At 70.2% G+C, this 110941-nt stretch carries 115 protein-coding genes; 57 read left to right on the plus strand and 58 right to left on the minus strand.

What is annotated here, in order from left to right; translation table 11 throughout:
• A partial coding sequence (locus tag FV226_RS04505; RefSeq protein WP_147761980.1) for a ribonuclease HII occupies positions 1–650 on the plus strand: 650 nt, incomplete at its 5' end.
• A gap of 310 nt (positions 651–960) precedes the next feature.
• Here the strand turns inward: FV226_RS04505 and FV226_RS04515 are convergent.
• Complete coding sequence (locus FV226_RS04515; RefSeq protein ID WP_147761982.1) at positions 961–2079, minus strand: PA0069 family radical SAM protein; 1119 nt, start codon at positions 2077–2079, stop codon at positions 961–963.
• A gap of 176 nt (positions 2080–2255) precedes the next feature.
• Here FV226_RS04515 and FV226_RS04520 point away from each other — a divergent pair, with 176 nt between their 5' ends.
• On the plus strand, positions 2256–2774 hold the full coding sequence (locus FV226_RS04520; protein ID WP_147761983.1) for a hypothetical protein: 519 nt from the start codon (positions 2256–2258) through the stop codon (positions 2772–2774).
• 3 nt (positions 2775–2777) lie between these two features.
• Here the strand turns inward: FV226_RS04520 and moaB are convergent, their stop codons facing one another.
• On the minus strand, positions 2778–3332 hold the full coding sequence (moaB, locus tag FV226_RS04525; RefSeq protein WP_147761984.1) for a molybdenum cofactor biosynthesis protein B: 555 nt from the start codon (positions 3330–3332) through the stop codon (positions 2778–2780).
• Between the two features lie 143 nt (positions 3333–3475).
• On the opposite strand from moaB, the gene selD reads away from it, so the two are divergent.
• The 5 genes from selD to FV226_RS04550 all read left to right on the plus strand — a co-directional run bounded on the left by selD (position 3476) and on the right by FV226_RS04550 (position 10487).
• Positions 3476–4525, plus strand: a complete 1050-nt coding sequence (gene selD / locus FV226_RS04530; protein WP_147761985.1) for a selenide, water dikinase SelD — start codon at positions 3476–3478, stop codon at positions 4523–4525.
• 85 nt (positions 4526–4610) lie between these two features.
• A complete protein-coding gene (locus tag FV226_RS04535) occupies positions 4611–6725 on the plus strand; it encodes a glycosyltransferase (protein WP_147761986.1) in 2115 nt (704 codons plus the stop codon).
• On the plus strand, positions 6722–7807 hold the full coding sequence (locus FV226_RS04540; protein ID WP_147761987.1) for a glycosyltransferase: 1086 nt from the start codon (positions 6722–6724) through the stop codon (positions 7805–7807). The genes FV226_RS04535 and FV226_RS04540 overlap by 4 nt, the downstream gene beginning before the upstream one ends.
• A 276-nt stretch (positions 7808–8083) precedes the next feature.
• Entirely contained in the window at positions 8084–9568 is a 1485-nt protein-coding gene (locus FV226_RS04545; RefSeq protein ID WP_147753595.1) for a GumC family protein, read from the plus strand.
• A 19-nt stretch (positions 9569–9587) separates the two neighbouring features.
• Positions 9588–10487, plus strand: coding sequence for a WecB/TagA/CpsF family glycosyltransferase (locus FV226_RS04550; protein ID WP_246691493.1), 900 nt, complete (start codon positions 9588–9590; stop codon positions 10485–10487).
• A gap of 10 nt (positions 10488–10497) precedes the next feature.
• Here FV226_RS04550 and FV226_RS04555 read toward each other — a convergent pair whose 3' ends face one another.
• From FV226_RS04555 to FV226_RS04570, 4 genes are all read right to left on the minus strand, one after another.
• Positions 10498–11070 (minus strand): NUDIX hydrolase, encoded by a 573-nt coding sequence (locus tag FV226_RS04555; protein ID WP_147761988.1) that lies wholly within the window; start codon positions 11068–11070, stop codon positions 10498–10500.
• Between the two features lie 55 nt (positions 11071–11125).
• Positions 11126–11401: a sulfurtransferase TusA family protein gene (locus FV226_RS04560; RefSeq protein WP_147761989.1), complete on the minus strand. Its 276-nt coding sequence runs from the start codon at positions 11399–11401 to the stop codon at positions 11126–11128.
• A gap of 62 nt (positions 11402–11463) precedes the next feature.
• Positions 11464–12834 (minus strand): glutamate--cysteine ligase, encoded by a 1371-nt coding sequence (locus FV226_RS04565; protein ID WP_147761990.1) that lies wholly within the window; start codon positions 12832–12834, stop codon positions 11464–11466.
• 225 nt (positions 12835–13059) lie between these two features.
• On the minus strand, positions 13060–13812 hold the full coding sequence (locus FV226_RS04570; RefSeq protein ID WP_147753599.1) for a 16S rRNA (uracil(1498)-N(3))-methyltransferase: 753 nt from the start codon (positions 13810–13812) through the stop codon (positions 13060–13062).
• A 292-nt stretch (positions 13813–14104) separates the two neighbouring features.
• Between FV226_RS04570 and FV226_RS04575 the strand changes: the two genes are divergently transcribed.
• Positions 14105–14572 (plus strand): hypothetical protein, encoded by a 468-nt coding sequence (locus FV226_RS04575; protein ID WP_147753600.1) that lies wholly within the window; start codon positions 14105–14107, stop codon positions 14570–14572.
• A gap of 70 nt (positions 14573–14642) precedes the next feature.
• Positions 14643–15575 (plus strand): 4-hydroxybenzoate octaprenyltransferase, encoded by a 933-nt coding sequence (gene ubiA, locus FV226_RS04580; protein ID WP_246685557.1) that lies wholly within the window; start codon positions 14643–14645, stop codon positions 15573–15575.
• 61 nt (positions 15576–15636) lie between these two features.
• On the opposite strand, the gene FV226_RS04585 is transcribed toward ubiA, so the two are convergent.
• Entirely contained in the window at positions 15637–16155 is a 519-nt protein-coding gene (locus FV226_RS04585; protein WP_187275211.1) for a DUF6101 family protein, read from the minus strand.
• 353 nt (positions 16156–16508) lie between these two features.
• Between FV226_RS04585 and FV226_RS04590 the strand changes: the two genes are divergently transcribed.
• Positions 16509–17339: a 3'(2'),5'-bisphosphate nucleotidase CysQ gene (locus FV226_RS04590; protein ID WP_147753602.1), complete on the plus strand. Its 831-nt coding sequence runs from the start codon at positions 16509–16511 to the stop codon at positions 17337–17339.
• Positions 17340–17492: 153 nt separating this feature from the next.
• On the opposite strand, the gene FV226_RS04595 is transcribed toward FV226_RS04590, so the two are convergent.
• On the minus strand, positions 17493–17729 hold the full coding sequence (locus FV226_RS04595) for an AsnC family transcriptional regulator (RefSeq protein ID WP_147753603.1): 237 nt from the start codon (positions 17727–17729) through the stop codon (positions 17493–17495).
• Positions 17730–17915: 186 nt separating this feature from the next.
• Positions 17916–18125 (minus strand): cold-shock protein, encoded by a 210-nt coding sequence (locus tag FV226_RS04600; protein WP_147725959.1) that lies wholly within the window; start codon positions 18123–18125, stop codon positions 17916–17918.
• Positions 18126–18416: 291 nt separating this feature from the next.
• Here FV226_RS04600 and FV226_RS04605 point away from each other — a divergent pair, with 291 nt between their 5' ends.
• Positions 18417–18806 (plus strand): hypothetical protein, encoded by a 390-nt coding sequence (locus FV226_RS04605; protein WP_147753604.1) that lies wholly within the window; start codon positions 18417–18419, stop codon positions 18804–18806.
• Between the two features lie 24 nt (positions 18807–18830).
• Here the strand turns inward: FV226_RS04605 and FV226_RS04610 are convergent, their stop codons facing one another.
• Positions 18831–19037, minus strand: coding sequence for a hypothetical protein (locus FV226_RS04610; protein WP_147761991.1), 207 nt, complete (start codon positions 19035–19037; stop codon positions 18831–18833).
• Positions 19038–19184: 147 nt separating this feature from the next.
• Between FV226_RS04610 and FV226_RS04615 the strand changes: the two genes are divergently transcribed.
• Positions 19185–19763 (plus strand): type 1 glutamine amidotransferase domain-containing protein, encoded by a 579-nt coding sequence (locus FV226_RS04615; RefSeq protein WP_147761992.1) that lies wholly within the window; start codon positions 19185–19187, stop codon positions 19761–19763.
• 80 nt (positions 19764–19843) lie between these two features.
• Here FV226_RS04615 and FV226_RS04620 read toward each other — a convergent pair whose 3' ends face one another.
• The 3 genes from FV226_RS04620 to FV226_RS04630 form a co-directional block, all read right to left on the minus strand.
• Positions 19844–20137, minus strand: a complete 294-nt coding sequence (locus FV226_RS04620; protein ID WP_147752558.1) for a hypothetical protein — start codon at positions 20135–20137, stop codon at positions 19844–19846.
• Positions 20138–20502: 365 nt separating this feature from the next.
• Positions 20503–21357, minus strand: coding sequence for an NAD(P)-dependent oxidoreductase (locus tag FV226_RS04625; RefSeq protein WP_147752557.1), 855 nt, complete (start codon positions 21355–21357; stop codon positions 20503–20505).
• A 60-nt stretch (positions 21358–21417) separates the two neighbouring features.
• Positions 21418–22620: a pyridoxal phosphate-dependent aminotransferase gene (locus FV226_RS04630; protein WP_147761993.1), complete on the minus strand. Its 1203-nt coding sequence runs from the start codon at positions 22618–22620 to the stop codon at positions 21418–21420.
• 184 nt (positions 22621–22804) lie between these two features.
• Here FV226_RS04630 and FV226_RS04635 point away from each other — a divergent pair, with 184 nt between their 5' ends.
• Both FV226_RS04635 and FV226_RS04640 read left to right on the plus strand, forming a co-directional pair.
• Positions 22805–23827 (plus strand): LLM class flavin-dependent oxidoreductase, encoded by a 1023-nt coding sequence (locus FV226_RS04635; RefSeq protein WP_147752555.1) that lies wholly within the window; start codon positions 22805–22807, stop codon positions 23825–23827.
• 173 nt (positions 23828–24000) lie between these two features.
• Entirely contained in the window at positions 24001–25029 is a 1029-nt protein-coding gene (locus tag FV226_RS04640) for a fumarylacetoacetate hydrolase family protein (protein ID WP_187278703.1), read from the plus strand.
• A gap of 214 nt (positions 25030–25243) precedes the next feature.
• Here the strand turns inward: FV226_RS04640 and cysN are convergent, their stop codons facing one another.
• From cysN to FV226_RS04655, 3 genes are read right to left on the minus strand one after another with little or no spacing between them, the layout of a single operon-like run.
• A complete protein-coding gene (gene cysN, locus FV226_RS04645) occupies positions 25244–26644 on the minus strand; it encodes a sulfate adenylyltransferase subunit CysN (RefSeq protein ID WP_147752553.1) in 1401 nt (466 codons plus the stop codon).
• Positions 26644–27579: a sulfate adenylyltransferase subunit CysD gene (cysD, locus tag FV226_RS04650; RefSeq protein WP_147761995.1), complete on the minus strand. Its 936-nt coding sequence runs from the start codon at positions 27577–27579 to the stop codon at positions 26644–26646. Before cysD ends, cysN begins: the two co-directional genes overlap by 1 nt.
• A complete protein-coding gene (locus tag FV226_RS04655; RefSeq protein WP_147752551.1) occupies positions 27576–28370 on the minus strand; it encodes a phosphoadenylyl-sulfate reductase in 795 nt (264 codons plus the stop codon). The genes cysD and FV226_RS04655 overlap by 4 nt, the downstream gene beginning before the upstream one ends.
• 233 nt (positions 28371–28603) lie before the next feature.
• Here FV226_RS04655 and FV226_RS04660 point away from each other — a divergent pair, with 233 nt between their 5' ends.
• From FV226_RS04660 to FV226_RS04680, 5 genes are all read left to right on the plus strand, one after another.
• On the plus strand, positions 28604–29119 hold the full coding sequence (locus FV226_RS04660; RefSeq protein ID WP_147752550.1) for an Lrp/AsnC family transcriptional regulator: 516 nt from the start codon (positions 28604–28606) through the stop codon (positions 29117–29119).
• Positions 29120–29230: 111 nt separating this feature from the next.
• The gene (locus FV226_RS04665; RefSeq protein WP_147761996.1) at positions 29231–31015 is read left to right on the plus strand and encodes a flavodoxin domain-containing protein; all 1785 of its coding nucleotides are present in this window, start codon (positions 29231–29233) and stop codon (positions 31013–31015) included.
• 188 nt (positions 31016–31203) lie between these two features.
• Positions 31204–33000 (plus strand): NADPH-dependent assimilatory sulfite reductase hemoprotein subunit, encoded by a 1797-nt coding sequence (locus FV226_RS04670; RefSeq protein ID WP_147761997.1) that lies wholly within the window; start codon positions 31204–31206, stop codon positions 32998–33000.
• Positions 33001–33090: 90 nt separating this feature from the next.
• Positions 33091–34188 carry a Gfo/Idh/MocA family oxidoreductase gene (locus tag FV226_RS04675; RefSeq protein WP_147761998.1) on the plus strand — a complete coding sequence of 366 codons (1098 nt, stop codon included), beginning with the start codon at positions 33091–33093 and terminating at the stop codon, positions 34186–34188.
• A 268-nt stretch (positions 34189–34456) separates the two neighbouring features.
• Positions 34457–34654, plus strand: coding sequence for a hypothetical protein (locus tag FV226_RS04680; protein WP_147752546.1), 198 nt, complete (start codon positions 34457–34459; stop codon positions 34652–34654).
• Positions 34655–34986: 332 nt separating this feature from the next.
• Here FV226_RS04680 and FV226_RS04685 read toward each other — a convergent pair whose 3' ends face one another.
• Together FV226_RS04685 and FV226_RS04690 are read right to left on the minus strand one after the other, a co-directional pair.
• Positions 34987–35250, minus strand: a complete 264-nt coding sequence (locus tag FV226_RS04685; protein WP_147761999.1) for a hypothetical protein — start codon at positions 35248–35250, stop codon at positions 34987–34989.
• 68 nt (positions 35251–35318) lie between these two features.
• Positions 35319–36089: a glucose 1-dehydrogenase gene (locus FV226_RS04690; RefSeq protein WP_147752544.1), complete on the minus strand. Its 771-nt coding sequence runs from the start codon at positions 36087–36089 to the stop codon at positions 35319–35321.
• A gap of 137 nt (positions 36090–36226) precedes the next feature.
• On the opposite strand from FV226_RS04690, the gene FV226_RS04695 reads away from it, so the two are divergent.
• The gene (locus tag FV226_RS04695) at positions 36227–36856 is read left to right on the plus strand and encodes a TetR family transcriptional regulator (RefSeq protein ID WP_147752543.1); all 630 of its coding nucleotides are present in this window, start codon (positions 36227–36229) and stop codon (positions 36854–36856) included.
• Positions 36857–36866: 10 nt separating this feature from the next.
• Here the strand turns inward: FV226_RS04695 and FV226_RS04700 are convergent, their stop codons facing one another.
• The 5 genes from FV226_RS04700 to FV226_RS04720 all read right to left on the minus strand — a co-directional run bounded on the left by FV226_RS04700 (position 36867) and on the right by FV226_RS04720 (position 41543).
• Positions 36867–37211, minus strand: a complete 345-nt coding sequence (locus FV226_RS04700; RefSeq protein WP_147762000.1) for a DUF1330 domain-containing protein — start codon at positions 37209–37211, stop codon at positions 36867–36869.
• Between the two features lie 5 nt (positions 37212–37216).
• Positions 37217–37936 carry an orotidine-5'-phosphate decarboxylase gene (gene pyrF, locus FV226_RS04705; RefSeq protein WP_147752541.1) on the minus strand — a complete coding sequence of 240 codons (720 nt, stop codon included), beginning with the start codon at positions 37934–37936 and terminating at the stop codon, positions 37217–37219.
• 12 nt (positions 37937–37948) lie between these two features.
• The gene (locus FV226_RS04710) at positions 37949–38635 is read right to left on the minus strand and encodes a uracil-DNA glycosylase family protein (RefSeq protein ID WP_147762001.1); all 687 of its coding nucleotides are present in this window, start codon (positions 38633–38635) and stop codon (positions 37949–37951) included.
• Positions 38636–38801: 166 nt separating this feature from the next.
• Positions 38802–41018: a xanthine dehydrogenase family protein molybdopterin-binding subunit gene (locus tag FV226_RS04715; RefSeq protein ID WP_147762002.1), complete on the minus strand. Its 2217-nt coding sequence runs from the start codon at positions 41016–41018 to the stop codon at positions 38802–38804.
• Between the two features lie 69 nt (positions 41019–41087).
• Positions 41088–41543, minus strand: coding sequence for a (2Fe-2S)-binding protein (locus FV226_RS04720; RefSeq protein WP_147752538.1), 456 nt, complete (start codon positions 41541–41543; stop codon positions 41088–41090).
• 289 nt (positions 41544–41832) lie between these two features.
• Between FV226_RS04720 and FV226_RS04725 the strand changes: the two genes are divergently transcribed.
• Positions 41833–43389, plus strand: coding sequence for a HAMP domain-containing sensor histidine kinase (locus tag FV226_RS04725; protein WP_147752537.1), 1557 nt, complete (start codon positions 41833–41835; stop codon positions 43387–43389).
• Positions 43390–43406: 17 nt separating this feature from the next.
• Here FV226_RS04725 and FV226_RS04730 read toward each other — a convergent pair whose 3' ends face one another.
• From FV226_RS04730 to FV226_RS04755, 6 genes are all read right to left on the minus strand, one after another.
• The gene (locus FV226_RS04730; RefSeq protein ID WP_147752536.1) at positions 43407–43823 is read right to left on the minus strand and encodes an EVE domain-containing protein; all 417 of its coding nucleotides are present in this window, start codon (positions 43821–43823) and stop codon (positions 43407–43409) included.
• A 23-nt stretch (positions 43824–43846) separates the two neighbouring features.
• A complete protein-coding gene (locus FV226_RS04735; protein WP_147752535.1) occupies positions 43847–44326 on the minus strand; it encodes a hypothetical protein in 480 nt (159 codons plus the stop codon).
• A complete protein-coding gene (locus FV226_RS04740) occupies positions 44323–45327 on the minus strand; it encodes an NAD(P)H-dependent glycerol-3-phosphate dehydrogenase (RefSeq protein WP_147762003.1) in 1005 nt (334 codons plus the stop codon). Before FV226_RS04740 ends, FV226_RS04735 begins: the two co-directional genes overlap by 4 nt.
• The gene (locus tag FV226_RS04745; RefSeq protein WP_147753046.1) at positions 45324–46277 is read right to left on the minus strand and encodes a GNAT family N-acetyltransferase; all 954 of its coding nucleotides are present in this window, start codon (positions 46275–46277) and stop codon (positions 45324–45326) included. Before FV226_RS04745 ends, FV226_RS04740 begins: the two co-directional genes overlap by 4 nt.
• Positions 46274–47344 (minus strand): tRNA (adenosine(37)-N6)-threonylcarbamoyltransferase complex transferase subunit TsaD, encoded by a 1071-nt coding sequence (gene tsaD / locus FV226_RS04750; RefSeq protein WP_147753045.1) that lies wholly within the window; start codon positions 47342–47344, stop codon positions 46274–46276. The genes FV226_RS04745 and tsaD overlap by 4 nt, the downstream gene beginning before the upstream one ends.
• A gap of 99 nt (positions 47345–47443) precedes the next feature.
• Positions 47444–47833 carry a DUF2293 domain-containing protein gene (locus FV226_RS04755; protein WP_147753044.1) on the minus strand — a complete coding sequence of 130 codons (390 nt, stop codon included), beginning with the start codon at positions 47831–47833 and terminating at the stop codon, positions 47444–47446.
• A gap of 105 nt (positions 47834–47938) precedes the next feature.
• Between FV226_RS04755 and FV226_RS04760 the strand changes: the two genes are divergently transcribed.
• Positions 47939–48196, plus strand: a complete 258-nt coding sequence (locus FV226_RS04760) for a hypothetical protein (protein ID WP_147753043.1) — start codon at positions 47939–47941, stop codon at positions 48194–48196.
• A 27-nt stretch (positions 48197–48223) separates the two neighbouring features.
• Entirely contained in the window at positions 48224–49171 is a 948-nt protein-coding gene (locus FV226_RS04765; RefSeq protein ID WP_147753042.1) for an ABC transporter ATP-binding protein, read from the plus strand.
• Positions 49172–49485: 314 nt separating this feature from the next.
• Here FV226_RS04765 and rpsD read toward each other — a convergent pair whose 3' ends face one another.
• Positions 49486–50103: a 30S ribosomal protein S4 gene (gene rpsD, locus FV226_RS04770; protein WP_147725774.1), complete on the minus strand. Its 618-nt coding sequence runs from the start codon at positions 50101–50103 to the stop codon at positions 49486–49488.
• A 193-nt stretch (positions 50104–50296) separates the two neighbouring features.
• Complete coding sequence (locus tag FV226_RS04775) at positions 50297–51061, minus strand: alpha/beta hydrolase (protein ID WP_147753041.1); 765 nt, start codon at positions 51059–51061, stop codon at positions 50297–50299.
• A gap of 105 nt (positions 51062–51166) precedes the next feature.
• Between FV226_RS04775 and FV226_RS04780 the strand changes: the two genes are divergently transcribed.
• The gene (locus tag FV226_RS04780) at positions 51167–52009 is read left to right on the plus strand and encodes an FkbM family methyltransferase (protein WP_147753040.1); all 843 of its coding nucleotides are present in this window, start codon (positions 51167–51169) and stop codon (positions 52007–52009) included.
• On the opposite strand, the gene sfsA is transcribed toward FV226_RS04780, so the two are convergent.
• On the minus strand, positions 51996–52712 hold the full coding sequence (sfsA, locus tag FV226_RS04785) for a DNA/RNA nuclease SfsA (RefSeq protein ID WP_147762004.1): 717 nt from the start codon (positions 52710–52712) through the stop codon (positions 51996–51998). The two genes, FV226_RS04780 and sfsA, sit on opposite strands and share 14 nt — an antisense overlap.
• Positions 52713–52834: 122 nt before the next feature.
• Between sfsA and FV226_RS04790 the strand changes: the two genes are divergently transcribed.
• From FV226_RS04790 to folK, 13 genes are all read left to right on the plus strand, one after another.
• On the plus strand, positions 52835–53575 hold the full coding sequence (locus FV226_RS04790; RefSeq protein WP_147753038.1) for a molybdopterin-binding protein: 741 nt from the start codon (positions 52835–52837) through the stop codon (positions 53573–53575).
• Positions 53576–53619: 44 nt separating this feature from the next.
• Positions 53620–54495, plus strand: a complete 876-nt coding sequence (locus FV226_RS04795; RefSeq protein ID WP_147753037.1) for a formate/nitrite transporter family protein — start codon at positions 53620–53622, stop codon at positions 54493–54495.
• A gap of 132 nt (positions 54496–54627) precedes the next feature.
• A complete protein-coding gene (locus FV226_RS04800) occupies positions 54628–56256 on the plus strand; it encodes an ATP-binding protein (protein WP_147753036.1) in 1629 nt (542 codons plus the stop codon).
• Positions 56253–56957 carry a response regulator transcription factor gene (locus FV226_RS04805; RefSeq protein WP_147753035.1) on the plus strand — a complete coding sequence of 235 codons (705 nt, stop codon included), beginning with the start codon at positions 56253–56255 and terminating at the stop codon, positions 56955–56957. Before FV226_RS04800 ends, FV226_RS04805 begins: the two co-directional genes overlap by 4 nt.
• A gap of 190 nt (positions 56958–57147) precedes the next feature.
• Positions 57148–57237 carry a pyrroloquinoline quinone precursor peptide PqqA gene (gene pqqA / locus FV226_RS04810; RefSeq protein ID WP_055889187.1) on the plus strand — a complete coding sequence of 30 codons (90 nt, stop codon included), beginning with the start codon at positions 57148–57150 and terminating at the stop codon, positions 57235–57237.
• Between the two features lie 45 nt (positions 57238–57282).
• Complete coding sequence (gene pqqB / locus FV226_RS04815; protein WP_147753034.1) at positions 57283–58182, plus strand: pyrroloquinoline quinone biosynthesis protein PqqB; 900 nt, start codon at positions 57283–57285, stop codon at positions 58180–58182.
• 152 nt (positions 58183–58334) lie between these two features.
• A complete protein-coding gene (gene pqqC, locus FV226_RS04820) occupies positions 58335–59414 on the plus strand; it encodes a pyrroloquinoline-quinone synthase PqqC (RefSeq protein WP_147753033.1) in 1080 nt (359 codons plus the stop codon).
• A complete protein-coding gene (pqqE, locus tag FV226_RS04825; RefSeq protein WP_147762005.1) occupies positions 59411–60556 on the plus strand; it encodes a pyrroloquinoline quinone biosynthesis protein PqqE in 1146 nt (381 codons plus the stop codon). Before pqqC ends, pqqE begins: the two co-directional genes overlap by 4 nt.
• An 11-nt stretch (positions 60557–60567) precedes the next feature.
• Positions 60568–61287 carry a hypothetical protein gene (locus FV226_RS04830; protein ID WP_147753048.1) on the plus strand — a complete coding sequence of 240 codons (720 nt, stop codon included), beginning with the start codon at positions 60568–60570 and terminating at the stop codon, positions 61285–61287.
• Positions 61268–61633, plus strand: coding sequence for a hypothetical protein (locus FV226_RS04835; RefSeq protein WP_147753031.1), 366 nt, complete (start codon positions 61268–61270; stop codon positions 61631–61633). The genes FV226_RS04830 and FV226_RS04835 overlap by 20 nt, the downstream gene beginning before the upstream one ends.
• A gap of 213 nt (positions 61634–61846) precedes the next feature.
• Positions 61847–62626, plus strand: coding sequence for a dihydropteroate synthase (gene folP, locus FV226_RS04840; RefSeq protein ID WP_147753047.1), 780 nt, complete (start codon positions 61847–61849; stop codon positions 62624–62626).
• Positions 62623–62997 (plus strand): dihydroneopterin aldolase, encoded by a 375-nt coding sequence (folB, locus tag FV226_RS04845; RefSeq protein WP_147753030.1) that lies wholly within the window; start codon positions 62623–62625, stop codon positions 62995–62997. The genes folP and folB overlap by 4 nt, the downstream gene beginning before the upstream one ends.
• A complete protein-coding gene (folK, locus tag FV226_RS04850; RefSeq protein WP_147753029.1) occupies positions 62994–63467 on the plus strand; it encodes a 2-amino-4-hydroxy-6-hydroxymethyldihydropteridine diphosphokinase in 474 nt (157 codons plus the stop codon). Before folB ends, folK begins: the two co-directional genes overlap by 4 nt.
• A 91-nt stretch (positions 63468–63558) precedes the next feature.
• Here folK and xoxJ read toward each other — a convergent pair whose 3' ends face one another.
• From xoxJ to rnd, 5 genes are all read right to left on the minus strand, one after another.
• Entirely contained in the window at positions 63559–64413 is an 855-nt protein-coding gene (gene xoxJ / locus FV226_RS04855) for a rare earth element methanol dehydrogenase accessory protein XoxJ (protein ID WP_147753028.1), read from the minus strand.
• On the minus strand, positions 64413–65024 hold the full coding sequence (locus FV226_RS04860; RefSeq protein ID WP_147753027.1) for a c-type cytochrome, methanol metabolism-related: 612 nt from the start codon (positions 65022–65024) through the stop codon (positions 64413–64415). The genes xoxJ and FV226_RS04860 overlap by 1 nt, the downstream gene beginning before the upstream one ends.
• A 140-nt stretch (positions 65025–65164) precedes the next feature.
• Positions 65165–66967: a lanthanide-dependent methanol dehydrogenase XoxF1 gene (gene xoxF1 / locus FV226_RS04865; RefSeq protein ID WP_147762006.1), complete on the minus strand. Its 1803-nt coding sequence runs from the start codon at positions 66965–66967 to the stop codon at positions 65165–65167.
• 691 nt (positions 66968–67658) lie between these two features.
• Entirely contained in the window at positions 67659–67946 is a 288-nt protein-coding gene (locus tag FV226_RS04870; RefSeq protein WP_147751213.1) for a hypothetical protein, read from the minus strand.
• Positions 67947–68089: 143 nt separating this feature from the next.
• On the minus strand, positions 68090–69244 hold the full coding sequence (gene rnd / locus FV226_RS04875) for a ribonuclease D (protein WP_147751212.1): 1155 nt from the start codon (positions 69242–69244) through the stop codon (positions 68090–68092).
• A gap of 231 nt (positions 69245–69475) precedes the next feature.
• Here rnd and aspS point away from each other — a divergent pair, with 231 nt between their 5' ends.
• From aspS to FV226_RS04895, 4 genes are all read left to right on the plus strand, one after another.
• Complete coding sequence (gene aspS, locus FV226_RS04880; protein WP_147762007.1) at positions 69476–71290, plus strand: aspartate--tRNA ligase; 1815 nt, start codon at positions 69476–69478, stop codon at positions 71288–71290.
• Between the two features lie 74 nt (positions 71291–71364).
• A complete protein-coding gene (locus tag FV226_RS04885) occupies positions 71365–72234 on the plus strand; it encodes a glycosyltransferase family 2 protein (protein WP_147751210.1) in 870 nt (289 codons plus the stop codon).
• A complete protein-coding gene (locus tag FV226_RS04890; protein ID WP_147751209.1) occupies positions 72231–73310 on the plus strand; it encodes an acyltransferase in 1080 nt (359 codons plus the stop codon). Before FV226_RS04885 ends, FV226_RS04890 begins: the two co-directional genes overlap by 4 nt.
• Entirely contained in the window at positions 73307–73663 is a 357-nt protein-coding gene (locus FV226_RS04895) for a hypothetical protein (protein WP_147762008.1), read from the plus strand. Before FV226_RS04890 ends, FV226_RS04895 begins: the two co-directional genes overlap by 4 nt.
• On the opposite strand, the gene FV226_RS04900 is transcribed toward FV226_RS04895, so the two are convergent.
• Together FV226_RS04900 and FV226_RS04905 are read right to left on the minus strand one after the other, a co-directional pair.
• On the minus strand, positions 73615–73884 hold the full coding sequence (locus FV226_RS04900; protein ID WP_147751207.1) for a DUF3297 family protein: 270 nt from the start codon (positions 73882–73884) through the stop codon (positions 73615–73617). The two genes, FV226_RS04895 and FV226_RS04900, sit on opposite strands and share 49 nt — an antisense overlap.
• 83 nt (positions 73885–73967) lie before the next feature.
• Positions 73968–74588: a CatB-related O-acetyltransferase gene (locus FV226_RS04905; RefSeq protein WP_187277303.1), complete on the minus strand. Its 621-nt coding sequence runs from the start codon at positions 74586–74588 to the stop codon at positions 73968–73970.
• A gap of 54 nt (positions 74589–74642) precedes the next feature.
• Between FV226_RS04905 and FV226_RS04910 the strand changes: the two genes are divergently transcribed.
• Positions 74643–76973: an NADP-dependent malic enzyme gene (locus FV226_RS04910; RefSeq protein WP_147751206.1), complete on the plus strand. Its 2331-nt coding sequence runs from the start codon at positions 74643–74645 to the stop codon at positions 76971–76973.
• Between the two features lie 64 nt (positions 76974–77037).
• Complete coding sequence (locus FV226_RS04915; protein WP_147751205.1) at positions 77038–78483, plus strand: acetamidase/formamidase family protein; 1446 nt, start codon at positions 77038–77040, stop codon at positions 78481–78483.
• A 39-nt stretch (positions 78484–78522) separates the two neighbouring features.
• Here the strand turns inward: FV226_RS04915 and ppx are convergent, their stop codons facing one another.
• The 4 genes from ppx to FV226_RS04935 form a co-directional block, all read right to left on the minus strand.
• Positions 78523–80064, minus strand: coding sequence for an exopolyphosphatase (gene ppx, locus FV226_RS04920; RefSeq protein ID WP_147762009.1), 1542 nt, complete (start codon positions 80062–80064; stop codon positions 78523–78525).
• 110 nt (positions 80065–80174) lie between these two features.
• Positions 80175–82541, minus strand: a complete 2367-nt coding sequence (locus tag FV226_RS04925; protein ID WP_147762010.1) for an RNA degradosome polyphosphate kinase — start codon at positions 82539–82541, stop codon at positions 80175–80177.
• A 133-nt stretch (positions 82542–82674) separates the two neighbouring features.
• A complete protein-coding gene (locus FV226_RS04930; RefSeq protein ID WP_147762011.1) occupies positions 82675–83400 on the minus strand; it encodes a hypothetical protein in 726 nt (241 codons plus the stop codon).
• A gap of 46 nt (positions 83401–83446) precedes the next feature.
• Positions 83447–84538: an AI-2E family transporter gene (locus tag FV226_RS04935; protein ID WP_147751201.1), complete on the minus strand. Its 1092-nt coding sequence runs from the start codon at positions 84536–84538 to the stop codon at positions 83447–83449.
• Positions 84539–84719: 181 nt separating this feature from the next.
• Here FV226_RS04935 and purM point away from each other — a divergent pair, with 181 nt between their 5' ends.
• Positions 84720–85787, plus strand: a complete 1068-nt coding sequence (gene purM / locus FV226_RS04940; protein ID WP_147762012.1) for a phosphoribosylformylglycinamidine cyclo-ligase — start codon at positions 84720–84722, stop codon at positions 85785–85787.
• Positions 85787–86443: a phosphoribosylglycinamide formyltransferase gene (purN, locus tag FV226_RS04945; protein WP_147751199.1), complete on the plus strand. Its 657-nt coding sequence runs from the start codon at positions 85787–85789 to the stop codon at positions 86441–86443. The genes purM and purN overlap by 1 nt, the downstream gene beginning before the upstream one ends.
• 52 nt (positions 86444–86495) lie before the next feature.
• Here the strand turns inward: purN and FV226_RS04950 are convergent, their stop codons facing one another.
• Positions 86496–86858, minus strand: a complete 363-nt coding sequence (locus FV226_RS04950; RefSeq protein ID WP_147751198.1) for a hypothetical protein — start codon at positions 86856–86858, stop codon at positions 86496–86498.
• A 178-nt stretch (positions 86859–87036) separates the two neighbouring features.
• A complete protein-coding gene (ndk, locus tag FV226_RS04955; RefSeq protein ID WP_147726086.1) occupies positions 87037–87459 on the minus strand; it encodes a nucleoside-diphosphate kinase in 423 nt (140 codons plus the stop codon).
• 230 nt (positions 87460–87689) lie between these two features.
• Here ndk and FV226_RS04960 point away from each other — a divergent pair, with 230 nt between their 5' ends.
• A complete protein-coding gene (locus FV226_RS04960; RefSeq protein ID WP_147751197.1) occupies positions 87690–88196 on the plus strand; it encodes a DUF2147 domain-containing protein in 507 nt (168 codons plus the stop codon).
• Between the two features lie 55 nt (positions 88197–88251).
• Here the strand turns inward: FV226_RS04960 and FV226_RS04965 are convergent, their stop codons facing one another.
• The gene (locus FV226_RS04965) at positions 88252–88887 is read right to left on the minus strand and encodes a glutathione S-transferase N-terminal domain-containing protein (protein ID WP_147762013.1); all 636 of its coding nucleotides are present in this window, start codon (positions 88885–88887) and stop codon (positions 88252–88254) included.
• A gap of 242 nt (positions 88888–89129) precedes the next feature.
• Between FV226_RS04965 and FV226_RS04970 the strand changes: the two genes are divergently transcribed.
• Genes FV226_RS04970 through FV226_RS04990 form a run of 5 tightly spaced genes read left to right on the plus strand, consistent with a single transcriptional unit; the run spans position 89130 to position 93261 of the window.
• Entirely contained in the window at positions 89130–89429 is a 300-nt protein-coding gene (locus tag FV226_RS04970) for a hypothetical protein (RefSeq protein ID WP_147762014.1), read from the plus strand.
• A gap of 59 nt (positions 89430–89488) precedes the next feature.
• On the plus strand, positions 89489–89929 hold the full coding sequence (locus FV226_RS04975) for a DUF4345 domain-containing protein (protein WP_147762015.1): 441 nt from the start codon (positions 89489–89491) through the stop codon (positions 89927–89929).
• Complete coding sequence (locus tag FV226_RS04980; RefSeq protein WP_147762016.1) at positions 89926–91959, plus strand: FUSC family protein; 2034 nt, start codon at positions 89926–89928, stop codon at positions 91957–91959. The genes FV226_RS04975 and FV226_RS04980 overlap by 4 nt, the downstream gene beginning before the upstream one ends.
• A 34-nt stretch (positions 91960–91993) precedes the next feature.
• Positions 91994–92188 carry a DUF1656 domain-containing protein gene (locus tag FV226_RS04985; RefSeq protein ID WP_147762017.1) on the plus strand — a complete coding sequence of 65 codons (195 nt, stop codon included), beginning with the start codon at positions 91994–91996 and terminating at the stop codon, positions 92186–92188.
• Complete coding sequence (locus tag FV226_RS04990; RefSeq protein WP_147762018.1) at positions 92188–93261, plus strand: HlyD family secretion protein; 1074 nt, start codon at positions 92188–92190, stop codon at positions 93259–93261. Before FV226_RS04985 ends, FV226_RS04990 begins: the two co-directional genes overlap by 1 nt.
• Before the next feature lie 30 nt (positions 93262–93291).
• Here FV226_RS04990 and gatB read toward each other — a convergent pair whose 3' ends face one another.
• The 5 genes from gatB to FV226_RS05015 form a co-directional block, all read right to left on the minus strand.
• On the minus strand, positions 93292–94764 hold the full coding sequence (gene gatB / locus FV226_RS04995) for an Asp-tRNA(Asn)/Glu-tRNA(Gln) amidotransferase subunit GatB (RefSeq protein WP_147762019.1): 1473 nt from the start codon (positions 94762–94764) through the stop codon (positions 93292–93294).
• 64 nt (positions 94765–94828) lie between these two features.
• Positions 94829–95131 (minus strand): hypothetical protein, encoded by a 303-nt coding sequence (locus FV226_RS05000; protein WP_147762033.1) that lies wholly within the window; start codon positions 95129–95131, stop codon positions 94829–94831.
• A complete protein-coding gene (gene gatA / locus FV226_RS05005; protein ID WP_147762020.1) occupies positions 95128–96606 on the minus strand; it encodes an Asp-tRNA(Asn)/Glu-tRNA(Gln) amidotransferase subunit GatA in 1479 nt (492 codons plus the stop codon). Before gatA ends, FV226_RS05000 begins: the two co-directional genes overlap by 4 nt.
• Before the next feature lie 113 nt (positions 96607–96719).
• Positions 96720–97007: an Asp-tRNA(Asn)/Glu-tRNA(Gln) amidotransferase subunit GatC gene (gene gatC, locus FV226_RS05010; protein WP_147762021.1), complete on the minus strand. Its 288-nt coding sequence runs from the start codon at positions 97005–97007 to the stop codon at positions 96720–96722.
• Positions 97008–97128: 121 nt separating this feature from the next.
• Positions 97129–97329 (minus strand): hypothetical protein, encoded by a 201-nt coding sequence (locus tag FV226_RS05015; protein ID WP_147751188.1) that lies wholly within the window; start codon positions 97327–97329, stop codon positions 97129–97131.
• Positions 97330–97446: 117 nt separating this feature from the next.
• Between FV226_RS05015 and FV226_RS05020 the strand changes: the two genes are divergently transcribed.
• Both FV226_RS05020 and ruvX read left to right on the plus strand, forming a co-directional pair.
• Complete coding sequence (locus tag FV226_RS05020) at positions 97447–98028, plus strand: SMI1/KNR4 family protein (RefSeq protein ID WP_147762022.1); 582 nt, start codon at positions 97447–97449, stop codon at positions 98026–98028.
• A gap of 22 nt (positions 98029–98050) precedes the next feature.
• The gene (gene ruvX / locus FV226_RS05025; RefSeq protein ID WP_147762023.1) at positions 98051–98542 is read left to right on the plus strand and encodes a Holliday junction resolvase RuvX; all 492 of its coding nucleotides are present in this window, start codon (positions 98051–98053) and stop codon (positions 98540–98542) included.
• 5 nt (positions 98543–98547) lie between these two features.
• Here the strand turns inward: ruvX and dprA are convergent, their stop codons facing one another.
• From dprA to FV226_RS05055, 6 genes are read right to left on the minus strand one after another with little or no spacing between them, the layout of a single operon-like run.
• A complete protein-coding gene (dprA, locus tag FV226_RS05030) occupies positions 98548–99726 on the minus strand; it encodes a DNA-processing protein DprA (protein WP_147762024.1) in 1179 nt (392 codons plus the stop codon).
• Between the two features lie 22 nt (positions 99727–99748).
• On the minus strand, positions 99749–100381 hold the full coding sequence (gene plsY, locus FV226_RS05035) for a glycerol-3-phosphate 1-O-acyltransferase PlsY (RefSeq protein ID WP_147762025.1): 633 nt from the start codon (positions 100379–100381) through the stop codon (positions 99749–99751).
• Positions 100378–101676 carry a dihydroorotase gene (locus FV226_RS05040; RefSeq protein ID WP_147762026.1) on the minus strand — a complete coding sequence of 433 codons (1299 nt, stop codon included), beginning with the start codon at positions 101674–101676 and terminating at the stop codon, positions 100378–100380. Before FV226_RS05040 ends, plsY begins: the two co-directional genes overlap by 4 nt.
• Before the next feature lie 10 nt (positions 101677–101686).
• Positions 101687–102073: a type II toxin-antitoxin system HicB family antitoxin gene (locus FV226_RS05045; RefSeq protein ID WP_187273701.1), complete on the minus strand. Its 387-nt coding sequence runs from the start codon at positions 102071–102073 to the stop codon at positions 101687–101689.
• The gene (locus FV226_RS05050; RefSeq protein WP_147751181.1) at positions 102070–102291 is read right to left on the minus strand and encodes a type II toxin-antitoxin system HicA family toxin; all 222 of its coding nucleotides are present in this window, start codon (positions 102289–102291) and stop codon (positions 102070–102072) included. The genes FV226_RS05045 and FV226_RS05050 overlap by 4 nt, the downstream gene beginning before the upstream one ends.
• Position 102292: 1 nt before the next feature.
• On the minus strand, positions 102293–103240 hold the full coding sequence (locus tag FV226_RS05055) for an aspartate carbamoyltransferase catalytic subunit (RefSeq protein ID WP_147751180.1): 948 nt from the start codon (positions 103238–103240) through the stop codon (positions 102293–102295).
• A gap of 158 nt (positions 103241–103398) precedes the next feature.
• Between FV226_RS05055 and FV226_RS05060 the strand changes: the two genes are divergently transcribed.
• The 3 genes from FV226_RS05060 to topA all read left to right on the plus strand — a co-directional run bounded on the left by FV226_RS05060 (position 103399) and on the right by topA (position 108245).
• Complete coding sequence (locus FV226_RS05060) at positions 103399–104253, plus strand: cytochrome b/b6 domain-containing protein (RefSeq protein WP_246685370.1); 855 nt, start codon at positions 103399–103401, stop codon at positions 104251–104253.
• Positions 104250–105173, plus strand: coding sequence for a molybdopterin-binding protein (locus FV226_RS05065; RefSeq protein WP_147762028.1), 924 nt, complete (start codon positions 104250–104252; stop codon positions 105171–105173). Before FV226_RS05060 ends, FV226_RS05065 begins: the two co-directional genes overlap by 4 nt.
• Before the next feature lie 306 nt (positions 105174–105479).
• Complete coding sequence (gene topA, locus FV226_RS05070) at positions 105480–108245, plus strand: type I DNA topoisomerase (RefSeq protein ID WP_147762029.1); 2766 nt, start codon at positions 105480–105482, stop codon at positions 108243–108245.
• A gap of 109 nt (positions 108246–108354) precedes the next feature.
• Here the strand turns inward: topA and FV226_RS05075 are convergent, their stop codons facing one another.
• On the minus strand, positions 108355–108540 hold the full coding sequence (locus tag FV226_RS05075; RefSeq protein ID WP_147751177.1) for a hypothetical protein: 186 nt from the start codon (positions 108538–108540) through the stop codon (positions 108355–108357).
• Positions 108541–108819: 279 nt separating this feature from the next.
• Between FV226_RS05075 and parE the strand changes: the two genes are divergently transcribed.
• On the plus strand, positions 108820–110892 hold the full coding sequence (parE, locus tag FV226_RS05080) for a DNA topoisomerase IV subunit B (RefSeq protein ID WP_147762030.1): 2073 nt from the start codon (positions 108820–108822) through the stop codon (positions 110890–110892).
• Positions 110893–110941 lie beyond the last annotated feature (49 nt).

A 110941-nucleotide genomic window follows, 5' to 3' on the forward strand; every position in this document is an offset into this window, starting at 1 on the left:
CCTTCGATCCCGCCCGCGCCGCCGAATATCCCGCCGTCATCGGCTGCGACGAGGTCGGGCGCGGGGCCCTGTGCGGCCCGGTGGTGGTCGCAGCGGTCTGGTTCGACCCCGTCACGATCCCACCGGACCTGCTCGCCCGCCTCGACGACAGCAAGCGCCTCAAGGAGCCTTTGCGCGAGGCGCTGACGCCACTGATCCGAGCGCATGCGCGCGTCGCGGTGGCGGCCGGCTCGCGGGCGCTGATCGACCGCGTCAACGTTCGCGTCGCGACCCTCGACGCCATGCGCCGAGCGGTGCTGAAGCTGTCCCTCGACGCGCCGGTGCTGGTCGACGGGCGGGACGCCGTCCCGGGCCTGTCGCAGCCCTGCCGCGCCATCGTCGGGGGCGACGGCGCGGTGCCGCAGATCGCCGCCGCCTCGATCGTCGCCAAGACGTTCCGCGATGGGCTGATGCGGGTGCTCGCCCGGCGCCATCGGCATTACGGCTGGGAGCGCAACGTCGGCTACGGCGCCTCCGTGCACCTCGCCGGCCTGAAAGCTCACGGCCGCAGCCCGCACCACCGGCTCAGTTTTACGCGGGGGTACGGCGAGGGCGGCAGTGGGACGGGGCTTGCGGAGGATGTCGCAGCGGTGCCCGTCCCCTCTCCGTGAGACTTCGGCGATGCCGAACCTGGCACGGGTTCCCCTCTCCCCGCGTGCGGGGAGAGGCCCGGCTGCACCTTGTCGCGCAGCCGGATAGCGCAGGCGAAGCCGAAGCGGCGGTGATGGGGGGGGCGACGGATGTGGTTCCTCCGTTGCAGCCCCCTCACCGTCGGCTGCCGCCTCGCTTTGCCGACGACGAGGTCGGCAAAGCCCTCTCCCCGCGCGCGGGGAGAGGGGATGCGCACAAGGCGAGCGCCAGAAGCGGGGGCGTGCGAATCCTGTGCCCGAATGGGGAAAACGCGGCCCTCTTCGCCTCCCGTCACAACAGCGAAAACTGCTCGCCCGGCTTGGTAAAGGCCGAGGCGTCGAGGGTGATGCGCGCCTTCGCGTAGCCGAGCCGCGTTTTCGCCAGGCGCATCCGCGTCGCGATCAGGTCGGCGTAGGCGCCCTCCCCGGTCATGCGCTTGCCGAAGGAGGCGTCGTATTCGCGGCCGCCGCGGGCCTGTGCGATCAGGGAGAAGACGTGACGTTGTCGCCCGGGATAGTGCTCGGCGAACCAGTCGGCGACGAGGTCCTTCAGTTCGTGCGGCAGGCGCAGCAGCACGTGGTTGGCCTCCCGCGCCCCGCAGGCGCGCGCCTCGGTCAGGATCGCCTCGATCTCGTGGTCGTTGAGCGAGGGGATGATCGGCGCGACGATCACCATCACCGGGATGCCGGCTTGGCTGAGCGCACGGATCGCCTCGAGGCGCTTGCGTGGATGCGGCGCGCGCGGCTCCATCTTCCGGGACAGCACCGGATCGAGGGTCGTCACCGAGACCGCGACCTTCCCGAGGTTCCGCTCGGCCATCCCGGCGAGGATGTCGATGTCGCGGGTGACGAGGTTGGATTTCGTCACGATCCCGACGGGATGGCGCAGGCGTGCCAGCACCTCCAGCACGGCCCTTGTGATGCGGTGCTCGCGCTCGATCGGCTGGTACGGGTCGGTCGCCGTGCCGAGCGCGATGGTCTGCGCCTCGTAGCCCGGCGCCGACAGCTCGCGCTCCAGCAGGCGCGCCGCGTCCGGCTTGGCGAAGAGCTTTGTCTCGAAGTCGAGCCCGGGCGACAGGCCGGCATAGGCGTGGTTCGGCCGCGCGAAGCAGTACACGCAGCCGTGCTCGCAGCCGCGATAGGGGTTGATCGAGCGATCGAACGGGATGTCGGGCGAGGTGTTGCGCGTGATGATCCCGCGCGCCCGCTCCAACGTCACCTCGGTCCGTCGCACCGGCCCGGGCTCTTGGGAAGGCCAGCCGTCGTCGAGGCTTTCGCGCCGGATCGCCTCGAACCGGCCGTCCGGGTTGGCGGTGGCGCCCCGTCCGCGCACCGAGTCCCGCGCCGGCGTCGTTGCGGCGAGCCGGCGTGGGCTCGATTCGAGTTCGGACACATGGCGGGATTCGGACATCGTGATGGGTGCACCCCGGCGTGGAAGCTGTCTACAATGGAACATAGCAGGAACGAAATCGACGGGATACGCCTCGATTTTAGGCAAGTTCTCGGCGTTTGTGGCAACCGCGCAACGCAAGCGCGTCGCGTCGCGGCTGAGCGTCCTCGCTGGCCGAAAATACGTTATGCGCGACCATGATCTCCGCCCTGGTTCTCGTCGCCGACCCCGGCGACGCCGACGCGCTCGACCGTCTGGCCGACTCCCTGGGGGCGCTCGTGGCGGGCGTCGCCGCCGGTCTCGTGGGCGATGCGGTGATCGTGGCGGCGGCGATGGACCCCGGCGTCGACACCATCGCCGACGCCACAGGTGCCAGCCTCGTGGTGATGCCGCCCGGAGCGAACCCCTGGGTCGCGGGGGCGGCTTTGGCGCGCCGCGACTGGGTCTTGTGCCTCGAGGCCGGCGACGTGCCGGGGGATGGCTGGATCCGCACCCTCGACCGGTTCGTCGGCACCGCGGGCGCCGACGCTCTCGGACGGCTGTCGCGTCCGCATGCGAGCCTCGCGACGCGGCTCGCGGTCTGGGCCGAGGCGATGGTCGGCGCCAGGGTGGCGCGGCCCGGCGACGTGGTCCGGCGCGACCGCCTCACCGAGGCCGGCACCTTCGCGCCTCGGCTGACGCCGCGCCGGCTCATCGCCCGGATCGACCGGGCGTGAGGGTCACGCGGTGACGGAGGCGCCCCGGCGCAGGTGCTCGTCGAGGCGCGGCATGATCTCGACGAAGTTGCAGGGGCGGTGGCGGTAATCGAGCTGGCTCGCGAGGATGCCGTCCCAGGCGTCGCGGCAGGCGCCGGGCGACCCCGGGAGCACGAAGACGTAGGTCGCGTTGGCGACCCCCGCCGTCGCCCGCGACTGCAGCGTCGAGGTGCCGATCTTGTCGTAGGAGATGCGGTGGAACACCGCCGAGAAGCCGTCCATCCGTTTCTCGAACAGCGGCTCCAGCGCCTCCGGCGTCACGTCGCGCCCGGTGAATCCGGTGCCGCCGGTGGTGATCACCACGTCGACGCCGGGATCGCGGGTCCAGCCCTCGACCGTCTCGCGGATCGCCGAGACCTCGTCGGGCACGATGGCGCGGGCGGCGAGCGCGTGGCCGGCTGCGGTCAGCCGCTCCGCAAGGGTGTCGCCGGAGCGGTCGTCCTCCGGCCTGCGCGTGTCCGAGACGGTGAGCACCGCGATCGACAGGGGGACGAAGCTGCGGGCAGGCGTGTCGGGCATCGAACGGTCTCCAAGATGTTCGCCCGGAATATGGGCCGTCGGCGCCGATTGTCCCATCCGTCGCCGCCGTGGCGGATCGCGGGCGCGATCCGTGGTATCGGCCCGAGGATATGACCGATCCCATCGAACTTCGCGGTGCTCCCATGGATGCGTCCCCCGTCCGCCTCACCAGCCTCGCCCATGGCGGCGGCTGCGGCTGCAAGCTCGATCCCGCGATCCTCCGGTCGCTGCTGGCCGACCAGCCGATCGCCGGGCCGTTCGAGCGCCTGCTCGTCGGCAACGAGACCGCCGACGACGCCGCCGTGTGGGCGCTCGACGACGGCACCTGCGTCATCGCCACCACCGACTTCTTCACGCCGATGGTCGACGACCCGCGCGACTTCGGACGGATCGCCGCCACCAACGCGATCTCCGACGTCTACGCCATGGGCGGCCGCCCGATCATGGCGCTCGCCATCCTCGGGATGCCCGTCGGCAAGATCGCGCCCGAGGTCGTCGCCGAGATCCTGAAGGGCGGCGCCGCGACCTGCGCCGAGGCCGGCATCCCGATCGCCGGCGGCCACTCGATCGACACGCCCGAGCCGATCTACGGGCTCGCGGTGATCGGCATCTGCCGCCGCGAGGACGTGCGCCGCAACGCCGACGCGCGGGTCGGCGACGTGCTGATCCTGACCAAGCCGCTCGGCGTCGGCGTCTACTCCGCCGCGATCAAGCGCGACGCCCTGCCGGCGGGCGGCTACGCGGACTTCGTCGCGACGACGACGCTGCTGAACAAGGTCGGCGCCGAGCTCAGTCCCGATCCGGACGTCCACGCCATCACCGACGTGACCGGCTTCGGCCTGCTCGGGCATGGGCTCGAGTTCGCCCGCGGCGCCGGCTGCCGCCTCGCGATCGACTGGGCGGCGGTGCCGCTGCTGCCCGCGGCCGAAGCGCTCGCGCGGGACGGCTTCGTCACCGGCGCGTCCCACCGCAACTGGACCGCCTTCGGCGCCGACGTTGCGCTGCCCGACGGTTTTCCCGAGTGGGCGCGGCACCTGCTCACCGATCCGCAGACCTCCGGCGGCCTGCTCGTCGCCTGCGCGCCCGAGCGCGCCGACGCGATCCTCGCCCGCATCCGCGCCGCCGGGCATCCGGCCGCGGCGATCGTCGGGCGGGCGGAGGCGGGCGCGGCCGGCATCCGCGTCGCGCTCTGAGGCTGCACGCGGAAGGCGATCTTCACCAATCGCCGGGCATGGTCGCGGCCCCGCGACGCGTCGCGCAGAGCCGCCCGCCCCCGTCGTGACCGTCCGTTCCCCCGATCCGAACCGCAGCGCCACCTACGGTATCGCGGACTGGCCCTACAGCCGGTCCGAGGGCCTGCTTGCCCGACCCGGCAGCCTGCCGGCCGGGCGGCCGTGGCCGCGCCTGCGCGTGCTCACGATCGCGTCCGGCGGCGAGCCGCGGCTCGCGGACGGCGTCGCCTCGGTCGCCCGGCAGGATTACCCGGAGTGCCGGCACGACGTGGTGCCCGCCGGATCGGCGCCTTCCGCCGCGATCCTCGCGGACGAAGCGGTCGACTACGTCCTGGTCCTTCCCGCCGGCGACCTGCTGGCACCCGGCGCCCTCGCGGCGCTCGCCCTGGAGGCGGCGCTGAGCGGCGCCGGCGCGGTGGCCGGCCTGCGCGTGCTGTTCGACGGCGCCGTGACAAGCCTCGACGTGCCTTCGCTGTCGGGGGAGGACACGAGCGAAATCCCGTTCACCGGCGGCGAGGTGCTGTGGCGTCGCGATGCACTCGCGGCGTTGCCGGGCCTCGACCTCTCCGACGCCGGCTGGGCCGCGCACGCCTGGGCGGCGGTCGGCCGAACGGCGCGCGGTTTGGCTCGCATCGGCCGGCCGGTGCTGCTGCAGTTCGATCGGTTGGGCGAACGAGAGACCGATTCGGCCCTGAGTACAGATGCATTCCAGCCGGCGCCTCTCCCTCCTCCCTATGCGGGGGGAGGGAAAGCGTTACGGCTTTCCCAGGATTCGTCGCAGTCCCCAACCCTCTCGATCGCCTCCCTCACCGGCACCGGCCATGCCGGTGGGGCGGGCATCGCCCATCGGCGGCTCGGTGAGGCGTTGCGGCTGGCCGGGCATCGCGTCGTGGACGTCGTGCTCGCCGACGAATCGCCGCCGGCCGCCGCGGAATGGACGGACGCGTTTCCCGTCGCCGAGGCGGCGATCGGCGCGGGCGGCCACGACCTCGTGCTTGCCGGCAACCTGCACGGGGCGACCAGGAGCCTCACGATCGCCGGCCGCCTCGCCGCCGACCGGCCGGTCGCGCTCGTGCTGCACGACCTGTTTGCGCTGACCGGGCGCTGCGCCCATCCGCGCGGCTGCCTCCGAATCGAAACCGTCGGCTGCGACGCCGCCTGCCCGACGCCCGATGAATACCCGCAGCTCGCACGGCGGCGCATCGCCGGCACGCACGCGGCCAAGCGGGCGGTGCTCTCCCTGCGGGACGGGCCGATCCTCCTCGCCAACTCCGCCTGGACGGCCGCGCGCGCCGCGGCGCTCGCGCCGCCCGGCACCGTGGTCGCGCCCCTGGCGCTGGCGTTTCCGACCAACGTCTTCCGCCCAGGCGACAGGACGGCTATGCGCCGCGCCCTCGGCCTGCCCGCCGACGACCTGCTGATCCTGGTCTCGGCGGTGGTCCTCGACGGGCCGGACAAGAACGTCGGCGACCTCGCCGAGGCCCTGCGCCGCGTCGCCGGCCCCGGCATCGGCTTCGTCGCGATCGGGCGCCTCGACCACCCGGCCCGCCTCGCCCTGCCGAACCTGTTCGCGCCGGGGCTCGTCGCCGACGAGGCGCAACTCGCCGTCTGGTACGGCGCCTGCGACCTCCACGTCACCGCGAGCCGGCTCGAGACCCTGGGCCAGACGCCGATCGAAGCGGGCCTGTGCGGCACGCCGACGCTCGCCTACCGCACCGCCGGCCTGACCACCTCGGTGATCGACGGCGTGTCCGGACGGCTGGTTCCTGTCGAACCCGGCGCGCTCGGCGACGCCCTGGTCGAGCTGGTCGCCGACCGCGCAGGCCTCGCCCGCCTCGGCGCCTTCGCGCGAATCGCCCTGGAGAGCCGGTTCAGTCCCGCGGCCTGCGCGATGTCGCTCGACCGGGTCTTTCGCGAGCGGGGGATGGTGCCGAGCCACGGCCATCGTCTGCGGTTCGCACCGGAGATGCTCGGCCAGTTTCCCTTCGCCGCGATGCCGGCGGTCGCCGCCACCGGCCTCGTCGCGGCGCCGTCCGGCCCATTCGTCCGCGGCCTGCGCCGCACCAAGCAGCGCCTGCTCGGCCGCAGGTTGCCGCTTTGGGCACGACGCGGCCTGTACTGGGCCGCCCGCCTTCGATCCCTGCGCGGAGGCCGTCGATGAACGGCCCGATCTACCTCGACCAGACCCATGTCCGCGGCCACGTCACCGGCATCGAGCGGGTCGCGCTCGACCAGTTCACGCCGGCGATGCTCGGCCGCGAGGTCAGGCCGCTTCGCAGCCGCGGCCTCCCCGGGATGATCCTCGCGCAGCAGGTCGGCCTGCCGCTGCGGGCGGCGCGCGAGCCCGACGCGCAGTTCCTGATGGCAGGCTTTCCTCCCGGCCCGCTGATGGCGCCGTTCTCGAAGCGCTGCATCCTCTGCGTCTACGACACCTTCCTCCTCGACCGGCCGCAGGACCTGGCCTGGAAGAGCCGGCTCTACATGGCCCCGGCCTTCCGCTTCGCGATGCGCTGGGGCCGACGCTTCCTCGTGATCTCGCGCCAGACCGGCGCGGACCTGCGTCGCCACTGCGCAGACGACGCGCTGGTCGCGCTGCTGCGGCCCGGCGTGCGCGACGTGTTCGGCCTCGCCGGCCTGCCCGGCCCAGCCACCTTCCGCCCCGGCGCGCCCCTGCGCCTGCTGGCGATCGGCACGATCGAGCCACGCAAGGACTACCCGGCCGCGATCGCGCTCACGGCCGCCCTGAACCAGGCGGGCGTGCCCGCCGAGCTGCACGTCGTCGGCCGCCTCGGCTGGGGCCGCCACGCCTTCCTCGACGACCCGCCGCCGTTCCTGACCTGGCACGGCTATGTCGGCGACGAAGCCCTGCGGGCGCTCGCCGGAAGCGCCCACCTCCTGCTCTCGACCTCGAAGGCGGAAGGGCTCGGCCTGCCGTTGCTGGAAATCCAGCACGGCGGCCTGCCGGTGGTCGCGCCCGACGACGCGGTGTTCCGCGAGGTGCTCGGCAAATCCGGCCTGTTCATCCACCCGTCCGACCCGGAGGGCTCCGCAGCCACGCTGATCGAGGCCATGCGCTCCGGCCGGCTCGGCCAGGTCGCGACGGATGCGCGCGCGAACGTCGCAAGCTGGAACCGCCTCGCATCGCGCGATGCGGACGCCTTCCGCGCCTACCTCGTGGAGGGCGCATCCGCCTACGGACCCGACAGCCTCGTTCCGCCGGCGGCGGTCAGTTCCGAGGCTTGATCGCCGAGACGGGAGCCGGACTACGTATTGAAGGTCGAACCGTCGTATCGTTAAGCATGAAACCGTATCGGCAGCTTGCGAAGCCCGGTTCGGACTTGTCTATAAGGCGACGGGAAAGGTTTTGCTTGGCCGTATGAGGTCGGCGCGCGGTCCGCGAATTGCTGAGATGCTGTCGAACAGTGCGGGCGCCCGCCGCTCCCTGTTCCAGGCGGGACAGGACCGCTCCGATACGGGATCGACCCGACGACTTGCCGGGTACGTGAGGGACAGAGACCGATGTTCGATTTCTCGACCCCCGTGCGCGGCGAGCCGGTGGACGTGACCCTGCCGCCGGGCTTCTCCGATCGGACCGACGCGGGCACGATCCTGCGCCGCCTGTGGCGGGGCGCGAGCTTCATCGTCCTCGGCGGCCTGTTCATGGTGGCCGCCGCCGTTGCGTTCCTCGGACTGCTCACCCCGGTCTACACCTCCAGCATCCAGATCCTGGTCGACCCTTCCGACCTTCGCGTCGTCGACAACGACGTCAGCGCGCGCACGCCCCAGGCCGACAGCGGCGTGTCGCTCGCCGAGAGCCAGACCAAGGTGATCCAGTCGGACAACGTCCTGCGGCGCACGGTCGAGAAGCTCGACCTCGCGCACGACGACGAGTTCGCCAAGCCCGATTCCGACAACCCGACGATCGTCTGGCTGCGGACCGCCCTCGGCATGCTGCCGCCCCCCGGCAGCCGCGACCCGGTCAACGTCGCGATCGACACCCTGCAGACCAAGACGACCGTGCGCCGGGCCGAGCGCACCTTCGTGATCGACGTGCTGGTCCAGTCGCGCGATCCCGCGAAGGCGGCCAGGATCGCCAACGCCATCGGCGACGCCTACTTCGCGGAAGAGGCCGGCGCCCGCACCGAGGCCGCGCGCCGCGCCTCCGACGCCCTGAACGGCCGCCTGTCGAGCCTGCGCCGCGACGTCGAGCTCGCCGAAGGCAAGGTGCAGAAGTTTCGCGAGGACAACAACCTCGTCGCCTCCAGCGGGCGCCTGCTCACCGACCAGCAGCTCGGCGACCTCAACCAGCAGCTCGTCACCGCCCAGATCAAGACCGCCGAAGCGCGCTCGCGCTTGGAGCAGGCCCGCAAGATGAAAGCGGGCGACGCCAGCACGGCGCTGCCGGAGATGCTGCAATCCCTCGAGATGCAGGCGCTGCGCCAGCAATACGCCACGCTGTCGCGCAACACCGCCGAGCTCGCCACCCGCCTCGGCGAGCGCCACCCGGCGATGGCCGAGCAATACGCGCAGCAGCGCGACCTCCAGCGCCTGATCCAGCGCGAGAAGGAGCGGATCATCGAGACGACGCAGAAGGATTACGATCGCGCCGCGGCGAGCGAAGCCGCGATCCGCAAGAGCCTCGACCGAGCCAAGGCCGAGACCGTCACCAGCGACCGTGCCAACGTCGGCCTGCGCGAGCTGGAGCGGACGCTCGAATCCCGCCGCGGCGTCTACGAGACCTATCTCCGCCGGTCGCGCGAGGCGAGCGAGCAGGAGCGGCTGAACAGCATCAACGTCCGAATCATCTCGCCCGCCGTCCCCGCCCGCGTCCGCACCTGGCCGCCCTCGCCGAAGGTGGTGCTGCCGGTGGCGCTTCTGGTCGGAATCCTGCTGGGTGGAGCCATCGCGCTCTCGCTCGGGGCCGCCCGCGACCGGCGCAAGGACCGCAACGAGCGCCGTGCCGCGCATGTGTCGCCCCGAAGCTTCCGGGCGGCCGATGCTTGAGGTCGGCGCGGTCCATCTCGTGGACGACAGAACGGTGAAGGCGGCGCGCTTCGATGCGCGTGTCGCATCACCCGGCGCCCGGGCCGCCCCCGGCACGAACCTTTCGCTCGGGCACGGCCCCGACGCCGCGCCGGAAACCATCATGGATCGCGGCATCGAGGCCGGCACGGCCTGGGGCATACGGATGTTCGGGCTCGACTTCGCCGCCGGCCCCGCGGCCGGCATCCTGGCGGCCACGGCGCTGCAGGCGTCTGACGGGCCGCGCCTCGTCGTCACGGCCAACATGGACCACATCGTCCTGCTGTCGGAGAACGATGCGTTCCGGCGGGCCTATGACGGCGCCGCGGCGCGGACGTTGGACGGCATGCCCTTGGTTTGGCTCGCGAGGCTGCGCGGACAGCCGGCCGCCCTCGTCACCGGCCACGACCTCCTCGCGCACGCGCTCTTTGCCGGTCCGGCGGGGCAGCGCGTCTTCCTCGTCTGCTCCAAGGACGCGGTCGCCGACGCGATCCGGGATCGTTTGGTGCGGTCTGGCTACGACCCCGCGGCGGTCGCCACCTGCGTCCCGCCCTTCGGCTTCGTCGACGACGTGGAATACGGCCGCGCGCTGTCTGCCCGCATCCGAGAACACGGCACGACCCTGCTGGTGATGGGCGTCGGCGCGCCGCGTTCCGAGATCTGGGTGACGCGCCAGGGCGCCGCCCTCGGCACGCCAATCGTGCTGGCGGTCGGCGAGGCGGTGAACGTCGCCGCCGGGCTGGTACGTCGGGCGCCGGTCGTGCTGCAGCGCGCGGGCCTCGAATGGGCGTTCCGCTTCGCCCTGTCGCCCCGGCGGCTGTTCCATCGCTACTTCGTGCGGTCGTGGCGCTTCATCGCACTGGTTCGTCGCGACCTCAAGGAACGCGACGCGACCGCCTGAACCGGCCGCCTCAGGCGACGGCGAACAGGTGCGGGTGGCGCAGGCGCAGGGCGAAGACCAGCGTCAGCGTCTTCATGTCGGCGATCTCGCCGCGGTCGCTGCGGGCCGCGAGGTCGTCGAGCGCGACCTCGTGGACCGTGATCGCCTCGTTTTCCTCGGCGAGCCCGCCGCCGGGCCCGGACCGGTCGGCTGCGCTGAAGGCGGCGAGGAACAGGTCCATCCGCTCGGTCGAGATGCCCGGCGCGGTCCAGGCGCTGACCACCCGCTCCAGCGCAGTCAGCTCGACGCCGGTCTCCTCGTAGGCCTCGCGGCGGGCGCCCTCCTCCGGGTCGCCCTCGTCGAGGATGCCCGCCGGCGTCTCGAGCATGTCGAGCGGGCCCTCGGCGAAGAACACCGGAGCTCGGAACTGCGAGACCAGAAGCGCGACGCGGCGGGTGGGATCGTAGGGCAACACGGCGACCGCGCGTCCGTGATCCTCGATCTCGCGGGTGATGCGCGTGCCGTCCGGCATCGTCACCTCGGCGACGAGGAACCGGGCCCAGCCGTCATGAACGAGGCGCGTCCCGCGGATGATGGGTACCATGCCTGTGGATCTTCCTGATCGAGCCGCGTCGATCCTGTCCTAGGCGGGGGATCGTTCAGGAATGAGGCGGCTTCGCGGAGTCTCCGGGGCACGCGGCCGGTCCGCGCCGGATCGAGAAGCACGTCGCGGCGCCGACCCGGTCCAGGGCTTCGAGGGTGTCGCCCTCCTCGCGTACCAAGTTCGGGATGTCGAGCGACGCCAGCGGATCGGTGCAGGTGACCCGCAGCAACGCGCCGGGGGCCAGGCTCCGCAGCGCCTTACGGGTGCGCAGGACCGGCAGCGGGCATTTGAGCCCGGCGAGGTCGAGGTCGATCGGTGCTGCGTCCGGCATGAGAGGCGCCCCGGCGAGGATGGCGCCGACTTGGTCGAGGGACCGGGTCGGAGCCTAAGGGACTACGCGAACCGGCAATGCGTGAAACTCGGGTCGACCGAGCGCTTCCACGGACCTTCGAAGTCGGCAAGCCGGTCCTCGGCGTGCGAGCGGCCGGCGGCGACGATCGCCTCCAGCGGCTGCAGGTAGATCGTCTCGTCCCGTCCCGAGGCGTCGCGGCGGGTGCGGGCCTTGAGGCCGGCGCGGGCGATGGCGAGCGCTTCGGCCGCGACCGCGCCGAGGCTGCGGCGGGGAACCGGCGTGGCGAGGCCCGAGCGCGGGACCGTGGCGCGGATCGCCTCCCGCTCCGTCGCGCTCCAGCCGGAGACGAGGTCGAGGGCGGCGTCGAGCGAGGCCTCGTCGTAGAGCAGGCCGACCCAGAACGCGGCCTGCGCCGCGATCATCCCGGCGTCGCCGACGTCGGCGCCGCGCATCTCGAGGAAGCGCTTGAGCCTAACTTCCGGGAAGGCGGTCGAGGCGTGGTTCGCCCAATCGGAGACGGTGGCGTACTCGCCCGGCATCTGGGCGAGCTTGCCGGCCATCAGATCGCGGAACGAGGCGCCCGAGACGTCGTGGTAGGTGTCGCCGCGCTTGACGAAGTACATCGGCATGTCGAGCAGCCAGTCGACGTAGCCCTCGTAGCCGAAGCCTTCGTCGAAGGCGAAGCCCAGCATGCCTGTGCGGTCGGGGTCGGTGTCGCGCCAGATCTCGGACCGGCGCGACAGGAAACCGTTGGGCCGCCCGTCGGTGAAGGGGGAGTTGGCGAACAGGGCGGTCGCCACCGGCTGCAGCGCCAGCGAGGCGCGGAGCTTGCGCACCATGTCGGGTTCGGAAGCGAAGTCGACGTTGACCTGCACGGTGGCGGTGCGCAGCATCATGTCGAGGCCGAGGGACCCGACCTTCGGCATGTAGCCGGCCATGATCTTGTAGCGGCTCTTGGGCATCGCCGGCGTCTCGGCCCGCGACCATTTCGGGCTCATCGCGAGGTCGAGGAAACCGATGCCGAGGCCGTCTGCGACGCGTTTCGTGGCGGCCAGGTGCTCGTCGAGCTCCGTCGCAGTGGCGTGCACGTCGGCGACCGGCGCGCCCGAGAGCTCGAACTGCCCGCCCGGCTCGATCGAGATCGCGCCGCCGGCCTGCCCCGCGAGGCCGATGACGTGGCCCGCGTCGAGAATCGGCTCCCAGCCGGTCTCGCGGCCGACGCCCTCGAGCAGCGCGCGGATGCCGCGCTCGCCCGCATAGGGAACGGGTTCGCGGGTCTCGACGTAGAAGGGGATCTTCTCGTGCTCGGTGCCGATCGCGAAGTCCGCGCGCGGCTTCTCGCCGGCGGCGAACCAGTCGATCAGTTCGACACGCGTGGTGAGCGGTGTCGTGTCGGACGTATCGCGCGCCATGCGCTGCCTCGCCAAGAAATCATGGGCTGAACTCGGGAAGCGCGCCGGCCGTCTGGAAGAGAGCGATGCGGTCGTGTTCCGTCGCCGGGATGGCTCGTGCATAGTCCAGGGCGCCGGACACGACAACGCGACCCTGGGCTTCCCTGCCCCACATCGGCGGCCAATCGCCCGGCGCCGAGGCCGTCCCGAAGTGCCGATGTGCGCAGGCGCACGCCGGCGGGCGGGTCACCGCGCGTCGCCGAGCACGGCCTGGACCAGGGCGAGGGCTGCGACCATCGCGGTGTCGGCCCGCAGGATGCGGGGGCCGAGGGAGAGCGCCACGGTGTTCGGCCGCGCCAGGATCGCCGCGCGCTCCTCCGGGGCGAACCCGCCTTCCGGCCCGATCAGGACGGCGAGCGGCACCGGGACCGAGGGGTCGGCGGCCGCGCGCAGGGCCGCGACCGGGTCGGCGATGGGTGCGTCCTCGTCGCAGAACGCCAGCAGCCGCTCCGGGCCGAGGTCGGCGAGCGCCGCGGGCAGGCGCGCGGCCTCCATCAGGGTCGGCACGGCGAGGATGCCGCACTGCTCCGCCGCCTCGATCATGTTGGCGTGCAGGCGATCGGTGTTGAGGCGTTCGCCCTGGGTGTAGCGGGTCAGGACCGGGCGGATCGTGCCCGCCCCCATCTCCACCGCCTTCTGGGCGAGGTAGTCGAGCCGCGCGCTCTTCAGGGGCGCGAACAGGTAGTGCAGGTCGGGCGCGACGGTCTGCGTGCGTGCCTGGTCCACGACGGTGAGGTGCGCGCTCTTGCGGCCCGACGGAACCAGGCTCGCCCGCCACTCGCCGTGCCGTCCGTTGAACAGCAGCACCGGGTCGTCCGGCTGGCGGCGCAGGACGTTCAGCAGGTAGTTCGCCTGCGCCCGGTCGAGGGGGAGGTTCGCGCCCGCGAAGAGGTCGTGCGCCACGTGGAGACGGGGCGCGGTGAAGTCGTAGGCGGCCATCCGGGCTCCGTCGCGTGCGCATGCGCGGCTGTCAACGCCTGGACAGGATCGACGATGTTGCCGAAACACCACGAGCCCGGGTTTTCGAAACGTTGCCCAGCCATGTCGGCGCCGGCCCGTTTGCGGCTCGATTGACGCCACATTCCTATGGCGAAGCGGAGCCCGGATCAGTCCGGGCCGTCCGTACCGCAGCGCGGCCGCCATCCGGATCAAGACGACATCCGTCGACGCTGCGTGCCACGCCGACGGCGCTTCACCCGCGACCGGGGCGGATCTCCAGGGAGTCGAGACCATGCGCATCAAGACCTACGGACTGGCCGCCGCCCTGGTGGTCGGTAGCTTCGCCGCCAGCACCGCCGCCTTCGCCCAGGGCGCCGAGTGCGGCACGATCCAGACGACGCTCCAGACCCGCAAGGACCTCGTCTCCCGGGCGAACTCCGCCTCCACGGCGAAGAAGAAGATGACCCCCCAGGAGGCCTGCGCCCTGTTCGGCAAGCTGCAGGCCAACGGCGTCGAGGGCATGAAGTGGATCGCCGCCAACAAGGAGTGGTGCTCGATTCCCGATTCGTTCGCGGAAGGCTTCAAGGCGGACCACACCAAGGTCGTCGGCATCCGCACCAAGATCTGCGGCATGGCGGCTCAAGCCACAAAGATGGAGGCGCAGGCCCGCGCCCAGGCCCAGAACGGTGGCGGCGGTGGCGGCCTGCTCGGCGGCCCCGGCCTGACCGGCCAGTTCAAGATGCCGCAGGGCGCGCTCTGAGGCGGATGCGACGCAGCCTCCGCCCCACGCGAACCCGATCGCAGGCCTCGGCGTGAACGCCGCGAAGGCCGTGGAACCGCCCGTCGCCGACGCCGTCACCGGCCACTGGGTCGACCGGCTCGCGCCGCGGGCCGCGCGGCCCTTCCTCCGGCTCGCGCGGATCGACCGGCCGATCGGCTGGTGGCTGCTGCTGCTGCCGTGCTGGTGGTCGACGGCGTTGGCCGCCACCCATGCCGGCCTGCCCTGGCCCGACCCGCGCCACCTGCTGCTGTTCCTCGTGGGCGCGGTGGCGATGCGGGGGGCCGGCTCGACCTACAACGACATCGCCGACCGCGACCTCGACGCCCAGGTCGAGCGCACGCGCTCCCGCCCCCTGCCCTCGGGCCAGGTGAGCACGCGGGCCGCGGCCGCCTTCCTCGCCGTCCAGGCGCTGGTCGGCTTCCTGGTGCTGATCCAGTTCGACGCCTTCGCGATCGGCGTCGGGCTGTGCTCGCTGCTGCCGGTGGCGATCTACCCGTTCATGAAGCGGGTGATGTCGATGCCGCAGCTCGTCCTCGGCCTCGCCTTCTCCTGGGGCGCGCTGATGGGCTGGGCGGCGCTGCTCGACCAGGTCGGCGTGCCGGCGCTGCTGCTCTACGCCGGCACCATCGCCTGGGTGGTCGGCTACGACACGATCTATGCGGTACAGGACATCGAGGACGACGAGATCGCCGGCATCCGCTCGTCGGCGCGGTTCTTCGGCGCGCGGCTTCGGCTGGCGGTCGGCGCCTGCTACGGCGCGGCGGTGCTGCTGATCGGCTTGGCCGCCTACGGGGCCGGCGCCGGGCTGCTGGGATGTCTCGGCGTCGCCGCCTTCGCGGGCCATCTCGGCCGCCAGGTCCTGCGCCTCAAGGCGCGCGACGGGCGCGAGGCGCTGGCCTTGTTCCGCTCGAACCGCGGGGCTGGCCTGATCCTGTTCGCGGGGCTTGCCGCCGACACGATCAACCAGGGCTGGCCGGGCTAGGCGATCCTCGTGTGCGGCGGATGATGGCCGGCTCTCGGGCGAGGCGCCCGGGGGGCGTCGCTTACGAGCGGGCGATGATCTCGTTCTCGCCGCGGTGGATCTGCGGGCGGATCGGGAGGCGGCCGGTCTTGCGGCGCACGAGGAAGCGCGGGCGGCGATCGCCGAGCGAGCCGTGGCGGCGGCGGATGCGGGTCTTGCCGAGCATCAGGCGGCCGACCTGGGCGGCGACCACGGCGAGCACGCCGTCCTCACGCACGATCATCCGCGGCAGGCCGGTGCGGGCGGCGAGGTCGCGCCAGATCGCGACGACCTCGTCCTCGCAGAACGGGCCGAGGCTGGCCAGGACGGCGCCGGCGGCGTCGACGAGACACAGCGCGAACCGGTCCTCGCCGCAGCTCTCCGCCTCGTCGGCGGCGAAGGAGAGCGCGATGCCCGTGGGCTTGATCCCGGTGGCGCCGAACACCGGAAGCGCCGAGGCGGCGAAGGCGAAGCCGGCGGGCGCGGCGCCGTCCCGATCGGAGCGGACGGTCTCGGCAAGATGATCGGTCGCGGTCCGGTCCATGGTTTCGAAGGTGTTCATCGTTCCGCCGTCCATTTGCAAGTGGCGACCTGCTGGGGTCGTCCGTTCTGCCAAGAAGATTGGCGTCTAACCTCCCCACGGTGCCTTAAGAGTGAGCGTTAAGCGATCGTGGACATCGCCTTCCCGTCGGGAATGCTCAATGGTTCCTTGCCGCGATCGGTGAGTTTTTCCGTTATCGCCCTGCGGCCTCGGCATCCTTGTGGCGCTTTCGAGCAGACCCTACAACGGTGCCGTCGCGCTCCGGCGCGTCGCTCCCCCGTCGCGCCCGGCAACGACCCGCACGTCGCGCCGGCGCGCGGAGCGGTGCGAGCCGCGATGCCGACCCCTTGCCCCATCGCCCGACACGGACCGCCATGACCGACCCGATCTCCGCGGACTTCGTGCACGCCCTGATGCCGGACCTGCGCGAGGCCCTTCGCGAGGCGGCCTCCCTCGCCCTGCCGTTCTTCAAGGAAGGCGGCCACACCTCGGCGAAGATCTGGTCGAAGGCCGGCGGCTCGCCGGTGACGGAGGCGGACGTCGCCGTCGACACCTTCCTGAAGATCCGGCTGAGCCAGATCGTGCCGGAGGCGGCGTGGCTGTCCGAGGAGACGGCCGACGACGCCGAGCGGATCGGGCACGACCTCGTCTGGATCGTCGACCCGATCGACGGCACCCGCGCCTTCCTGTCCGGCCACAGGGACTGGTCGATCGCGGTGGCGCTGCTGAAGGCCGGCGAGCCGGTGGTCGGCTTCGTCAACGCGCCGGCGCTCGGCCATGATTACGAGGCGATCCGGGGACGCGGCGCGACGCGCAACGGCGCCGCGATCGCCGCCGCGCGCGACGCGGCGCTTCCGACCGCCCGCGTCACCGGCCCGAAGCCGATGATCGATCGGTTGGAGCGCGGGGTCTCGCGCGATCGGGCCGACCCGGCCTTCGACCGGATCGACCGGATTCCGTCGCTGGCTCTGCGGGTGGCCCGCGTCGCCGAAGGCTCGGTCGACGTCGGGCTGGTGTCGTCGGACGCGCGCGACTGGGATCTCGCGGCCGCCGACCTGATCCTGCGCGAGGCCGGCGGGTCGGTCTGCGACATGGCCGGCGTCGCGACGGTCTACAACCGCCCCGATCCGGTGCACGGCGAGCTGATCGCGGTGCCGCACGGCCTGCGCGACGGCGTCGTCGCGGCCTGGGCCAAGGGCCGGTAGCGGCCGCCGAGCGAGAAAGCGGTCCCGAAACGCGAAAGAGCCGCCCCGGTCGGACCGGGATCGGCTCATTGCTGTGGGTCTAAGGCTGTCCCTCGCCGGCTGGCGTTCGTGCCTGGCGGTCACCCGCTCTCGGCCGTTCGCCGCCGCGGGCGATCAGGCGTGGGCGGCTTCGCGCAGCGCGAGAGCCGCCGGCGCGAGCCCGAGGCGCTCGGCGAGATGCCAGCGCAGTTCCCGGGGCGAATGGTAGTTGTAGGAGCCATCGATGAGGTGGGAGAGGTCGAGGGTCGGGGCGTCCGACGTCGCGCTCTGCCTGATGCGTCCCACCTTGAAGGTCGCCGAATCCGTGACGGGCGACCGGACGCTACGGCGTCGGGTGTATTCGAACAACATGGTGTGTGTTTTTGTCTTCCGATTGACCGGGTTTGCTCCGCAGCATGGCGGGCCCGGCTCTGTTTCTAAGCTGTGGCGATTAAGATTTGGTTTACCTTGACCGTCCGGCGCAACCGTTCCCGAGGGATGGCGGCGTCGGATGGTTTCGACCGTGTTCACGGTCGCGTGGATGGGAGACCGATGGCCTCAGGCAGCCTGGAGGTTGCCGGCGGCGTCCTTGCCGCTGCGCTTGTCGGTGAGGATCTCGTAGGAGACCTTCTGACCCTCGATCAGGTTGCGCATGCCGGCGCGCTCGACGGCCGAGATGTGGACGAACACGTCCTTGCCGCCGTCATCCGGCTGGATGAAGCCGTAGCCCTTGGTCTCGTTGAACCACTTCACGGTACCGGTATTCACGTAAAGAACCTCGTATCGACGATGGGTCGAGCCGTCCCGCTCCTGAGAACGCGACCGGATCGACTGACTTCTAAGTCTGGTATGGGTGGCAGGGCATCGGGCATGAGACCCGTAACCGGCGTCCGTCCCAGGGTTGAGCCCCCCACAACCCTATCTAAGGGTTGCCTGCGGCCGCAACAAGGCAGGGGTGCAGCATCTCGGCGAGGGCCGGCGAAACCGGGTCCGTGGCCGCTGGGATTTTCGGGTGCCGCGGTGCATATAAGGGTTCGCGTTCAGGCTTTTAGGCGATCCATGGCAGGTATCTCGGTTTCGTTGGAAGGGGCCAACATCCAGCTCTCCTTCCAGAAGGACGATCAGGCGACCGCCGTCGTGATGGATGCCCGCGCCGCCCGCGCCCTCGTGCGCGCCGTCGGCCAGTTGCTCACCGCCATCGACGAGCCCGAGGAGGCCGACATGGCCGACGAGATGGGCGACGAGGACATCGCGATGCTCGACGTCACCTCCTCGGCGATCGAAGTCGGCACCGACGACCAGGGCCAAGCCGTCGTCGCCTTCCAGGCGGGGGCCCTGCCGCCGTTCCAGCTGCGCCTGACCGACGAAGAGGCCCGTCACGTGGCGACGAGCCTCTCCGAGATCCTCGCGGCGCCGCGCGACGTCAGGGCGTCGCACGGCGGCCATTGAGTCGTCCTCACATCTGAGTCGTCCTCACATCCGGACGCCGGGGTCCGTCGGGGCGCCGGGGAACACGTCCGGCTCGGAGCCGGGGCCGCCCGGTTCGCCGATACCGGGGTCGTTGACTGGATAGGGCGTGCGCGGCCCGGTCGGGCCGATATCGGGCAGGTCGTCCGGCGGAACGGGCGGCGGAAGGTCGCCGGGGGTGGGATCGGGGGTCGGAAGGCCGGGGTTGCCCATGCGTTGCCTCGTGCAGGTGGGTGGTGGGTTAGGCAACGGATCGCCCGCGCGAGGGTTCCGCGCAGTCCTGGGTTGCCGCTTGGTCCGGGAACCGCGCGCGAGCGTCCCGGTTTGCCGGCCGACGCCATCCATGCGGAGCGAAACGCCATGCCCGACATCAAGCAAGCCAAGGTCCTGATCCTCGCCACCGACGGGTTCGAGGAGACCGAACTCACCGTTCCCCAGGCCAAGCTGCGCCAGGCCGGCGCGACGGTGCACGTCGCCGCGCCGAAGTCGCGCGAGAAGCCGGAATCGATCCGCGGCTGGGACAAGACCGACTGGGGCAAGAACGTCGCGGTCGACCTCGACCTGGAAGGCGTCGACCCGGGCGCCTACGACGCGCTCGTCCTGCCCGGCGGCCAGATCAACCCGGACAAGCTCCGCCTCGAGCCGAAGGCGCTGGAGGTGATCAAGGCCTTCGTGACCTCCGGCAAGGTGGTCGCCGCGATCTGTCACGCGCCGTGGCTGCTGATCGAGGTCGGCGCCGCGAAGGGCCGCGACCTGACCTCGTTCTCCTCGATCCGCACGGACGTGATCAACGCCGGCGGCCGCTGGCACGACCGGGAGGTCGTGACCGACCACGGTATCGTCACCAGCCGCAACCCGGGCGATCTCGACGCCTTCTCGGCCAAGATCATCGAGGAGATCGCGGAAGGGCGGCACGCGCCGCGGTCGCTCGCCGCCTGATCGGTTGTCCGAACGCGACGAGGCCGTCCACCTTTCGGTGGGCGGCCTTTCGCGTGTTTCGAGACGGTCGCCCGAAGCGCTCAGCGCTTGGCGACGAGCGCTTTCTGCGGCTTCGGTTTCGCGCCGGTGGTGCTGGCGATGAGCGCCGAGAGGTGATCCTGATCGAGGTTGGCCGACGCCTTGGCCGGCTGGGCCGCGGCGCGCTCTGCCCTGCGCGGCTCGATCGACCCGGTTGTGGCCGGATCGGGGAGGCTCGCCTGGATCTGCGCGCTGGGCGCCGGATCGCGCTGGACCCGAAGCGCCCAGTGGGCGGCGGTGGACAGCGCCGCGATCGCCAGGATCGCCTTGACGCCGCTGGTGAGGAACCCCCGCATGATGGTCAAGCCCGGCAAAACGCAGTGACACGCGGCCGGTTCCCCGGCCCGTCCTCACTGTTGCCGAAGAGCGTGAACGAAAGCCGAAGGCCTGCGCCGACCTCCGTCCCGGAACGGGTCGAAACTTGTGTGGGCCATGCGCCGGGTCCGCGGTTCCTGTTCCCCGCGCCTCCGACACGCCTGCAGCATCCCGGCCCACCAGGTTTCACAGGAACGGTCCAGAGAACTGGTCCGAGCCGCCCCGTCACTGCCGACCCCGCGTCCATGCAGGCCCGAGCGGGCTCGCGAAACCATCAGGCGCATCGGCCGCAGGGACCGCTGGCATAGGTGAAGTGCCCCGAGCCGGCAACCGAAGCGCGGCGCGATCAGCGCGTCCGCGACGATCCGCCTGCGGCCTCGGCGAAGGCGAGCAGCGCGACGACGTCCGCCTCACCCTCGGACGCCGCGAGCCGTGTAAAAATCTCGGCCGCGCCGGCGAAGACTTGCCCGCCGGCGCGGTCCGGCGCGAGGAAGTCGGCGATCTCGTGCATCTCCGCGACCCAGCGATGGGCCTTCGGCATCATGTCGGGAAAGCCAGCGGCGAACCGGGCGAGCAGCTCCGGCTCGCTCTCGGCGAGCTCGGCCTGCAGCGCCGCGCCGGCGCCGGCGCGCTCGGCGCCCAGCACGACGATGGCGGCGAGCGCCCGCAGGCCCTTGTTGATGCCGGCATAGGCCATCTTCAGGCCCGACGCCGCGCCGACGCCGCCCTCGCAGGCGCGCATGTCGAGCCCGCATTCGCGCAGCGCCAGCAAGGGGGCGAGATCCTCGCCCGCCACGTAGATCCGCGGTCCCTTGGCGCCGGGCTTCGGGGGAAGCCCAAGGATGGCCCCGTCGAGGAACGGCGCCCCGGTCGGCGCGATCGTCGCGGCGATGCCGTGCACCGTCGTCGGGGAGACAGCGTTCAGGTCGACGTAGACCGGCTTTTTCACCACCGAGGCCAAGCTCGGTGCGAGACGAGCCGCCAGGGCGGCGGCGTCGGCCGGCGGCACGATGGACAGGATCAGGTCGGCCGCGACGATCTCGGCATCCTCGGCATGGGTCATGCCGGCGTCCTCGGCCCGCGCGCGGGTCGCGGCGCTGCGCCTGGTCAGCGAGGTCAGGACGCGGACGCCGTTCTCGGCGAGGCGCCGCGCGACCGCGCTGCCCATGGCGCCCGGGGCGACGACGGCAATCGTTTGCATCGCACCACCTTCAGGCTGGTGCCGGCGCGGGGAGGATCCTCGCGCCGGCCGTCGCCGGTCCTAGCGCAGCGAGCCGCAGAACCGCTGGATGCGGTTGCAGGCTTCCTCCAGGGTCTTGGTCGAGGTCGCGTAGGAGATGCGCAGGTTCGGGCCGAGGCCGAAGGCGGAGCCGTGGACCGCGGCGACGCCCTCCGCCTGGAGCAGCTCGGTGACGAAATCCTCGTCGGTCGCGATGGTCTTGCCCGACGGCGCCGTGCGCCCGATCGTTTCCGCGCAGGACGGGTAGACGTAGAACGCGCCTTCCGGCGTCGGGCATTGCAGGCCCTTGGTCTGGTTCAGCATCGAGACCACGAGGTCGCGCCGCTCCTGGAACGCCGCCTTGAACTGCGCGAGGTGCGCCTGCGTGCCGTCGAGCGCGGCCACCGCCGCCCATTGCGAGATCGACGAGGCGCCCGAGGTCTGCTGGCCCTGGACGAAGTCCATCGCCTTGATCAGCTTCTCCGGGCCGGCGGCGTAGCCGATGCGCCAGCCGGTCATCGCGTAGGCCTTCGAGACGCCGTTCATGGTCAGCGTCCGCTCGTAGAGGCCCGGCTCGATCTGGGCCGGCGTGACGAACTCGAAGTCGCCGTAGGTCAGGTGCTCGTACATGTCGTCGGTGAGCACCCAGACGTGCGGATAGCGCATCAGCACGTCGGTGATCTTCTTCAGCTCGGCGTGGCTGTAGGCGGCGCCCGACGGGTTCGACGGGGAGTTGAGGATGATCCACTTGGTCTTCGGGGTCAGCACCCGCTCCAGCTCCTCGGGCTGAAGCTTGAAGTCGTGCGCCATGTCGGTCTCGGCGAAGACGGGCGTGCCGCCGCAGAGCACCACCATCTCCGGGTAGGATACCCAGTAGGGGCGCGGGATCACGACCTCGTCGCCGGGGTTCAGGGTGGCGAGCAGCGCGTTGTAGATGACGTGCTTGCCGCCGGTGCCGACGATGGTCTGCGAGACCTTGTAGTCGAGCCCGTTCTCGCGCTTGAACTTCTTCACGATGGCTTCGCGCAGCGGCACGATGCCCGAGACCGGCGGGTACTTGGTCTCGCCGCGGTTGATCGCCTCGATGGCGGCGTGCTTGATGTGCTCGGGCGTGTCGAAGTCGGGCTCGCCGACCGACAGGCTGATCACGTCCATGCCGCCGGCTTTCAGGTCGCGCGCCTTCTGCGTCATCGCGATCGTCGCGGATGGCTTTACGCGCGAGAGGGCGTCGGCAAGAAAGCCCATGATGGGGACTCCGGTTTTCGTGCAGGTTTCGCCGTCCCGTGACGGCGGCGGGACCGTAGTCGCGGGTCGGAAAGCCGGCAAGGCGCCCGGTCGGGGTTCGGCGGGAAACGTCACGCGCCGGATGCAGGGCTCGGGCGCTAGCGACCGCCTCGACGGCCGGTGCGGGCGACACCATCTCCGGTCGATGGCAAATCTCTCCGTTCTCGACCTGTCGTTCGTCGGTTCCGGCTCGACCCCGGCCCAGGCGCTGCGCGATTCCCTCGACCTCGCCCGCCATGTCGACCGCCTCGGCTACGGCCGTTACTGGCTCGCCGAGCACCACGCCCTGCCCTCGGTGGCGAGCCCGGCCCCCGACATCATGGTCGGCCAGATCGCGGCTGCGACCCGTACGATCCGCGTCGGCTCCGGCGGCATCATGCTGCCGAACCACGCGCCGCTGATGGTGGCCGAGCGGTTCAAGGTCCTGGAGGCGCTGTTTCCCGGGCGAATCGACCTCGGCCTCGGCCGCGCGCCCGGCACCGACGGCATCACCGCCCAGGCGTTGCGCCGCCGCGAGGCGCCGCGCGGCGGCGACGACTTCCTCGACCGGCTGCAGGAACTGATGCTGTGGGAGACCGGTGGGTTCCCCGAGGGCCATCCGTTCAACACCGTGGCGGTGATGCCGGCCGGCGTGCCCCTGCCGCCGATCTTCCTGCTCGGTTCGTCGGATTACAGCGCGCACCTGTCCGCACGCCTCGGGCTCGGCTTCGCCTTCGCGCAGCACTTCGCCTCGTTCGACGCGCGTTTCCCGATGCTCGATTACCGCAGGGGCTTCCAGCCCTCGCGCTGGGGCTCCAAGCCCCACGCGATCCTCGCGGTCGCAGTCGTCTGCGCGGAGACCGACGCGCAAGCCGAGCGCCTGGCGCTCAGTACGCAGCTGGCGACGCTGCGGCGCGAGCGCGGCGAGTACGCACCGATCCCGACCCTGGCCGAGGCCGAGGCTTATCCCTACGGCGACGCCGAGCGCGCCCGCATCGCCCGCGGCCGCGACCGGCTGCATGTCGGCGCGCCCGAGACCGTCTGCGCGCTGCTGGCGGGCCTCGCCGAGGCGACGCAGGCCGACGAGATCATGGTCGTGTGCGCCATCCCCGACCAGGAGGCGCGCCGCCGCTCCTACAGCCTGCTCGCGCAGGCCTGGGGCCTCGCCAAGACCGCCGTCGCGGCGTGAGACGGGGAACGACAAACCCGTCCCACCTGTCGCGTAGGTTGCATTCGTTCGCCTGACATCGCGCGCAGATCGGCGCATCCTGTCGATCCCGACGCGGTTTCGCCGCATCGGACACGCGGACGGCCCTCCAAAGGGCCGCCACGACGGGACAGCGATCTCGAGAGGAGACGATGATGGGCGATCGACGCAATTTCCTGAAGGCGACGGCGGGCCTTGCGGCTGCTGCCGTCGCCGCGCCGGCGGCTGGGCGAGCGGCCGAGACGGCGGCGTCCGCGCTGCCCCCGGCAAAGGCCCTATGGGGCATGCCGCGCGACATGATCCTGATCAACCTCCGCCGCGACGGCGCGTACGGCCTCGGATTGAAGACCCGGGACGGCGTGCTCGACGTCACCGCCGCCGGCAAGGCGGTGGGCCTGCCGGTGCCGGCCGACATGGACGACCTCCTGCAGAACGGGAAGGGTCCGATGCTGCGCGCGGTGATCGACGCGGTCGAGGCAGCCCCCGACCCGCGCCTGACGATCGCCGAGGATCAGGTCGCCTATGCGCCGCTGGTCACCCGACCGGAAAAGATCATCATGATGGGGTTCAACTACCGCAAGCACGCCGAGGAGACGGGAACGCCGCCACCGAAGGACCCACCGCTGTTCAACAAATACAACAACACGCTCAATCACCACGGCGGGACGATCAAGCTGCCGACGCACGCCGCCCGCGAGTTCGACTACGAGACCGAGCTGGTGATCGTCTTCGGCCGCGAATGCCGCGACGTCTCGGAGGCCGACGCCCTCGACTACGTTGCAGGCTACGCCACCGGCAACGACTTCAGCGCCCGCGACCTGCAGACGCTCACGTCGCAATTCATGATCGGCAAGACATCGGACGGGTTCGCGCCGCTCGGCCCCTACCTCGTGACCGCCGACCGCGTGCCCGACCCGAACAACCTGCGGCTCGTCACCAAGGTCAACGGCGCGGTGCGGCAGGACTGGACCACGGCGGACATGATCTTCAACTGCCGCCAGCTGATCAGCTTCGCCTCGAAGGTCATGACCATCAAGCCGGGCGACATTTTCTACACCGGCACGCCGCAGGGGGTGATCTTCGGCGAGAAGACCCCGCGGGCGGAACGGCAATGGCTGAAGCCGGGCGACGCCGTCGTATCCAGCCTCGAGGGACTGGGCGAGCTGCACTTCACGCTCGTTTGAGAGCTGGGCAGCAGCCCGCCGCCGCCCATCTTACGATCCCCGAACGTCCTGATCCCGAGGCGCCCGCCTCGGCGGGCCTCGAAGGAGCATCTCAGCGACCGCGCGGCCGGTTGGAGACCTCCTTCAAGGCGTCCGCTTCGCGGAAGCGCCTCAGTTCGAGGTGGTGGATCGGATGGAGGGCGCGACGGATGAGCCAGCGCGCCCCCGTCTCAGATCAGCCGCCGAACAACCCGCGCAGGCGGCTGAGGAGGCCGCCCCCGGCATTCGTCGTCGGCTTTTCGGCCGTTACCGCCACGCGTGCCGGCGCCTGCACCAGCCCCAGAGCCGCCGTATCCGTGCTCTCGCGGTCGATCAGGATCAGGCCACCGGTGTCGCGGGTCTCGGCGTAGGCGTCGAAGGGCACCGCGCGGTCGAGCTTGAGCGTGACGTCGGCGATGTCGTTGGCGACGAGCTTGTCGGCCGGGCCGGGCTGCCCCGTCTCCGGGTCGACGCGGTTGCGGATGCGCTCGACCACGGCGTTGGCCGTGACGGTGCCGACCTTGGCGAGCAGCGTAGCGCCGGGCGCGAGCTCGGTCTCGGCGGCCCAGAACAAGCGCACGTCGAGGGTGTCGGAGACCTGCATCGGGTGGGCGGCGGTGGCGATGACGCTGCCGCGCGAGGCGTCGACCTCGTCGGCAAGCACCAGGGTGACCGACTGGCCCTCCTGGGCGCTGGCGAGGTCGCCGTCCGGGCCGACGATGCGCGCGACCGTGCTGGTGCGGGCGGAAGGCGCGATCGCCACCGCATCGCCCGGCCGAACGGTGCCGGCGGCGATCAGGCCGGAGAAGCCGCGGAATTCGGAATTGGGCCGGTTGACCCACTGCACCGCCATGCGGAACGGGGCGGCCAGAGCCTCCTCGTGCACCGGCACGGTTTCGAGATACGCGAGCAACGGCCCGCCCTGGTACCAGGGCGTGGAGACCGCCGGCAGCACGACGTTGTCGCCGTTCTTGGCCGAGAGCGGGATCGCGCGGACCTCGGTGAAGGCGAAGTCCTTGGTGAAGGCGGTGAAGCCCGCGACCAGCTCGTCGAACCGGGCCTGCGACCAGCCGACGAGGTCCATCTTGTTAATCGCGAGCACGACGCGACGGATGCCGAGCATCGAGACCAGCAGGGCGTGGCGCCGGGTCTGACGGGTGAGGCCCTGGCGGGCGTCCACCAGGATAATGGCCACATCGGCGGTCGAGGCGCCGGTGGCCATGTTGCGGGTGTACTGCTCGTGGCCGGGGGTGTCGGCGACGATGAACGAGCGCCTGTCGGTGGAGAAGAACCGGTAGGCGACGTCGATGGTGATGCCCTGCTCACGCTCGGCCTGGAGGCCGTCGACGAGGAGAGCGAGGTCGACCTCCTGCCCTTGCGTGCCGTGCTTCTTCGAATCGCGCTGGAGCGCGGTGATCTGGTCGTCGAAGATCTGCTTGGTGTCGTGCAGCAGGCGGCCGATCAGGGTCGACTTGCCGTCGTCCACCGAGCCGCAGGCGATGAAGCGCAGGACTTCCTTGCTCTGATGCGCGGCGAGGAACGACTCGTAGCCGAACTCGGCGGTGTCGAACGCGTCCTTGGGGGGGTGGACCGTCATCAGAAGTAGCCTTCCTGCTTCTTGCGCTCCATGGCGCCGGCGCCGTCCTTGTCGATCACCCGGCCCTGCCGCTCCGAGGTGCGGGCGGCCAGCGTCTCGCCGATGATCGCGGGCAGCGTGTCGGCGCCGCTCTCGACGGCGCCCGTGAGCGGATAGTCGCCCAGCGTGCGGAAGCGGACGTTGCGCAGCATCGGGGCCTCGCCGGGCTCCAACGGCAGGCGGTCGTCGTCCACCATGATCAGCTGGCCGTCGCGCTCCACCACCGGCCGGGGCTTGGCGAAGTAGAGCGGCACGATCGGGATCCGCTCCTGCTCGATGTAGAGCCAGATATCGAGCTCGGTCCAGTTCGAGAGCGGGAAGATGCGCAGCGACTCGCCGCGCTTCTTGCGCAGGTTGTACAGGTGCCAGGGCTCGGCGCGCTGCCGCTTCGGGTCCCAGCGGTGCTGGGCGGTGCGGAGCGACACGATGCGCTCCTTGGCGCGCGAGGCCTCCTCGTCGCGCCGGGCGCCGCCGAAGGCCGCGTCGAACTTGTACTTGTCGAGGGCCTGACGCAGCGCCTGCGTCTTCATCACGTCGGTGTGGACTTCCGATCCGTGGCTGATCGGGCCGACGCCGCGGGCGAGCCCGTCCTGGTTGGTGTGGACGATCAGCTCGAGGCCGAGCTCCTTCGCGCGGGCGTCGCGGAAGGCGATCATCTCCCTGAACTTCCAGGTCGTGTCGATGTGCATCAGGGGGAACGGCAGGCGGCCAGGCGCGAACGCCTTCAGCGCCAGGTGCAGGAGCACCGACGAATCCTTGCCGATCGAGTAGAGCATCACCGGGTTCTCGGTCTCGGCGACCGTCTCCCGGAAGATGTGGATGCTCTCGGCCTCGAGCCGCTGCAGGTGCGTGAGATGGGAGCCGGCCGGAGCCTGGATCGCGGGTGCGGCGCTCATCGGGCCATCTCCGGTCTATGGGATTTCGTGGTTTCGAACGCGGCCGCTTCCTCGCCGGGCGCGACGTCGGCCTCGGGCGCATGGATGTGCAAGCCGCATTCCTTCTTGGATTCCTGCTCCCACCACCAGCGACCGGCGCGCTCGGATTCGCCGACGCGGACGGCGCGGGTGCAGGGGGCGCAGCCGATCGAGGGGAAGCCGCGGTCGTGCAGGACGTTGTAGGGCACGTAGTTGTCGCGCACGAAGCGATCGACGTCCTCGCGCGTCCAGTCGGCCAGCGGGTTGAGCTTGATCAGGTTGCGGGCCTCGTCGAACTCGGCGAGCGGCGTGTCGGCGCGGTTGGCGGACTGGCCGGCGCGCAGGCCGGTGAGCCAGCCGGCGGCGCCGTCGAGGGCGCGGCCCAACGGCTCGACCTTGCGGAAGCCGCAGCAGGCCTGTCGCGCCTCCACCGAGTGGCGGAAGCCGTTGATGCCGGCGTCGCGCACGAACGCCTCTTCGGCGACGCGCTCCGGCGCGTAGGCCTGGATGCGGATGCCGTAGGCCGATTCCGTCTCGGCCCAGACATCGTAGGTCTCGGGGTAGAGGCGGCCGGTGTCCAGGGTGACGATCTCGGTCCGGCCCTTCGCCGTCGCGAGCGCGTGGGTGAGCGCCTGATCCTCGATGCCGAGGCTCGTGGTGAAGACGAGCCGGCCGGGGATCGTCGCCTCGACGAGGGCGATTCGTCCGCGCAGGTCGAGGGGTTTCATCTGGGCGGCGAGGTCGAGGGCCGCCTGGGGGCTTTGAAGGGTCATCGCCTGTTCGTTCGCGGGCCGGCACGTGCGCCGGCACTGGTTGTTCCGTGAGATGTTCGCTATAACGAACGGTGTCAAGGCGCCGCCGTACGGCCGGACGGGACTGCGCTGCACTGCAGAAGACCTTGGCAACACGCTGCGATCGGGATCGGTTGCGCGAAAATGGAAGTTCCTTCTCATGGGGGCCCTGCGCGGGCCGCATGGCGGGACGACGTCGAGACGTGAGGTTGGCCTTGGATTCGATCGACCTGAAGATCCTGGCACTGCTCCAGACGGACGCCACGCTGTCGATCGCCGCGATCGGCGAGCGGGTCGGCCTGTCGCAGACGCCGTGCTGGAAGCGTATCCAGCGTCTGGAGGCAGACGGTGTGATCGACCGGCGGGTGGCCGTGCTCGATCCCGTCAAGCTCGGGCTCGGGCTCACCGTCTTCGTGTCGATCGAGACCGCCGACCATTCGCGCGATTGGCTGGAGCGATTCGCCGGCACCGTCTCGGCGATGCCGGAGGTGCTGGAATTCTACCGGATGGCCGGCGACGTCGACTACATGCTCCGCGTCGTCGTGGCCGACATGAGCGCCTACGATACGTTCTATAAGCGGTTGATCGCGACGCTGCCGTTGAAGAACGTCACCTCGCGCTTCGCCATGGAGAAGGTGAAGTCGACCACCGCCCTGCCGCTGCCCGCCCCCCCGACCAACGGCCGCCAGATCCAGGGGCTGCCACCGACCCTGGCTGCGGTCGGAGAATAATCTTCTTTTTCGCACCGCAACGACGATCGACTCCTTCTCCAAATCGAGCGTTCTGTAAAACGGACGTTTTCCCGTTGACAGGGGCTCGCCGCCCCACGACATGGTCTGCCGATGTCACGCCAAAGCCTCCTTCCCCGCACTGCGCCGTTCGGCGACAGCGAGCGGGCCAGCCTCGACGCCGTCCTCTGCAGCGCGACGGCGATCCAACGCGCCTGGCTCGCCGGCTTCCTCGCGGGCGTCGACGCGGCCGGCGGGCAGCCGGCGGCGGCACCCGCGGCCCCGCCGAAGGCCGCCGAGCCGCTGACGATCATCTACGCGAGCGAATCGGGCAACTGCGAGTCGCTGGCCGGCAACGTCGCCAAGCTCGCGCGCAAGCAGGGCTTCAAGCCGAAGGTCATCGACTTCGCCGACCTCGACCTTGCGGTGCTGCCGAAGGCCGGCAAGCTCGTCGCCATCGCCGCGACCTGGGGCGAAGGCGAGCCGCCGGCTCGTGCGGTCTCCACCTACAACGCGCTGATGGGCGACGGCGCCCCGCGCCTCGACGGCGTGGAGTTCGCCGTGCTGGCGCTCGGCGACACCTCCTATGCCGAGTTCTGCGCTATCGGAAAGGCGCTCGACGCCCGCTTCGAGGCGCTCGGCGGCAAGCGCGCGGCGGAGCGCGCCGACCTCGACCTCGACTTCGAGAAGCCGGCGGCCGACTGGATCAAGGGAACCCTGAAGGCGCTGGCCCCGGCGCCCGTCGCCGCCGACAACGTCGTGGCGGTAGACTTCGCCCGCGCCGCCTCGTCCGAGGACGATGAGGCCGAGCCGAGCCGCGAGCCGGTCGTCGTCGAGGTGGTCGAGCATGTGAACCTCAACTCCTCGCGCTCCGACAAGGAGACGATCCACCTCGCCCTGGCCTTCGAGGACGGCGCCCCCGCCTACGAGCCCGGCGATTCGCTTGAGATCTACCCGGAGAACGACCCGGCGCTCGTCGAGGAGATCCTGAAGGCGACCGGGCTCACCGGCGACGAGGCCCTGCGCCGCTCGCTGCTGGCCGAGCGCGACATCACCACCCTCTCGGCCGCCACCGTCGAGCGCTTCGTGAAGGCCACCGGACACGAGGAGGCCAAGCGCCTGATCGAGGGCGGCGAAGTCCGCGCCTGGATCGAGGGGCGTCACCTCATCGACCTGATCGAAACCTATCCGGCGGCGCTGACCGCCGAGCACCTCGGCGGCATCACCCGGCCGCTGCCGCCGCGCGCCTACTCGATCGCCTCGTCACGCAAGGAAGTCGGCGACGAGGTCCATCTCGCCATCGCCGCCGTGCGCTACGAGACCCACGGCAAGGCGCGCTCCGGCGTCGCCTCGACCCACGTCGCCGACCGGATCTCGGACGGCGCGAAGCTCCGGGTCCGCCTGAAGCCGAACCGCCACTTCCGCCTGCCGGCCGACCCGGCGACCGACATCATCATGGTCGGCCCCGGTACCGGCGTCGCGCCGTTCCGCGCCTTCGTGCAGGAGCGCCGCGCCGTCGAGGCCACCGGCCGCAGGGTCGGCAGATCTTGGCTGTTCTTCGGCGACCGGCACTTCACCCACGACTTCCTGTACCAGCTCGAATGGCAGGAGGCGCTGGAGGACCGCTCGCTGACCCGGATCGACGTCGCGTTCTCGCGCGACCAGCCGGAGAAGCTCTACGTCCAGCACCGCATCGACCAGCATCGCGCGGAGCTGGTGGAGTGGCTGGAGGGCGGCGCGCACCTCTACGTCTGCGGCGACGCCAAGGCGATGGCCAAGGACGTGCGCCTCGCGGTCGAGAACGCCTACGCAGCGGTGAAGGGCACGAGTGCCGACGATGCCGCAGCGGCGGTGTCGGCCCTTGAGCGCGCCGGGCGTTACCAGCAGGACGTGTACTGACACGCGCCAGCTCTCCCCCCACTGCGGGGGAGGGTGGCCCCTGCCTTGGCAGGGGTCGGGAGAGGGGAACGCCCTTTCCGGAGATGTCGCTCCCCTCTCCCGACCCGCTTCGCGGGCCACCCTCTCCCGCAGAGGGGAGAGGGATCGGCGATCCCTGAGATTTGCGAGAACGAAGTCGGATCACCGCCATGGACGACCACAAGCCCGTTTCCGAGCGCGTCTACGAGACCCCGCCGACCGGTCGCCCGATCGACGAGGCCGAGGCCGCGCGGACCGCGGGGCTCGCGCACAACGAGCACCTGAAGATCGCGAGCGGCTATCTCCGCGGTGGCCTAGCCGACGGGCTGCTCAAGCATGCCACCGGCGCGATCTCCGACGACGACGGGCAGCTCGTGAAGTTCCACGGGATGTACCTGCAGGACGACCGCGACCTGCGCCCTGAGCGGACCAAGAAGAAGCTCGACAAGGCCTACGCCTTCATGATCCGCCTGCGCATCGCCGGCGGCGTCATCAGCCCGAAGCAGTGGCTGGCCCTCGACGACATCGCCACGACCTACGCCGGCGACGCGATCCGCGCGACCACGCGCCAGACCTTCCAGTACCACGGCGTCATCAAGTCGAACCTCAAGCGCACCATGGCGGCGATCGACGCGGCGCTGCTCGACACCATCGCGGCCTGCGGCGACGTCAACCGCAACGTCATGGCCGCGACCAATCCGGCCCAGACCCACGCGCACGCCGCGGCCTACGCGCTCGCCAAGGACATTTCCGACTCGCTGTTGCCGAAGACCAACGCGTGGCGCGAGATCTGGCTCGACGGCGAGAAGGTCGTCGGCGGCGAGGAGGAGTTCGAGCCGGTCTACGGCAGGACCTACCTGCCGCGGAAATTCAAGGTCGTCGTCGCGGTGCCGCCGTCGAACGAGGTCGACGTGTTCGCTCACGACCTCGGCTTCATCGCGATCCTCGACCAGAACAACAAGCTCACCGGCTGGAACGTCACCGTCGGCGGCGGCATGGGCATGACCCACGGCGAGACGGACACCTTCCCGCGCACCGCCGACCTGATGCTGTTCTGCAAGCCGGACGAGGCCGTGAAGGTCGCGGAAGCCGTGATGACGGTGCAGCGCGACTGGGGCAATCGCACAAACCGCAAGAACGCCCGGCTGAAGTACACGATCGAGCGCTACGGCCTGAAGGCGTTCCGCGCCGAGGTCGAGAAGCGCGTCGGCATCAGCTTCGCCGACCCGAAGCCCTTCACCTTCACCGGCAACGGCGACCGCTATGGCTGGACGGAGGGCGACGACGGCCGCCACCACCTCACGCTCTACGTGCCGTCGGGCCGGATCAAGGATTATGAGGACGGCCCGAAGTTCCTCAGCGGCCTGCGCCGGATCGCCACCGAGCACGATGGCGACTTCCGCCTCACCGGCAACCAGAACGTCATCATCGCCAACGTCCCGTCCGAGAAGCGGGCGGCGATCGAGGCGTTGGTCGACGAGTACGGCCTGACCAAGGGCGCAGGTGCCCTTCGCCGCAATTCGATCGCCTGCGTTGCGCTGCCGACCTGCGGCTTGGCGCTCGCAGAGAGCGAGCGCTACCTGCCGCACCTGATGACCGAGCTGGAAGAGAGCTTGGCCCGCCACGGCCTACAGGATGACGAGATCACCATCCGCTCGACCGGCTGCCCGAACGGCTGCGCCCGCCCCTTCATCGCCGAGATCGGCCTCGTCGGCCGCGGACCGGAGCGCTACCACCTCTATCTCGGCGCCGCCTTCGACGGCTCGCGCCTGGGCAAGCTCTACCGCGAGGACGTGGTGGCGTCGGAGATCCGCGACACCCTCGACCCGCTCTTCGCCGACTACGCCAAGAGCCGGAACCCGGGCGAGCGCTTCGGCGACTTCCTCGTCCGCGCCGGCCACGTGGCCAAGACGACGAACGGGCCGGACTTCCACGACAACATCGGCGCGCTGAAGCCCGCCGCCTGACGCCGGGCCGCCGGGACCGTCCGGCGGTCCTCGCGGAAACCTCGGCTCGCACCTCGCGTTGCGCCTGCGTTGGCGCAACCGGGGGCGAGCATGGGTGAGGCGAAGACGATCCGTTACGCGGTGGTCGGCGGCGGTTGGATCTCGCAGGCGGCCTTCATGCCGGCGGTGGCGCAGACCGGCAATTCCGCGATCACGGCCCTGGTCACCGGCGACCCGGAGAAGGCCACGGCGCTCGGCGAGCGTTACGGGCTGACGGCGTTCTCCTACGAGCGGTATCCCGAGGCGCTGGCGTCCGGGCTGTTCGATGCCGTCTACCTCGCGCTGCCGAACGGCATGCACCGCGACTACGCCGTGCCGGCGCTGGAGGCCGGCCTCCACGTGCTGCTCGAGAAGCCGATGGCGACGAGCGTCGCCGATTGCGAGGCGATCATCGCGGCGGCCGAGCGCGGCAACGCGCGGCTGATGCTCGCCTACCGCCTCCACTTCGAGCCCGGCACCCTCGATGCGATCGAGCGCGTGCGCGCCGGGGCGATCGGCGAACCGCTGGTGTTCTCGGCGACGTTCGGCCAGCACGTGGCGACCGAGAACCACCGCGCGCACCGGGGCTACTGGGCCGGCCCGGTCCCCGACATGGGCACTTACCCAATCAACGCCGTGCGCAACCTGTTCTCCGACGAGCCGGTCGAGGTCCACGCCCACGGCGCCCGCCGGCCGGGGAGCCCCTACGGCTTCCACGGCACGGTCGCGGTGACGCTGCGCTTCCCCGGCGATCGCCTGGCGCAGTTCACGGTCTCCTACGAGACCGACTCGGTCGACGCCTACCGCGTCGTCGGCACCGAGGGCGACCTGCTGATGGCGCCGGGCTTCACCTTCGGCCAGCCGCTTGCGGGCGAGCTGACCCGCGTCGGCAAGACCGAAAGCCTGTCCTACCCGAGCGTCGACCAGTTCGGCGCCGAGACGCGGTACTTCTCTGATTGCATCCTGGACGGCCGGGTGCCGGAGCCGGACGGCGAGGAAGGCCTCGCCGACGTCCGCATCTTGGCAGCAATCGAGCGCGCGCTCGAGACCGGCCAGCTGCAGACGCTGCCGCCGATGCGACGCCGGACCCGACCCGACAAGTCGCAGGCGATCGAATTGCCGGAGATCACGGTCCCCGAACTGGTGAACGCCGCCAAGCCGGGCGGCTGAGGGCGTCCATCGAAATCCGGCCCGGAACACGCACCTTCCTACCAAGACCCCGATGCTGAGGCGGTTTGTGGAAGCGGCCGGCGAAGACGCGTTGGAGTGCGTCTGCGATGGGAACAAGCTTTGGTACGGTCGGCCATGCTGCTTCGCAGCAAAGCCGCCGCGCCCTTCATGGTCCTGAGCTTGGCCGTTCCGATGCGATAATTCTTCGTCGGCACCGAACGAAGTGCGATTCTGCTCGTTGTCCCGAAAATCCGTACGGGACCGCGACATGGCCAAGCACGAAATCCTCGGATACTTCGAACATCGCCGCGACGGCGCCTGGGTCTGCGTCCGGCCGTTCACGCTCACCACGAAGAGCGCGGCGGTCGACATCCGCCAGGGCATGCGCTTCGACTACGGCAAGCGCATCGGCGGCGTGGACCTCGCCGAGTACCTGGAGCAGCTCGGCTCCCAGTTCGGATCGTAGACCTTCGCGTCTACGGTCAGGCACTAATTACGCGATGCAGGTCGCAACGCCGACGCTCTTCCAAAGCGTGACGGCGGTTCTGTAGGTGCGTCCATGGCGGCCGGCGATCTTCGCCGGCTTCTCTATGTTTGCCGCGGTGATTCCTCAAGCGCGGGGTTCGCGCCGGTCGATCCGTAGCATTACGGTGCGCTTAGCACGTACCGCCCTTACCATCTCGCCTCGCATGACTCGTCGTCTCGCGACATCTGCGCCGCCGTCTGATCCGCAAGTTTCCATAGGATGCCGGGCTGTCTGGCAAGGCCGGCGTCGGCGGTAGCTGCGCCTGACACGACCTACGCCAACTCGTTCACTTGGGTGGGGACGACCAGGATATCGTCCCTCGTCGTGCCGATATCGGCCTCCGCCGTGCCGGACGAGCTGCCAATACGTTCGATGGCCAAGTCGACATCCGCCGTTATGGCGTCCGGGACCTCCCCATCGAGCCGTGCGACGGACTTTTCGAAAACCGCCACCGCCAGCAAGGCATCCGGAATCCGCGCTGAAGGTCCGGCCTCGAACCGGAAGGGCATGCCCAGAGGTGTGGTTTTCGGCCGCAATCCTTCTCCGCACACGCCCGACGTCAGGCGACGAGATCAACCCGTCACCGGACGTCGGTTGATGGCGTTCAGGCGCCGCCCCACTGCATCGTCAGCCCGCCGTCGACCACGAGCGTGTGCCCGGTCACGTAGTCGGCGTCGTCGCTGCTGAGGTAGAGGATCGCCTTGGCGATGTCGTCGGGCTGGCCCGCGCGGTGCCACGGGATGCGCTCGAGCGACTTTGCGAGCACCTTCGGGTCCTCGAAGCGGTCGGCGGTCATCGGCGTCTCGATCAGGCCGGGCGCGACGTTGTTGACGTTGATCCGGTCGTCGGCGAGCTCGCGCGACAGGCTTCGGCACAGCGAGCCGACGCCCGCCTTCGACATGCCGTAGGGAGCGCTTTCCGGCGTCGGCAGGTGCTGAGCCACCGAAGACACCATGACGATCTTGCCGCGCCCGCCTTGCGCCCGGCGCACCTTGATGAAGGCGCGCGCGCAGAACAGCGGACCCATCAGGTTGACGCGCAGGATCCGCTCCAGCCGCTCGTCCTCCATGTCCGCGACCGCCATGCCGCTCATCGCCTGGCCGGCGTTGGCCACCAGGATGTCGAGGGGGCCGAGGTCGCTGGCGACGCGGTCGAAGGTGGCGGCGACCGAGGCCGGGTCGCCGACGTCGTTCTGGATCACGAGCGCCCGGCGCCCGGTCTCCTCCACGAGGCGGGTGGTCTCGGCGATGCCGTCCGCGTCGGTGTTGTAGGTGATCGCCACGTCCGCGCCGTGCTGCGCGAACAGGAGCGCCGTCGCCCGGCCGATCCCGGAATCGGCGCCGGTGATCAGGGCCTTCTTGCCTTCGAGCTTCATCGATGTCGGCTTTGCTGCGTGAGGTGCGGCCTCGGGGGGCCGGGTCAGCGGGCCAATTCGAGCGCGGCGGCACGGTTCCGCGCGGGTCCGACGGCCGACATTTTGACGCTTCGCCGGATTGCGGCATACGCTCGGGGATGACCATCGCCGTCCCCGTCGAACCCATCCTGAGCGAAGAGAGCGCGCCCACGACCCGCTGCCGCATCCTGGCGACGGCCGAGCGTTCGTTCCGCGAGATCGGCTACCAGAAGACCACCGTCGCCGACATCGCCAAGACGCTGAAGATGAGCCCGGCCAACGTCTACCGCTTCTTCGACTCGAAGAAGGCGATCAACGAGGCGGTGGTGGAGCGCCTGATCGGCGAGGTCGAGGCGCTGATCTCGGCGATCGCCGACGCGCCGGGCTCGCGCGCCGCCGACCGTCTTACGGCGGTGATCGAAGCCTTGCACCGCGACACCCACGAGCGCTGCAGCGCCTTCCCGCGGATGCACGAGATGATCGAGGCGGCGATGAGCGAGAGCTGGGACGTCTGCCGCCACCACGTCGACCGGATCGGCGCTGTTTTCGAGCGGATCGTCGTCGACGGCGTCGCCCGCGGCGAGTTCGAGACGGACGACCCCGCCGGCGCGGCGCGCTGCCTGCACACGGCGATCGCGCGCTACAGCCATCCGCTGCTGGTCAGCCAGTACCCGGATGCGCCGGTGCCGCAGCTCGACGTGATGACCGCGTTCCTGCTGCGCAGCCTGCGGCCGGTCGGCGCGCGCTGAGGCGGCCCGCCTATTCCGAGGCGGGGTTGTCGGGCTCGGACGCGATGCCGACGCTCGGCTGCTCGACGTCGTAGCCTTCGATGATCAGGATGTCGGCGTCGGCGCCGTCCTTCTGCTTGGCGCGGGCGGCCTGGTACAGGTCCGACTTCCAGCAGGCGACGGCGTCGTCGTAGCTCGCGAACTCGATCACGACGTTGCGGGCGCGCGTCGTGCCGACCACGGCCTCGAAGCGGCCGCCGCGCACCAGGAAGCGGCCGCCGAAGGCGGCGAAGGCCGCGCCGTTCGAGGCGGCGTAGTCCTTGTAGGCCTCCGCGTCGCGGACATCGACCCGGACGATCCAGTAGCCGCGCGTCATCGTCGTCACTCCTGTGCTGCCATCTCGGCGAGGATCGCCTGCGTCACGGCGCGCGGGTCGGCGGCCGCGGTGATCGGGCGCCCGACGACGACGTGGTCGATGCCCGCCGCGCGCGCCTGCCCCGGGGTCATAACCCGCTTCTGGTCGCCGCTGTCGCTGCCCGCCGGCCGGATGCCCGGCGTCACGATCAGGCTCGCCGGGCCGACCACGTTGCGCACGGCCTGCGCCTCGAAGGCGCTGCAGACGATGCCGTCGATCCCGGCTTCCGCCGCCTGGAAGGCACGGTGCGCCACGAGTTCGGAGATCGGCAGGGCGTAGCCGGATTCGCGTGCGTCGCCCTCGTCGTAGGAAGTCAGCACCGTCACCGCGAGGATCTTCAGGCTCGACGTGCCGCGCCCGCGCACGGCCGCGCGCATGGTCTGCGGATAGGCGTGCACCGTCAAAAAGGTGGCGCCGAGTCCGGAGAGCGCGCGCACCCCCTCCTCGACCGTGTTGCCGATGTCGTGCAGCTTCAGGTCGAGGAAGACCTTGAGCCCGCGCGCGGCGAGTTCCGGCACCAGCGCCAGCCCGCCCGCATAGGCCAGCCGGTAGCCGATCTTGTAGAAGGTCGCGGCGTCGCCGATCCGATCGACCATGGCCCGTGCCGCGGCCGGCTCGTCGAGGTCGAGGGCGACGATGAGGCGGTCGCGCGGATCGGTCGGGCTCTGAGAGGTTGAATCACGCATCGTGGTTCCCGATCACGCCGCCGGGTTCGGTGTCAATCGCGCAGCCGAGGGGGCAGGCATGACACCGGGCTTCAGGACCGCAGGTGCCATGACGCGCGCGACCTCCGCCTTCAGCACCGGCAGCAGCTCGGCCTCGAACCAAGGCTCGCGCTTGAGCCAGCCGTTGTTGCGCCAGGACGGATGCGGCAGCGGCAGGACCCGCGGCGCCCGCGGCTCGGCCAGGATCTCGCGCCAGCGGCGGACCGTGCCGGTGAGCCCGTCCGGCATCTTTCCGAGGTGCCAGGCCTGCGCGTACTGGCCGATCACGAGGATCAGCTCCAGGTCCGGCAAGCCGGCGAAGAGCTCGCCGCGCCAGCGCTCGGCGCATTCCCGCCGCGGCGGCTTGTCGCCGCCCTTGGCATCGAGTCCCGGGAAGCACGAGCCCATCGGCACGATCGCGATCCGGCCGGCATCGTAGAACGCGGCCTCGTCCAGGCCGAGCCAGGATCGCAGCCGCACGCCGGACGGGTCCATGAACGGGATGCCGGTGCGGTGCGCCCGCGTCCCCGGCGCCTGGCTCGCGATGCACAGGCGCGCCGTAGCGCTGCCCTGGACGATCGGCAGCGGCTCCTGCGGCAGCGGCGCGCCGTAGAGCGGCGTGTCCCGGCAGATCCGGCAGGCGCGCAGGTTCGCGGCGGTGGTGTCGAAGGCGGTGACCATGCTCGATGTGAGATGGGCACGACGCCGCGTTTCGGCGAGGATGCATCGACGCGACCAAAAGAAACGGCGCGGGACTGAAGGCCCGCGCCGCGTTTTGAGGTGGGTTCGAAGCTCTGGGAAGCCGGGTGACGCTAAGCTTCGTGTGCCGTCCGCGACGTGTCCTGCCTCACACGCCCTTCAGGCCTGCGAGGTCGAGGGGCAGCGAGCGCAGGCGCTGGCCCGTGGCGGCGAAGATCGCGTTGGAGATCGAGGGTGCCAGCACCGGGACGCCGGGCTCGCCGATGCCGGTCGGCGCCGCCGAGGACGGCACGATGTGGACCTCGACCACCGGCATCTCGCTCATCCGGGTCGGCTCGTAGGTGTCGAAGTTCTTCTCCTGCACCACGCCGTCCTTGAGGGTGATGCGGTTGCGCAGCACCGAGGAGAGGGCGAAGCCCACCGCGCCCTCGACCTGCGCACGGATCACGTCCGGGTTGACCGCGACGCCGACATCCACCGCCGCGACGATGCGGTTGACCTTCACCTTGGCGTCCTCGGCGGTGATGTCGGCGACCATCGCCACGTAGGAGCCGAAGGATTCGTGCGCGGCGATGCCGAGGCCCCGGCCCTTGCCGTTGGTCTTGGCTCCCGAATCCCAGTTCGCCTTCTCGGCGGCGAGCTTGAGCACGCCCGAGAGGCGCGGCGCGGCGGTCAGCAGCGAAAGCCGGTAGGCGAGCGGGTCGACGTCGGCGGCATGCGCCAACTCGTCGATGAACACCTCCATCGCCTGCGCGGTGTGGCTGTGGCCGACCGAGCGCCACCACAGGACCGGCACGCCCTCGCGGGTGTTGTGGACCTCGAAGCGGTAGGCCGGCAGCGCGTAGGGCGTGTCGGACGCGCCCTCGACGGTGGTGGAATCGATCCCGTTCTTGACGATCATCGCCTCGAAGGGCGAGCCGATCATGATCGACTTGCCGACCATCACGTGCTGCCAGCCGACGATCCCGCCCTTGGCGTCGAGTCCGGCGCGGACCTTGTGGTAGACGGTCGGGCGGTAGTAGCCGCCGGCCATGTCGTCCTCGCGGGTCCAGACCAGGTGCACCGGCGCCTTGGCCCGCGTCGCCTTCAGGATGGTCGCGGCCTCGGTGATGTAGTCGGCCGAGGGCGTGGCGCGCCGTCCGAACGAGCCGCCGGCCCATTGCGTGTGCAGGCGGACCTTGTCGGTGGTGGTGCCCATCACCGCGGCGACGGCGGCCTGCTCGATCGTCTGGAACTGCAGGCCGGCGTAGACGTCGTAGCCCCCATCCGGCGCGCGCTCGATCGTGGCGTTCAGCGGCTCCATCGCGGCGTGCGCCAGGTAGGGGAAGGTGAACTCCGCCTCCAGCACCTTGGCCGCGCCCTTGATGCCGGCTTCCGGGTCGCCGCGCTCGGAGGCGACGAGGCCGGGCCGCTTGGCCTGTTCGCGGTAGCCGGCCAGGATCGCGTCGGAGGAATGCGCCTCCGCCGCGCCGTCGTCCCATACGACTTTCAGCGCCTCGCGGCCCTTCATCGCCGACCAGGTGTCCTTGGCGACGACCGCGACGCCGGACGGGATCGCGACGACGTCGACCACCCCCGCGACCTTGCGGGTCGCCGCGTCGTCGAAGCTCTTCACCGTACCGCCGAAGCGCGGCGGGCGGGCGACGACGGCGGTGACCTGGCCGGGGCGGCGGATGTCGAGGGCGTAGACCGCGCTGCCGTCCGTCTTGGCGACGGAATCGAGGCGCGGCACGCGAGCGCCGATCAGTGTCCACTGGCTCGGGTCCTTCAGGTGCGGCTCCTGCGGCACCGGAAGCGTCGCCGCCGACGCGGCGAGTTCGCCGAACCGCGCCTGCCGGTTCGAGCCCGCATGGCGGACGACGCCGTTCGCGACCGTGATCTCGCCCGCCGGCACCTTCCACTGGTAGGCGGCGGCGGCCACCAGCATCTCGCGGGCGGCGGCGCCCGCCTTGCGCAGCTGGAACCAGGAGTTGGCGACCGCGGTCGATCCGCCGGTCCCCTGGATCGGGCCCATCAGCATGTTGTTGTAGCGGGCGGCGTCGGCGGGGGCGAACTCGGTGCGCACCCGCGACCAATCCGCGTCGAGCTCGTCGGCGAGGATGGTGGCGAGGCCGGTCGTGTTGCCCTGCCCCATGTCGAGGTGCTTGATGATCACCGTCACGGTGTCGTCGGACCCGATCCGCACGAAGGCGTTCGGGTCCGCCTTCACCCCCGAAAGGTCGGGGCCGGCGGCGGCGCGCGCCGTGTTCTTCAGGTCGAGGCGGAAGCCGACGACGATGGCGCCGGTCGCGGCGGCGCCCCCGGCGAGGAAGCTGCGGCGGGTCGCGCGCGGAGAGCGCGGGTCCGTCTGACGGATCTTCAGCATGGCGTGGCTCCGGTCAGTGCGGGAACGGGCGAACAGTCTTGGGATGACGTGCGACGCGGACGCGAGCGATCACGCCAGCGTCTTGGCGGCCTCGTGGATCGCCGCGCGGATGCGCTGGTAGGTGCCGCAGCGGCAGACGTTGCCGTCCATGGCTCCGTCGATGTCGGCCTCGGACGGCTTCGGGTTCTCCGTGAGCAGGCCGATCGCGGACATGATCTGCCCGGACTGGCAGTAGCCGCACTGGACCACGTCGAGCTTGCGCCACGCGCCCTGCACCGCCTCGGCGACGCGGCCGGACACGCCCTCGATCGTGGTGACCTTGGCTTCGCCGACGTCGCCGATCCGGGTCTGGCAGGAGCGGACCGGCTGCCCGTCGAGGTGGACCGTGCAGGCGCCGCACTGGGCGATGCCGCAGCCGTACTTGGTGCCGGTCTTGTCGAGGTGGTCGCGCAGCGCCCAGAGCAACGGCATCTCGGGGTCGGCGTCGATCGCGTGCCGGACGCCGTTGACGGTGAGGTTCAGCATCCGAGATCTCCCGCGCGTAAGTCTCTCTCGTCGATCGCTAGTCCCGGCACGCCCCGATGCGATGTGCGTCCGCGCACCCGCGGCGAACACTTGTTGACGCGCCATCGACGAACGTAAGCCACCCGCCGGCGGCGAACACCTGGCACCGTGATCGCGACCTTCGCGCGATCAGGACAATCGTCGCGACCGCGGCAGGCCGTTCTTAACATATCGCGCGCAACGTCGGGCCTCTCATGTTGCGGTCCGGCGCGTCGAGCCGGCCCCCTTCGTCCAGCCTTCGAAGAGGCCGATGTCCGAACTGACGGTCGAGATGGTGCAGCGCGGCCGCGGTCCTTCGTCGGAAGAGGCCGTGCGACGCCGTGGGGTCGCACGCGACATGCGCTCGGCCCGGGAGAAGCTGACCTCGAAGACCGGCCTCGTGCGGGCGTTCGACTACGAGCTGCTGCGCCTCTACGCGCAGTACCGGGCGGGCGCCGGCATCCCGCTCGGCCTGTTCGCGATCGCGATGGCCAGCGCCACCTGCTTCTGGGTGGAGCCGCTGGTCGCGGCGATCTGGGCGCTCTGCGCGTTCCTGATGATCACCCTCAACGCGTCGATGAGCCGGAGCTTCCTCCGCGCCGAGCCCGGCGCGGTGTCCCTCGCGCGCTGGCGCCGACGCTTCGCCTTCGGCGAGGTGATGCAGAGCCTGAGCTGGTCGGCGATCGTCGGCCTGGGCATGCTGGGCGGCTGGCACTTCGCGCTGTTCGGCCTGATCATCGCGGCCGCCGTCGCCACGATGGTGGCCGCCACCGTTCCGACCGCCGCCGCAGCCGCCCTGGTGCCCCTCGCGCTGGCGACCCTGTGCCTCCTCACCTTCGCCCGCGAGGCCGACGCCGTGATGCTCGTCGCGATGGCGATCGGCTCGCAGATCTTCTTCCTCGGCCTGGCGCGCCGCATCTACACCTCCACTGTGGGCGCGCTGCAGTCTCGCGCGGAGAAGGATGCGGTGTTCGGCGAGCTGGAGCAGGCCAAGGCCAACTCCGACGAGGCCCGGCGCCGGGCGGAGGAGGCGAATCTCGCCAAGTCCCGGTTCCTGGCGACGATGAGCCACGAGTTGCGCACGCCGCTCAACGCCATCCTCGGCTTCTCCGAGGTGATGAAGAACGAGGTGTTCGGCCCCCATACCGCGCCGAGCTACGGCGAGTATTCCACCGACATCCACGACAGCGGCATGCATCTGCTGAACCTGATCAACGAGATCCTGGACCTCTCCCGGATCGAGGCCGGCCGCTACGAGCTCAACGAGGAGGCGGTGACGCTGGCCCACATCGTCGAGGAGTGCCGCCACATGATGGGGCTGAAGGCCCGCGGCAAGAACCAGACCTTCCTCGACTTCGTCGACGACACCCTGCCACGGCTTTGGGCCGACGAGCGCGCCCTGCGCCAGGTGGTGCTGAACCTGCTCTCGAACGCGGTGAAGTTCACCCCGCCCGGCGGCGAGATCACGATCAAGGTCGGCTGGACCAGCTCCGGCGGCCAGTACGTCGCGGTCAAGGACAGCGGCCCCGGCATCCCGGAGGACGAGCTCGGCACGGTCATGTCCTCGTTCGGCCGCGGTTCGCTCGCGATCAAGACCGCCGAGCAGGGCTCCGGCCTCGGCCTACCGATCGTGAAGGGCCTCGTCGACCTGCACGGCGGCAACTTCACCCTGAAGTCGCGCCCGCGCGAGGGCACCGAGGTGATCGTCACGCTGCCAGCGAGCCGGGTGATGGACACGCTCGCCGCCGTCGCCGTCGGGGGAGAGCCGGCGCCCGAGACGCGGGCCGGCACGAGCCGCCCCAAGGCCCCATCCGCCAAGGCGGCGTAAAAGCGACTTGCGCGCGGTCAGCCGAGCCCGCCCATGGCACGCACCAGCGACCACTCGGCCTCCGTCACCGGCTGCACCGACAGGCGCGAGTTGTTGACGAGCACCATGTCCTTGAGCGCCGACTCGGTCTTGATCGCATCGAGGGTGACAGGGTTCGGCAGTGCCTCGACGGCGGCGAGGTCGACCATGCCGAAGCGTCCGGTCGCGTCGGTGTGGTCCGGGTAGTACGGCTTGATCACGCGTACGATCCCGACGACGGCCTTGCCCTCGTTCGAGTGGTAGAAGAACCCGAGGTCGCCGACCTGCATCGCCATGAGCTGCTTCTTGGCGAGGTGGTTGCGCACCCCGTTCCAGTGGGTGCCGCCCTCCCCCGCCGCGACCTGCTGCGCCCACGACCAGGTCGCGGGTTCGGACTTGTAGAGCCAGTAGGCCATCCGTCTCGTCGCTCGTTCGAAAGTCAGGGCCGGCCGGCGGCGTCGGCCCAGAAGGCCAGGCTCGCCGGGTTGATCGGCGAACCCGCTTGCGCGTTGCGCAGGGTCGCGAACGCGTGGAAATCCTGCGCTTCCGCCGCGCCGAGGAGGTCGCGGGTCGCCGTGAGGATGCGGGTGATGCGCAGGTGGTTGTGGTCGTGCGGCACCAGCCACCGGTCGGTCCCGACGTAGAAGCGGCGCATGCGTGCGAGGGCGGCGCGCAGGCCTTCGCGGGCCGCCGGGTCGGCGCGGATCGCGTCCGCTTCGGCCGGCGTCAGCACCGGTGCGCCGGGCACGGCGCGGCTCGCCTGCGCGAGGGGAAAGCACCATTGGATGAAGTCGTGCACCGCCTCGATCCGCAGGTCGTCGAAGGCGAGCACCGTCGCCAACGTGCGGCCTGAGCCATCCGTGCCGGTGCCGGCGAGGAAGGCGTGGATCGGCGTCGAGGTCGCTGGGGTCGAGGTCACTCGGCCTCCGCCTTCAGCGGTCGGGCGAGCAGCGCGGCGACCACGTCCTCGACGCTCGCGCGCCCGGCGACGATCGCCGCGACGGCTTCGGCGATCGGCATCTCGATCCCCTGCCCGCGGGCGAGCCCGACCAAGGCTGTCGCGGTGAAGGCGCCCTCGGCGAGCTTGCCCCCGGCGGCGGCCTCCGGCGCGGCGCCCTGCCCGAGCGCGAGGCCGAAGGCGAAGTTGCGCGATTGCGGCGAGGAGGCGGTGAGCACGAGGTCGCCGAGGCCCGACAGGCCCATCAGCGTCTCGGGCCGCCCGCCGAAGCTGCGAGCGAACCGCATCAGCTCGGCGAAGGCGCGGGCGATCAGCGCGGCGCGGGCGCTCTCGCCGAGGCCGCGCCCGGCGACGATCCCCGCGGCGATGGCGAGCACGTTCTTGCCGGCTCCCCCGATCTCGACGCCGCGCACGTCGTCGGTGTGGTAGAGCCGCAGGGCCGGGCCGGACAGCAGGCGGGCGAGGCTCGCGGCGAGCCCGGCATCCGCGGCGGCCAGCGTCACCGCCGTCGGCAGGTTGCGGGCGACGTCCACCGCGAAGCTCGGGCCGGACAGGACCGCGACCGGCGCGCCCGCCGGCAGCACCTCGGCCGCCACCGCGCTCATGAACGCGCCGGTCGTGCGCTCGATCCCCTTCGAGCACAGGACCACCGGCGCGCCCGGCGCGAAGGCGGGGGCGAGCTGCGCGAGCACCGCGCGCGAGGTCTGCGCCGGCGTCACCATCAGCACCGCGTCCGCGCTGGCGAGGTCGCCGGCCTCGGCCGTCGCGCGGATGCGGGGATGCAGCTTGACGCCCGGCAGGTAGCGCGCGTTCTCGCGCGACGCTTCGAGTGCGGCGGCGGTTTCGGCGTCGCGCAGCCACAGGGTGACCGGCCGGCCCGCTGCCGCTGCGGCGTTCGCCAGCGCCGTGCCCCAGGCGCCGCCGCCGACCACCGCGACGGGTCGCGCGTTCTCGCCGGTCATGCGGGCTCTCCGGCAAAATCCGCCGCGGCGAGGCGGTAGAGGACGTGCCGGCGCAAGGGGCCGTCGGCGGGAACCGCGGGATGGTCGAAATCCTCCGCCTGCACCATCCCAAGCCGCTCCATCACCCGCCGCGACGGCGTGTTGCCGAGGGCTGTGAACGCCACCACGCCTGGGAGCCCGCAACGGCCGAACAGGTCCGCGAGGGCCAGGCGCGCGGCGCGGGTGGCGATGCCGCGGCCCCAGGCCTCGGGGCTGAGGCGCCAGCCGATCTCGATGAGGCTGCCCGGGCGCTCGCCGCCCGCGAACGGCATCGCGCGCATCAACCGCATCGCGCCGACGAAGCCGAGGAACGGCCCGCCCGGCTCCTCGACGGCCCAGGGGCCGAAGCCGTCGGCTTCGAAGCGCCGGTCGAGGGCGCGGGCCTCGGTCAGGCTCTCGCCGGCCGACTTCAACTTCGGGAAGTGGCGCATCACCTCCGGGTCGGCGTTCAGCCGCGCGAAGGGCGCGTCGTCCGCGCGGCGCCAGCGGCGCAGGCGCAACGACGCCGTCTCCAGGGTCGCGGGGGCCTCGGGCGGGCGGCGCTTGCCGCGCCATTGCAGCGAGCGGCGGTTGAGCAGGGCGAGGTCGGCGCGCCCCGATAGCACGGCGTTGCCGAGGTCGATCGCCACCGCGAGCCGATCGGGCGGCATGTTGGCCCAGGCCGGCGCGGCCACGCTCTCGCGCCAGGGGCCGTTGCAGGCGTTGTCGAGGAGGATGCGCGCGAAGCAGTGGTCGTCGACGACGGGCCAATCCGGATGCGCGGGCGCGGCCTGCGGCAGCAGGCGGTCGACGAGGTCGCGCCAGCGCGCCTGCGGCTCGCCCACGGGAGGCGCGGCGTCCGGCTCGGGCGCAGGCGACCTCAGATCGCGAAAATTTCCGCGGGCGAGGACGTGGCGGGCGGCTCCGCTCATCCGGCGGTCGCCTCGGCGCGGGGTGCTTCGGCCGGAGGGGCTTCGGCGAAGGGCCAGCGGGCGCGGGCCGGCGCGGTGATGTCGTCGGTCATGCCGAGCCGCAAACGCTCGATCCCGGCCCAGGCGATCATCGCGCCGTTGTCGCCGCAGAGCGCCAGCGGCGGGGCGACGAAGGCGAGGCCCGCCTCCCCCGCCAGCGCCGCCAGCGCCCTACGGATCGCGCCGTTGGCCGAGACGCCGCCGGCGGCCACCAGGGCGGTCGGGTGCCCGGCGACGCCGGAGAAGGTGCGTAACGCCACGCGGACGCGGTCGACCACCACGTCGACCACCGCGGCCTGGAAGCCGGCGCAGAGGTCGGCGACGTCCCGCTCGGCGAGCGGCGCCGTGCGCTCGGCCTCTATCCGGAGGGCGGTCTTGAGGCCGGACAGGGAGAAGTTCGCGTCGCGGCGCCCGAGCATCGGCCGCGGCAGGGCGAAGCGCTCCGGGTCGCCGGCTTCCGCCATGCGCTCGACCTCGGGGCCGCCGGGATAGGCCAGCCCGAGGAGCTTGGCGACCTTGTCGAAGGCTTCGCCGATCGCGTCGTCGATGGTGCCGCCGAGGCGGACGTAGTCGCCGACGCCCTTCACCGCGACGAGCTGGGTGTGGCCGCCCGAGGCGAGCAGCAGCAGGTAGGGGAAGGCGAGGCCGTCGGTCAGCCGCGCGGTGAGCGCGTGCGCCTCGAGGTGGTTGACGGCCAGGAGCGGCTTGCGCGCGACGAGCGCCAGGGTCTTGGCGGTGACGAGGCCGACCAGCACCCCGCCGATCAGGCCGGGGCCGGCCGCGACCGCGATGCCGTCCACGTCCTTGAGGGCCATGCCGGCGCGGTCCAGGGCGCGGGCGATCAGCCGATCCAGCACCTCGACGTGGGCGCGGGCGGCGATCTCGGGCACCACGCCGCCATAGGCCGCGTGCTCGGCGATCTGGCTCAGCACCTCGTTCGAGCGGATGACGCCGCGCCCGTCCTCGCCCGGCGCGACGATCGCGGCGGCGGTCTCGTCGCAGGTGGTTTCGATGCCCAGCACGTTCATGGTGACGATCGACGCTTCCGTTCCCGCGCGAACCCGCCCGCCCCGTGTATCCGCTCGGGGCGCCCCCCGGCAACGACCCGCGGCGCCGATCGCGTCGCCTCAGGGCGTGTCGGCCTCGTCGGAGGCTTCCGCCTCCGGGATCGGCGCCGCGCCCCAGCCGGCCAGCACCGCGTTCAACGCGTCGAGGACGAAGTGGCGGGCGCTGTCACGATCGTAGCCCTCGGCGAGGAGGTCGTCGTAATCGGTGAAGACGTGGCGGGCGTAGGCGACGAGGGCGAGCCGCGCCGCCGTCTCGGGCGCCGCCCCGCGCAGGCCCTGGCTGGCGAGCGCCGAGTCGACGACCGCCTCGGCCTCGAACTCCGGCAGGCGCCGGGCGAGGCGTGCGAGCGCGGCCGCGACCTGCTCCCTTCGGTTGCGCGGCGCCCCGCCGTCCTGTCGCGCTGCGGGCAAACGACGCTCCCTCGGATCCTCGGCGCGATCGGCCGGCATCGGTGGCGGGCGTGCCATAGTTTTTGACCGAGCGCACGCTAGGATGACGCCATCGACGTCGTGCCCGGGTCTGAGCCTGCACGCGCGACGCCCCCGGAGACGACCATGATCCGCCGCCTCGCCTTCTTCCTGCTGATCCCCGCCCTCGCGACCGCCCCCGCGTTCGCCGAGAAGGCCGCAACCGGTGCGACCGTGCCTCGGCCCGCCGGCGCCCAGCCCACGAGCGAGGCCCGCAAGGAGTCGGCGATGAAGGCGGCGAATCAGGCCGAGATGCTCAAGGCGCAGAAGGCGTCCGCCGCCCGCGACAAGGCCTGGGACACGCGCACCCGCGCCTCGATGTCCTCGATCTGCAAGGGCTGCTGAGCGGCGCGCCGAGGCGTCGCACCGGCCGTGATCCGCTTCGAGGGCGTCTCCAAGCACTTCCCCGGGGCGCCCGGCCCCGCCGTCGACCGGCTCGACCTGACGATCCCCGAGGGCAGCACCTCCGTGCTGATCGGGCCTTCGGGCTGCGGCAAGTCGACGACGCTGCGGCTGGTCAACCGGCTGATCGACCCGGATGCCGGGCGCATCACCCTCGGTGGGCGCGATGTCGCGACCACGGACCCGATCGCCCTGCGCCGCGGCATCGGCTACGTGCTGCAGGGGGTTGGCCTGTTTCCCCATCGCAGCGTCGCCGAGAACGTCGCCACCGTCCCCGGCTTGCTGGGCTGGCCGAAGGCGCGGATCGCCGGCCGCGTCGACGCGATGCTCGATCTCGTCGGCCTCGATCCGGCGACCTATCGCGACCGCCGCCCGGACGCGCTCTCCGGCGGCCAGCGCCAGCGCGTCGGCGTCGCCCGGGCGCTCGCCGCGGACCCGCCGGTGATCCTGATGGACGAGCCGTTCGGCGCCGTCGACCCGGTCGCGCGCGGCCGGCTCCAGGCCGAGATCGGCGCGATCCTCAAGCGTCTGTCCAAGACCGTGCTGATCGTCACCCACGACATCGACGAGGCTATGCTGATGGGCGACCGCGTCGTGCTGATGCGGGCCGGCCGCGTGGTCCAGGCGGAGGCGCCGCGCGCCCTTCTGGCCGCGCCGGCCGACGCCTTCGTGGCATCCTTTGTCGGGGAGGACCGGGCGCTGCGCCGTCTCGCGCTGGTGACGGTGGCGGAGGCCGCCGAGCCCGGCGAGGCTGTGGGTGCGCCGAGTATCGCGGCCGGTGCGTCGCTGCGCGATGCCCTCTCGGCGATGCTGGCCGCCGGCTGCACGCGCCTCGTCGTCACCGGCGGGCCGGGGGCGCGCCACGTGACCCTGGACGCGATCCAGCGCGCGGGCTCCGTGGGGAAGCGCGAGGCCTGAAGGGGCGTCGGTTATTCCGGGGCGTTTACAGGCGACGCCCCATCCTGGCGGCCCATTTCCAAACCCTCCCCGTCATCCCGGGCTCGCCTGCGGCGCCCCGGGATGACGGAAGCGTTGCGCGCGGCAGTGGAAAGTCGCGTGAACGCAAAACCGCGCGCGCCACCTCGCCTGACCACGCATGGAAAAGGGCCGCCCTTTCGGACGACCCTTCCCATAGATACGACGATGAAACGTCACGAGGATATGACGATGGAACGTCACACAGATACGACGATGACACGTCACATAGATATGACGATGGAACGTCGAACCGATCAGCGCGAGTAGAACTCGATCACGAGGTTCGGTTCCATCTGCACCGGGTACGGCACCTCGGTGAGGCCCGGCACGCGGGTGACGCGCGCGGTCATCTTCTGGTGATCGACCTCGATGTAGTCGGGCACGTCGCGCTCGGGGAGCTGCGAGGCGACGACCACGATCTCGAGCTGACGCGAGGCTTCCTTGACCTCGATCAGGTCGCCCGGCTTCACGAGGTAGCTCGGGATGTTGACCCGGCGCCCGTTGACCTTGATGTGGCCGTGGTTGACGAACTGGCGGGCCGCGAACGGCGTCGCCACGAACTTCGAGCGATACACCACGGCGTCGAGGCGGCGCTCGAGCAGGCCGATCAGGTTCTCGCTCGAGTCGCCGCGCAGGCGGATGGCCTCGGCGTAGTAACGGCGGAACTGCTTCTCGGTGATGTTGCCGTAGTAGCCCTTGAGCTTTTGCTTGGCGCGCAGCTGCGTGCCGAAGTCGCTCATCTTGCCCTTGCGGCGCTGGCCGTGCTGGCCGGGGCCGTATTCGCGGCGGTTCACGGGGCTCTTCGGGCGGCCCCAGATGTTCTGGCCCATGCGGCGGTCGAGCTTGTGCTTGGCCTGAATCCGCTTCGACATATCGCGTGTCCTCTCGCAAACGAGAATTCGAGGAACGCGCCCTCCTCTTCCCGCCGGCCTTGCGGCTCGGGACGACAGAGCGGCCGTGTCGGCCGTTCGCGGGTGCGTATGAAAACGCCAAGCGGCCCCTCAGAGGAGCCGCGATGACGAGGGCGTTCCTAGTCGAGCCGGCCGAACTGGTCAATCCTCGCCGTCACGGGCGCGCCGCGAGGAAGGCCAGCACCCCGTCGCGGTGCGGCTTGGCGCCGACGGCGGAGCTGTGGTCGCGCCCTTCGAGCTCGAGGCTCTGCGCGTTCGGCATCAGCGCGGCGAGCGCCGGCCCGGAGCCGGCGACGGTGTCGAGGGTGCCGACGCTGACGAGGACAGGCACCTCGATCTGCCCGATCTCAGCGCGCGACAGGGTCTGGCGCGAGCCGCGCATGCAGGCGGCGAGCGCGCGCAGGTCACTCTTCGTCTGCTCGGCGAAGATGCGGAAGGCGGCAGCGGTCGGGTTCGCGGCTTTCGTGCCCGCGGGCGCCTCGAGCGCCTCGGCGATGCCGGAAGGCAGGCCCTTTCCCTCGACGAGGTGCAGGCCGAGGCCGCCGATCAGCGCCGAGCGGACGCGCGCCGCGTGGTCGAGGGCGAGGTGCGCGGTGATGCGGGCCCCCATCGAGTAGCCCATGATGTCGGCGCGCGCGATCCCGAGATGGTCGAGGAGGCGCACGGCGTCGCCCGCCATGTCCTCGGAGCCGTAGCGGGCGGGGTCGTAGAGCTTCTCGCTCTCGCCGTGGCCGCGGTTGTCCAGGGCGATGGCGCGGTAGCCGGCCTGGGTCAGCGTGCGCACCCACGTCGTGTTGACCCAGTTGACCGCGTGGTTCGAGGCGAAGCCGTGGATCAGAAAGACCGGGTCGCCGGTCCCGCCGACGGCCGGCACGTCGATGTAGGCGATCCGCACGCCGTCCGAATCGAAGCTGTCCATGGTCGTGGCCTTTCGCGTCCCGCGCCTCGCTTAAGAGCCGGCGCAGCGATGGGCAACGCGCGAGATGCTTGCGGGCCGGCGGCGCGGCTGGCATCAGCCCGGGGCATGAGCGACCATCAGCCCTACGGCACCTACGCCCCGGCCGGCCTCGTCGCGGCGATCGCCCGGCGGACCGTGCGGTTCTCGCCCGATTCCTGGCGCGGCCGCCGGATGGCGATGTTCCTGCGGCGCCTCGCGATCACGCTGATGCGCGGCAAGCCCCTCGACGTCGAGCGGCTCGGCGCCCGGATGCGGCTGCACCCCTACAACAACAATTGCGAGAAGAAGGTGCTGTTCACGCCGCAATTCTTCGACCCGCAGGAGCGCGCCCTGCTGAAGGCGCGCCTGGAGCCGGGCTGCACCTTCCTCGACATCGGCGCCAACATCGGCGCCTACGCCTTGTTCGTGGCGGCCTTCGCCGGGCCGCGTGCGCGCATCCTCGCGGTCGAGCCGCAGCCCGACATCTTCGACCGGCTGACCTACAACATCGCTCAGAACCCGTTCCACACCGTGAAGGCGGTGGCCTGCGCCGTCGCCGACAAGGCCGGCGAGCTGACGCTGTTCGTCGACCCGCGCAACCGCGGTGAATCGAGCCTGAAGATCGTCGGCACCAACGAGAGCGCGCAGATCAAGGTGCCGGCGGTGACCCTGATGGACCTCGTGCGCACCGAGGGCCTGACCCGCATCGACGCGATCAAGCTCGACGTGGAGGGTGCCGAGGACCTAATCCTCGAGCCGTTCCTTCGCGAGGCGCCCCCGGCCCTGCTGCCGAAGCTGCTTGTGATCGAGGACGGCGTCGATCAGTGGCAGATCGACCTGCCGAAGCTCCTGGAAGGCCACGGCTACCGCGAGACCGGCCGCACCCGGCTGAACCGGATGTTCGAGCGGGTCGCCGCTAATCCGGCGTGACGATCGGGATCGCGTCGGCGACCGTCACCCCCTCCGGGTCGATCCGGCAGCGGTAGGCGTAGGTCTCCACTCCGGCTGCCCGCGCGTCCCGAAAGGCGCGGTCGAAAGCCGGATCGAGGTCGCGGGCGACGTCGAAGGCTTCCGCCTGCATCTGCGCCACGACGATGACGACCGCGCGGCCGCCGCCGGCGACCACCTCGGCAAGGTCGCGCATGTGCCGCGCACTCCGGGCCGCGACGCAGTCGGGGAACTCGGCGAGGTCCGCCTGCCGCATCAGGTGGCAGTTCTTCACCTCCACGTGGGCCGGCGGGAGCCCGCCCCCGCTTGCGAGGAAGTCGACGCGGCTCGCCGCAGCGTAGCGGACCTCTGGCTTCAGCGCCGTGTAGCCGGACAGCGGCGCGAGGCCGCCTGCGGCGAAGGCTTCGGCGACCAGCGCGTTCGGGCGCATCGTGTTGATGCCGACCCATTGCGGGCCGCCGGGCAAGTTCGCCTCCACCAGTTCCCAGGAATAGGTGAGCTTCCGGGTCGGGCTGTTGGCAGGCGAGAGCAGGACGCGGTTCCCGGCTTCCTTCAGGCCCAGCATCGCGCCGGGGTTGGCACAATGCGCGGTGACGCGCGTGCCGTCGGCCAGGTCCACGTCGGCGAGGAAGAGCTTGTAGCGCTGCACCAGGCGGCCTTCGATCAGGGGTGTGGGAAACTGCATCGGGTCCTGGCTGCGTTGCGGTCGCAGTGCATAGCCGACACGTGCCCGCGCATGAAGGCACCCTCGGTGGTCGCGCGCCCTCCGCCGCGCTATCTGCGATGCAACCCAGGACGACGAGCCCCATGACAATCGATCCCACCGCGATGACCGCCGCAATCCTCGTGATCGGCGACGAGATCCTGTCCGGCCGGACGAAGGACAAGAACATCGGCACGATCGCCGACTATCTCACCGCGGTCGGCATCGACCTGCGCGAGGTGCGGATCGTGCCCGACGAGCCGGACGCGATCGTCGGCGCGGTGAACGCGCTCCGCGCGGCCCACACCTACCTGTTCACCACCGGCGGCATCGGCCCGACCCACGACGACATCACCGCCGACTGCGTCGCCAAGGCCTTCGGCGTCGGCATCGACGTCGACCCGCGCGCCAAGGCGATGCTGCTGGAGCGGCACAAGCCCGAGGACCTGAACGAAGCCCGACTGCGCATGGCGCGGATCCCGGACGGCGCCGACCTGATCGCCAACCCGATCTCGAAGGCGCCGGGCTTCCGCATCGGCAACGTCTTCGTCATGGCCGGCGTGCCCTCGATCATGCAGGCGATGCTCGACCAGGTCGGCCCGACCCTGCCCACCGGCGCCCGGATGCTCTCCGAGACTGTCGAGGCCGGCAACCTGCCCGAGGGCAACTACGCCGCCGACCTCGCTGAGATCGCGAAGTCCTACGCGGACGTATCGATTGGATCCTATCCTTCGATGACGAAGGACGGGTTCGCCAACCGCATCGTCGCCCGCGGCAAGGATGCCGCCTCGGTGGCGCGTGCGCGGGCCGAGATCGAGGCGCTGGTGGCGCGCCTGCGCGGCTGACGGCAGCCCGTCCCAGTTTTTCCGGTTCGTGGAGCGTATGCGTGATGGCCGAGCGGAAGCCCGACGACAAGGAAGCCCGGCACGACGCGCACAAGGAGGCCGTGGCCGAGATCGGCCGCCCGGATGCCTTCGTGCTGCACGAGGTGATCCGGCGCGAGGGCAATGAGGAGTTGCGCCGCGACGGCGGGGCGCTGTTCCTCTCGGCCTTCGCCGCGGGCTTGAGCATCGCACTGTCGCTGATCGTGCCTGGCGTGCTGAAGACCCATCTGCCCGAGGGCGAGTGGACAAAGCTCCTCACCACGATGGGCTATGCGGTGGGCTTCCTGGTGGTGGTGCTCGGGCGGCAGCAACTCTTCACCGAGAACACCATCACGCCGATCCTGCCGCTGCTACACGACCGCTCGGCGAAGACCGCGTGGCGGGTGCTGCGCCTCTGGGCGATCGTGCTCTCGGGCAACATCCTGGCGACCCTGGCGATCGCGACCGTGCTCGCCCATACCGGCGCCTTCGAGCCGTCGGTGAAGGCGGCCTTTGCCGAGATCAGCCACCAGGCCATCGCGTTTCCGTTCTGGGACACCGTGCTGAAGGCGATCTTCGCCGGCTGGATGATCGCCTTGATGGTCTGGTTCCTGCCGGCCACCGGTACGGCGGCGCCGTTCGTGATCTTTCTGATGACCTGGCTGGTCTCCCTCTGCGGCCTCGCCCACATCGTCGCGGGATCGGTCGAGGCGTTCTACCTCGTGGTCACCGGCGCGGCGACGATGGGCGAGTACGCCGAGCGGTTCTTCGTGCCGACGTTGGTCGGCAACGTCTTCGGCGGCATGACGCTGGTGGCGGTGCTCAATTACGGACAGGTCGCCCCGGAGGTCGAGGAGAGCCGCGAGGTCGAGGAGGCCGAGGGCGGCGCCAACCGGGATTGAGGACGGTTCGCCCCCGCCGGCTGAGTTGGCTTTCCCACGGATTCGACCGAAAAGCTGATCCGAAGAGGCCGTGCTGGCGGCGTTCGCTCCATCGCGACGCGGCCGGAAACAGGATCGATTGGGAAAGGGACGATGCGTTCGCTAAAGGTCCGCTTCGCCTTGCTGCTCGGGTCGATCGCCCTCGTCGTCGTGCTGGCGGCGGCCGGCGTGCTCGCCGCGATCGGCGCCGCCGAGCAGACGATCGACCGGACGCTCGCCGCGCAGGGGCGCCTCGAACTCCTGGCCGAGCTGTCGGGCCGGATGACCCAATTCGGCATGGCCGCGGTCGAGACCATCGGTAACCCCGACCTCGCGCCGGAAGCGATGGGCATCGCGCGGAGCAACGTCGACCGCGCGCTCACGACCGTCGACGAGGCGCTGTCGCGATCCGTCGCCGGAAGCGACGACCCGTTGGACCGGATGCAATACGCCTTGCGCAGCCGGCCGATGGCGCAGCTGCGCGCGGCCCGGGTGATCCTCGACCGGCAGGTGTCTCAGATCGTCCGCGAGACCGATTCCGAGAAGCGCCAGAACTCGATCAAGGGTGCGCTCAACGGCTTCGGCGCGATGACCGGGCAGCCGCTCTCGTTCCTGATCGAGGCCGAGCGCCGCAGCATGGTGCTGGGCTCGGATGCGGCCCGCGAGCTGTCGCGCCGCCTGCGGATCGCGGCGGCCCTGGCGGTGCTCGGCGCGCTCGGGCTCGTCGTGCTGCTGTGGCGGAGCATCACCCGGCCGACTTTGGCGCGGATCGAGGCCGTGCGCCGGGCCGCCGGCGCCATCGGCGGCGGAAAGCTCGACACGCGCTTGTCCGTCGCGACCCGCGACGAGCTCGGCCTGTTGGTCGCCAACGTCAACCGCATGGCGGCACGCCTTTCTCGCCGCGAAGGCCGCGTTGCCGCCGACCGCGCGGCCTTGGAGGACACGGTCGAGGCCCGCACCGCCGACCTTCGCGCCGCCAACGCCCGACTCGAGGCGGTCGACCGCTCGCGCCGCCGCTTCTTCGCCGACGTGAGTCACGAGCTGCGCACCCCGCTGACCGTCATCCTCGGGGAATGCGACCTCGCGGCCCGCGCCGGACCCCGCATCACCGATCACGCCCCGGCCTTCGCCACCATCCGCAAGCGCGCGATGCGGCTGAAGCTGCGTGTGGAGGATCTCCTGCGTGTCGCCCGCTCGGAATCGGGCGAGATCGAGCTCGACCGCCGGGCCCTCGGGCTCGCCCCGGTCCTGGCCGAGGCGGTCGACAACCTCGCATCGGAGGCCGCCCGACGCCGCGTCGCGCTGACCTTCGAGCCGGGTGCGCGAGACCTCGAAGTGCTGGCCGACCGCGAGTGGATGCGCCAGGTCGTCGAGAGCCTGATCGACAACGCGCTGCGCCACGCCACAGGGCTCACCCGGGTCGTCGTCGCCCTGTCCGGCGGCGGCGCGGCGCCGGCGCGCATCACGGTCACCGACGACGGGCCGGGTTTCGGCAACCACGAGCAGACGTTGTTCGAGCGCTTTCGGCGCGGCGACCGCCCGGCGGAGATGGGCTTCGGGATCGGATTGGCCCTGGCGCGTTGGCTCATCGAACAGCATGATGGCACAATCCGCCTCGGCCCTGGCGAGGACGGCCGCGGGGCGAGGGTCACGCTGGACCTCCCGCCTCTCGACCTCACCGTGGAGGGCGACGACACGGCGAGCCGGGACGATCGACAAATTCGGAAGGACGACGCGGCATGACGCGAATCCTCGTGGTCGAGGACGACATCGACATCCGTGGCCTGCTCACCCGCGGCCTCGAGGCAGAGGGCTTCTCCGTCGACACCGCCGGCTGCGTCGGCGACGCGCTGGCCGCCGCTCGCGACGAGAGCCCGGAGGCGGTGGTGCTCGACATCACCCTGCCCGACGGGTCGGGCCACGACGTGTGCCGCTCCTTGCGCGAGGGCGGCTATCCCGGCCCGATCCTGTTCCTCTCGGCACGCGACGAGATTCGCGACCGGGCCGAAGGCCTCGCGCTCGGGGCCGACGACTACATCGTCAAGCCCTTCGTGTTCGACGAGCTGGTGGCGCGGCTGCGCACGCACCTGATGCGCCGTCAGGCGGCGGAGGGGCCTCGCACGCTGATCAACGCGGGTAAGCTCGTCCTCGACCTCGACACCCGGCAGGTCACCTGCGGCGAGGCGTCGGCCCGCCTGACCCCGCGCGAGGCCGAGCTGCTGGCCATGCTGATGGAGAGCGTGAACCGCCCGGTCTCCCGCGCCGACATCTTCGAGCGGCTGTGGGCGAGCCAGGGCGGCCTTTCGCTGAACGTGGTCGACGTCTACGTCGGCTACCTGCGCACGAAGATGGCCGACTTCGTCCGCCACGGTGGTCCGCTCCTCGTCACCGTGCGCGGACGCGGCTTCATGCTGGACTCCCGCGGTCCGGACTACCGGCACTGACCGGTGCGACGTTCGGGCGGGTGGATCCTCACAAAAATTTGGGAGCATCCGGCAATTTAGTGCTTGAAGCCGGAGCGGGAATTGCGGATACCCGTGCCGCGCTGGAAAACAAAAGCGCCATCAGTGTCTTAGGGTATCCTTAAGTTTACCTTTTCGGCACCGGATGCTCGCAATCAGACGGAGAAACACCATGACCTGGGCTGCCCCGATCGTTTCCGAAATCTGCGTCGGCATGGAAGTCACGAGCTACGAGTCCGCCGAGATCGACACCTTCAACTGAGGTGTCGCGCCGAGCTGAGGATTGTTGGCTGCATCGGACCATTCCATGCGCGTCGTAATCCTTGGCTCGGCTGCTGGCGGCGGCCTTCCCCAGTGGAATTGCCGCTGCCCGAACTGCCAGCTCGCGAGAACCGAGCCGAACCGCGTCAGGCCGCGGACCCAGTCGAGCATCGCGGTGTCTGCGGACGGCACGGATTGGCTCCTGGTGAACGCCTCGCCGGACATCCGGCAGCAATTCTTCGACAACCCGGTGATGCATCCGCGGGAAGGACTTCGGCATTCGCCGATCCGCGCCGTGCTGCTCACCAACGGCGACGTCGATCATGTCGCCGGCCTGCTGACGCTCCGCGAAGGCCAACCCTACACCCTCTACGGCACCGGCAGCATCCTCGATTCGGTCGCGGACAACCGCGTCTTCGACGTGATGGCCGAGGGCGTCGTCGCCCGCGAGGCGATCACCCTGGGCATGCGCTTCGAGCCGCTCCCCGGCTTGGCCGTCACACTGTTCGCGGTGCCCGGCAAGGTGCCGCTCTGGCTGGAGGATGCCAGCATGGAGCTCGGCGCCGAATCCGAGACCACGGTCGGCGCGATGATCGAGGCCGACGGACGGCGGCTCGCCTACATCCCCGGCTGCGCCCGCGTGACCGAGGACCTGAAAGCGCGGATTGCGGGCGTCGACGCGCTGCTCTTCGACGGCACGGTACTCCACGACGACGACATGATCCGCGCCGGTGTCGGCACCAAGACCGGCTGGCGCATGGGGCACGTGCCGATGCGGGGCGACGGGGGCTCGATCGCCGGCCTCAAGGACGTCGCGATCGGGTCGCGCGTCTTCGTGCACATCAACAACACCAATCCCGTCCTCGTCGAAGGTTCGCCCGAGCGCGAGGCGGTCGAGGCCGAGGGTTGGACGATCGCCCATGACGGGCTCACCTTGAGCCTCTGACGGCGACGACCGGGCGCGGTTGGCATTTGCCGGTGCCGCGACCTATCTCATGACGAGACGTGCGCGATTCGATTGCGCCGAGACGCCGCCGCCAGACGCGGCGCACGACGAGACGACCAGGAAACGCCTCCGAACGGACGCTTGGTGACGCCATGAACGCAGTGTTCCCGACCCCCCAATCCGAGACTTCCGAGCGGCTGCTGAGCCCCGAGGAACTGGAGGCGGCGCTGCGCGACATCGGCGCCCGGCGCTACCACAACCTGCATCCGTTTCACCGCCTGCTGCACGACGGCAAGCTGAGCAAGGACCAGGTCCGGGCCTGGGCGTTGAACCGCTACTATTACCAGGCGATGATCCCGGTGAAGGACGCCGCGGTGCTGGCGCGGATGACCGACGCCTCGCTCCGCCGCGTCTGGCGCCAGCGCATCGTCGACCACGACGGCGACGCGCCTGGCGACGGCGGCATCGAACGCTGGCTGAAGCTTGCCGAGGGCGTCGGCTTCCGCCGGGACTACGTCGAGTCCACCGACGGCATCCTGTCGGCCACCAAGTTCTCGGTCGAGGCCTACGTCCACTTCGTTTCCGAGCGCTCGCTGCTCGAAGCCATCGCGTCGTCGCTGACCGAGATGTTCTCGCCGAACATCATCTCCGAGCGCGTCTCGGGCATGCTGAAGAACTACGACTTCATCACCAAGGAGACGCTGGCCTATTTCGAGAAGCGCATGACGCAGGCGCCCCGCGACGCCGACTTCGCCCTCGACTATGTCAAGCGCCACGCCACCACCCCCGCGTTGCAGCGGCAGGCGATGGCGGCGTTGACCTTCAAGTGCAACGTGCTGTGGACGCAGCTCGACGCGCTGTACTTCGCCTACGTCGCCCCCGGGATGATCCCGCCGGACGCCTGGACGCCCGGCGCCGGTCTCGTCGCCGAGACGCAGACCCAGGCGCCGGGGACCGGCCGGCTCACGGCCGCCGACGTGCCGCGCCTGCCGCGCGGCGTGCGGATGCGCTTCGACCAGACCCGCGACAAGCACGTCCTGCTCGCCCCCGAGCGCACCTTCGACCTCGACGACAACGCCGTCGCGGTCCTCAACCTCGTCGACGGCCAAACCAGCGTCGCGGCGATCGCCGACCGGCTTGGCCAGACCTACGCCGCCGACCCGCGCGTCATCGAGGTCGACGTGCTGGCCATGCTGAACGACCTCGCCGCGAAGAGGGTCTTGGAGCGATGAACGCGATCACCCCGAACGCGGCGGCGATCCCGGCCCCGGTCGGGCTGCTCGCCGAGCTGACGCATCGCTGCCCGCTGCGTTGCCCATATTGCTCGAACCCGCTGGACCTCGATCGGCGCTCGCGCGAGCTCGACACCGCGACGTGGCAGCGCGTGCTGACAGAGGCCGCGGCCCTCGGCGTTCTGCACGTCCACCTGTCCGGCGGCGAGCCGACCGCGCGCAACGACATCGTCGAAATCACCGAGACCTGCGCCAAGCTCGGGCTCTATTCGAACCTCATCACCTCCGGCGTCGGCGGTGCGCTGGGCAAGCTCCAGGCGCTCTACGACGTCGGCCTCGATCACGTGCAGCTCTCGGTGCAGGGCGTGGACGCGGCCAACGCCGAGAAGATCGGTGGCCTGAAGAACGCGCAGCCGCAGAAGATGGAGTTCGCCGCCAAGGTGACCGAGCTCGGACTGCCGTTGACGCTGAACTCGGTGATCCACCGCGGCAACATCCACGAGGTCGAGGGCTTCATCGATCTCGCCGTGAAGCTCGGCGCCAAGCGGCTCGAGGTTGCCCACACCCAGTATTACGGCTGGGCCTACGTGAACCGCGCCGCGCTGATGCCGGATAAGGCTCAGGTCGATCAGTCGATCCGCATCGTGGAGGCGGCGCGCGAGCGGCTGAAGGGCCAGCTCGTCATCGACCTCGTCGTGCCAGACTACTACGCGAAGTACCCGAAGGCCTGCGCTGGCGGCTGGGGCCGCAAGCTCATCAACGTGACGCCGCAGGGCAAGGTGCTGCCGTGCCATGCGGCCGAGACGATCAGCCACCTCGAGTTTTGGCACGTGACCGAGCATTCCCTCGGCGACATCTGGGCGAACTCGCCGGCCTTCACTGCCTATCGCGGCACAGACTGGATGCAGGAGCCCTGCCGCTCCTGCGACCGGCGCGAGAAGGATTGGGGCGGTTGCCGCTGTCAGGCGCTGGCGCTGGCTGGCGATGCGGCGGCAACCGACCCGGCCTGCTCGCTCTCGCCGCTACATGCCAAGGTGCGGGCGCTGGCCGTCGAGGAGGCGGCGGAGACCCCGCCCGACTACACCTACCGGACGATCGGGGCCAACATCCCGGCGCCCAACAAGGAGGACGCCCTCTCGTGAAGTGTTTCGTCATCGCCGCAACCTTGCTCGCCGTCGCTCCGGCGCTGGCCGTCGAGGCGGCGCCCCCTGCCCCCGCCGCAGCGCCCGTTGCCCCTGCCGCAGCGCCCGAGAAGGCGAACGCGAGCGCGATCCCGAGCGCGGCCGACCTGCTGTTCGAGCAGCCCCAGCTCAAGAACGCTGCCGCCGGCACCACCCTGACCTACGACTACCTGCGCCGCTCCGGCATTGCGAAGGGGCCGTTCGGGCCGCCCCTCGACGACACGATCAAGCTCACCCTCGAGCCCGGTAAGGGCGGGGACGGCCGTAACATCGGCGTCGAGATGTTCTCGGGTACGAACCGGTTCCCGGCCGGCCCGTTCGAGGACATGCCCGGCAACCCGGTGATCCCGCTGTTCCTCGAGAACCACCTGACCAACCTTGCCCGGGTGCTGCAGGCCAACCCGCGCTACCTCAAGCTCGCAATCCGCAAGGGGCTGCGCGACGGCGCCACCGTCACGCCGATCAAGGTCGACTACAAGGGCCGCACGGTCGACGCCTGGCAAGTGGTGACCAAGCCCTTCGCCGGCGACGCGCTCGCCCAGCGCATGCGCGGCATGGACAACATGACCTACACCTTCGTCACCTCGCCCGAGGTGCCCGGCGAGATCATCTCGATCGAGGCGCAATCGAAGAATACCGAGGGCGGCGAACTCTTGGAGGAGCGGCTGAGCTATGATCAGAAAGCTGGTTGAGGGCTTAGCCCTGTCCGGGGTCGCGCTGGCGATGCTGGCGATCCCCGTCGCCGCGGCAGAGGCCGAGAACGACTATCCGACCGACGCCCGCGTCGACTACGTGTTCGGGTGCATGGCTGCCAACGGCCAGACCCGCGAGGCGATGCGGCGCTGCACCTGCTCGGTCGATCAGCTCGCCGCGATCCTCCCCTACGACAAGTACGTGCAGGCGAGCACGGTGCTGTCGATGCGCCAGGGCGTTGGCGCCCGCTCGAACGAGTTCAAGTCGACGAAGGTGTTCGACGACAAGGTCGCCGACCTCCGCCGCGCCCAGGCCGAGGCCGAGATCCGCTGCTACCGCGGCTGAGACGGCGCCGTCCGCCGCGAACGTTCGAAAGGCCGCCCCGCTCCGGGCGGCTTTTTTCGTGAGCGACGGGCGCCGTTGCTTCGCTTCGAAAAACCGGCCACATCGACCCCGCGGGAGCGGCCCGCGCAGACCCTTGAGAAGCGACGCCCCTTGAGCCATCGACCCGCCGCCCTCGCCGACCTGCTGCCGGATCTCGGCCGGCGGACCCTCGTGATGGGCATCCTCAACGTCACGCCCGATTCGTTCTCGGATGGCGGCCGCTTCGTCGACGAGCAGGCCGCGTGCCGGCAAGCCGACGCGCTTGCTGCCGAGGGTGCCGCGCTGATCGACATCGGTGGCGAGTCGACTCGTCCCGGACACGTCCCGGTGCCGGCCGACGAGGAGCAGGCACGCGTCCTGCCCGCGATCCGGGCGTTGGCGAACCGGCTCTCCGTGCCGATCTCGATCGACACCTACAAGGCGTCCACGGCCGAGTGCGCGCTCGCAGCCGGTGCCCGCCTCGTGAACGACGTCTGGGGCCTGCAGCGCGAGCCCGACATCGCCCACGTCGCCGCTGACCACGGCGCGCCGGTGATGATCATGCACAACCGCGAGACGATCGATCCCGGCCTCGACATCGTCGCCGACATGCTGCGCTTCTTCGAGGTCTCGCTCGGCATCGCCCGCCGCGCCGGCATCCCCGACGGCGACATCGTGCTCGATCCGGGCATCGGTTTCGGCAAGAGCTGGGAGCAGCATCTGGAAGCGCTGCGGCACCTGCCCGAGATCCGCGCGCTCGGCTTCCCCGTCCTCGTCGGCGTCTCGCGAAAGTCGCTGCTCGGGCGCCTGCACGATCGCGAGACCGCGCCGGCCGACCGGCTCCACGGGTCGCTCGCGGCGCATGCCTTGGCGGCCACGCTGGGGGCCGACATCGTCCGGGTCCACGACGTGGCCGCCCATGTCGATGCGATGCGCGTGGTCGACGCGGTGCTGCGCCCGGGAGACCGTCGATGAGCGACCGCATCCTCGTCGAGCGCATCGCAGTCTTCGCCCACCACGGCGTCCTGCCGGAGGAGACGCGCCTTGGCCAGCGCTTCTACCTGTCGCTCGACGTCGGCCTCGATCTCGGTCCCGCCGGCCGCTCCGACGACGTGACGCGAACCGTGAGCTACGCCGACCTCACGGCGATCGCGGTCGCAATCGCAGCCGAGCGGCGCTTCGACCTGATCGAAGCCCTGGCCGAAGCCATCGCCGCCGAGATCCTGGAACGCTTTACCGCCATCGACACGATCACCGTGCGGATCGACAAGCCGAGCGCGCCGGTGCCGGCGGTCCTCGACGGAGTGGCGGTGGTGATCACCCGCCGGCAAGAGGCGCGGGCATGACACGCGCCTATCTCGGCCTCGGCAGCAACATCGGCGACAAGGCTGCGCACTTGGCTGCAGCCGTGGAGGGGCTCGCCGGGGTGCCTGGCCTCCGGGTCGTCGCGCGGTCGGCCGACTACCGGACCCCGCCCTGGGGCGAGACCGATCAGGACTGGTTCCTGAACGGTGCGCTCGCGATCGAGGCCGACCTAGACCCCCATTCCCTGCTCGATGCCTGCCTCGGCGTCGAGCGCGACCTCGGCCGCATTCGTGAGCGCCGTTGGGGACCGCGGGTGATCGATATCGACGTGCTGCACTATGCCGGGGCTGCGGTCTCGGACGAACGCCTCGTCCTGCCGCACCGCTACGTCCGCGAGCGCGCCTTCGTGCTTGTTCCGCTGGCCGAGATCGCCCCCGATCTCGTCATCGGCGGTGAGACGGTCTCGGAGGCGCTGGCCAAGCTCGACCGAAGCGGCATCCAGCGGAACTGACGCTGGCGCGAAACGACGAAGGGCCGGGCTTTCGCCCGATCCTTCGTCGTTTCGCGCCCGTTTGGTAACGAACTACGCGTCGGCCCTCTTCTCAGTGCTCTTCGGGCGCGAGAAGCTTGTTCTCTTCTTCGTCCAGTAGGGGCACGTCGAAGTCGCGAAGCACCTTTTCGATGTCGGCCCGGCGCTTGCGCAGGATCGTGTTCAGCGAGCGCTTCCAGTCGTTCTCGCCGATCCGCACGGCCATCGCGATGCGGTAGCTCATCGGTGGCCGGTCGGGCTCCTTCAGGAGCGGGATCACGTCCATCGCCGTGCCGCTCTGCTTGGCCAGCCACCCGGCGGACGGCCCCCACAGTACGGCGGCGTCGATCTGTCCGGCCGCGAGGTCGGAGACGATCTCGGCGCCCACTGTCTGGTTCTTGCGTGACGGATCGAGCTGGTAGGGCGCGTAGGCCTTCATGGTCGAGATCAGGCCAAGATCGCCCATCCGGTTCACAGGCGGCGTCCCGGCGATCACGCCGATGCGCTTGCCCTTGAGCTTGGGATCGTCGAGCCCAGTGACCCCGGCGAGGCCGCCCTTCTTGACGAGGAGCGTGTAGGACGAACGGTAGTACGGGTTGGTGTTCTGCACGCCCTCGCTACCGAGGGCCGACCCCACGATCAGGTCGCACAGGCCGGTGCCGAGGGTGTTACGGACGAAACCGGGACCCTGCGTCAGCCAGTAATAGCGGACCTTGACCTTGAGCTCGTCGGCGATGATGCCCGCGATGCGGTTTTCGAAGCCGTCTTCCTTGCGTTCGGAGAACGGCATGTTGCCTGGATCGCCACAGACGCGAAGGACGTCTGCGGTGACGAGGTCGGGGAGATGCTGCGCATCAGCCACCCGCGCGCCTGCCAGGAACGGCAGGAGCGCGAGCGCCATGGCGGCATGGGTGCGTGCGCGGCGCATCAGCCGCCCATGCACTCCTTCTCGGCCTTCTTGGCGGCCTCGGGCTTGTCTTCCTTGTCGCCCGGGCGGACGCGGCCCATGGCGCCGGAGGCGCGGGCCTTCAGGTAGACATAGAGGTCGTCCGAGTAGCACATGACGTTCTTGTTGTCGCCGAAAGCCGGCATGACCTTCTGGTCCGAGGAGCTCACGTCCTGCTTGCCGCCGGCGAGGATGCCGATGAACTCCTCGTAGGAGAGGTGCTTGAGGGAGTCCTTCAGAGCCGGCGCATAGGTCGAGCCCATGCCGTCCGGGCCGTGGCAGACGTGGCACTCGGCGTGATAGCGGCGGTACCCGGAGTAGGTGTACCAGTCGAACTTCTTGCCGGCATCGGTGATGTGAAAGGTCGGGTGACCTTCGGCGTCGAAGTACTTGCCCTCTTCGACCTTCACTGCGGCGTCCTTCTTCAGGAGCTTGTCGTCGGGCTCGGCCGACTTGTCGGCGGTGTTCAGCGAGTTGGCGAGGGCGGGATCGGCGGGCTTGGCATCCTCAGCATGTACGGCGACCATCGAAACGGACGCTAGGGCGAGGGCGGCCAGGAACGGCCGCGTGACGGATTTGCTGAGGTAATGCAACGCTGTAATCTCCCTGAGACCTGAAGGTCATGCCGCTCTCAGGCGGCCTTTCGCGGCCTTCTTGAGGGGCATTCTAATCATAAGAATGCCGGCGCGGAAACCCGCGCCGGCATTCATTTCAAGCCGTTTCGTGCGACCGATTAGTTCGGCAGGGCGAAGACGGTGAGCTGGCCACCGAGGTTGGTGTAGCTCGAGAGGGCGGCGTAACCACCCACCGCGCCGAGGCCGGCGTTCGGGTCGGTCAAGCCGGCCGCGAGGCCGATGCCGGCCCAGCCACCGACACCCGACAGGATGCCGACGTACTGCTTGCCCTTGTGCTGGTAGGTCATCACGTTGCCGATGATGCCCGACGGGGTCTTGAACTTGTACAGTTCCTTACCCGTCTTGGAGTCGACGGCCTTCAGGTAGCCTTCGAGCGTGCCGTAGAAGACCACGTCGCCGGCGGTGGCGAGAGCACCCGACCAGACCGAGAACTGCTCGGGGTTCGACCACTTGATCTTACCCTCGACGCCGTCCCAGGCGATGAAGTTGCCCATGCCGCCATGGCTGTTCGGCGCGGGGTACATCGACAGGGTCGCACCGACGTAGGGCTGGCCCGGGGTGTAGGTCACCCGGAACGGCTCGTAGTCCATGCAGACGTGGTTGGTGGGCACGTAGAACAAGTTGGTCTTCGGCGAGAACGCAGCAGGCTGCTGGTCCTTGGTGCCGAGGGCCGCCGGGCAGATACCCTTGGAGTTGGTATCTTCACCGTTCTGCTCGGTGGAGTACTTCGACAAGACCAGCGGCCGGCCGTAGGTCTTCGACCCCTTGTCCATGTCGACTTTGGAGGCCCAGTTGACGACCGGGTCGAACTTCTCGGCGACGAGGAGTTCGCCGGTGGCGCGGTTCAGGGTGTAGCCGAAGCCGTTGCGGTCGAAGTGGGTCAGCAGCGGGGTGTCCTTACCGCCGACCTTCTGGTCGGTGAGGATCATCTCGTTGATGCCGTCGTAGTCCCACTCGTCGTGCGGGGTCATCTGGTAGACCCACTTGGCCACGCCCGTGTCCGGGTTACGCGCCCACACCGTCATCGACCAGCGGTTGTCGCCCGGACGCTGCTTGGGGTTCCAGGTCGAGGGGTTGCCCGAGCCATAGTACATCAGGTCGAGCTTGGGGTCGTAGGAGAACCAGCCCCAGGTGCAGCCGCCGCCGGTCTTCCACTGGTCGCCTTCCCAGGTCTTGGTCGAGCTATCCTTGCCGACCGGCTTGCCGAGGTGGGTGGTCTTCTCCGGGTCGACCAGCATCTGGTCGTCCGGGCCGATCGAGTAGCCGCGCCAGACCTTCTTGCCGGTCTTGGCGTCGTAGGCGGTCACGTGGCACTGCACGCCGAACTCGCCGCCCGAGATGCCGACGATGATCTTGTCCTTCACCGGCAGGACCGTGGCGGTGTTGGTCTCGCCCTTCTTCGGGTCGCCGTTCACGACCGACCAGTTGACCTTGCCGGTCTTGGCGTCGAGCGACACGACCGTGGTGTCGGCCTGGTGCAGGATGATGGCGTTGTCGGAGTAGGCCAAGCCACGGTTGACCGTGTCGCAGCACATCACCGGGATCACCGACGGGTCCTGTTTGGGCTCGTACTTCCACACGATCTTGGCCTCGTGGTCGAGGTCGAGCGCGTAGACGATGTTCGGGAAGGGGGTGTGGACGTACATCATGTTGCCGACGACGAGCGGCGAGCCCTCGTGGCCGCGCAGCACGCCGGTCGAGAAGGTCCAGGCGACCTGGAGGTTCTTGACGTTTCCGGCATTGATCTGGTCGAGCTTGGAATAGCGCGTGTTGGCGTAGTCGACCGTCTGAAGAACCTGCTCGGCGGGGTTCGCCAGGTGCTTCATCAGGTCTTCGTTCGCGAACGCCGGGCTGGCAACCGCCATGCTGGCGCCCAGGGCGAGAAGATGGACCGCTCTCATGTGTGTTCCTCCGACAAGTCTTGATGCCGACGCGGCGCGACGCAGATCGCGACGTGAAGACCTGACCTGACTCTTTGCGACAGGGATCGATATGCTTCGATAGCGGGCGGGAAATCGACGCCTTTAGGGTCGTCGAGCCAGAGACCGCCATCCCTGAGGCGGCCCCCTCGAAACCGAAGCTTGAACGAACTCTAAGAGATTTTTGAGCGTCGTCAACTCGGTTGTGCCGTCGACCATAGGGTTGTGCGCAAGTCGCCGCACCCCTCTCGTAAAGTGCTGGGCCGATGATGCAGCGCAAAATATCGTTGTGCATCGCACAATGGCGGATGCTCGTGCGAGGCTTTGCTTCGCTTTCAGAGCGAAACACATGCGCGCACAGCGGCTATCTTTTCTAGCCCCCGGTTTTTCATGCGTCCAGCGCACGGTGCGTTGCCCATTCCATCACCATCCCGTGTTGTCGCCTGCATGAGACCCGGATGCAGCGTAAAACCCGTATCGGGTTACGGATCAAAGAACCGAGCAGTGTGGTTGACGATTTCCTGCCGCTTCTGCGCGCTCTCGCCGCATCCTCGTCGATCGGTGCGCGATCGAATGCACTTTCATGCTTCCCTCGGCTGCGAGAATCGGGTGCCGGGCTGCACCGACTCCGGCACCACCATCGCGCACCTGGCCACAACACCGGGTTAGACGCTCAAAGAGGCCCGACCGGCCCAGTACTCTCGAATTCCGCGGTGTCGCCGACGAGGTCGGTGATGGAAATCGCCAAAGCCCGTCCCGTCTTCAGGCGAAGGGTGGAGTCGGGCGTCAGCCAGATCGGACGCAGGCCCGCATGGCTTCCGTGCAGGCTGCCATGCGCGGTCACCGTCGAGTCTCGCCGCTCCACGACCACTCGGTAGCGAACGCGGACGGTGCCGCAGCCCTCCGCCGAGACGGTGCCCCGCCCTGTCAGCGTCTGGAGGACTTCGTTGGGTTCGTGCATCGGATGCGACGTGCGGCCCTGGGACGTTTCGGCAAAGGCATTGCCATTTAGTCCCGGCCTCGACCCGTGTCACGGGCTCGCCGATGACGTCGCGCTACGATGTCTCTGGAGGCTGGCCGTAAGGGCCCGGGCGCGACGAAGGTTCAGGTAAGCGTCCGGACGACGATCCGCCCGCCCTCGGCCGAAAGCGCGAGGCGGCCGTGCTTGAGGTCGAGGGCCTTGCTGCCGAACAACTCGCGACGCCAGCCCTGGAGCAGCGGCACGTCGGCGTCGTCGTCGTCGGCCACCGCCTCGAGGTCGTCCACCGTGGCGATGATCTTGGGCGCGACGCCCTCGGTCTCGCACACGGCTTTCAGAAGCACCTTGAGCAATTCGACCAGCGCGCCGTTGCCGCCGCTGCGGCCGCGCCCCCGCTCGGGCAAGGCGATCTCGGCCGTGTCGCGGGCGAAACCGCGCTCGACGGCCGCGAGGATGTCCGTGCCGGTGCGCGAGCGCTCGAAGCCGGCCGGGATCGAGCGCAGGCGGCCGAGCGCCTCGACGCTGCGGGGCGCCGAGGTGGCGACGTCGATGACCGCCTCGTCCTTCAGGATGCGCCCGCGCGGCACGTTGCGCGTCTGCGCCTCGCGCTCGCGCCAGGCGGCGACCTCCATCAGCACCGCGATCTCGCGGGGCTTGCGCATCCGGCCCGACAGGCGGCGCCAGGCCTGGGCCGGGTCGGCGCGGTAGGTGTCGGGCGAGGTCAGCACCGCCATCTCCTCGTCGAGCCACTGCCCGCGGTCGTCGCGGACGAGGTCGGCGACGAGCTTCTCGTACACCGTCACCAGATGGGTTACGTCCGACAGGGCGTAGGAAAGCTGCGCGTCGGAGAGCGGTCGCCGCGACCAGTCCGTGAAGCGCGAGGACTTGTCGATCTTGGCCTTGGCCACGTCGTTGACCAGCTGCTCGTAGGACACCGAGTCGCCGTAGCCGCAGACCATCGCCGCGACCTGCGTGTCGAAGAACGGCTGCGGCAGCAGCCCGCCCATCAGCCAGATGATCTCGAGGTCCTGACGGGCGGAGTGGAACACCTTCACCACGCCTTCATCCGCCATCAGGTCGACGAAGGGCTGGAGGTCGATGCCCTCGGCCAGAGGGTCGACCAGCACGCCGGTCCCGTCCGGCGCCGCCATCTGGATCAGGCAGAGCTTGGGATAATAGGTCGTCTCACGCATGAACTCCGTGTCCACGGTGACGAAGCTCTGCGCGGCGAGGCGGTCGCAGGCTTCGCGGAGCGCCTGCGTCGTACTGATCAGATCCATGCCTCCGGCTATATCGGAGGTTTTTTGCAAAGGGGAGCCGGGTGCCGGCTTATCCGTTCTCTTGCGCCCACACTCTTGCACCGACTCTCTTGATATCTTCCGCTGCCTTCGCGTGGACGCATCCGTGCCGCGAGTGCTTCGCGTCGTCGAGCCGCAGCGGACCCGCGCCCGACTGCTTGACTTCGCCCCCCTCGCGTGAATGGTGCCGCGCTTCAATCCCAAGGTTTTGCGATGCACCGTTACCGGACCCATACCTGCGGGGCGCTCCGCCCATCCGACGTCGGCGCGTCGGTCCGTCTCTCCGGCTGGTGCCACCGCATCCGCGACCACGGCGGCGTGCTCTTCATCGACCTGCGCGACCATTACGGACTGACGCAGTGCGTGGTCGATTCGGATTCGCCGGCCTTCAAGGCGGCGAACGCCGTGCGCTCGGAATGGGTCGTTCGCCTCGACGGGCGCGTCCGCACCCGGCCGGCCGGCACCGAGAACCCCGAGCTGCCGACCGGCGCGGTCGAGGTCTACATCGACGAGCTCGAGGTGCTGGGTGCGGCCGCCGAGCTGCCGCTGCCGGTCTTCGGCGACCTGGAATACCCGGAGGAGACCCGCCTCCGTTACCGCTTCCTCGACCTGCGCCGGGAGAAGCTGCACGCCAACATCATGAAGCGCGGCGCCATCGTCGATTCGCTCCGCCGGCGCATGCGCGAGGGTGGGTTCTTCGAGTTCCAGACCCCGATCCTGACGGCGTCGTCGCCGGAGGGGGCCCGCGACTACCTCGTGCCGTCGCGCGTGCACCCGGGCAAGTTCTACGCGCTGCCGCAGGCGCCACAGCAGTTCAAGCAGCTGACGATGATCGCCGGCTTCGACCGCTACTTCCAGATCGCACCCTGTTTCCGCGACGAGGACGCCCGCGCGGACCGCTCGCCGGGCGAGTTCTACCAGCTCGACATCGAGATGAGCTTCGTCACCCAGGAGGACGTGTTCCAGGCGGTGGAGCCGGTGCTGCACGGGGTGTTCAAGGAGTTCGCCGGCGAAAAGCGCGTCACCGACGTGTTCCCGCGCATCACCTACGCCGACGCGATGCTCAAGTACGGCGTCGACAAGCCCGACCTGCGCAATCCGCTGCTGATCGCCGACGTGACGGAGGAGTTCGCCGACGACGCGGTGGAGTTCAAGGCGTTCAAGGGCGTGATCAAGTCCGGCGGCGTGGTCCGCGCGATCCCGGCCACGGGCGCCGCGACGCAGCCGCGCTCGTTCTTCGACAAGCTCAACGACTTCGCCCGCGCTGAGGGCGCGCCCGGCCTCGGCTACGTCGTGTTCGAGGAGGTCGACGGCACCTTGGCCGGCAAGGGGCCGATCGCCAAGTTCATCCCCGCACCGATCCTGACGCGGATCGCCGAGAAGACCGGGACGAAGGCCGGCGACGCGGTGTTCTTCTCCGCCGGCACCGAGGCCAAGGCGGCGGCGCTCGCCGGCAAGGCCCGCATCCGCATCGGCGACGACCTCGGCCTGTCCGACAAGGACCAGTTCGCGTTCTGCTGGATCACCGACTTCCCGATGTTCGAGTGGAATGAGGACGAGAAGCACATCGATTTCTCCCACAACCCGTTCTCGATGCCGAACTTCGACCACGACGCCTTCCTGGCGCTGGGCGAGGGCGACGACGCCAAGATCCTCGACATCAAGGCGTTCCAGTACGACATCGTCTGCAACGGCATCGAGCTGTCGTCGGGCGCGATCCGGAACCACAAGCCCGAGATCATGGAGAAGGCCTTCGCCATCGCCGGCTACGGCAAGGATGTGCTCGAAGCCAAGTTCGGCGGCATGCTCAACGCGCTTCGCCTCGGCGCCCCGCCGCACGGCGGCATCGCACCGGGTGTCGATCGCATCGTGATGCTGCTCTGCGAGGAGCCGAACATCCGCGAGGTCGTGCTGTTCCCGATGAACCAGCGCGCCGAGGACCTGATGATGGGCGCCCCCTCCGAGGCGACGCCGAAGCAGCTCCGCGAGCTGCACATCCGCCTGAACCTGCCCGAGAAGAAGGCGTGACGCGACGCGTTCCTTCCTCCCCCCTCCCCCGCAGAGGGGGGCGGGAGACGCGCGTCCTGCATGGAGCCCGCTAGGTGGCGAGCCTCGTCGCGGTCGTCGTCGCGCATGACAGCGCCGAGGCCCTGCCGGCCTGCCTCTCGGCGCTCGCGGCCGAGCACGTCCCGGCGATCGTCGTCGACAACGCCAGCCGCGACCGCTCTGTGGAGATCGCCGAAGCCGCGGGCGCACAGATGATCCGCAATGGCCGCAACGAGGGCTACGGCCGCGCCAACACCCGCGGGATCCGTGCCGCCGCGCAGGCCCGCTACGTCCTGATCCTCAACCCCGACGTCACCCTTCGGCCGGGCGCGGCCGACGCCCTGCTCGCTGCCGCCGAACGCTGGCCGGAAGCCGGGCTCTTCGCCCCGCGGATCGTCGAGCCGGACGGCCGGTTCTTCTACCAGCCGCGCTCGTTGCTGGCGCCCTACCTAACCAACCCGAGTGGGCGCCGAGACCTGCCCTCGGGCGACGCCTGCGCGCCGTTCCTGTCCGGCGCCTGCCTGATGATCGAGCGTGGGTTCTTTCTGTCGCTCGGCGGCTTCGACGAACGGATCTTCCTGTTCTACGAGGACGACGACCTCTGCCGCCGCGTCGCCGACGCGGGACGAGCACTCGTCCACGTGCATGGTGCCGAGGTCCTGCACGGGCGCGGGCGCTCCTCGGCGCCCGAGCGCGGACGGGTGTTCCGCACCCGCTGGCACCAGGCGTGGTCGCGCGCCTACGTCGCCCGCAAATACGGTCTCGCCGACCCCATCCTCCCTAGCCTCGTCGCCAACGTTCTCAAGGCGTTTCTGTCCGTGCTGATCCTGCGACGCTCAGGCTTTGAGCGCTACGGCGGATCGGCCGCCGGCGCCTGGGCCGCGCTCATGGGGCACACCGCGCTGGCTCGCGAGGGCCTCGAATGAGCCGCGCGCCGACCGTCGCCGAGGCATTGGCGCGCCCGCATAACGGCTTCTCCGGGCTTCGCCTGGTGCTGGCGGTCGCGGTAGTGGTCTCGCACGCCTTCAGCGTCACCAGCGGCAACGCCCTCGACGAGCCGCTTGCGCGCGCGACCGGCTTCACCCTCGGCGAGCATGCCGTGAACGGCTTCTTCGCCGTGTCGGGCTTCCTCGTGGCGATGAGCTTCGACCGGCGCGGCCTCGTCGATTACCTGATCTCGCGGACCCTGCGCATCCTGCCCGGCCTCGTCGCGGCGACGCTGGTCGTCGCCCTCGTGCTCGGCGCCGCGATGAGCACGCTGCCCCTCGTCGAGTACCTTCGCGACGGCGGCGTCTGGCGCTTCGTCCGCGGCACGCTGACGACCTTCAAAAGCAACGCGTCGCTGCCGGGCGTCTTCACCGACAACCCGTATCGCAGCCCGCTCGGCACGGTCTGGACCCTGAAATACGAGGTGCTCTGCTATCTCGGCGTCGTCGGCGCCGGGCTGCTCGGGGCGTTGCGTTCACGCTGGATCGCGCCCCTCGTCGTCGCCGGCTTCGCGCTGGCGCTGCTCGTCGCCGACGCGACGCGGCCCGACCTGCCCAAGGGCCTCGAGACGGCCCTGCGCCTGCCGCTGATCTTCGCCGTCGGCGCGGCGCTCTACACCGCGCGGGAGGTCGTTCGCCTGTCGGTGGTGCCCGTGGCGATCCTGGGCCTCGCCTGCCTCCTGGTGCGACACGGGCCGTTCTACCGGGCGCTGCTGTTCGTCGCGGAAGGCTACGGCACGATTTGGCTCGGCCTGTCGCCGTGGCTCGCCCGCAAGGTCTTCGACCCGAAGGCCGACCTGTCCTACGGAATCTACCTTTACGGCTGGCCGGTGCAGCAGAGCCTGCACGCGCTTTGGCCCGGAATCTCCGCGCTGCCGCTGCTGCTGCCGGCGCTGGCGCTCACGTTTCCCGTGGCGACGGCCTCCTGGTACGCGATCGAGCGCCCGGCGCTGCGGCTGAAGACGCGGACCCTGGGGCGGCGGACGCTCGGCACCATCGAGCCGGCGGGCCCGTGAGCGGGCAGGCCCCGCGTCGCCTCCCGCCGCTCGCAGCGCTCGACCACGCGGCCCGACTGCTCGCCGAGCACGGGTTCAATGTCGTCGCGCGGAACGAGCGCGGCGACAGCCTGTACCTGCAGCGCGAAGGATGCGCCTTCGCCCTGCGGCTGTCGAACCACGCCCGGACGACCAAGCAGCGGCAGCGCCGCACCGACGTGCTCGCGAGCCTCGTGGTCCGCGACGCCCGCAGCTCCGAGCAAGTCGCGGCCCTGGTGGCCGGTACGTTGCGCGACTTCGACCTCGCGCGCGGCCGACGGGAGGCTCAGGCCTCCGGGGCAGCTTCGGATTCGGGCGCGGCATCCCGGAAATAGGGCTCCACCGGGCCCTTGAGCTTCACCGTCATCGGGTTTCCGGCGCGGTCGAGCGTCTTGCCGGCGCTCAGCCGAACCCAGCCCTCGCTGACGCAATATTCCTCGACGTTGGTCTTCTCGACGCCCTTGAAGCGGATGCCGATGCCGCGTTCCAGAACGGTCTCGTCGTAGAACGGGCTGTTCGGGTTCACGGCGAGGCGGTCGGGAGGCGTCTGTGACATCGGGCGGACCTTCGGCGAAGACTTACAACGGGCGCGCTTGCGAGGACGGCCTCGCGAAGACGATCGGCCCGCGGGTAAGGGATTCAGGCAGGCGGCGCAACGGCGCGGGCGGCTTCGACCAGCTCGGGGATGCGCCCGCTCTGGAGAAGCGGCACCAGGCGCGCCACCGTGGCGTGCGGCAGGTCCCACCAGGCGCAGGCGACGAGGTCCGCGACCATCGCCTCGTCGAAGCGGGTTCGCACCACCCGCGCCGGGTTGCCGGCGACGACCGCGTAGGGCGGCACGTCGCGGGCGACGACAGCGCGTGCCGCCACCACCGCGCCGTGGCCGACCGTGACGCCCGACAGGATCATGCAGCCTGAGCCGAGCCAGACGTCGTGCCCGATCGACACGTCCCCGCGCGAGGCGTGGTAGTCGGCCGGCGCGTCGGCCTCGGGCCAGAGCCCGCGCATCGCCGCGAACGGATAGGTCGAGGCCCAGTCGAGCCGGTGGTCGCCGCCGAGCAGGATCTCGACCTTGTCGGCGATGGAACAATAGCGGCCGATCGTCAGCCTCCGGCCGGATTCGGCGAAACGCACCTTCGGCCGCCCGTAGGAATAGGCACCGATGGAGAATCCGTAGGCGCGCACCAGCTTTTCCAGGTGGATTCGCGTCTCGTTGTTCGGGTTGCGCCCGCTGCGCAGCCGGTGCAACAGGGCCTTCATGTGGAGGGGGTCGATGCCGGAGGGCGCACCCGCCTGATCGAGGGAGAATGGGCCATGGGCGACAACATGTCCGAGGATCTCAAGTCGGGGGCTCTCGTCTACCACCGCCTTCCGCGGCCCGGAAAGCTCGAGATCCAGGCGACGAAGCCGCTGGGCAACCAGCGCGACCTGGCGCTCGCCTATTCGCCCGGCGTCGCCGCCGCCTGCGAGGCCATCGCCGCCGACCCGCAGGAGGCCGCGACCCTCACGATCCGCCAGAACCTCGTGGCGGTGCTCACCAACGGCACCGCGGTGCTCGGCCTCGGCAACATCGGCCCGCTGGCGTCCAAGCCGGTGATGGAGGGCAAGGCCGTCCTGTTCAAGAAGTTCGCCGGCATCGACGTGTTCGATATCGAGGTCGACCAGCTCGACGTGGCCAAGCTCGTCGATGTCGTGTGTTCGCTCGAGCCGACCTTCGGCGGCATCAACCTCGAGGACATCAAGGCGCCGGAGTGCTTCGAGGTCGAGGAGCAGTGCCGCGCCCGGATGAACATCCCGGTCTTCCACGACGACCAGCACGGCACCGCGATCATCGTCGCGGCCGCCGTCCTCAACGCGCTGGAACTCGCCGGCAAGCAGCTGTCGGACGTCCGCATCGTCACCTCGGGCGCGGGCGCGGCGGCTCTGGCCTGCCTCAACCTGTTGGTCTCGCTCGGAGCGACGCGGGAGAACATCACGGTCACCGACATCAAGGGCGTGGTCTACAAGGGCCGCACCGAGCTGATGGACCGGTGGAAGGACATCTACGCGCAGGAGACCGAGGCGCGGACGCTGGCCGAGGTGATCCCCGGCGCCGACGTGTTCATCGGCCTCTCTGCCGGGGGCGTGCTCAAGCCCGAGTACCTCGAGAAGATGGCCGAGAAGCCGCTGATCATGGCTTTGGCCAATCCCTATCCCGAGATCATGCCCGACCTCGCGCAGGAGAAGCGCCCCGACGCGATGATCTGCACCGGGCGCTCGGATTTCCCGAACCAGGTCAACAACGTCTTGTGCTTTCCCTACATCTTCCGCGGCGCGCTTGATGTCGGCGCGCGCTCGATCAACGAGGAGATGAAGAAGGCGGCGGTGAAGGCGATCGCGGCGCTCGCCCGCGAGACGCCCTCCGACGTGGTCGCCCGCGCCTATGGCGGCGAGGCGCGCCCGTTCGGGCCGCGCTCGCTGATCCCGAGCCCCTTCGACCCGCGGCTGATCCTGCGCATCGCGCCAGCCGTCGCGCAGGCGGCGATGGATTCCGGCGTCGCCGGCCGCCCGGTAGAGGACATCACGGCCTACGCCGAGTCCCTCGACCGGTTCGTGCACCGCTCGGGCTTCATCATGAAGCCGCTGTTCTCGAAGGCGAAGGAGAACCCGAAGCGCGTCATCTACGCCGAGGGCGAGGACGAGCGCGTTCTGCGCGCGGTCCAGGCCATCGTCGAGGACGGCGTCGCAAAACCGATCCTCGTCGGCCGGCCGCGGGTGGTCGAGACCCGGCTCAAGCGCTTCGGCCTGTCGATCCAGGAGGGCCGCGACTTCGAGCTGATCGATCCGGAGGACGATCCACGCTACCGCTCCTACGTCCAGACCTACCTCGACATCGCCGGCCGGCGCGGCATCACGCCGGACGCCGCCCGCACTCTGGTGCGCACCAACACCACGATCATCGGCGCCATCGCCGTGCGCCGCGGCGAGGCCGACGCGCTGATCTGCGGGCTGGAAGGCCGGTTCGAGACCCGCCTGCGCATCATCCGCGACGTCATCGGGCTCTTGCCCGGCGTGACGCAATGCGCCGCGATGAGTCTGATCGTTACCAAGAAGGGCGCCTACTTCCTCGCCGACACGCATGTGCGCCAGGACCCGAGCGCCGAGGAGATCGCCGAGCTCGCCGTCGCCTGCGCCGGGCACGTCACGCGCTTCGGCATCACCCCGAAGATCGCGCTGCTGAGCCATTCCGACTTCGGCCAGTCCGACACGCCCTCGGCGATGAAGATGCGGGCCGCCCTCGGTCTGATCCACGAGCGCGCGCCCGACCTCCAGGTCGACGGCGAGATGCAGGCGGATTCCGCCCTCTCGGAGATCGTTCGCGACCGGGTGCTGCCCGGCTCGCCGCTGAAGGGCGCGGCCAACGTGCTGATCTTCCCGAACCTGGATGCGGCCAACATCGCCTACCAGTTCGCCAAGGTGCTGGCCGACGCCCTCCCCGTCGGCCCGCTGCTGATCGGCCCGGCCAAGCCCGCCCACATCCTCACACCGTCGGTGACGGCGCGGGGTATCGTCAACGTCACCACCGCCGCGGTGGTGGAGGCGCAGGCGGGCGACGAGCAGAAGCTCGACTCGGCCGAGCCCGGCGTCGGGATGATCTCGGAGTAACCGGCGCGAGCCTGGCAATCCCCTTGCATCGTCCGGTCCCACCGAAACCGTGTGGGCCGAGACGATGTGCCAGGGTGACGATCCGAACTGCGCGGCGTTCGCCGAGCATCGCCGCCGCTTCCTCGGGGATCTCGCGCCCGAACGCCGCGCCTTCCTGAAGAGCGGGTTCGTCGCGACGGGCGGCGCGGTCGCCCTTGCCGCCGGTGGCCTGTCGCTGGTCACGCCGGCCCTCGCTCAGACCAGTGCGGGCCGCGGGCCGCGGCAGGCGACGCACCAGATGCTGCCGGCCAACGCCGACACGGTGCATTGGGGCTATTTCAGCAAGAACCTGAAACCGCAGGTCGAGATCGCGTCGGGCGATTTCGTCACGATCGAGACGCTGACGCACCAGGCCAGCGACGATTCCGAGCGGATGATCCAGGGCGATCCGGGCGCCGAGAGCGTCTACCTCTGGACCAAGGACAAGAAAGGCGTCGCGCGGCGTGGCGCAGGCCCCGACGATGCCAAGCTCGGTCCCGGCGGCGGCCTGGGCGTCCACATCTGCACCGGCCCGGTGGCGATCCGCGGCGCGGAGCCCGGCGACGTGCTGGAGGTCCGCATCCTCGACGTCACGCCGCGCCCTTGCGCCAACCCGAAGTTCAAGGGCCTCGCCTTCGGAAGCAACGCCGCCGCCTGGTGGGGCTACCACTACAAGGACCTTCTGACGGGCGAAAAGCCGCGCGAGGTCGTGACCATCTACGAGGTCGACGCGACCGGGACGCGCGATTGGGCGAAGGCCGTCTACAGCTTTCGCTGGCCGGGCGTGACCGATCCGAACGGGATCGCCCATCCGACGATCGACTATCCAGGCCTGCTGGTCGACCACACCAAGACCGACCGGAACTTCGATGTCTTGAAGGGCATCCGCGTGCCGATCCGACCGCATTTCGGCACAATGGGCTTGGCGCCCGCGGAAGCCGACATGGTGAACTCCATTCCGCCGAGCTACACCGGCGGCAACATCGACAACTGGCGCATCGGCAAGGGCGCGACGATGTACTATCCGGTCGCCGTGCCGGGTGCGCTGTTCTCAGTCGGCGACCCGCATGCGAGCCAGGGCGATTCCGAACTCTGCGGCACCGCGATCGAGTGCTCGCTCACCGGCACGTTCCAGTTCGTGCTGCACAAGAAGCAGGACCTTGCCGGTACAGCCCTCGAAAGCCTCGACTTTCCGATGATCGAGACCAGGGACGAGTGGGTACTCTCCGGCTTCAGCTATCCGAACTATCTCAAGGACCTCGGCGCCGGCGCACAGGAAGCCATCTTCCAGAAATCCTCGATCGACCTCGCCATGCGCGACGCCTTCCGCAAGATGCGGCAGTTCCTGATGCACGCGAAGGGGCTGACGGAGGACGAGGCGATCTCGCTGATGTCGATCGCAGTCGATTTCGGCATCACCCAGGTGGTGGACGGCAACTGGGGCGTCCACGCGATCGTCAAGAAGGCGATCTTCGCCGAGCGGACGGCTTGAACGGCTGCGCGGCGCTCACGCCGCGCATCTACCGGCGCGTCACCCGACGCGGACGCGCCCTTCGAGCCCAACGATGCGGCCGAGGCCGCGGACGCGGTTGAGCAGGCGGTCGCCATTCAAAGCGTCCCACTCGGGCGGCAGACTCAGTATGACGCGGCCGTCCTCGATCTTGAGCGGCATGCGGCGCAGGGCGCCCTCCATCCCGGCGGTCATCGGAAACGCGACCCGCAGCAGGGCGCCGATGAGGCGGGCCCGCTCGAACAGGCGCGGACCGGCGAGCGCACGCAGCATCGGGTTGGCCTTCTCCGGTGCGACGCCCTCGTGGCGGAAGTAGATCGCCAGGGCAAGGAAGCCGCGGCCGGGATGGTCGATGCCGACGAAGGCCGCGTTCTGGATGATCGCAATGCTCTGCTCGCCGCGGTAGTCGGGATGCGCCCGCCAGCCGATGTCGGACAGGAGGCAGGCGGCATGCCGCAGCCGGCGCTCGTCGGCGGTCTCCGGTCCGTCGAGCGCCGCCACGAACCGGTCGGTCCAGGCGATCAGCTCGTCTGCGTGGCGCGGCGAGCGCGCGCGAAGCTGGTTCAGCTCGGCGCAGGAGGCGAGCAGCGGATCGAGCGCGCGGGTGTCGCGGTCGACCTGCTCGTAGAGCAGGCCCTCGCGCACGCCGGAGGCCGAGATCGCGACCTCGCGCGGCCGGCCGACGCGGATGATCTCCTCCAGCACCACGGCCCCGTAGGCGAGCAGCGGGCGGCGCGCTTCCGAAATCGCCTCGACGTCCTGCAGCGTCGCCGCGTCGGATTGCTCGACCACCTGAAGGAAGCTCAGCTCGTCAGTCGGCTCGACGGTGTAGCCATGCATCACGTGGACGGGATATTGGCGCGCGGCCTGATGCAGGCGGGCGAGCGCCCGCCAGGTGCCGCCGACGGCGTAGAAGGTGCGCCCGCGGAGCGTCTCCAGCTGCGGCGCGGCCTTCTTCATGTGCTCGCGCACGATCTTGCCGGCCTTCTTCAGCGAGCCGCCCGAGAGGTCCTGCAGCGCGAGCCCGCCGAGCGGCATCGTCACGCCCTGCCCGACCACCGCGCCGCGCACGTCCACGAGTTCCAGCGAGCCGCCGCCGAGGTCGCCGACCACGCCGTCCGGCGCATGGAAGCCCGACACCACGCCGAGCGCCGACAGCTCGGCCTCGCGCCGGCCGGACAGGAGCTCGATGCGGGTGCCGCAGGCGGCTTCCGCCGCCTCGAGGAAGGCGGGGCCGTTCGAGGCGTCGCGGGCAGCCGCGGTGGCGAGCACGAAGAGGCGCCCGACCCGCATCGTCTCGCAGAGCACGCGGAAGCGCGCGAGTGCGGCCAGCGCCCGGCGCACCGCCTCGTCGTTGAGGCGGCCGGTGGTGAGGACGTTGCGGCCCAGCCCGCACAGGACCTTCTCGTTGTAGAGCGGCGTCGGCGCCCGGCTCAGGCCGTCATAGGCCACGAGGCGGACCGAGTTCGAACCGATGTCGATGATCGCGACGGGCGCGTTGACCAAGGCCGGCTCCCGGTCGGCGGAATGGGCGAGCGTGAGGTTGGCGCGATGGGGACCCAAGCAACGACCTCGCTGTATGATACCGACCGGCTGCGTCGAACGCACGTCTGACCGATCCGGCGGCACGATCCGCGCCGCCCGATCCATGTATCCGTCCGGCGGCCGGACGATCAGCCCCGCTGTGCGCGACGGCTGAGGGCCCGCGGACTCGACTTCTTCGACGACTTGCCGCGGCCGGACAGGCTCGGGTTCGTCATGAAGTACTTGTGCGCGTTGAACGGTTCCTCGCCATCGGCGGGGTGGATACGCTCGGCGCCGCCGGATGCCAGTACACGCCAGCTCTGGCGGTTGTCGAGGAGGTTGGCCAGCATGATCTGGTCGAGAACCTGTTGATGGACCGTCGGGTTGCTGATCGGCAGCAGGGACTCGACGCGGCGGTCGAGGTTGCGGCTCATCAGGTCGGCCGAGGAGATGTAGACCGTCGCCTTCGGGTGGGGCAGCCCGACGCCGTTGCCGAAGGCGTAGATGCGCCCGTGCTCCAGGAAGCGCCCGACGATCGACTTGACGCGGATCGTCTCAGAGAGGCCCGGAACGCCCGGCCGCAGGCAGCAGATGCCGCGGACGACGCAGTCGATCTGCACGCCCTCCTGAGAGGCGTCGTAGAGCGCATCGATCACCTGCGCGTCGACGAGCGAGTTGCACTTGATCCAGATCGCAGCCGGGCGCCCGGCCTTGGCATGCGCCGCCTCCGCCTCGATGTCGGCGAGCAGCCGCGCCTTGGCGGTGAGCGGCGAGACCGACATCCGCTCCAGCTGCGCCGGCTCGGCGTAGCCGGTGATGAAGTTGAAGATCCGCGACACGTCGCGCGCCACCGCCGGGTCGGCGGTGAAGAACGACAGGTCGGTGTAGATGCGCGCGGTGATCGGGTGATAGTTGCCGGTGCCGACATGGCAGTAGGTGACGAGCTTGTCGCCCTCGCGCCGCACCACCATCGACAGCTTGGCGTGGGTCTTCAGCTCGACGAAGCCGAACACCACCTGCGCGCCGGCCTTCTCGAGGTTGCGCGCCCAGCGGATGTTGGCCTCTTCGTCGAAGCGCGCCTTCAGCTCGACCAAAGCCGTCACCGACTTGCCGAGCTCGGCCGCCTCCGCCAGCGCCGCGACGATCGGCGAGTTGGAGGAGGTGCGATACAGCGTCTGCTTGATCGCCACGACGTTCGGGTCGCGGGCGGCCTGCGCCAGGAACTGCACCACCGAATCGAACGACTCGTAGGGGTGGTGGACGCAGAAATCCTTCTGGCGGATCGCCGCGAACACGTCGCCGCCGCTCTCGCGGATGCGCTCCGGGAAGCGTGGGTTGTAGGGCTTGAACTTGAGGTCGGGACGGTCGATCCCGACGATCTGCGACAGTTCGTTCAGCGCCAGCATGCCCTCGACGATGAAGATCGCGTCCGCGCCGATCTCAAGCTCGTCGCAGACGAAGCTGCGCAGGTCCTCCGGCATGCCGGATTCGACCTCGAGGCGGATGACGATGCCGCGGCGGCGCTGCTTCAGCGCGGTCTCGAAATGCAGGACGAGGTCCTCGGCCTCCTCCTCGATCTCGAGATCCGAATCGCGGATCACCCGGAAGGCGCCCTGCCCCTTCACGAGGTAGCCCGGGAACAGCCGCCCGGTGAACAGCACGATCACCTGCTCGATGGCGATGAAGCGCGCGACCGTGTCGTCCTCGATCGCCGGTAGGCGCACGAACCGGTCGAGCACGCCGGGCATGCGGATCAGTGCGCGCAGCACCCGCCCGTCGCGCGGCCGCGTCAACATCAGCGCGATGGTCGTGCCGAGGTTGGGGATGAACGGGAACGTGTGGGCGATCGCCAGCGGTGTCAGCACCGGGAAGACGTGGTTGAGGAAGTACTCCTCCAGCCACGCCGCGTGCTCCGGCCGCAGCGCGTCGGGCTCGACGAGGGCGACGACGCCGTCGAGCTCCTCGCGCAAAGCCCGCCAGCGCGCCTGCTGGTCCTCGGCGAGCTTGGAGACGCCGGTGCCGATGCGGGCGAGCTGCTCGGACGGCGACAGGCCGTCCTGCGACGGCAGCGTCAGCCCGGCGCGGACCTGATCGATCAGGCCGGCGACGCGCACCATGAAGAACTCGTCGAGGTTGTTGGCCGAGATCGAGAGGAAGCGCAGCTTTTCCAGCAGGGGATGCGAGGTGTTGGCCGCCTCCTCCAGCACGCGCCGGTTGAACTGCAGCCAGGACAGCTCGCGGTTGACGAAGCGCTCGGGCGAGTTCCGCAGGGCGCGGCCGGCTTCGAGGATAGTCTCGCGCGCCGCCTTGTCGTCGTCGGCCTTGGGCGGCTCGGGGATCTCGGCAGCGGTCGGCCAATCGTCGCCGGCGGTGTCGGAGGCTGCGGCCCGGCGCGGGGCGCGGGCGGGCGGCGCGCGCCGTACGGTGCGCTTGGGCGTCGCCTCGTCGCCGGCCTCGACGACGTCGTCCGTCCGGTCGCGATCGAGGGCGTCCACGTTCGATTCGATATCCGACAACCCTGCCACTCCTCACCTGCCGCCTGTCGCGGCGTCCCTAACATGGGTGGTCCGCCGGAATGCGACATTGCCGTGACGGTCGGCACGCGACCCTCGCATCCGAAGCGCGCCGACCGCCGCCCATGCGTGGCGATCAGTCGTCCTCGCCGTCCTCTTCGTCGTCCTCGCCGCCTTCGGCGATGCCAAGGCGTTCGAGCACCGCCAGCGCCAGCGGCCGGGTGATGCGGCGACCGCGGCCGAGGGCGTCGCGATCGAGTTCGGCCACCACCTCCCGCGCCCGCCCGAGCGAGCGGTCGATGCGGAGCGCCAGGGCGTCGATCACACGCAGATCCACAACCAGTTGCCGATCTACAAACAGCTTCACCATCACCGCGCGGAGCAGGGCGTCGTCGGGCTCGCGGATCGCCACGCCCGGCGCGAGCCGAAGGCGCGAGCGCAGGTCCGCAACGGTCAGCCCGATCTGGTCGATCGCCGCGCCGCTGGTCAGCAGCACCGGGCATTTGCGCTCCCGGGCGAGGTTGAGCAGGTGGAACAGGGCCGCCTCGTCGCGGCCGGGGCGGTCGATGTCCTCGATCACCAGGGCGCCGTTCGAGACGCAGTGGGTCACCGCCTCCGCCGTGACGTCGGCGGCCGACACGGTCCAGGCATGAGCCCGCGTCGCCCAGATCGAGGCGAGATGGCTCTTGCCGCTTCCGGGCGGCCCGGTGAGGACCAGCACGGTGTCCGGCCAATCGGGCCAGGCCTCGATCGACGCGTAGGCGGCCTCGTTGGCCGTGCCGACCAGGAAATCCTCGCGGCCGTAGCGCGGATCGAGCGGAAGGTCGAAGGCCAGTTGCTTCGGGGGGGCGTTCTCGCGCATGCGGCGTCCAGGGTGACCCTGCCGGCCCGACAGTCAAGCGTCCCGCTCAGGCCCGCGGCACCTCGATCAGCACCGGCTGCTCGGCATGGTAGAGCCGGCTCTGCAGGTAGCGCGAGAGCGCGAAGCGCACGAGGACGCCGATCGAGGCCGCCACCGGCACCGCCAGGAGCAACCCGAGGAACCCGAACAGCGAGCCGAAGGCGAGCAGCGCGAACATCAGCCAAACCGGATGCAGGCCGACCGATTCGCCGACGAGCTTGGGCGCGATCACGTTGCCCTCCAGGAACTGGCCGACCAGGAACACCCCGACCGTCAGCCCGAGATGCAGCCAGTCCGAGCCGGGCCAGAACTGAACCAGCGCGACGCCGACCGAGAGCAGGAAGCCCGTCAGCGTGCCCACGTAGGGAATGAAGGTGAGGAAGCCCGCGATCAGGCCGATCAGGACGCCGAAGTTCAGGCCGACGAGCCACAGGCCGAGCGCGTAGAAGGTGCCGAGGATCAGGCAGACCAGCGTCTGCCCGCGCACGAAGCCGATGATCGCGCGGTCGATCTGCGCCGCGAGCCGGCGCACCGTCGCGCGGTGGCGCGGCGGCACCCAGGTGTCGAGCGTGGCGATCATCCGGTCCCAGTCGATCAGGATGTAGAAGGCGACCACCGGCGTCACCACCAGCAGCGAGACCAGCGAGATCACCGCCTGCGAGCCGGACCAGATCGACTTGAGGAAGGCGAGCAGCCACGCGCCGCCCTGGGTCGCGAGCGTCCCCACCGAGGCTTGCAGCTCGTTGACCACGTCGGCGCCGCCGAGCCGCTGCAGCACCGGGCCAGCGCGCTCGGCGATGATGCCCTGCAGCCGCCCGATCATGCCGGGCAGGCTGTTGACCAGGGCCGCGACCTGGTTGGCGGCGAGCGGCACCACGATCAGCAGCGAGACGATCAGGCCGGCGACGAACATCGCCAGGATCAGCAGGCTCGCCGTCAGGCGTCCGAGGCCGAGGCGTTCGAGGCGGTCGGCCAGGGGGTCGAGCAGGTAGGCCAGCGCGATCCCGGCGACGAACGGCAGCATCACCTCGCGCAGCAGGTAGACGACGATTCCGAGGGCGACGAGCACCGCCAGACCGATCACAGCCCTCGCGCGCATCGACGCCCTCCCCACCCGACAGAGCGGAGACAGTGGGAAGGCGTCTCCGCACGGTCAAGGCTGCCGGCGGCGCCGACGGGGCACGGAACCGATCCGGGTGGGTCGTTTTCTTGTGAGCCGACGGGTTCGGTCGGCGCGAAACTCGGCTAAAGCATCCGCGGACCACAGGAACGGGACGCCGATGACGGCCGAGACCACGAACGGGCTGACCTACGCGCATGCGGGCGTCGACATCGACGCCGGGAACGCGATGGTCGAGACGATCAAACCGCTGGTGCGCGCGACGCGCCGGCCCGGCGCCGACGCCGAGATCGGCGGGTTCGGCGGCCTGTTCGACCTGAAAGCCGCGGGCTTCAAGGATCCGATCCTGGTCGCCGCCAACGACGGCGTCGGCACCAAGGTGAAGATCGCGATCGAGACCGGCCGGCACGACACGATCGGCATCGACCTCGTGGCGATGTGCGTCAACGACATCATCGTCCAGGGCGCCGAACCGCTGTTCTTCCTCGACTACTACGCCACCGGCAAGCTGGTGCCGGGCGTCGGCGCCGACATCGTCCGCGGCATCGCCGAGGGCTGCCGGCAGGCCGGCTGCGCGCTGATCGGCGGCGAGACGGCGGAGATGCCGGGCCTCTACGACGGCGCCGACTACGACCTCGCCGGCTTCTCGGTCGGCGCGGCCGAGCGCGGCACGCTGTTGCCGAAGCCCGGTATCCGCGCCGGCGACGTGGTGCTCGGCCTCCCCTCCTCCGGGGTGCACTCGAACGGGTTCTCGCTCGTCCGCCGCATCGTCGCGCGCACCGGCCTCAACTGGGACGCGGCCGCGCCCTTCGCCACCGGCAAGACGCTGGGCGAGGCGTTGCTCGAGCCGACGCAGATCTACGTGAAGCCGCTGCTCGCGGTGCTGAAGGCCACGGACGGGATCAAGGCGCTCGCCCACATCACAGGCGGCGGCTTCCTGGACAACCTGCCCCGCGTTCTGCCCGACGACGTCGGCATCGCGATCGACCTCGACGCGGTGCGCCCGCCGCCGGTCTTCGGCTGGTTGGCGCGCGAGGGCGGCGTCGCCGAGTCGGAGATGCTGCGCACTTTCAACTGCGGCGTCGGCATGGTGCTCGTCGTCGCGAAGGATCGCGCCGAAGCGGTGTCGAAGGCGCTCGGCGAGGCCGGCGAGGCGCCGGTGCGGCTCGGCGCCATCACCGCCCGCGGCGCGGAGCCCGTGACCTTCACCGGCCGCCTCGCGCTCTGATGGCGACGAAGCCGAAGACCCGCGTCGCGATCCTGATCTCGGGCCGCGGCTCGAACATGGTCTCGCTGATCGAGGCGGCGAAGGCGCCGGGCTATCCGGCCGAGATCGTGCTGGTGCTCTCGAACCGGCCGGACGCCGCCGGCCTCGCTCACGCCCGGTCCGTCGGCATCCCCGCGCACGCCATCGACCACAGGGCCTTCCCCGACCGGGCGACCTTCGACGCCGCCCTCGATGCGGAGCTGCGCGCTGCCGGGGTCGAGCTGGTGTGCCTAGCGGGCTTCATGCGCGTCTTCTCCGCCGGCTTCGTCGAGGCCTGGGCCGGACGAATAATCAACATCCATCCCTCCCTGCTGCCGCTGTTCAAGGGCACGCACACCCACGCGCAGGCGCTCTCCGCCGGCGTCCGCCTCCACGGCTGCACGGTGCATTACGTGGTGCCGGAACTCGATGCCGGCCCGATCGTGGCGCAGGCGGCGGTGCCGGTGCGCGCCGGCGACGACCCCGACAGCTTGGCCGCGCGGGTGATCGTGCAGGAGCATCGCCTCTACCCCGCGGCGCTCGCCCTGGTGGCAGGCGGCGGGGCGCGGCTGCAGGGCGATCGCGTGGTGATCGAGGACGACGGTGCTGCCGCCGACGCGGCCCTGTTGAGCCTCTGAACCGCTCTTCCCTCCCGGCTTCTGCGAGGGAGGGAGAATGTGCGTTCGATCGTCAGACCGGGCGCTGCAGCTTGCACGCGTCGAGGGCGTTCAGCGCCTTGGCGCGGGCGGAATCGTTGAAGTAGCCGGTGGCGCGGTAGGACTCGATCTCGGACTCGTCGAGCGAGCGCATGGTCTGCTTCGCGTAGCAGCCGCAGGGACGCTCCAGCGAGGCTTCCGGCGCGCTGGTGAGGCGGGCCTGCACCACGGCGCAGGCGTGGCGCACGCGGCCTTCGAGGTTCGCCTTCGGCGCCGTGCGCAGCGCCGGATCGGGCTGGTACTGCTCGAACGGCGCAGAGGAGCCGCTGGCGAGGGCGGCGGTCGCGGCGAGCGAGAGCAGGCCGGCGGCGATCAGGGACAGGCGGCGGGTCGTCATGGCAGGTCCGTTGGCGAGATCGGGAAATCCGATGCCGTTGGACTCTTTGGCCGCACGCTTCGTCAATGGCGGTGCGGCCACACCGCCCCCCATTCCGGGCGGTGTGGCATTCGACAGGGTCGAAGGCGTCGCCGGTGTGCTCCGGCGACCACCCTCGGCCGAGATGTCTGCGTGGACTTCAGCCGACGATGTCGGAATCCTGGAAGAACTGCGCGATCTCCATCTTGGCGTTGTCGGCGCTATCCGAACCGTGGACGGTGTTCTCGCCGACCGACTCCGAGAAGGTCTTGCGGATGGTGCCCTCGGCAGCCTGGGCCGGGTTCGTCGCGCCCATCACCTCACGGTACTTCGCCACGGCGTTCTCGCCTTCGAGCACCTGAACGACCACCGGGCCGGAGGTCATGAAGGTCACGAGCTCGCCGAAGAACGGGCGCTCCTTGTGGATCTCGTAGAACTTCTCGGCCTGGGCCTGGCTCATCTGGATGCGGCGCTGGCCGACGATCCGCAGGCCCGCCTTCTCGATGACCGCGTTGACCGCGCCCGTGAGGTTCCGCTTGGTCGCGTCGGGCTTGAGGATGGAGAAGGTGCGCTCGGTGGCCATGGTCAGTCCGTTCGGGAGAAAAGAAAGCCGCCCTGAGGCGACCGGGAAAATCGCTTTCGCGCCGGGCTTATAGCGGGGGCGCCCACCGCCCTCAACCCGAAGCCGAATCAAGCTCGGCCATGGCGTGGCTGCAACACTGCCGAAAATTCGCCTGAATGCGAAGGCTTCAGTGTCGCCACGAACTCCACCCGCCCCGCGCCGTCAGGCGCCAGCTTCGGAGCTTAAGCCACATGCGTCTCGCCCTCGCCTCCGCCCTCCTCCTCACCGGTCTCGCCTCGGCTCACGCCGACGCGGGCAAGGACCCCTCCGGCACCTGGCTCACGGAGGACGGCCGCGCGAAGATCCGGATCGACCGCTGCGGCGCCGGCCAGGCGCAGGTCTGCGGCAAGGTGGTCTGGCTCAAGGTCGCCACCACGGAGGCTGGCACGCCGCGCACCGACATCAAGAACCCCGATCCGAAGAAGCGCTCGCGGCCGGTGCTCGGCCTGCCGCTGATCGAGGGGCTGCAGCCCGACGAGGCGAAGTTCTCGGGCAGCATCTACAACATCGAGGAAGGCAAGATCTATCAGGTCAGCCTCGAGCGCGAGAACGCCTCGGAGCTGTCCGTCTCCGGATGCCTGCTCAAGGTGCTGTGCGGCTCGCAGACCTGGACCAAGGTTCCGGACGTGAACCAGCAGGCCGCCAACACCGCGTCAGAGCCGGCGCCGCAGAAGCCGGCCAAGCCCGCCGCGAAATAGGCCGAAGCAGCCTCGCGCGGACCCCGCATCATGGTGGGTGCTCCGCCCGACGACGCTAGATCGCCGCCAACCCGCGCTGCACCGCCGGCCGCGCCAGCACCCGGTCGAGCCACGCCTTCACGTTCGGCAGCGCGCCGAGGTCGACGCCCTGCTTTCCGGTGAACTTCGCCCACGGCACCGTCGCCATGTCGGCGATGGAATAGTCCCCGGTGAGGTACTCGCGATCCGCGAGCCGCCGGTCGAGCACGCCGTAGAGGCGATTGGTCTCGGCGGTGAACCGTTCGATCGCGTAGGGGATCTTCTCCTTCGCATAGATCTTGAAATGGTGGGTCTGGCCGAGCATCGGCCCGAAGCCGGCGCATTGCCAGAACAGCCACTCGTCCACCGCGACGCGGGCGCGCTCGTCGGTCGGGTAGAACCGACCGGTCTTGCGCCCGAGATATTGCAGGATCGCGCCCGACTCGAAGATCGAGACCGGCTCGCCGCCGGGTCCGTCGTAATCGACGATCGCCGGGATCTTGTTGTTCGGCGAGATCTCAAGAAAGGCGGGCGCCATCTGCTCGCCCTTGGCGATGTCGACCGGCACGACGCGGTACGGGAGGCCGCACTCCTCCAGCATGATCGGGATCTTCCAGCCGTTCGGCGTGCTCCACGTGTGGAGGTCGATCGGTTTGCCGGTCACGGCCGCCATCGCTTGCCTTCGCTCTCGCCGGATCGGCCAGCCGACACGACGGGCCTGGCTGCCGACGGTAGCTACCGCGGAACTCGCCGCGTACTCAAGAGCGCCAGGCCACCACTCACGATTTCGAGAGGCGGGGCCGGCGGCTGTTGGCACGGAGGCGCACGGCCTTGTTCCCGGGCGCGCTTGCCGCTGTGATGGTGTGAGGTTCGCCGCATCGGGATTCGATGGGCCGCCACGGAGGGTCCGCCGTCATGTTCGCCCGTTTCCTCGCGATCGCCGCCTTCTCTGTCCCGCTGGCCCTGGCCCAGCCGGCCACGGCCAAGGAGGCGCCCGCGGCCAAGCCGACCGAGACCCCGATGGCGGCGCCGGCCACGCCCGCCGCCAAGCCGGGCGCGACGCCGAGCGCCGGGCAGACGGCGGCGCGCCAGCGCCAGAAGACCTGCGGCGCCCAGTGGCGGGCGCTGGCCGACGCCGAGAAGGTGTCGCAGGGGCCGAAGTGGCCGCAATACTGGAGCAAGTGCAACAAGCGCCTGAAGGGTGAGAAGGCCTGACGGATCGTCCGCCCGCTCTGCGGGTTGTGCGTCCGGGTGCCCACGCGTAACCGAACGGCATGATGACGGAACGGCAGGCGCTTCAGCGCGTGGTGGCGGTGGCGGCGATCGTGCCGGTCGCCGCCGGATTGTACGGCGTGGTCTTCGGCATCAACGGGATGGAGGGCGGCGTGCCCAACATCTCCGCGGACAGCCATTTCCGCTATCTCTCCGGCCTGCTTACCGGCGTCGGCATCCTGTTCCTCACCTGCGTCCCCGGGATCGAGGAAAAGGGACGCCTGTTCCGGTTCCTGACCCTCGTCGTCGTGCTCGGCGGGCTCGCACGGCTGCTCGGCCTGTGGCTCACGGGCGTCCCGTCGCTGACGATGCTGGCGGCGCTGGCCATGGAGCTCGGCGTCACGCCGTCGCTGTGCCTGTGGCAGGCGCGGATCGCCGGACGGGCGCGCGACGCCGAGGCGGTCCTCGGCACAGCCGCCGCGCCCAGCGCGCGCCTGCGATGAGCGCGGCCGCCACCCGGCGCGCCTCGTGGCTCGACCGCGCGATCGACCGGCTCGACGCGATCGTGCCGAAGCCGGCCGCCTGGGCTTTCGCCTTCCGGATCTGGCTGGCGATGATGCTGGCGCTCTACGTCGCGTTCTGGCTGCAGCTCGACAGCGCGTCGTCCGCCGCCACCGGCGTGGCGATCCTGGCGCAGCCCAAGCGCGGGCAGGCGATCTCGAAGGCGGCCTACCGCTTCCTCGGCACCGTCGTCGGCGGCATCGTGGCGATCGTGTTCATGGCGCTGTTCGCGCAGGACCGCGTGACGCTGCTCGTCGCCTTCTCGGTGTGGATCGGGCTCTGCGTCTTCACCGCCCAGTACCTGCAGGACACCCGCGCCTACGGTGCGATGCTCTCGGGCTATACCGTCGCGATCATCGCGCTTGCGCATATCGATGCGCCGCAGACGACCTTCGACGCGGCGGTCGGGCGGCTTGCGGCGATCACGGTGGCGATCGTCACGATCACCTTCATCAACGATGCTCTCGCCTCCCCCAGCACGTGGCGCACGCTGTTGCCGATTCTGTCGTCGGCCTACGACGGCACCAAGGCCTTCGCCCACGAGGCGTTCACGTCAGGCGATCCCGGGCCCCTGCGCACCGCAGCCCTCATCCGCACGATCGCGCCGATGCGCGCCGACGCCAGCGCCATCGCCGGCGAGCTCGACGACGGCCCGTATCGCGCGGCCGGGGCCCGCAGCGCGATCGCGGCGCTCTACGTGATGGCGGCAGCGAGCCGCGCCGCCGTCAACGCCGCGGCGGCGCTTCGCCATCCGAGCCCGGCGGTGGAGGAGGCGCAGGGCTTGTGCCGCGAGGTTTCCGGCGGCGGCGTCGGCGAACCGGAGGCCGCACGCCTCGACCCAATCGACACGAGGCTACGCGACCTCGTCGACGACGCCGTACGGGACGGGCGCCGCCCCCTCGACGAGCTGGTGGCGCTCCAGCGCTGCCTCGACTTCGTCAACGCGGCGACCTTTGCCGAAGACGGAGTGCGCGCGCTCGCCGATGGCCATGTGCCGCTGCGCGACGTGAAGCTCCCGACGCACCGCGACTTTCCCGTGGCCTTGCGCGCGGCCTTGCGGGTGGCGATCGGCTTCGGGCTCACCGCCGCCTTCATGATCGTGTCCGGCCTGCCGCAGACCTCGTTCGCGCTGGTGCAGGTGGCCTCCACCTGCGCGCTGTCGTCCACCGCCCCGGACCCGAAGAAGTTCGCCGTCGGCGTGCTGATCGGCATGCCGCTGGCGTCGCTGTTCGCCGGCATCGTGCTGTTCGCCTTCCTCAACGGGAACCAGGGCTTCCCGCTGCTCGCCATCGCGATGATCGTGCCGGTCTTCGTCGCCTGCTTTCTGTCGCTGAACCCGTCGACCTTCGGCATCGGCTTCATCGCGCTGGTGTTTACGCCGGTGCTGATCGCCCCGGAGAATCCGCAGAGCTACGATCCGCAGACCTACCTGATGAACGTCGCGCTGGTGATCGCGGCGGCGATCATCCTGTTCCTCGCGGTGCGCCTGGTCCTGCCGATCTCGCCCTCGCAGCATCGCGCCTTCGCGCTGGACTCCGCCAAGCGCGCGCTCGCCGAAGCCCTGGCCGGCGAAGGCGGCGACGCGACCACGCGGACCAGCCTGAACGCCGACCGGCTGTTCCAGTTCGCGGGCTACACCTCCGGCAGCCGCGCCGTGCGCTGGATGGCGATGGTCCACGCCTTCGCCCTGTCGCAGCTGGAATCGGCGGCCGCCCGCGCCCACGCGCAGATGCGGCTGCTCGACGGGACCGCGGGAATGCGCGACCCGGTGGCGAAGGGCCGGGACGCCCTCGCGCGCGGCGACGCCTGGCGCCTGCAGGACGCGGCCCGCGACCTCCTGCGTGCCGCGCCCGCGGACGACCGCGGCGCGCGCATGACGGTCGCGCGCGCGGCCACCGATCTCGTGGCGGCCGCGCGCGTTATCGAGCGGCATCGGCGCTTCCTCGTGCGGCTCGACATGCCGGGTTTCTGAGGCGAAGGGTTTCGCGAGGTTATTGAAGGCGACGATGCGTCATGAACTGCAAATCGGCGGGATCCTGGTCTCGCCCTTCGTCGCCTACGCGCTGGGCGCCTTCGCGATCCTGATCGCGCTGCGCTTCGTCTTCGCGCGCGTCCGCTTCAGCCGCTACGTCGCCAACCCGCCGCTCGCCGAGGCCGGGATCTACGTCTGCGTCCTCGCCCTCCTGATCGTGTTGCTGTGATGGCCGACGAAGACGACCCCAAGGCCTCGAACGGTGGCCGGGCTGGGAGCGACCATGCCGCGGCCCCCCGCGGCGATCCGCCGGCTCTGGCCGACGACCGTCCCGCCCGTGCGCGCCGCGGCCGCGTCGGCAAGGTGTTTCGCCTGGCCGCCACCGGCGTGATCCTGGTGCTGGCGTTCCTCGCCGCGACTGTGGTGTGGTCGTACTACGTCACCGCGCCGTGGACGCGCGACGGCCGGGTGCGCGTCCAGGTGGCGAGCATCGCGCCGCAGGTTTCGGGGCAGATCGTCGAGCTGCGAGTGGTGGACAACCAGACGGTGAAGCGCGGCGACGTGCTCTACGTCATCGACCCGTTCGACTTCGAGGTGAACGTCGCTTCCGCCGAAGCCGAGGTGAAGAACCGCGAGGCCGACCTCTCGGTGAAGAACGCCCAGTCGGCCCGGCGCCAGGCGCTGACCACGGTCTCGACCTCCGTCGAGGAGAAGCAGCAATATGCCGGCACGGCCAAGATCGCCGAGGCGGCCCTAGAGACCGCCAAGGCGCAGCTCTCGCAGGCCAAGACCAACCTCGGACGCACGCAGGTGAAATCGACGGTGAACGGCCGGGTCACGAACCTGCTGCTGCGCGCCGGCGACTACGCCACCACCGGCACCTCGAACATCTCGGTCATCGACACGGATTCGTTCTGGATCGACGGCTATTTCGAGGAGACCAAGATGGCGAACATTCATGTCGGCGACCCGGCCGAGATGGCGTTGATGGGCTACTCCAACCACCTGCGCGGCACGGTCGAGAGCATCACGCAGGGCATCTCCACCGCGAACGCCGCGGCGAGCACGCAGGGGCTGCCGAACGTCGACCCCGTCTACACCTGGGTGCGGCTCGCGCAGCGGGTGCCGGTGCGCATCCGCATCGCGCACGTGCCGCCAGGGGTGCCGCTGGTGGCCGGCATGACCGCGACCGTGGTGGTGGGCGAAGGCGGCGCACCGCCGCCGGCCTGGTTCATGGACCTGCGCCGCCGCGTCACCGGCGATCCGCCGGCCACGCGGGAGGCCGACGCCGACCGCCGGTGACAAGGCGGACCGGCTCTGGGCGCAGGCGGATCAGTCGATCCCGAGCTTGCTCTTCAGCAGGGCGTTGACGGCGGCCGGGTTGGCCTTGCCGCCGGTGGCCTTCATGGTCTGGCCGACGAACCAGCCGAGCAGGGTCGGCTTCTCCTTCGCCTGCTGGACCTTGTCGGGGTTCTTGGCGACGATGTCGTCTATCGCCGCCTCGATCGCGCCGGTGTCGGTGACCTGCTTCATCCCGCGCGCCTCGACGACCGCGCGCGGGTCGCCGCCCTCGGTCCAGACGATCTCGAACAGGTCCTTGGCGATCTTGCCGGAGATGACGCCCTCGCCGATCAGGTCGATGATCTGGCCGAGCTGGTCGGCGGAGACCGGCGTCGCCTCGATGCCGAGGCCTTCCTTGTTGAGGCGCCCGAACAGCTCGTTGATCACCCAGTTCGCGGCCGCCTTGCCGTCGCGCTTGGCGGCCACCGCCTCGTAGTAGTCGGCAGACGCCCGTTCGGCGACGAGCACGTTGGCGTCGTAAGGCGAGAGCCCGAAATCGGCGATGAGCCTCGCCTTCTTGGCATCCGGCAGCTCGGGGAGCCCTTCGGCGAGGGCGTCGACGTAGGCCTGGTCGAACTCGAGCGGGAGCAGGTCCGGGTCGGGGAAATAGCGGTAGTCGTGCGCCTCCTCCTTCGAGCGCATCGACCGGGTCTCGCCCTTGGACGGGTCGTACAGGCGCGTCTCCTGCGCGATCGTGCCGCCGTCCTCGATGATCGCGATCTGACGCCGCGCCTCCGATTCGATCGCCTGGCCGATGAAGCGGATCGAGTTGACGTTCTTGATCTCGCAGCGGGTGCCGAGCGGCTGGCCGGGCAGCCGCACCGAAACGTTCACGTCGGCGCGGAGCGAACCCTTCTCCATGTCGCCGTCGCAGGTGCCGAGGTAGCGCAGGATCGTGCGCAGCTTGGTCACGTAGGCGCGCGCCTCCTCGGAGGAGCGCAGGTCCGGCCGCGAGACGATCTCCATCAGCGCGACGCCGGAGCGGTTGAGGTCGACGAAGCTCTGGGTCGGGTTCTGGTCGTGCAGCGACTTGCCGGCATCCTGCTCCAGATGCAGCCGCTCGATCCCGACGGTGATCGACTCGCTGTCGAGCAGGTCGACCACGACCTCGCCCTCGCCGACGATCGGGTCCTTGTACTGCGAGATCTGATAGCCCTGCGGCAGGTCCGGGTAGAAGTAGTTCTTCCGGTCGAACACCGAGCGGTGGTTGATCTGCGCCTTCAGGCCGAGGCCGGTGCGCACGGCCTGCGCCACGCATTCCTCGTTGATCACCGGCAGCATGCCCGGCATCGCCGCGTCGACCAGCGAGACGTGGTCGTTCGGCTCGGCCCCGAACTCGGTGGAGGCGCCGGAGAACAGCTTCGAGCGGCTGGTGACCTGGGCGTGGATCTCCATGCCGATCACGACCTCCCAGTCGTGCTCGGCGCCCTTGATGAGCTTCTTCGGGTTCACGGGAGCCGTCATGCTCGGACTTTCATGGAACGGAGCGCCGGGGCGCCGCGGAGTGTCGTGGCGGTGCGCAGGCCGGTCAAGGTGCGTGCGGCCGCAGGATCTTTCGGGCGGTGAAGCCCAGGATCGACCACAGGATGGCCGCGCCGACCCGTACCGGGAAGAAGGTCGGCCCATCGTGGCTCACGGGCGCCGGCCAGGGAATGCCGATCGCGGTGACCACCCAGGAGAACAGCACCGCCGCCACGAACCCCGCGATCACCGCGACGAAGAGTTTGCCGAACTGGTCCGCCGACCAGCCGAGATAGAGGCAGACCGCGATCAGGACCGGATCGAACCCGGCCAAGATCCAGACGGTCCAGGGATAATACGGGACCGTCACCACCAGGCCTTCGGCAGCACGGTGCGCCCGGCCGCGCGCTCGATCACCTCGGCGGTGGCGAACAGCGTCTCCTCGTCGAACGGCCGCCCGATGAGCTGCAGCCCGAGCGGCAGGCCCTGGCCGTCGAGACCGGCCGGCACCGCGATGCCGGGGAGCCCTGCCATGTTCACAGTCACGGTGAACACGTCGTTGAGGTACATCTCGACCGGGTCGGCGGAGGCCTTCTCGCCGACGCCGAAGGCGGAGGACGGCGTCGCCGGCGTCAGGATGGCGTCGACGCCCGCCGCATAGGCCTCCTCGAAGTCGCGCTTGATCAGCGTGCGGATCTTCTGAGCGCGGACGTAGTAGGCGTCGTAGTAGCCGGCCGACAGCACGTAGGTGCCGATCATGATCCGGCGCTTCACCTCGCGGCCGAAGCCAGCCGCGCGGGTGTTCTCGTACATGGCGGCGATGTCACGTCCCGGCACGCGAAGGCCGTAGCGGACGCCGTCGTAGCGGGCGAGGTTCGAGGAAGCCTCGGCCGGCGCGACGATGTAGTAGGCCGGCAGCGCGAGCTTGGTGTGCGGCAGCGAGATCTCGCGGATCGTCGCGCCCGCGTCCTTCAGCCAGGCGGCGCCGTCGTCCCAGAGCTTCTGGATCTCGGCGGGCATGCCCTCGACCCGGTACTCCTTCGGGATACCGATGGTGAGGCCCTTCACGCCGCGCGAGACCGCGGCCTCGAAATCCGGCACGGGGAGGTCGACGCAGGTGGTGTCGCGGGCATCAGGCCCTGCCATCGAGCCGAGCAGGATCGCGCAGTCGCGCACCGTGCGGGCGATCGGCCCGGCCTGGTCGAGGGAGGAGGCGAAGGCCACCGTACCCCAGCGCGAGACGCGGCCGTAGGTCGGCTTGATTCCGACCGTGCCGGTGAAGGCGGCCGGTTGCCGGATCGAGCCGCCGGTGTCGGTAGCCGTGGCGCCCAGGCACAGATGCGCCGCGACCGCCGCGGCCGAGCCGCCCGACGAGCCGCCGGGGACGATCTTCGCGTCGGACCCGGTACGCCGCCACGGCGAGATCACTCCACCGTAGGCGCTGGTCTCGTTCGAGGAGCCCATGGCGAACTCGTCGAGGTTCAGCTTGCCCAGCATCACCGCGCCGTCGCGCCAGAGGTGGGCGGAGACGGCGGATTCGTAATGCGGTTCGAAATTCTCCAGGATCTTGGAGCCCGCCGTCGTGGTCACGCCTTCGGTGCAGAACAGGTCCTTGATGCCGAGCGGCAGGCCTTCGAGCGGCCCGGCCTCGCCCTTGGCGATCTTCGCGTCGGACGCCTCGGCCATCTTGAGGGCGCGGTCGGGCGTCTCCAGCAGGTAGGCGTTGAGCACGCGCGCCTTCTCCAGGGCGTCGATGTGCGCCTGCGCGATCTCGCGGGCGGAGAAGGTCTTGGCCCTCAGGCCGTCGCGCGCCTCGGCGAGGCTGAGTTCGTTGAGTTCCGTCACGCTGTTCGTCCTCGGCCGCGTGGCCGCGATGCGGGTCAGGGGCGTTCCGGCCGGCGGAGCCGGTGGACGCGGCAGATGTCGTTCACGGGCCGGCGTTTCGCGGCCCGGCCGGCCTACTCGACGACCTTGGGAACGAGGAAGTAGTGGTCCTCGGTCTCCGGCGCGTTGGCGACCACGTCGAGCGCGCGACCGCCGTCGGTGACGACGTCCTTGCGCTTCTTCATCGCCATCGGCGTCACCGAGGTCATCGCCTCGACGCCGGTCACGTCGACCGCGCTCAGCTGCTCGACGAAGGCGAGGATGGCGTTCAGCTCGCCCTGCAGCGGCGCGACCTCGTCTTCGGCCACCGCGATGCGGGCCAGATGCGCGATGCGCCGGACTGTCTTCTCGTCGACCGACATGCTGCCTGTTCGTCTTGCGCGTTCGTCTCGGAAGGTCGGGCGCCGGCAGCGGCGATTGCCGGCCCTTCCACGGTCCAGGCGCTATAGCACCGGGCTTCGCGGCGCCGCAACGCGCAGGGGGTCAGGTGACGATGTGGTTCGGGATCCCCGTGGTCTCGATGAGGATGCCGCTTGGGCGGATGGGGCGGAACTCCGCGAGGGCGAAGCCCAGCACCAGCACCTCGAAGGCGATCAGCAGCATCAGCTTGTGCTTGCGCGGCATGGCACGCCGGGCGGGCGCCTTGACGGGAGCTTGGGGGACGAACGAACCGATGGCCTGCACGATTGCCTCCGCAACGGGGTTAACGAAACCTTAACCATCGTTATGAGGGAAGCGCTGCGTCGTGCGCCAGGGCAAGTTCGGGATGCGGTTAACGCCTGTGGATGGAGCGGGGACGCGATGTGGAACACGGTGTTCGAGCGGCTTCATCCGGGGGCGCGGTCGAGCGAGGCGGAGATCGCGCGGGCGGAGGCTGAACTCGGGTTCGCGCTGCCCGAATCGTATCGCAGCTTCTGCCGCGCGTGCGGCGCCGGGCTCGCGAACGGACACTTCCGGATCGCGACGCCCCTGCCCTACCCGGCGGCCGACCTGGTGACGCGGGCCGAGATCGTCGCCGACAGCATCAACGCGGCGATCCAGGCGCTTTCCGCCGCCGACACGCCGCACCGCTTCTCGATCGAGGACGGCGACCTGTCGCGGCTGGAGCGCGCCTGCTTCTTCGGCGAGGGCGACGACGGCAGCTTCCTGTTCTGGGACGTGTCGGGCGCGGGCGAGTACCCGATCTGGGTGATGGCCCCCGACCTCGAGACCGTCCGCTTCGGCGGCGACACCCTGGACGCGTTCTTCAAGCGGACGCAGGGGCTGACGATCCTCGACGTGCTCGGCGACGGCACACCGCCGCTCGCCTCGACCTTCGAGGGCATCGAGGCGGCGGTGCTGGCGCGGGCCGGCGCGCCGGCGCAGGACGGCGCGCCGGTGTGAGCCCTTGGCGGGATGGGACACGATGGACACGGACGCGCTACGCACCTTCGCCGAGGCCTCCCGCGGCGGACCCCGGCTGATCGGCATCGATCTCGGCACCAAGACCATCGGCCTCGCGTTGTCCGACCTCGGACGACAGATCGCCTCGCCGCTTGAGACGATCAAGCGCGTGAAGTTCACGCCCGACGTGGCGCGGCTGCGGTTCCTGTGCGAGCAGCACGCGGTCGGCGGCCTGGTGATCGGCCTGCCGCTCAACATGGACGGCAGCGAGGGCGTGCGGGTGCAGTCGACGCGCTCGTTCGTGCGCAATCTGAAACCGCTCCTCGACCTTCCGGTCCTGTTCTACGACGAGCGCCTCTCGACCGCCGTCGTCACCCGCGCGTTGATCGCGGCCGACACCTCTCGGGCCAAGCGCAGCCAACTCGTCGACAAGCTCGCCGCCGCCTACATCCTGCAGGGCTGCCTCGACCGGATGCGCGGGATGGTCGAATCGGAGGACGACGACCTGGATTGAAGGCGTCACCCGACGAGCGACACCATCCCGCTGCCGTGCCGCTCGATCCGCCCGTCGAGCTCGAGTTCGAGCAGCGTCGTCTGCACCACGCGCACCGACAGGCCGGTCGCGCGGGCGATCTCGTCGGTGCCGACCGGCGTCGGGCTCAGCGCGGCGACGATCGTCTCGCGGTCGCCCACCGGCTCTGCCGGCTCCGGCGCCTCGAACGACGGCGCCGGCATTGATGAGCCGCCGTCATCGAGGTCGATCTCGTCCCAGAAATCCGGCTGGTCGGCCAGATCCGGTCGCGGCAAGGCCGGCGCCTGGTCGGGGTCGCCGCCGCGCTCGATCAGCGGCGCGATCGCGGCGAGGACGTGATCGACCTCGGCGACGAGCGTCGCGCCCTGGCGGATGAGGTCGTTGGTCCCCTCCGCCCGCGGATCGAGCGGCGAGCCCGGTACCGCGAACACCTCGCGCCCCTGTTCGAGGGCGAAGCGCGCGGTGATCAGCGAGCCCGACCGGCGCGCCGCCTCGACCACCACGGTGCCGTAGGCGAGCCCCGAGATGATGCGGTTGCGCCGCGGGAAGTCGCGTCCGCGGGGCACCCAGCCCATCGGCATCTCGGCGACAACCGCGCCGCCGGCCTCCAGGATCGACTCGACGAGGCCGGCGTGGTCGGCCGGATAGATCTTGTCGTGCCCGCCGGCGAGCACCGCGACGGTGCCGGTCGCGGCCGAGGCCTTGTGGGCGCGGGCGTCGATGCCGCGGGCCAGGCCCGAGACCACGACGAGGCCCGCCTCGCCCAAGCCCCGCGCCAACCGTTCGGTGAAGGCCAAGCCCGAGGCCGAGGCGTTACGCGAGCCGACGATCGCCACAGCGGGCCGGGCCAGCGCTTCGGCGGACCCGCGGATCGCGACGAGCGGCGGCGCGGAATCGGCCGCCTGGAGGATCTTCGGGTAACCGGCCTCGCCCATCGCGACGATGCGGGCACCCAGGCGCGCGGCCGCCGCGATCTCGGCTTCGGCCGCGTCGCGCGTCGGCGGCTCGATCCGTCGTCCGCGCCGGGCGGTGAGGTTCGGCAGGGCCGCGAGCGCGGCCGCGGCGCCGCCGAAGCGGTTGATCAGCCCGCGAAAGGTGCGCGGGCCGACCCCTTCGGTGCGGATCAGGCGGAGCCAGTCGACCCGCTGTGCGTCGGTGAGCTGCACGGGCCCTCCCTCGGAATCAGTCTCAGCCCTTCTGACCGATCCGTCCCTCGGTGCCGTCGACGAGCCGGCGGATGTTGGGCGCGTGCTTCCACCATAGCAGCAGGCCGAGAACGAGGAAGAGCCCCGCGCGGCTCGGATCGTCCAACGCCCCCAGGATGATAGGGGTGGCGGCCGAGGCCGCGAGCGCCGCGAGCGACGAGTAGCGCAGGGTGAAGGCGAGGCCGAGCCAGATCGCGGCGAAGGCGAGCAGCGCCAGGGGGCTCAGCGCCAGCAGAACGCCGAGGAAGGTGGCGACACCCTTGCCGCCCTTGAATCCGAGCCAGACCGGGAAGAGATGCCCGAGGAAGGCGCCGAGCCCGGCCGCGAGCGCCGGCCACTCGCTGAACCCTTGGCCGATCCCTTGGCCGATCCGCTGCGCGATCAGCACCGCCGCGGTGCCCTTGAGCGCGTCGCCGAGCAGCGTCGCGGCCGCGAGCCCCTTGCGGCCGGTGCGAAGCACGTTGGTCGCGCCGATGTTGCCCGAGCCGATGGCCCGCACGTCGCCGAGGCCGGCCAGCCGCGTGAAGATCAGCCCGAAGGGAATCGAGCCCAGTGCGTAGCCGAGCGCCAGGCAGCCGAGGACGACCGGCCAGGCGATGTCCGACGGCGCGGTCATGCCGCCGCCGCGAGGTCGGGTGAGCGGTGGACGATCCGGCCGCCGACGAGCGTCAGCACCGCCGCGCCCTGCATCCTTGCCTCGTCGAAGGGCGAGTTCTTGGAGCGGGACTTCAATGTCCGCTTGTCGAGGACGTAGGGCACGTCGGGATCGATCAGCACGAGGTCGGCCGGGGTGCCGACGGCGAGACGCCCGGCCTCGCGGCCGAGGATCCGAGCCGGGTTCGCCGACAGGGCGGCGAGCAGGCGCGCGAGGGAGACGTCCCCCGCGCGCACGAGGCGAAGCGAGGCGCCGAGCAGGGTCTCGATCCCGAGCGCGCCGTCGGCGGCCTCGGCGAAGGGCAACCGCTTGGTCTCCACGTCCTGCGGGTTGTGGTCGGAGACGACCACGTCGATCACCCCCTCGTTCAGCGCCGCCGCCAGCGCCTGCCGGTCGGCCTCGCCGCGCAGGGGCGGCGAGAGCTTGCAGAAGGTGCGGTAGTGGCCGATGTCGCCCTCGTTCAGGACGAGGTTGTTGACCGAGGCGCCGCAGGTCACCGGCAGCCCGTCCGCCTTGGCCCGACGCACGATCTCGACTGAGTCGGCGCACGAGATCATCGCCGCGTGGTAGCGCGCGCCGGTGAGGCGGACGAGGCGGAGGTCGCGCTCCAGCATCATCGTCTCGGCCTCGCGCGGGATGCCCATCAGCCCGAGGCGGGAGGCCAGCTCGCCCTCGTTCATCACCCCCTCGCCGACGAGATCGGGCTCCTCGACGTGCTGCATCAGCAGGGCGCCGAAGTCGCGGGCGTAGGTCATCGCCCGGCGCATCACCTGAGCGTGCGTGACGGCTCTCAGCCCGTCGGTGAAGGCGACCGCGCCGGCTTCCTGGAGCAGGCCGAACTCGGTCATCTCCTGTCCCGCGAGTCCCTTGGTGATGGCTGCCGCCGGCAGGACGTTGACGCAGGCGGTGTCGCGTGCGCGCCGCAGCACGAAGTCGACGATCGCCGGCCCGTCGATCACCGGGTTGGTGTCCGGCATGCAGACCAGCGTCGTGACGCCTCCCGCCGCCGCCGCCGCGCTCGCGCTCGCCAGGGTCTCGCGGTGCTCGGCGCCGGGTTCCCCGACGAAGGCGCGCATGTCGATCAGGCCCGGCGCCAGCACGTGCCCGCCGCAATCGATCGCCTTCGCGCCCTCCGGGGTGCCGGGCGCGGCGCCCCAGGCGACGTCGGCGATGCGGCCGTCGCGGATCAGGACATGGCCCGGCCCTTCGCGGCCGGAGGCCGGGTCGAGGAGGGTGGCGTTGGCGAGGAGCAGCATCTGGGGGGGATCAAACCGCGATCTGATTGAGGACCATCTCGCGAACGAGATCACGCCGGGAAAGGCCGCGGCGCTCGGCAGCCGAATCGATCGCTCTGATCGCCGTCTCGTCGAGTCCGAGCTCGTCGAAGGGGGGACGGATGACGACGGCGGCGTGGCCGGCGGCAAGTGCCTGCGAGACGTCCACGTCCTGACGGAGGACCTCGATGGTCCGCGCAGGCGGCAAAGTCCGTCCGTCCTCCTCGATCAGCGCCATCCACTGCACAAGCGCCTCGGCCGCCTGGATCACGGTCGCGTCGGCCGTCTCGGCGGCGGCGATGCAGCCGGGCAGGTCGGGGAACCATACGCCCCAGAGGCTGGTCGGGTCCTTCTCGAGAATGCCGACATACGCCGTCACGATTCCTGCCTCCCCTTCGTCCAGCCGGCCGCCCGGGCGATGCTTCGCGCGGTCCCGGCCGGAAGGTCGCCGCGGCCGCGCGGCACCGCGACGGTCCCCGCCCGCTCGGGATGCGCGTAGATGTCGTGCGGTCCCTTGAACGGTCGCGTCATCCAACCCTCCCGTTCCAGGCGCCGCCGAATGGCCTGGATATCAAGGTCGAAGTCGCGCGGAGGCATGTCAAGCGTTCGGCAGGTGCGAGGCCAGCGCTTCCATCACCGCCATCCGCACGGCGACGCCCATCTCGACCTGCTCGCGGATCAGCGATTGCGCGCCGTCGGCGATGTCCGAGGCGATCTCGACGCCGCGGTTCATCGGGCCGGGATGCATCACCAGGGCGTCGGGGGCGGCGAGCGCGAGCTTGTCGGCGTCGAGGCCATAATAGCGGAAGTACTCCTTCACCGACGGCACGAAGGAGCCGTTCATGCGCTCGCGCTGCAGGCGCAGCATCATCACGATGTCGCAGCCGTCGAGGCCCTTACGCATGTCGGTGAACACCTCGACGCCGAAGCGCTCGATGCCGGCGGGCAGGAGCGAGGACGGCGCGATCACGCGGACGCGCGCGCCCATCGCCTGAAGCAGGATCAGGTTCGAGCGGGCGACGCGGCTGTGCAGCACGTCGCCGCAGATCGCGACGCGAAGCCCCTCGATCCGCCCCTTGTTGCGCCGGATGGTCAGCGCGTCGAGCAGCGCCTGGGTCGGGTGCTCGTGGGCGCCGTCGCCGGCGTTCACGACCGAGCAGTCCACCTTGCGGGCGAGCAGGTGCACGGCGCCGGCCGAATGGTGGCGCACCACGATGATGTCGGGGCGCATCGCGTTCAGGGTCGCCGCAGTGTCGATCAGCGTCTCGCCCTTCTTCACCGAGGAAGACGCCACCGACATGTTCATCACGTCGGCGCCGAGGCGCTTGCCGGCGAGCTCGAACGAGGATTGCGTCCGCGTCGAGGGCTCGAAGAACAGATTGATCTGGGTGCGGCCCCGCAGCGTCGAGAGCTTCTTCTCGACCTGGCGGGAGATCGCCACCGCGGCATCCGCCCGGTCGAGCAACCCCTCGATGTCGGGGCGCGACAGGCCCTCTATCCCGAGGAGATGCCGGTGGGGATAGTTCGGGTGCGTCGGCTGGCTCATCGCCTCGCGTGATAGGTCGCGGCCGATGCGACGGCAAGCGTGCGCCGCGATCCGGAGGCTGGCAACTTTCCGCGGCGGTTGTACGTAACCGGCTGGGACCACGCGGCGAATGGGTCGCGATTCCTCCAATCCTTTTCCTGCAATCAGGCGAACTCCCCTTGGCAGCTTCCACGGCGATTCCCTCCGGCGCCGCGTCGCCCCGCCGCGAGACGATCTACCGGCATCCGCTGGTGATCCGCCTCGCGCACTGGCTCAACGCCGCCTCCCTGCTGATCCTGCTGATGAGCGGGCTGCAAATCTTCAATGCGCACCCGGCCCTGTACTGGGGCGCGAAGTCGACCTTCGACACCCCGGCGCTCGCGATCACCAGCGACACCGACGCCAAGGGCAACGCCCGTGGCGTCGTCACGGTCGGCGGCTACACCTTCGACACCACCGGCGTGCTCGGCCTCTCCAAGGACCAGGGCCAGATGGCCGACCGGGCGTTCCCGTCGTGGAGCACGATCCCCTCGGGGCAGGACCTCGCCACCGCCCGGCGCTGGCACTTCCTGTTCGCCTGGGCGCTTGTGATCAACGGCGCGATCTACCTGTTCTACGGGCTGGTGTCGGGGCAGCTGCGCCGCCGGGTGATCCCGGACGGCGACCAGGTGCGCGACATCGGGGGCTCGGTGCGCGAGCACCTCACCCTGCACTTCCCCAAGGGCGAGGAGGCCAAGCGCTACAACGTGCTGCAGAAGCTGACCTACCTCGCCGTCATCGCGGGCCTGCTGCCGGCGATGGTGCTGGCCGGCCTTGCGATGTCGCCCGGCATGGACGCCGCCTGGCCCTGGCTCGTCGACGCGTTCGGCGGCCGGCAATCGGCCCGCACGGTCCACTTCATCGTGGCCAACCTCCTGGTGCTGTTCGTGATCGTGCACGTGGTGCTGGTGCTCGTCTCAGGGTTTTGGAACAACATGCGCGGCATGGTCACCGGCTGGTTCGCGATCGAGCAGGATGGAGCGACCCGCCGATGAGCACCCTCGACCGCCGCCGCTTCCTCACCACCGTCGCCGCGCTCGGTGGCACCGCGATGCTCGCCGGCTGCGACCGCTTCGCCGGCTCCGCCTACGGCCCGCGGACCCTGAAGGCAGGCGAGGACGCCAACCTGTTCGTACAGCGCCTGCTGCTCTCGAACGCCTCGCTCGCCAGGGAATTCCCCGAGTCCGAGATTTCGGCCGTGTTTAAGCCGAACGGGACGATCGACCCGCCGGACAAGGCCTACAAGGCGCTGGCGGCCTCGAATTTCTCCACCTTCAAGCTCGAGGTCGGCGGCCTGGTCGAGCGCCCGCAGAGCTTCAGCCTTGCGGAGCTGCGCGGGTTGCCCTCGCGGACGCAGACCACGCGACACGATTGCGTCGAGGGCTGGAGCTGCATCGGCAAGTGGGCCGGCGTGCCCCTGTCCGAGGTGCTGAACCGCGCCGGGTTGAAGCCGCAGGCGCGCTACGTCGTGTTCCACTGCGCCGACACGCTGGAATATGCCGGCGGCGGGTTGGAGGGCGGCAAGGACGGCACCAAGGACGGGGCCTTCATACAACCAGAGAACCCGAGCGCGGTGCGCCACGTCCAGGTCGCTGCGGCGGGCAACGATGCCGACGCCTGGGGCGGCGCGCCGCCCGAGGAGCCGGAGGAGACGCGCACGCCGATCCGCTACTACGAGAGCATCGACCTCACCGACGCCTTCCATCCGCAGACGATCCTCGCCTACGACCTCAACGGGAAGCCGCTCCCGGTCTCGAACGGCGCCCCTCTGCGCCTGCGCCTGGAGCGCCAGCTCGGCTACAAGCAGGCCAAGTACGTGATGCGGATCGAGGTGGTCGATTCCCTCGCCAAGATCGGCGACGGACAGGGCGGCTATTGGGAAGACCGCGGCTACGAGTGGTACGCGGGGATCTGAGGCTCGCGCTTCCGAATCCTGGCGATTTGCCGCGCTCGACCAGGTGTTTGGTCGAGCGCGGGTCCCTCTCCCCATGGGAGAGGGACCCGCCGTAGCGTTTCCGGCGTCCTCACCCTCCGTCGGCGCGCCGCTGCGGCGAGACTGTACCGGCGCGTTCGCGCCACGCCTCGGACAGCCCCCATTTGACAACCCGCGGGGCATGAACCACTTCATGCCCGGCGCAGGTCCGGCCCGGCCGCGGCGCGAAACCCCACAATTGGTGCGTTCCTGCCGCTGCTCGGGCTTTGACGAGAGGCTGTTTCGTCCATGAAAGTCGTCGTCGTCGAGTCGCCGGCCAAAGCCAAGACCATCAACAAGTATCTTGGCCGGGACTATGAAGTCATCGCCTCGTTCGGGCACATCCGGGACCTTCCTGCCAAGGACGGCTCGGTCGACCCGGAGGCCGACTTCAACATGATCTGGGAGCTCGACGCCCGCGGATCGAAGCAGGTGTCCGAGATCGCCCGCGCCGTGAAGGGCGCCGACAAGCTGATCCTGGCGACCGACCCGGATCGCGAGGGCGAGGCGATCTCCTGGCACGTGCTGGAGGCGCTGAATGCCCGCAAGGTGCTGAAGGGCATCCCCGTCGAGCGCGTCACCTTCAACGCGATCACCAAGGCGTCGGTCGAGACGGCGATGCGCCAGCCACGCCAGATCGACCAGGCGCTGGTCGACGCCTACCTCGCCCGCCGGGCGCTCGACTACCTCGTCGGCTTCAACCTCTCGCCGGTGCTGTGGCGCAAGCTCCCCGGCGCCCGCTCGGCCGGCCGCGTGCAGTCGGTGGCGCTGCGGCTCGTCTGCGAGCGCGAGGTCGAGATCGAGCGCTTCAAGCCGCGCGAGTACTGGTCGCTGGTGGCGACGCTCTCGACCGCCGACGGCGGCGTGTTCGAGGCCCGGCTCGTCGGCGCCGACGGCAAGCGCATCCAGCGCCTCGACGTCGGCAACGGCGAGGGCGCGGCCGCGTTCAAGCGCGACCTCGAGCTCGCGACCTTCCAGGTGGCGAGCGTGGAGGCCAAGCCCGCCAAGCGCCACCCGCAGCCGCCTTTCACCACGTCGACCCTGCAGCAGGAAGCATCGCGAAAACTCGGGATGGCGCCGGCGCAGACCATGCGCGTCGCGCAGAAGCTCTACGAGGGCGTCGACATCGGCGGCGAGACCGTGGGCCTCATCACCTACATGCGGACCGACGGCGTCGACATGGCGCCCGAGGCCATCGCCGACGCGCGCCGCGTGATCGGTCGCGAGTTCGGCGACACGTACGTGCCGGGCGTGCCACGCAAGTACAGCGTCAAGGCCAAGAACGCGCAGGAGGCCCACGAGGCCGTGCGCCCGACCGAGATGGGCCGGCTCCCGAAGCAGGTCGCGCGCATGCTCGATCCCGAGCAGGCCAAGCTCTACGACCTGATCTGGACGCGCACCGTCGCGAGCCAGATGGAGTCGGCCGAACTGGAGCGCACGACCGTGGACGTGACGGCCAGCGTCGGCCCGCGCAAGATCGACCTGCGCGCCACCGGCCAGGTCGTGAAGTTCGACGGCTTCCTCACCCTCTACCAAGAGGGCAAGGACGACGAGGAGGACGAGGACGGCAAGCGCCTGCCGCCGATGAAGGCCGGCGAGGCGCTGAAGCGCGAGCGCATCGCCTCGACCCAGCACTTCACCGAGCCGCCGCCGCGCTTCTCCGAGGCGAGCCTGGTCAAGCGGATGGAAGAACTCGGCATCGGCCGGCCCTCGACCTACGCCGCCGTGCTTCAGACCCTGCGCGACCGCGAATACGTGAAGATCGAGAAGAAGCGCCTTCAGCCCGAGGACAAGGGCCGGCTGGTGACCGGCTTCTTGGAGAGCTTCTTCAAGCGCTACGTCGAGTACGACTTCACAGCCGACCTCGAAGGCCAGCTCGACCGGGTGTCGAACGCCGAGATCGACTGGCGCGACGTGCTGCGCGACTTCTGGCGCGACTTCTCGGCCGCCGTCGGCGGCACCAAGGAGCTGCGCGTCACCGAGGTGCTGGAAGCGCTGAACACGCTGCTCGGCGACCACATCTTTCCGCAGAAGGCGGACGGCTCGAACCCGCGCACGTGCCCGACCTGCGGCTCGGGCCAGCTCTCGCTGAAGCTCGGCAAGTTCGGCTCCTTCGTCGGCTGCTCGAACTATCCCGAGTGCAAGTTCACCCGCCAGCTCTCGGCCGCGGGCGTCGACGGCGAGGGCGACGGGTCTTCGCCGGACGGCAGCCCGCCCGGGACGCGGCTGCTCGGCAACGACCCGGTCTCGGGCCTGCCGGTCACGATCCGCGACGGCCGCTTCGGTCCGTTCGTCCAGCTCGGCGAGGCCTCCACCGAGAAGGATGCGGTCAAGCCCAAGCGCTCGTCGCTGCCGAAGGGCGTGACGCCCTCGATGGTCGACTTGGAGAAGGCGCTGCGTCTGCTGTCGCTGCCGCGCGAGGTCGCCAAGCACCCGGAGACCGGCGAGCCGATCCTGGCCAACCTCGGCCGGTTCGGGCCCTACGTGCAGCACGGCAAGACCTACGCGAACCTCGGCAAGGACGACGACGTGCTCGAGGTCGGCGCCAACCGGGCGATCGACCTGATCGTCGCCAAGGAACAGGGCGGCGGGCGCGGTCGCCCCTCCTCCGATCCCGGCCGTCCGATCGGCAAGGACGAGGCGACGGGGCGCGAGCTCGTGGTGAAGGCCGGCAAATACGGCGCCTACGTCACCGACGGCGAGGTCAACGCGACCCTGCCGAAGTCGACGGCCGCCGATGCGCTGACGCTCGCAGAGGGCATCGACCTGGTCAACGCCAAGCGCGCGGCCGGCGGCGGCAAGCCGAGCCGGGGCCGCAAGGCCGCGCCGGCCCGTGGCGCCAAGACGGCGGCGCGGAAGCCCGCGAAGGCCACCAAGGATGTGGACGCACCTGCCAAATCCGCTGCCAAGCCGGCTGCGAAGAAGCGCGCGGCCCCGAAGGCCGCGGCGGCCAAGACGTCCGCATCCAAGACGCCCGCTACGAAGCCGGCTGCGACGAAGAAGGCGAGCGGCTAGACCGTTCGCCGCCGGCTCGGTGATCCGGTCCAATCACGAAGCATCGTCTTCATGCGAGCCGGTGACCGCTTCGCGTGGTGACCGCTTCGCGTGAAGACGCTCGGACGTCTCAGATCAGATAGCTGATCGTCGCCGCAAGCGCCGTCGCGAAGGTCGCCAGGGCGATGGTGGTCGGGCCGACGAGCGTGAGGCGGGACGCGGACGCACCCTCCTGCTCGCAGCCGAAGGCCTGTCCGGCGGCGCGCTCCAGGCGAGCGAGGGTGAGGGTCCGGGCCTCGATCGAAGCGGTCGTCATCGGTGGCGTTCCCTGCCCTAAGCGCGGCGGAGCTTTTGCGGTATAATGCAGGATGCCCTCCCCAGTTCCGCGCGAAACTGCAACGTGAGGCGATCTTAACCAGAGCTGCGCATCACTCCGATGACGGTTGCATCGCAGCGTTTGGTGGCCGCGCGCCGCACATGCGAAGCTGCGCCAAGGAATCGCGGGCGGATCGCCTTTGATGTTTCCGTTTTGTTCCGATATCGTGAGCGGATGAAAGCCCATGCGAGACGTGACCCTAAACTTGGAGCCCGTCGCGTGAGCGACCCCGCTCGCGACCTGTTCGGACCGGGCGCCAAAGGCGCGGCCAAGGGCGCCGCCGACCTTCCGCCCGCATCCGACCGCCGGCGCAAGCCCGCGGCGCCGATGGCGGCGCTCGACCCGCTCGTCGGTTCTGAGGCCGGCTACACCGCGTCCGACATCGAGGTGCTGGAGGGGTTGGAGCCGGTGCGGCGCCGACCCGGCATGTATATCGGCGGCACCGACGAGCGGGCGCTGCACCACCTCTTCTCTGAGGTGATCGACAACTCGATGGACGAGGCGGTAGCGGGCCATGCCAGCTTCATCGAGGTCGAGCTCGAGGCGTCGGGCGCGCTCGTGGTCACCGACAACGGCCGCGGCATCCCGGTCGACCCGCACCCGAAGTTTCCGGGCAAGTCCGCGCTCGAAGTCATCATGACGACGCTGCATGCGGGCGGGAAGTTCGACTCCAAGGTCTACGAGACCAGCGGCGGTCTGCACGGCGTCGGCATCTCCGTCGTCAACGCGCTGTCCGACGTGCTGGAGGTCGAGGTCGCGCGCAACCAGACCCTCTACCGCCAGAGTTTTTCGCGCGGGCATGCCCAGGGTGGGCTTGAGACGGTCGGGCGGGTGCAGAACCGCCGTGGCACGCGCATCCGCTTCCATCCCGACGCGCAGATCTTCGGCTCGCTGGCATTCGACCCGCGCCGCCTGTTCAAGATGGCGCGCTCGAAAGCCTACCTGTTCGGAGGCGTCGAGATCCGCTGGCGCTGCGCGCCGTCCCTGATCGAGGGCACCGACGTGCCGGCCGAGGCGGTGCACCGCTTCCCCGGCGGCCTGCGCGACTACCTCGCCCGCGACATCGAGGGCAAGGAGCTCGTCACCGACGCGATCTTCTCCGGCAAGATCACCAAACCCGGCTCGCACGGCTCCCTCGAATGGGCCGTCGCCTGGATGGTGCACGACGACGGCGTCTCGGCTTCCTACTGCAACACCATTCCGACGCCGGAGGGCGGCACCCACGAATCGGGCCTGCGCGTCGCGCTTTTGCGGGCCTTGCGCGAGCATGCCGAGCGGGTGAACCAGGCCAAGCGCATGACGGCCGTCACCACCGACGACGTGATGGCCACCTGCGCCTCGATGCTGTCGGTGTTCATCCGCGAGCCCGAGTTCCAGGGCCAGACCAAGGACAAGCTCGCCACCGTCGAAGCGTCGCGCATCGTCGAGACGGCGATCCGCGACGCCTTCGACCATTGGCTCGCCGCCTCGCCGGCCCAGGCCAACAAGGTGCTCGACTGGGTGATCGACCGGGCCGAGGAGCGCTTGCGCCGGCGCCAGGAGAAGGAGGTCGCGCGCAAGACCGCGACGCGCAAGCTGCGGCTCCCCGGCAAGCTCGCCGACTGCTCGGCCGCCGGGACTGCGGGCTCCGAAATCTTCATCGTCGAGGGCGACTCGGCCGGCGGCTCGGCCAAGCAGGCGCGCGACCGGGCCACGCAGGCGATCCTCCCGCTGCGCGGCAAGATCCTGAACGTCGCCTCGGCGAGCCGCGACAAGCTCGGCGCCAACCAGCTGATCGGCGACCTGACACTGGCGTTGGGGTGCGGCACGGGCGGACAGTACCGTGGGGAGGACCTGCGCTACGACAAGGTGATCATCATGACGGACGCCGACGTCGACGGCGCCCACATCGCTTCGCTGCTGATCACCTTCTTCTACCGGCAGATGCCCAAGCTGATCGACAAGGGACACCTCTACCTCGCGATGCCGCCGCTCTACCGGCTGCAGCAGGGCACCAAGATGGCCTATGCCCGCGACGACGCCCACAAGGAGCAGCTGATCAAGTCGGTGTTCAAGGGCGGCAAGGTCGAGATCAGCCGGTTCAAGGGGCTGGGCGAGATGATGCCGGCGCAGCTGAAGGAAACCACGATGGACCCGAAGAAGCGCATCCTGCTGCGCGTCGCGGTTCTCGACGAAGCCCGCGAATCGACGGGCGACGCGGTCGAGCGCCTGATGGGCAACAAGCCCGAGGCGCGCTTCGCCTTCATCTCCGAGCGCGCCGTCTTCGCCGAGAAGACCGACCTCGACATCTGAGGCGACCCCATTGGCGGTGCGACCCGAAGCCCGGCCCTACGGCCGGGCT

It is taken from the genome of Methylobacterium sp. WL12 (assembly GCF_008039475.1).
Lineage (GTDB): Bacteria > Pseudomonadota > Alphaproteobacteria > Rhizobiales > Beijerinckiaceae > Methylobacterium > Methylobacterium cerastii.

Coding starts and splice junctions, on each gene's coding strand:
- FV226_RS04515 (WP_147761982.1), bottom strand. CDS start 2,079: ATGTCCGAATCCCGCCATGTGTCCGAACTCGAATCGAGCCCACGCCGG.
- FV226_RS04520 (WP_147761983.1), top strand. CDS start 2,256: ATGATCTCCGCCCTGGTTCTCGTCGCCGACCCCGGCGACGCCGACGCG.
- moaB (WP_147761984.1), bottom strand. CDS start 3,332: ATGCCCGACACGCCTGCCCGCAGCTTCGTCCCCCTGTCGATCGCGGTG.
- selD (WP_147761985.1), top strand. CDS start 3,476: ATGGATGCGTCCCCCGTCCGCCTCACCAGCCTCGCCCATGGCGGCGGC.
- FV226_RS04540 (WP_147761987.1), top strand. CDS start 6,722: ATGAACGGCCCGATCTACCTCGACCAGACCCATGTCCGCGGCCACGTC.
- FV226_RS04545 (WP_147753595.1), top strand. CDS start 8,084: ATGTTCGATTTCTCGACCCCCGTGCGCGGCGAGCCGGTGGACGTGACC.
- FV226_RS04555 (WP_147761988.1), bottom strand. CDS start 11,070: ATGGTACCCATCATCCGCGGGACGCGCCTCGTTCATGACGGCTGGGCC.
- FV226_RS04560 (WP_147761989.1), bottom strand. CDS start 11,401: ATGCCGGACGCAGCACCGATCGACCTCGACCTCGCCGGGCTCAAATGC.
- FV226_RS04565 (WP_147761990.1), bottom strand. CDS start 12,834: ATGGCGCGCGATACGTCCGACACGACACCGCTCACCACGCGTGTCGAA.
- FV226_RS04570 (WP_147753599.1), bottom strand. CDS start 13,812: ATGGCCGCCTACGACTTCACCGCGCCCCGTCTCCACGTGGCGCACGAC.
- FV226_RS04575 (WP_147753600.1), top strand. CDS start 14,105: ATGCGCATCAAGACCTACGGACTGGCCGCCGCCCTGGTGGTCGGTAGC.
- FV226_RS04585 (WP_187275211.1), bottom strand. CDS start 16,155: ATGAACACCTTCGAAACCATGGACCGGACCGCGACCGATCATCTTGCC.
- FV226_RS04590 (WP_147753602.1), top strand. CDS start 16,509: ATGACCGACCCGATCTCCGCGGACTTCGTGCACGCCCTGATGCCGGAC.
- FV226_RS04595 (WP_147753603.1), bottom strand. CDS start 17,729: ATGTTGTTCGAATACACCCGACGCCGTAGCGTCCGGTCGCCCGTCACG.
- FV226_RS04605 (WP_147753604.1), top strand. CDS start 18,417: ATGGCAGGTATCTCGGTTTCGTTGGAAGGGGCCAACATCCAGCTCTCC.
- FV226_RS04610 (WP_147761991.1), bottom strand. CDS start 19,037: ATGGGCAACCCCGGCCTTCCGACCCCCGATCCCACCCCCGGCGACCTT.
- FV226_RS04615 (WP_147761992.1), top strand. CDS start 19,185: ATGCCCGACATCAAGCAAGCCAAGGTCCTGATCCTCGCCACCGACGGG.
- FV226_RS04620 (WP_147752558.1), bottom strand. CDS start 20,137: ATGCGGGGGTTCCTCACCAGCGGCGTCAAGGCGATCCTGGCGATCGCG.
- FV226_RS04625 (WP_147752557.1), bottom strand. CDS start 21,357: ATGCAAACGATTGCCGTCGTCGCCCCGGGCGCCATGGGCAGCGCGGTC.
- FV226_RS04630 (WP_147761993.1), bottom strand. CDS start 22,620: ATGGGCTTTCTTGCCGACGCCCTCTCGCGCGTAAAGCCATCCGCGACG.
- FV226_RS04635 (WP_147752555.1), top strand. CDS start 22,805: ATGGCAAATCTCTCCGTTCTCGACCTGTCGTTCGTCGGTTCCGGCTCG.
- FV226_RS04640 (WP_187278703.1), top strand. CDS start 24,001: ATGGGCGATCGACGCAATTTCCTGAAGGCGACGGCGGGCCTTGCGGCT.
- cysN (WP_147752553.1), bottom strand. CDS start 26,644: ATGACGGTCCACCCCCCCAAGGACGCGTTCGACACCGCCGAGTTCGGC.
- cysD (WP_147761995.1), bottom strand. CDS start 27,579: ATGAGCGCCGCACCCGCGATCCAGGCTCCGGCCGGCTCCCATCTCACG.
- FV226_RS04655 (WP_147752551.1), bottom strand. CDS start 28,370: ATGACCCTTCAAAGCCCCCAGGCGGCCCTCGACCTCGCCGCCCAGATG.
- FV226_RS04665 (WP_147761996.1), top strand. CDS start 29,231: ATGTCACGCCAAAGCCTCCTTCCCCGCACTGCGCCGTTCGGCGACAGC.
- FV226_RS04670 (WP_147761997.1), top strand. CDS start 31,204: ATGGACGACCACAAGCCCGTTTCCGAGCGCGTCTACGAGACCCCGCCG.
- FV226_RS04675 (WP_147761998.1), top strand. CDS start 33,091: ATGGGTGAGGCGAAGACGATCCGTTACGCGGTGGTCGGCGGCGGTTGG.
- FV226_RS04680 (WP_147752546.1), top strand. CDS start 34,457: ATGGCCAAGCACGAAATCCTCGGATACTTCGAACATCGCCGCGACGGC.
- FV226_RS04690 (WP_147752544.1), bottom strand. CDS start 36,089: ATGAAGCTCGAAGGCAAGAAGGCCCTGATCACCGGCGCCGATTCCGGG.
- FV226_RS04695 (WP_147752543.1), top strand. CDS start 36,227: ATGACCATCGCCGTCCCCGTCGAACCCATCCTGAGCGAAGAGAGCGCG.
- FV226_RS04700 (WP_147762000.1), bottom strand. CDS start 37,211: ATGACGCGCGGCTACTGGATCGTCCGGGTCGATGTCCGCGACGCGGAG.
- pyrF (WP_147752541.1), bottom strand. CDS start 37,936: ATGCGTGATTCAACCTCTCAGAGCCCGACCGATCCGCGCGACCGCCTC.
- FV226_RS04710 (WP_147762001.1), bottom strand. CDS start 38,635: ATGGTCACCGCCTTCGACACCACCGCCGCGAACCTGCGCGCCTGCCGG.
- FV226_RS04715 (WP_147762002.1), bottom strand. CDS start 41,018: ATGCTGAAGATCCGTCAGACGGACCCGCGCTCTCCGCGCGCGACCCGC.
- FV226_RS04720 (WP_147752538.1), bottom strand. CDS start 41,543: ATGCTGAACCTCACCGTCAACGGCGTCCGGCACGCGATCGACGCCGAC.
- FV226_RS04725 (WP_147752537.1), top strand. CDS start 41,833: ATGTCCGAACTGACGGTCGAGATGGTGCAGCGCGGCCGCGGTCCTTCG.
- FV226_RS04730 (WP_147752536.1), bottom strand. CDS start 43,823: ATGGCCTACTGGCTCTACAAGTCCGAACCCGCGACCTGGTCGTGGGCG.
- FV226_RS04740 (WP_147762003.1), bottom strand. CDS start 45,327: ATGACCGGCGAGAACGCGCGACCCGTCGCGGTGGTCGGCGGCGGCGCC.
- FV226_RS04745 (WP_147753046.1), bottom strand. CDS start 46,277: ATGAGCGGAGCCGCCCGCCACGTCCTCGCCCGCGGAAATTTTCGCGAT.
- tsaD (WP_147753045.1), bottom strand. CDS start 47,344: ATGAACGTGCTGGGCATCGAAACCACCTGCGACGAGACCGCCGCCGCG.
- FV226_RS04755 (WP_147753044.1), bottom strand. CDS start 47,833: ATGCCGGCCGATCGCGCCGAGGATCCGAGGGAGCGTCGTTTGCCCGCA.
- FV226_RS04760 (WP_147753043.1), top strand. CDS start 47,939: ATGATCCGCCGCCTCGCCTTCTTCCTGCTGATCCCCGCCCTCGCGACC.
- rpsD (WP_147725774.1), bottom strand. CDS start 50,103: ATGTCGAAGCGGATTCAGGCCAAGCACAAGCTCGACCGCCGCATGGGC.
- FV226_RS04775 (WP_147753041.1), bottom strand. CDS start 51,061: ATGGACAGCTTCGATTCGGACGGCGTGCGGATCGCCTACATCGACGTG.
- FV226_RS04780 (WP_147753040.1), top strand. CDS start 51,167: ATGAGCGACCATCAGCCCTACGGCACCTACGCCCCGGCCGGCCTCGTC.
- sfsA (WP_147762004.1), bottom strand. CDS start 52,712: ATGCAGTTTCCCACACCCCTGATCGAAGGCCGCCTGGTGCAGCGCTAC.
- FV226_RS04790 (WP_147753038.1), top strand. CDS start 52,835: ATGACAATCGATCCCACCGCGATGACCGCCGCAATCCTCGTGATCGGC.
- FV226_RS04795 (WP_147753037.1), top strand. CDS start 53,620: ATGGCCGAGCGGAAGCCCGACGACAAGGAAGCCCGGCACGACGCGCAC.
- FV226_RS04800 (WP_147753036.1), top strand. CDS start 54,628: ATGCGTTCGCTAAAGGTCCGCTTCGCCTTGCTGCTCGGGTCGATCGCC.
- FV226_RS04805 (WP_147753035.1), top strand. CDS start 56,253: ATGACGCGAATCCTCGTGGTCGAGGACGACATCGACATCCGTGGCCTG.
- pqqA (WP_055889187.1), top strand. CDS start 57,148: ATGACCTGGGCTGCCCCGATCGTTTCCGAAATCTGCGTCGGCATGGAA.
- pqqB (WP_147753034.1), top strand. CDS start 57,283: ATGCGCGTCGTAATCCTTGGCTCGGCTGCTGGCGGCGGCCTTCCCCAG.
- pqqC (WP_147753033.1), top strand. CDS start 58,335: ATGAACGCAGTGTTCCCGACCCCCCAATCCGAGACTTCCGAGCGGCTG.
- pqqE (WP_147762005.1), top strand. CDS start 59,411: ATGAACGCGATCACCCCGAACGCGGCGGCGATCCCGGCCCCGGTCGGG.
- FV226_RS04835 (WP_147753031.1), top strand. CDS start 61,268: ATGATCAGAAAGCTGGTTGAGGGCTTAGCCCTGTCCGGGGTCGCGCTG.
- folP (WP_147753047.1), top strand. CDS start 61,847: ATGGGCATCCTCAACGTCACGCCCGATTCGTTCTCGGATGGCGGCCGC.
- folB (WP_147753030.1), top strand. CDS start 62,623: ATGAGCGACCGCATCCTCGTCGAGCGCATCGCAGTCTTCGCCCACCAC.
- folK (WP_147753029.1), top strand. CDS start 62,994: ATGACACGCGCCTATCTCGGCCTCGGCAGCAACATCGGCGACAAGGCT.
- xoxJ (WP_147753028.1), bottom strand. CDS start 64,413: ATGCGCCGCGCACGCACCCATGCCGCCATGGCGCTCGCGCTCCTGCCG.
- xoxF1 (WP_147762006.1), bottom strand. CDS start 66,967: ATGAGAGCGGTCCATCTTCTCGCCCTGGGCGCCAGCATGGCGGTTGCC.
- FV226_RS04870 (WP_147751213.1), bottom strand. CDS start 67,946: ATGCACGAACCCAACGAAGTCCTCCAGACGCTGACAGGGCGGGGCACC.
- rnd (WP_147751212.1), bottom strand. CDS start 69,244: ATGGATCTGATCAGTACGACGCAGGCGCTCCGCGAAGCCTGCGACCGC.
- aspS (WP_147762007.1), top strand. CDS start 69,476: ATGCACCGTTACCGGACCCATACCTGCGGGGCGCTCCGCCCATCCGAC.
- FV226_RS04890 (WP_147751209.1), top strand. CDS start 72,231: ATGAGCCGCGCGCCGACCGTCGCCGAGGCATTGGCGCGCCCGCATAAC.
- FV226_RS04900 (WP_147751207.1), bottom strand. CDS start 73,884: ATGTCACAGACGCCTCCCGACCGCCTCGCCGTGAACCCGAACAGCCCG.
- FV226_RS04905 (WP_187277303.1), bottom strand. CDS start 74,588: ATGAAGGCCCTGTTGCACCGGCTGCGCAGCGGGCGCAACCCGAACAAC.
- FV226_RS04910 (WP_147751206.1), top strand. CDS start 74,643: ATGGGCGACAACATGTCCGAGGATCTCAAGTCGGGGGCTCTCGTCTAC.
- FV226_RS04915 (WP_147751205.1), top strand. CDS start 77,038: ATGTGCCAGGGTGACGATCCGAACTGCGCGGCGTTCGCCGAGCATCGC.
- FV226_RS04930 (WP_147762011.1), bottom strand. CDS start 83,400: ATGCGCGAGAACGCCCCCCCGAAGCAACTGGCCTTCGACCTTCCGCTC.
- FV226_RS04935 (WP_147751201.1), bottom strand. CDS start 84,538: ATGCGCGCGAGGGCTGTGATCGGTCTGGCGGTGCTCGTCGCCCTCGGA.
- purM (WP_147762012.1), top strand. CDS start 84,720: ATGACGGCCGAGACCACGAACGGGCTGACCTACGCGCATGCGGGCGTC.
- purN (WP_147751199.1), top strand. CDS start 85,787: ATGGCGACGAAGCCGAAGACCCGCGTCGCGATCCTGATCTCGGGCCGC.
- FV226_RS04950 (WP_147751198.1), bottom strand. CDS start 86,858: ATGACGACCCGCCGCCTGTCCCTGATCGCCGCCGGCCTGCTCTCGCTC.
- ndk (WP_147726086.1), bottom strand. CDS start 87,459: ATGGCCACCGAGCGCACCTTCTCCATCCTCAAGCCCGACGCGACCAAG.
- FV226_RS04960 (WP_147751197.1), top strand. CDS start 87,690: ATGCGTCTCGCCCTCGCCTCCGCCCTCCTCCTCACCGGTCTCGCCTCG.
- FV226_RS04965 (WP_147762013.1), bottom strand. CDS start 88,887: ATGGCGGCCGTGACCGGCAAACCGATCGACCTCCACACGTGGAGCACG.
- FV226_RS04970 (WP_147762014.1), top strand. CDS start 89,130: ATGTTCGCCCGTTTCCTCGCGATCGCCGCCTTCTCTGTCCCGCTGGCC.
- FV226_RS04975 (WP_147762015.1), top strand. CDS start 89,489: ATGATGACGGAACGGCAGGCGCTTCAGCGCGTGGTGGCGGTGGCGGCG.
- FV226_RS04980 (WP_147762016.1), top strand. CDS start 89,926: ATGAGCGCGGCCGCCACCCGGCGCGCCTCGTGGCTCGACCGCGCGATC.
- FV226_RS04985 (WP_147762017.1), top strand. CDS start 91,994: ATGCGTCATGAACTGCAAATCGGCGGGATCCTGGTCTCGCCCTTCGTC.
- FV226_RS04990 (WP_147762018.1), top strand. CDS start 92,188: ATGGCCGACGAAGACGACCCCAAGGCCTCGAACGGTGGCCGGGCTGGG.
- gatB (WP_147762019.1), bottom strand. CDS start 94,764: ATGACGGCTCCCGTGAACCCGAAGAAGCTCATCAAGGGCGCCGAGCAC.
- gatC (WP_147762021.1), bottom strand. CDS start 97,007: ATGTCGGTCGACGAGAAGACAGTCCGGCGCATCGCGCATCTGGCCCGC.
- FV226_RS05020 (WP_147762022.1), top strand. CDS start 97,447: ATGTGGAACACGGTGTTCGAGCGGCTTCATCCGGGGGCGCGGTCGAGC.
- ruvX (WP_147762023.1), top strand. CDS start 98,051: ATGGACACGGACGCGCTACGCACCTTCGCCGAGGCCTCCCGCGGCGGA.
- plsY (WP_147762025.1), bottom strand. CDS start 100,381: ATGACCGCGCCGTCGGACATCGCCTGGCCGGTCGTCCTCGGCTGCCTG.
- FV226_RS05040 (WP_147762026.1), bottom strand. CDS start 101,676: ATGCTGCTCCTCGCCAACGCCACCCTCCTCGACCCGGCCTCCGGCCGC.
- FV226_RS05050 (WP_147751181.1), bottom strand. CDS start 102,291: ATGCCTCCGCGCGACTTCGACCTTGATATCCAGGCCATTCGGCGGCGC.
- FV226_RS05055 (WP_147751180.1), bottom strand. CDS start 103,240: ATGAGCCAGCCGACGCACCCGAACTATCCCCACCGGCATCTCCTCGGG.
- FV226_RS05065 (WP_147762028.1), top strand. CDS start 104,250: ATGAGCACCCTCGACCGCCGCCGCTTCCTCACCACCGTCGCCGCGCTC.
- topA (WP_147762029.1), top strand. CDS start 105,480: ATGAAAGTCGTCGTCGTCGAGTCGCCGGCCAAAGCCAAGACCATCAAC.
- FV226_RS05075 (WP_147751177.1), bottom strand. CDS start 108,540: ATGACGACCGCTTCGATCGAGGCCCGGACCCTCACCCTCGCTCGCCTG.